The sequence below is a fragment of the Roseateles sp. UC29_93 genome (assembly GCF_042695725.1).
Lineage (GTDB): Bacteria > Pseudomonadota > Gammaproteobacteria > Burkholderiales > Burkholderiaceae_C > Roseateles > Roseateles noduli_A.
The window spans coordinates 3,637,213-3,749,681 of record NZ_CP170545.1; the positions used below are offsets into that span (position 1 = coordinate 3,637,213).

Sequence of the window (112,469 nt, forward strand, 5' to 3'; positions counted from 1 at the left end):
GCTCGACTGCGCCATCGTGGCCACGCGATCGTTGGCGGCCGCGTTGATCGCGGCCGCCGTCGCCGCGGCGGTGGCGCTGAAGCCCGCCGCCGCCGCGATGCCCGCCGTGCCCTTGGGCACGCCGGCGGGCGCCGGCGCGGTCGCCGTGGCCTTGACCTTGCCGATGTACTCCTGGATCTGCTGCTGCACGACCAGCGCGCTTTCGCTGGTGGCCAGCGCCGCCAGCGTCGGCGAGACGGCCAGCCGGCCCGCGTCGCTGGCGCTCATCGTCAGCTGGCGGATGCGGTGCATGTCGACCTGCATGTGCGCGAAGCCGAAGTCGGTGATGTCGTCCGCGCGGTCGATGCGCCGGCGCAGGTAGTCGGCGAAGCCTTCCAGCCCGCGCAGCAGCAGCTGCGACTGCTCGTGGCCGGACAGCCGCTGGATCAGCGGATCGGCGACCAGCTCGGTGTACACGCGCACGGTGCCGATGCGCGAGGACGGCGTCGGCGTCAGCACGCCGAGGTTGTGCTGCGGCTGCAGCGGCGCGTTGAGCAGGGGGTTGTAGAGCGGCACGGTGGTCGGCCGCGGATCGTCGCTGACCTGCTTGGGCCACATCAGCTCCGGTGCCGCGCCGGCCGCGGCCGGCCTGCGCCGCAGGTCGCTGAAAGCCAGTGTGCCGTCGAAGGCCATGACGACGATGCCGAACACCGACATCCGCGCGCCGCCTTCGCCGACGACGTTGCTGTCGGGGATTGCCAGCGGCAGTTCCACCCAGCTGCCCGAGCGCGGCAGGGCGCCGCCGCGCACCGTCATCGCCTGCAGCGTCTCGAGGCCGGGCAGCGCCTTGCGCAGCTCGGCGAAGCGGTTCTCGCCCCAGTAGGCGAACTTGATCTGGATGCTGGAGGTCGGCGTGTTGTCCGCCCGCAGGCCGCGACCGTAGACGCCGATCCACAGCGAGCGCGGCGGATTCAGCTCGTCCAGGTAGAGCCAGGTCGTGACCGTGTCGGCGGCGCCCTTCTCGATGACCGTGATCGGCGAGCCGTCCTTGTTCATCAGCGTGTGGCCGCGCCAGCCCGACGCCGGCGGATAGGCGAGGTTGAAACCGCTGGTCGGTACCGCGAGCGCGGACGCCGATCCCGCGCCGGGATTGAAGATGTCGCCGCCGTCCTGCGACTGCAGCTGCGGCAGGCTGGGCACGACGCCGTCGTGCGGCTCGAACGGCGTCCACAGGTCGTTGGCGGTGAGCAGGTCCCAGGGTTCTTCGCCCTGGACGCGGGCGCCCGGCGGCAGGAAGTTGCAGAACCACTTGCGCCACACCTGCGGCGTGCGCGCGCCGGTCAGGCCGTAGGCCGCGCGGCCGTCGAAGAGCGCGAAGGCCATGCCGTCCAGGTTCTTCGCCGCCAGGCCCAGCGCGGACGCGGGCACGGTGAGCATCACCCACTGGCCGGGTGTCGGCAGGTCGCCGGCGCGGAAGTGCGCGGCCGATCCGACCGGTGAGCCCCAGCCGATCAGGTCTTCGCCCCAGTAGGCGCGGTGTTCCCAGTTGCCCTCGGTGTGCCACTGCAGCATCAGCGTGCGCGGCGGATGGTCGGGATCCAGGCAGACCCAGCAGAACAGCGATTCGCCAGTCTGGACCGCGAAGGGCGGAGTGGCGCCGTCGAAGAAATGCTGGTGCAGGCCGGCGCGCAGATCGCTGCGATGGCCGCCACCGGGCGGAGGCTCGCCCCAGGGGCTCAGCGATTCGTTCTCCACCGCGTCGGGATCGCTCTTGAACGGCGGCACGACCGGCGACTTGCCGTCGAGCGCATGCGACAGCATCGCCGCCTTGTTGCGCAGCCCCTGGCGCAGGCCCAGCGTGCGGGCGCGGCGCAGCAGGTTCTCGTCGAGCGTCTGCTGGAACAACGGATCGACGATCTCCTTGTGCAGCAGGCGCGGCTCCCATGAGCCCAGCGGCACCGGCACGAGCAGCCGCACCGCCTCGGGCGCCGCGATCGAGAGCGGCGCCAGCGACGCGCTCGCGCGCACGGCCAGGTCGAGCTGCTCCACCGGCACCGGCACGGCGTCGAGGTCGAAGCCGACGGGGAAGAAGCCGCTCTTGAGCGTCGCCGGATCGAAGGCGTTGCGCGGCAGCAGGCCCACCGGCGGCAGGAAGCGGCCGAAGGCGTCGTTGAGCATCTCGGGCAGCGGCGCGGGCTCGCCGGCGGCGGCGACCTGCTCGGCCAGCTGCTCGATGCGCGCCTGCCAGAGCGCCGGCTTGCGGGCGCCGGCGATCAGCGCGCCGTCCGTGTACGCGAGGCGCGAATCCCGGCCATTGCCGCCGCGCCGCACGACGCTCGCGCGATCCAGCCACAGCGGCTCGCGCGTCACGCTGTCGAGCGCGACGAGGGCGATCGGGAGTCCGAACTCCTCCCAGGGCAAGACCTGGCCCTCGGGCAAGGCGTCCTCGGCCTGGAAGACTGTCCACGCGAGCGCGTTGCGCAGCTGCACGGCCGGCACGGCGGGCAGTCCGCGCCATTCGCCGGGCCACACGTACCAGAGCAGCCGCGCGCCGTCGCCCAGCCGCCAGTCCTCGAAGGCGGCGGCATCGCCGTAGGTGCCTTCGTCGCAGGCGCTGCGCTCGCAGGGATCCATCGGGTCGGCGCTGGAGCGGTCCGCCGTCACCGGTTGTAGCACCAGCACGCCGATCGGCGGCAAGGTCGCCAGCGAGGCGGCTTCCAGCGCGCCCAGCGCGGCGCCGATCTTGCGCGCGCGCAGCGTCGAGGGCGCGCCTTCCGTGCCCGGCTCGACGCCGCTGCCGTCGACGAAGAAGCCTGGCGGCGCGACCACCGGCACATCGGCCAGCACGCAGCGCAGCGGCTGGTTCAGCACCAGATCCTCGCCGCTGCAGGCCAGGCCGAGGCCGCGGGTGATCTGCAGTTCCACCGCGTTGAAGCCGGTCGGCGCCGGCGGCACGGGCGCGGGCGCCGGTGGTGGTGGCGGGGGGATCACCGGACCGGCCTGGACCTCGAGCCCGCTGACGATGCCGGCGGTCCAGTCCTGACCGCGCGTGGCCAGGTGGCCGGCCTGCCAGGCCTGCCATTGCGTCAGCGCGCCCGCGGTGAGGGCGCGACCGGGGAAGACGTGGGGACGTCGGCGCCAGTCGCCGGCGGCCTCGATCGCACTGCCGGGCGACAGCCCGACGACGCGCTCACCGGCCAGCGGATCGCGGATGGGAGTGGTGCTCACGATGGGTCTCCTCGGAGCCTGGGATCAAGATTGCGGCGGGCGCCTGGTCGCGGCGGTCTTCTTCGCCGCGACCTTCTTGGCGGGTGTCTTCTTCGCTGCTGCTGCCGCCGAGGCCGTCGCCGTCTTTGCAGCGGTCGCCTTTGCGGCGGTGGCCTTCGCAGCGGTGGTCTTCGCCGCCGACGGCTTTGTGGCGGTCGAAGCAGCGGAAGCTGGCGTGGATGCTGTCGACGCGGTGGCAGACGGCTTCGCTGCTGGCCTTCCCGTCGACGTCGCCGGTGCCCTCGCTGCAGGGCCGGCCTTCGAGGCGGGATCGACCACGACCGGCTCCGGTCCAGGCGTGGGCGCCGGCGCTGGCGTTGCCGGCGCGCCTGGAACGCGCGTGAGACGCGCGCTCAGCTGATCGAGCTTCGTGCCCTCGGCGCTGCTGGCGGCGGTGTCGAGCTTGCGCCAGTTGTCGTTGCTCGCCAGGCTGACCAGCGCGGTGCGGGTGACGGCGTCGCCGGCATGGCGTTCGAGCTTCTCGAGGCCGTTCCCGACGGCGCCGTCGGAGAGCTCCGCACCGACCTGCAGCACGCGCGCATGGTCCAGCCCGGCGTCGCGGCCCGCCTCGCGTTCCCCGGCGGGCTTCGCGTTCAACGCGCCGAGCGCCGCCGCGGTGAGCGCAGGCGAGGCGGCGATGCGCGGCGAGGCCAGCAGCGACATCACGCTCGACGCGGCCCGTGCGCTCGACGCGGCCAGCACCTTGTCGAGCGCGGGCGTCAGGCCGAGTTCCGCGATGCGCGCGGTGATCGCGCGTTCGACGACGACGTCCGAGCCGCCCGCGACCGCGATCGGCTTGCCGACCAGATCGTCGCGGTAGGCGAGGTTGCGCCGCCGCACGAACCACAGCGAGTCGAGCTTCGCAAGCCGCGCCCATTCGGCATCGGACGGGTTGGAGACATCGACCGGACGCAGCGGCAGCGGAATGCGCAGGCGGGTCAGGATCTCCAGCGGCTTGCGTTGCGCGACGAGGTTGGGCGCGGCCGCCTTGAGGGGCCGCGACACGGTCGTGAGCTTCGCGCGCACGGCGGCGAAGTCGGCGCGCGGCACTGGCGCGAGCACCAGCACCGCCGTCAGGTCCAGCGCCGCCTGCGGCGCGAGGAAGTCGATCGGCGGCAGCGCGAGCGCCTCCTCGACCAGCGCGGGCAGTTCGTCCTCGGGAATGATGGAGAAGTCGACGTCGACTTCCGACGGGAAGTAGCGCTGCGTGAAGTCGGCCGTGTCGATGATGCCCGCCGGCAGCGGGCCGGCCGGCGGCAGCGCGGGGAACTGCGTGGCCGCCGGGAAGCTGCGGCCGTGGAACTGCGCGACGACATCGGCGAGATGGTTCTGGTGCTGCATCAGATGCGCGAGCCGCAGCCCGCGCGGCGCGAAGCCCAGGCCGGGCAGGTCGCCGCGGTCGGCGCCGAGCTCGCGCCGCACCATGGCCTCGTCGATCCAGACCAGCGAGTTGGACTGCAGCGCGAGCATCGCGACCGGCAGCACGTTGGCCGACCAGCCGGGCGCGCCCGGCTGCGTGAAGATGGTCCGCGCCGCCGTGCCGCGGCGCGCGTCGAGCGCATCGGACGCGCCGTCGTCCTGCCAGGGGATCAGCACGATGGCCGTGGCCTCGATCACGTCGCCGTCCTCGACGGTGCGCGCGCCGGTGAGCGTCGTCGGATAGGCACCGATCGGATTGGCGGTGAACTCGACCGGCCGCAGGCCCAGCACGAACAGCCCGGTGCGGCTGCGCAGCGGCGCCACCGGCAGGCACGACAGGCCGAAGCGGGCCGACAGCTGCTCCGTCTGCGGGATGTCGGCCAGGTCGATCGTCAATTCGCGCGGCAGCAGCACCAGCTCGCCGGCGCCGGTCAGGCCCTCGCCGGCGGCGATGCGGACGGTCTGGGGCGTCGCGCCTTCGGACACCGACAGCCCGTGCGCGACGCCGCTGCCGGCGGCGCGACCGAGGTCGGCCTCGCGCGTCAAGAAATACTGCTGGTCGCGGATCAGGTCGCGCGCCGCCAGGAAGCGCCCGTCGAAGTAGCGCGGGCGTTGGCGCCGCGGGTCCTCGACCAGCACGCCGCGGTTGCGCAGCGTCGGTGCCTCGACGGGATCGATGCGCTCGCGGGCGGCGCCGAGGGTGAGGTTGATCGCCATGTCGGTCTCCTGAAAGGCTCGGTGCGGCTCGTGCTGCGGTCGGTGGCTCGTTGCGGCGGAGTCGGATGCGGGGCGGCTGGTGGCTGCTAGGGTCAGGCGTTGCTACAGCCCCGCCCATTGCGCGAAGAGCGCGGAGGGCGGCAGGAAGCGCCGTCCCCGAGTTGTCCACCAGCGGCGCCGCCGCGAGGCGCGCGGGCGGCGTCGCGTTGTCGACGGGGATGAAGACGCGGGCGAGGAACACCGCGCTCGGGTCCAGGTGGCGCGGCTGCTCGGGGGAAGGCTCCAGCCCGCCGTCGCCGCCCGCGTGACCGCTGCCGGCCCAGCCGTGCAGCACGGCGTCCTGCAGCGCATCGCGACGCGCCTCGGGGGCCGCGTCCGGATCGCCCGCGACCGGATCGGCCGGCGGCAGCGGCAGACCGCTGTAGGCATCGTCGAGCCCGATGCGCGGGATCATCAACAGCTCGTAGGCATCGCGCAGCCGCGAGATCGACACCGCGTTGAGCGCATCGAACGGACCCTGCGCGAAGCTCGGCGTCAGCCCGCGCGCGCAGGCCGCGAAGCGCAGGAACACGTCGGCGACGACCGCCAGCGCCGGCAGCGCGACGCCCGACGCGATCATGCGCGGCGAGGCAAAGCGCGCGAGGTCCGTGTACGCCGCCTGCGTCAGCGCGCCGCCGGGCACGTTGCCGGCGGGCGTGCCGTCGCCGATCACGGCCAGGCGCTGCGCGTCGTACCAGCGCGGCAGGCGCAGGCAGGCGTCGCGCGGCAGCTCGACCAGGCGGCCGAGCCGGTCCACCGCCACGCCGGGCTGGACGCTGATCTCCTCGACCTGCGTGGGCGACGCCGGCAGATGCCGCACCTCCAGGCCCGCCAGCGTGCCCGGTCCGGCCACGAAGGCCAGCGCGCGCGCCAGGCGGCCGCGGTGATAGGTCTGCTCGTCGCTGAAGTCCTGCGCGTCCAGCAGCATGCCGGTGGCGTAGGCGAGACGGTCCGCGCGCGGCTGTGCCACCAGCGGATCGGCGTTGGTCGCCTGGATGCTCATGAGGGTCTCCTCGACGTGCGTGGGGACGGAGGTCGCTTGGGCTTCACCGGCTCAGCCGGATTCAGCGGCGGGGCGGGCTTCACCGGTTGCGCGGGCTGGGCGGGCAGGGTGGGCCGCATCGGTTCAAGCGGCGGCACGGGCCCTGCCGGCCGAACCGGCGGCGAGATCGGCGGCCCGATTGGCGGCCCGATTGGCGGCGCGATTGGCGGCAACACCACGCGCGACTGCGTCACCTGCACCACGACCTCGTCGGCCGCGCGGCTGGGCAGCCCGGCCGCGTTGACGACGGACAGGCGGAAGCGGTGCGCGCCGACGGCCAGGCCCGCGTCGACCTCGACCGTCGCGGTCTCCGTCGTCACGGGCTTGCCGAGCGGGAACTTCGCCATCGCGCCGCTCCGCTCAGGTCACCGGGCCCAGGTAGGTCCAGACGTACTTGACGACCTTGCCGCCGCCGACGTCGAAGGACGCGGAGCCGTCCAGCTCGAAGCTCTTGCCGAAGGACGCGATGCGCGGCCCGCGGATCACCGCGGTCGGCGCGTCCTGGTCGGCGACGATGATGGTCACCTCGTCGGGGCTTGGACGCATTGCCGGCGTCGTCGACGACGACGAGCCGGAAGGTCTGCCGGCCGATCGCCAGCGGCTTGTCGGGGTTGACGGTGACCTCGATGGTCGGGACGTCGGTGCTGATGTCGGTGCCGGGAATGAATTCGGCCATGGCCACTCTCCTGCGGGGTCAAACATCCGTCGGCGGCAACAGGCGCCAGCGGTACTCGGTGATCTGTCGGCCCGAGGCCGCGCGCGAACCGCGGGCGTCGAGCATGAAACTGGCGCCGGGTGCGGCCACGGCGTCGAGGCCCGCGTCGGCCTCCGGCGGCGGCGCGCTGACCGGCGGCGCGCCGGACAGCCGCGGATCGAGCACGGCGGCGCCGATCAGGTAGTCGCCCAGCCCCAGGCCGCTGCGCTCGACCTGCACCGGCCGCGGCAGGCGCGGCGGACCGAGGTAGGTGTCCACGCCGACCAGCGCGGCGATGCCCACCATCAGCGGCCAGGTCGCGGACACGACGCGCATCTCCACATGCGCCGGCGCCTCGAGCTGCGCGATGCGCCGGATCAGTGCCAGGTCTTGCGGCGCCACCGACTGGTGCACCAGCACCGTCGCGCGGAAGGCGAGGCGGGCGTCGAAGTCGATCGCGGCCTGGTTCTCCACGGCGGCGGTGGCGCTGGTGACGTCGGCGTCGGCGTTGAAGAGTGCGATGAGTTCGACGCGCTCGCGGTCGCCGATGACCAGCGTGTCGCCGACGACCGAGTTGCCGCTGACCTGCAGTCCGGGCAGCAGCGGATCGTGTTCGTCGCTCAGGTCCACGCCGAGCAGCGTGGCGAGGATGCGCCGCAGCCGGAAGTCCTCGATGACGAGCACCTCGCCGCCGCGCACCGCGCCGTCGGTGGCGATATCGAGCGCCAGCCGCAGGCCCAGACGCGTGCCGTGCCAGCGCGCGAGGTCGGGCGCCGCGCGCAGCCAGTCGCGCCGGCGCGCGGCCGGCAGCGCGGGATCGAAGGCGACGCCGATCCAGCTGCCCAGCCAGTCGAGCTGCGCATCGGCGACGACGTTCGGATCGGTGAGCAGGTGGGCGGCGGCGACCTGGTCCTCGAGGCGCGTGAGCACGCCCTCGAAGCTGGCCAGCATCCGCGCGTTGAAGTCGGCCGGCGTGGCGCGCGGGCGGTAGACCGCGATGGCATCGGGCTCGAGCCGGAGCCGCCAGGCGCGGCTGGCGTCGTTCAACAGCCAGGCGTCGCCGGCTTGCTCGACCTCGACCGCCGCGCGGTCGCCGAGCGTCACCTGCTCCAGCCGCAGCCGGGCGCGCAACGCGTCGTCGGGCGCGCCGCCGGCATCGAGGGCCGCGGCGAAGCTCGTGTCGATCTGGCCGACGCGCTCGCCCGGCGCCTGCGCGGCGGCGCCGAACAGCGATTCGCGGTAGAGCCGCGGCAGGTAGCGGTCGGCGTAGGAGAAGCGGCTGCCCCACACGCGCAGCGCGGCGATCTCCGGCGTGGCGCGCGTGTCGCCGTGCAGCACCAGCCGCAGCCACAGGTAGCGGCCGGACAGCGTGCGCACCCGTTGGCGCGCGTTCTGCACCAGCACCGAGAACAGGCCGCGCACGCCGGCCTCGCGCTCGCCGCCGAGCAGGCCGGGGTGGTGCGGCAGCTCGCTGGGCGTGGGTTCCCACACCGCGATCGGCACCTGCGGCGCGCGCATCGCGTCGTCGAGCTGGGGGATGTCCGCGCCGAAGCCGTGCGGATGCCAGGCGAGCCGGTCGTCGTCGGCCGGCGGCACGGGATCCTCGGTGGCGGCGAGCCAGGCGACGAAGCCGGTGTGGGCGGGCAGGGCGGCTTCGGCGAAAAGACGGTGCCAGACCGTGCCGCCGTCGCCGCTGTCGATCATGCGGGCGACGAGGCCCGAGGGGCTGTCGGCGTAGTGGCGCGCCTCGCCGCGCCGCGCGAGCTGCCGCAGCGACAGCGCATGCAGCGGCTCCGCGCTGGCCGCGCCGGCCGGATAGTGCGGCGGCTGCGCCGCGCCGTTGGCGAAGGGGCCCTCGACGGCGTCGGTGGCCAGCGGGTAGACGTCGCCCAGCGGCATCAGCTCAGTCTTCGCGGCGCCCAGATCGAAGGCCGGCGCGTCGCGACGACCGGGCACGCGCACGGCAATGCGGTCCGGCGCGAGCCACGCGACCGCATACGCATAGGTCGCGCCCAGCAGCGTCTGCGGCGGGGCGAATCGGCGCTCGTCGGTCCACCAGCGGCGGACGCGCGCGGTGCCGATGCCGCCGGTCCAGCTCAGCAATACGAGCGCGCCATCCGGACCTCCGGCGATGGCGACGGGCGTCTCGGCGACGTCGAGCGGTGTCGAGCCGATCAGCGCGAGCCGCGGCGCGCAGGCGTTCTCGGGGTCAGGCCTGAACACGCGCGGGTCGTAGTCGTCGGGCTGCGGCGTCTCCGTGCGCATTGGCCGGCCGGTGAGTCGGGCGATGCGACCGGTCGAGCGCTCCAGCGCCCACACGCCGCCGTCCGCCGCGGGCGCGAGCCGCCAGGGCACGAAGCCGGCGAGCGACACGTTCACGTCGTTCCAACGACCGCGCAGGTCATGCATGCGAACCGCCGGCGTCGCGGCGTTCGGCAAGGCGAGGTAGAGCACGCCGTCCGGCGCGGCGCAGAGGTCGGTGGGCGTGTCGTCCAGCACCAGCAGCGTGGCCTCATCGGGCAGCACGCTCTTGACGAGCACGCTGGTCGTCGCCGCGTCCCAGCGGGCGACGCACTCCAGCGCGTCGATCGCGCGCGGCACGCGCTCCAGCGCCGATTGCGCGGCGGCGAAGGCATCGGCGGGGGACATCGCCGGCGCCAGCGTGCGTTCGGACGCGAGTCGCAACCGCCGGCAGCCGCCATCCCACACCGCGTGTTCCACGGCGGGGAAATGCGCGGCATCGCCGAGCAGCCAGAAGCGCAGGCCGTTGGCGTCCATCAGCACAGCTCCGGCACGACCGGCACCGCGACGGCGTCGGCCTCGGCGAAGGGGTTGGGCAACGCGCGCAGGTCGTTCGGCGCGGCGCTGCCTTCGATCGCGACCACCGACAGCAGCTCGGGCAGCTGCCACGGCTGCAGCGCGAGGATCTGCGCGCCGTCGGCGGCGATGGCGGGCAGCGGTTGCCACTCGGTGCCCGCCTGCCGGAACAGGCGCAGGCCGCGCAACTCGTCGACGCCCGGCACGCGCGAGACCTCGACTTCCAGCTCGCGGCTGCGCACCGCGCGGCCAAGCGGCCAGCCCTGGCCGTCGAGTCCGCCCGGCGCCAGCGGCCACAGCAGGCGGCGCAGCGACTCGCGCACTTCCAGCAGGACCTGGTCCCGCGCATACCCGTCGCGGATCGCGACCGCGACGGACACGCCGACGGCCACGTAGTCGCACCCGATCACGTAGAGCTCGGTGGCCAGCGGCGTGCGCACCGAGAGGTAGGCATGCAGGCGTTCGATGAAGGGACGATCGGGCCGCGGGTTCGGTGCAGGCGCGAGCGGCGCGGCCGGCAGCGCGAGCACGCTGACGACGCCCGGCACGTGGAAGCGCCGGTCGCGCGGCTTGAAGCGCGGCAGCACCTCGACACGGCCGATGTCGACCGCGGGCGCTTCCAGCGCGAGGCGGCGGTAGTCCTCCTCGGTGACCGCGCGGTCGCGGTGCCGCAGGCGCGCGGGGATGCGTCGCTCGGCGACGGCCAGCGTCTCCGCGTCCTCGCCACCGCTCAGCGCGAGCGGCTGCAGCACCTTGATCGGCGGCGCCGGCTGGCCGTCGATGCGGCGCGCGTTCAGCTCGGCCAGCGATTCGGGCGGCAGGTTGCCCGCGCGTCCGCCGCCGAAGCGACCCAGCGCCAGCCGCACGCGCATGCCGGACTCCGGCACCTTGCCGCGCATCCCGTCGCCCAGGCGCAGCGTGCCGGCCTCGGCGTCGAGCTCGTAGGCCGTCGCGTCGCGCGCGACGTCGGGATCGGCGCTGAGCGCGCCCAGGTCGTCGACGCGTGTCCATGGCTGATAGCCACGACCGGGCGCCTCGACTTCGATCTGCAGCGTGGTCGGGTCGACGGCGCTCATCGGCAACGGGAACTGCTGATCCGCCGCGCCGGTCGACACGCCCAGCACGCGGCCGGTGACCGTGGCGCGCTGGTCGATCTCGATGGCATTCACGCCGATCCAGGCGAGCGGCAGATGCTGTGCCGTGGCCGACGCCAGCGCGGCGGCGCCCGTCGCCGGCGCTCCGGACGCCGAGAAGGCCGCGGAACTCGATGCCGCCAAGGCATTCGAAGCGGGGCCCGGCTGCGGACGCAGTCGCAGCCAGGCGACCAGCCGATCGGCGCGCTCCGGATCGTCGAGCCGCGGCGGCGCGTCGCCGACGCCGGCCTGCGGATTCAAGCCGACGTCGTTCTTCGGCGCCCAGATCTGGCGCTCGTCGGGCATCTGCAGCCGCAGCGTGCCGGCGCGCGACAAGCCGTTGCTGGTGTCGGTGCCGGGCTGCACCGGCAGCGTCAGGTAATCGGTGTCGAAGTCCGTGCGGCCTCGCGTCGTGATCTCCCACAGCACCGGGACCGGCGTGGGTGCGGTGACATCCTCGAACAGCGCCGGGGGCTTGAGCGCAGGAACGACGCCCATCGACAGCAAGGGCGGCAGCGCCGCATCGCCGCCGCCGAGCGCGGACTTCACCGCCTCGTTCACGGCTTCCTGCTGGTCGGCCTGCGGCGCCTTGGGCGCGAGCAGCGCGATCCACAGCGCGCGGTCGGCGCTCTGCGCGAAGACGTCGATGCCGTCCGGCACCGCGCGGCCCTGCGCGAACACGGGCGTCGTCTCGTAGGCCTTCAGCGTCCCGCTGAGCCGGTGGATGCGGGCCAGGCCCTGCAGCACGTCGCTGCGCCGCGCGGTCTCCGTGCTGCTGAGGCGGCGCTTGATGTAGGCCTCGCCGGTGATGGGCAGGACGGTCGTCTCGGACAGCGTCTCGAAGGGCATCGGCGCCTTCAGCGTGCCGCCCGGCGCCAGCGTGTGGGCGCCGCGTTCGGTGTCCTTCGCGAAGGCCAGGCTCACGATGCCGGCGCGCCGGCAACGCGGGCTTCAGGCCCAGGCCCAGCAGCTTGAGGAAGACCAGCCGCTGGCGCTCGGGGATCAGGTTGGCGCGCGGTACAGCAACGCGTCGCCCAGCCACGCGAACAGCTCGATCAGCGTGCGGCCGGGGTCGCCCAGGCGCGGGTTGGTCCACTCCGGCGTGTGCGCGGGGATGCGCGCGAGCAGCTCCTCCACCAGATCGTCGAAGCGGCGGTCGTCGAGCGAGGGGGGCAGGATAGCCATGGCGTCAGCCCTCCAGGTCCACGGTGACGTTCATCGCACCGGGCTCGCCGGTGCGCGCGAGGCGGTAGGCGATCTCGACGCGCACCTGGCCGGGTGCGCCTGGCACCTCCCACACCTCGACCGCGTCGAGCAGGATGCGGCGCTCCCAGCGCGCGAGCGAGTCCCGCACCAGGTCGCGCATCTCGCGCCGCGTCGCGATCGTGTTGGGCTGGTGCAGCAGGCGGTCCAGGCCGCCGCCGAACTCGGGCCGCATCAGCTGTTCGCCGGGGCGGGTGCTGAGGATCAGGCGCAGCCCGTCGCGCACGCTGCGCGCCAGGTCGGGCCAGGCCAGGCCGCCGTCGTCGCCCGGGAGCGGCAGCAGCGGCCAGCCGATGAGTGCGGAGGTCATCGCGTCACTCCTGCGGCGGGATCTTGGGGAACGGCAGGCAGATCTTCATCGCGAAGAGCCAGCCGAAGAACAGGTTGAACAGCGAGAGGAAGATGTTCAACACCAGGAAGGCGCAGATCGTGATGATCGGGATGTTGAAGCCGCAGATCCACGTCAGCGCCGGGTTCATGGGCGGCGGCTTCTTGCCGTCGATGAGGTCCTTGGCCGAGCCCATCAGCAGGCTCTGCAGCGACGGCGGCACCACGAAGGCCACGTTGGGCTTGAGCGCGGCCAGCAGCTGCTTGTCGGCCGGATCGGGCAGGGCGATCTGCACCGGCGGCGCGCCCGCGCCTTCGTACCAGGCGGCGATCACGAAGGGCTCGCTCGGCGCGCTCCAGACGACGCGGGCCGGGCAGGGACCGTCGGCCTTCAGCCGCACGAAGGCGCGCAGCTGATAACGCGCGTCGGGTTCGTCGAAGCGGCCGGTCTTGGCCTTCATCGCCGTGAAGCGCGCGCGCATCGCGGCGTGCATGGCGCCCAGCAGTTGCTGCGTCTGGCTGGCGCTCATCGCGGGCCAGGTCTCGGGCATCTCCACCGTGCCGGAGACGTTGCCCTGCGCCAGGATCAGCGTGTGGGCCTTCGTCAGGAACTCATCGGCGCGCACGGTGCGCTGCGGCCATTCGCCGTTGCGGCGCACCAGCGGCAATTGCAGCGGATGCAGCGCCTGCAGGATCGCCGCGCCCGCGGGACCGAACGCGTCGAACTCGCCCGCGAGTTGCCTCAGCATCAACACGAAGCGGACGAGGTTGCTGTTGGCGCCGGGCTGTTCGCTCTCTTCCAGCCAGCCGCGGCTGACCGATTCGCCGACCTTGGGCAGCGTCATCGACTCGCCGCGCAGCGCCTGCACCAGGTGACCCCGGAAGGCCGATGACGACGGACCGAAGTCGAAGCCCTCGGCCGCGCCGAAGCTCGCGTCCGTCTCGCTGATCTCGCCGCTGACGGTCGGGACCAGGCCGTAGTACAGCGTCTGGCCGGCCTCGGCGCAGACGTCTGGCGGAGCGAGGTACAACGGGATCGCCTGTTCCTCCAGCAAGGTGTCGGGCCGCTCGCGCGAGAACGCCACGAGCTGGCGATCGATGTCGGCCACGCCGGTGAGATCGCGCTGCGCGCGTTGCGCCGGCGCGGGGTCGGCATCCGCGCCGCCGACGCGCGACATCGGCACCCAACCGCGGATGCGACCGTTGGACTTCATCCATCCCTCCGGCTGTCCACCGGCACCGAGGCGCCGCAGCACCAGGCCCGCGGATTCGATCTTGGCGGGGTCGACGCGCGGCTCGCCGGGCATGTCGCACCAGGCTTCGACGAGCGCGAGGTGGAACTGCCGCTGGATCGGCTGGAAGAGCTTGAGCGTGCCGTTCTTGTTGGTGGCGCGCGCGCGCAGGTCGCGCAGCCGCGCGAGTCCGTTCGCGCCGTTCGCGCCGTTCGTTCCGCTCGTTCCGTTGGTTGCGCCCGCGCCGCGCAGGTCGTCCAGCGTGGCCGGGATGAAGTCGTCGTCGCTGCGTTGCAGCAGCCACGGCTGCAGACTGCGGGCCAGGCCGCGCGGCGCGCTCACGACGACAGGATGGTGCGGGTGGTTCATGGTCCGTTCCCTCACCAGACGTTGCCGGCGCCCGGCGTGTAGCTGGCACTGATGACCGCGTTGGTCTGCAGCACGGCGCACTTCACGATGCCGGAGAAGTCCGACATCGCCGCGTCCACCTTCACCATGCCGGCCGTGACGTTGACCTGGCTGGCCTGCACCGTGACCTTGGCGGCGGCCTGGACCGTGATGCCGGAGGTCTCCAGCTTGATGCTGTTGCCGTTGCTGTCCTCGAGCGTCACCGTGCCCGGCCCGTCCTTGAGCGTGAGGCTGCAGCCGCCGGGCGTTTCCAGCGTCAGCGTCTCCTGGCCGCTCTGGTCGTCGAGCGTGACGACGATGCCGTTCTTCGACTTGATGCGCTTGTAGCGGTTGAGGCCGCCGCTCTCGATGTCGGCCGGCGCGGCGGCGCTGCCGTTCCACAGGCCGCCGAGCACCAGCGGGTGGCGCGGGTCGCCTTGCGCGAAGACCACCAGCACCTCGTCGTCCACGTCGGGCACGAAGAAGGTGCCGCGGTCGTCGCCCGCGAAGGGCGCGACCACGCGCGCCCACATCGCGGCGTCCTGGCCGGTGGTGTCGTCGAACGCGACCAGCCGCACCTGCACGCGGTTGAGCCGCTCGGGATCGTCGATCGAGCTGACCTTGGCCAGTTGGGCGCCCGCGGCCCAGGGCAGCGGGACGCCGAAGGGCAGGGGGGAGGGCAGGTCGCGTTGCATGACGGGGTCTCGTGTGGCCGTGGGTGGTGTCTGGCGTCTGGCTTCTGGTGTGTCGCGTGTGGCGCGCGGCTTCAGGTCCCGAGGTAGGCGCACTCGGCGCTGAACTCGGTGCGGTAGCCCTGCTTCATGTCGAAGAGGTGGCAGGCGCGCACCACGTAGTAGGTGTTGTCGAACTGCGGCGAGACGCCGGCCAGCCGCACGCAGGCGCCGACGCGCAGTTGCGCGTTGCCCTCGGCCACGCCCTCGGCGCGGACGAAGCGGCGCGCGCGCTGGTCGAGCGCCGCCTCGGCGACCGCGCGCGCTTCATCGGTGCTGTAGACGGCGGGGGCGGCGAGGTGCTCGTTGCGGTCGCCGAAGACCTCGCTGGCCCAGGCGACGCCGGTGCGGCCCTGGCCGGGTCCCGCGTTGGCCACCGCGCTCGCTTCGCCCTTCACCGCGGAGCCGTCCTTCGCGTTCCAGCCGGCCACGCTCACGGCGGTGGGCTGGTCGGCAAGGTCGGCGGTGAGGCGCACGCGGGCGAGCTGGCTGTAGAGCGTCAGGTCGATCGTGCCGCGCTGCACGTCCTTGCGCGGCGAGACCTGCAGCGCCGTGCCGACGACCTGCAGGTCCGCGTCGAAACGCGCGAGCAGCCGGCGCAGGAAGCCGAGGTCGGTCTCGTCCAGCTGCGCCCAGGTGCCCTGCGGCGCGCTGAGGCCGGTCACGGACGGCGTCAGGCCGAGATCACCGGCGATCGCGTTCACCACGTCCGCCGGCGTCATGTCGGTGAAGACCTTGCTGCGGCGTGCGCGGCGCGCGGCGGTCAGGCCGTCCTCGGCAAGCACGACCAGCTCCGGCGGCGCGCCGTAGTTGCAGACCATCTCCAGCGCGCTGACCTTGCCCTTGAAGATCTCGCGCGGCGTGGCTTCGTCGCCGGCATAGACGCCGAGCTCGGCGCCGAGCTTCAGCGATGAACCGCTGTTGAACGCGAGCTCGGCACGACCGTCGCCCGTCGCGACCCAGTTGGTGACGTGCAGCTCCAGCGCGCTCATGCCGCCTTCGCGTTCCTCCATCTTCATCGCCGTCATCAGCGTCGACAGGCGTTCGTCCGCCTGCCCGGCGATGCGCAGCGTGGGGCGGGCGCTGAAGATGGCGGAACGGCTGACGCTGGTTTCGGTCATGACGATGGATGGCGTTCAGAGGTCGCAGAGGCGCGCGGCGCGCTCGGCCTTCAGCCGCAGCGCCTGCTCGATCTGCTCGCCGATGTCGGGCGCGGCGTCCGCGGCGGGCGCTTGCGGTCCGGCACCGCGCTCCTGCGGTTCGCGCTCGATGTCGGCGGTGACTTCCTCGAAGGTGATGGGCATGACGGATCAACTCCCGAAACGGATGCGGCCGTGCAGGTCCGCGTGCGCGCCGACATCGGCGCTGAGACTGCCGCCGGCCTGCGCCACGGCGCGACCGCCGGGGCTGAAGCTGGCGGATCCGGCCACCCGCGGCGCGGGCAGCAGGGCGGCGCGGGCGTCGAGGACGTCGACGTTGATGCTCGGGGGCGAGACGCGCAGGTCGGCGAAGGCGGCGCCCGCGGTGGCCGTCAGCGACACACCAGCGCTCACACCGACGCCGGCACTGGCGCTGACGCCGATGCCTCCGCCGATGCCTGCGCCGATGCCTCCGCTGATCCCGGCGCCGCCACCGATGCCGATGCCCGCCCTGGCGCTCGCGCCGACCGAGAAGTCCGCCGCCGCCGACAGCGAGATGCTTCCGCCCACCGACAGTCCGGCCTCGGCGCCGAAGCGCAGGCTGGCCGCGCCGTTGGCGCCGGCGATGGCGCGGGCCGCGCGCGGATCGCCGAGCGCATTGGCGACGTCGGCCGCACCGGCCCCCGGTGCCGCGCTGACGGGCTCCGGCTGCGCGTTGCGGTCGACCGCCGGCGCGGGGCTCTTGCTGCTCTGGAACTCGACCTCCTGGCTCCCCAGCGTCAGGTTGATGCTGGAGCGCAGCGGCACGCCCTCGGGCGAGAAGAAGTCCAGCGTCTCCTTGAACTGCTCGACCACGCCCTTGAAGGCGTAGGTGCCCCATCCGAATTCGACCTTGGGCGCGAACTTCTTCGTGCCGTCCTTGGCGGGCTCGAGCAGCCCGGCGATGTTGGCCGTGACGTCGCGCACCGACGCACCGGTTTCGGTCGTGTCGAAGATCAGCGTCATCGTCAGCTTGGCGCTGCTCTTCTTGACGAACTGGCGGGCGCCGTTGTTGCCGTTGCGGTCGTCGAACTCATTGCTGATCGTGTACTCGAGCGACGCGGGGTTGAACTGCACGTCGAACGCGGGCCCGCCGGCGCCGGTCCCTTCCAGCACCTTGAACGTGGCCGAGGCCACCGTCGGAGCGTCGGGCAGCCAGGGCATCACGCGCCTCCCGCATCGAGCAGGCGCAGGCCTTCGTGCGCCAGGTGCAGTTCCTCGATGCCGATGTCGGAGCCCTTGGCATTGAGGTCGGCGGCCTTGAACTTCACCGGCAGGCAGCGGTCCAGTCCCCAGGTCAGCACGGTCTGGCCCTGCGTGTCCTGCACGGCGATCTCGGCGGCCAGGCGGTAGGCGTAGCCGCCGCCGCCCACGGTCTGGAACCAGCGGAACAGGTCGCGGCTGCGCGTGAAGCCGCGCTTGAGCACGACCGTCGCGAAGCTCACCGTGCCCGCGCGCTGCGTGGCGCCGTAGTTGGCGCCGCCGGCCTTGATGAGCTTGGGCTCCATCGTGGCTTCCAGGCCGGTGCAGTCCGAGAACGCGCCGCCGCAGACCTCGACGGGACCGCTGCCGGTGCCGACCCGCTTGAAGGTGACCTCGAAGCGGAAGACGTGCAGGCCGATGAAGAGGTCGTCGGCGCTCATGCGGCCTCCCGTTGGGTGACGGTGGCGGCAACGGAGCCGGCCGCCTGGCCGAGCTGGAGCACGACGGTGATGCGCTCGATCGACATCGCCGGACGCACGCGCACGTAGGCGACGAGCCGGCCGGCGTCGAGGTCGCTCTGCGTCATCGTCGTGCGGTCGCAGAGGACCTCGAAGGCCTCGGACATCGCGCCGCCGTTGAACGCGCCTTCGCGCCAGAAGCCGGCGAGCAGGTCCTCCAGCGTGCCGCGCAGATGCGCCCAGAGCTTCGGGCCGTTGGGCTCGAACACGGCGCCGTCGCCGGCGCGCCGCGCGGCGCGCAGGAGGGTGCCGATCAGCCGGCTTGCGCCGCCGAAGCGCCACGGGTCCATCGCGGACGTCGTCACGTCGGATTGCAGCGCCCAGCCGTCCGCGCCCGGCGCGAAGACGCACACGCGCTGCGCGAGCCGGCCGGCGGGGCTGTCGTCGCCCAGGCCCCAGGCGGGCATTCGGCTCCGCGCCGCCGAGGTCGCGCAGCAGCGGCAGCGAGGCGTCGCCGGCCACGGAGCGGAAGGTGCCGCGCGCGATCGCGCCCTGCGCGATCAGGCCGGCGAGCACGCCGTCCGGCGGCTCCAGACCTTGCGGCAGGTCGGTGCGCGCGGCGCGCGTGCGCAGCCACGGCCAGGCGAGCTGGGAGAGCGCTTCGGCAGGGCGGCCTTGCGGCGTGTCTTCGTCGAAGGCGCTGCGCAAGATCTGCGTCTGTTCCAGCCAGGTGCGCGGATCGGCCTGCGCATGCAGGCCCTTGGCGGCGAGGCTGCCCGCGAGCGGCAAGGGCAGCGCGGCCAGCAGCATCGCCGCGCGCTGGCGGCGGTCGAGGAAATCGCGCGCGTCGCGGATCGCCTGGCGCCAGCGGGTGTAGCCGGCATCGTCGAGCCGTGGCGCGGGGATGCGCAGCAGCGAGGTGTCCCGCGGCTCCGGCGCTTCCACGTCGCACGGCGCGAAGCCCTCCGGCTGCGGCGCGGACGGCCGGTCCGGATCGGGCGGCGGCGGCACGGTGGCGACGGCGTCGGGCAGGTCGGGCAACAGCAGCAGGCTGTCGTCCGGCAGGCCGTAGAGGTGCTGAACGCCTTGCCAGGTGGCGGGGTCGTGCGGTGCGAAGGGCGCTGATGTCGAGACCATGCCGGGCAGCAGCAGCGCCAGGCGCGCGGCGCGCTGCGTGGCGCGCTGCGCGGCGTCCTCGAGGTAAGGCCAGGGATCGCCCACGCGGATCACGATCGCGCGCTTGCCGCCGCGTGCGAAGAAGCTGCGCACGGCGGCGCCCAGATAGGTGGCGCAGCGGCGCGGCGTTGCCTCGGCCAGCGTGATCGGGTCGAGCGGGTCGAGGGGGTCAGGTGTTGCCGGCACGTCGACGGGCCGTTCGTCCCACGCGTAGAAGCGGTCGAACAGATGCCAGCTGTCGAGCACGAGCGGGAGGTTGAGCAGGGCCTCGACCTGCGCGGCCGGTCGCGCCCACGGACCCGTCACCCAGCCGCCCGCATCCAGCTGCGTGCGCAGCGCGTCGGGCAGCGGTCGTCCCGCGCGGCGGCCGACGAAGCCCACGAAGCAGGCAACGTCGGCACGCTGCGCATCGGGCGGCGCGGCCGGGGCGGCGGGTTCGAAGACGAGGCTCATGGGCGCTCTCTTGCTCCCTCTCCCGCTTGCGGGAGAGGGCAGGGGTGAGGGCCAGCGGCGGTGGCAGGACGGCAGATCACACCGTCAACTCCAGCGCCTCGGCCGACAGCACGACTTCCTCGATCGCCACGTCCCCGCCGCCCTTGCCGGCCAGCGTCGGTCCCGTGTACTTCATCGGGATCACGCCGCGCAGCACCCAGGACTGGACGGGCTTCTGGGCCTCGTCGAGCAGCGTGACGGTGACGCTCTTCTGCGCGGCGGGGCCCTTGACGCGGGCCTCGCCGATCCAGTCGAACAAGGTCTTGGAGTTGAGGATGCCGCGCTTGAGCGTGACGTCGGAGACCTTGTGCACGCCGGCGACCTTGCGGACGTGGTTCTCCTTGTCGTTGCCGAAGCGGTACTCGGCCACGGTGAGCTCGGTGCCCAGCCCGGAGACGTCCGAGAAGCCGCCGAAGACCTCGCCGCCGTCGAAGTTGACGAGGAAGTTGAAGGCGCCGTAGGGCGTGGTGCGGTTGGCCATGGTGGGGTGCTCCTAAGCGACGGGGCCCGGGGGTTACGCCGCGTCGGCCGTCTTCTGGCCGATGCGGAAGATGACGAACTCGGCCGGCTTGATGAGGGCCACGCCGATCAGGCACACCAGGCGGCCGTTGTCGAGGTCGTTCTGGGTCATCGTGCTGCGGTCGCAGCGCACGAAGAAGGCCTGCTCCACCGTGCTGCCCAGCAGCGCGCCGTTGCGCCATTCGTTGTAGAGGAAGTCCGAGATGGTCTGGCGCACGTTGGCCCAGAGCCGCTCGCCGTTGGGCTCGAAGACGGCCCACTGCGTACCGCGGTCGATGCTGGCCTCGAGGTAGTTGAAGTAGCGCCGGTCGGAGACGTACTTCCACTCCGGATCGCTGGAGACCAGCCGCGCGCCCCAGACGCGGTAGCCGCGCCCGCTGAGGTAGCGCAGGCAGTTCACGCCCAGCGGGTTGAGCAGCTCCTGCTGCGCGAAGTTGACGTCGGACTCGAAGCGCAGCGCGCCGGTGACGACCTCGTTGGCCGGCGCCTTGTAGACGCCGCGCTGGATGTCGTTGCGCGCGTAGATGCCGGTGACGAAACCCGACGGCGGCAGCGCGATCTCCTTGGGGATGTCGTCGCGGCCCGGACGCGAGAGCGGGTTGGCGACGACGACCCCAGGGGTAGTAGAGCGCGGCGTACTTGGAGTCGACGCGACCGCGCGCGACGCGCATGTCGCCGGGCGTCTGCGCGGGCGCGCTGTCCAGCACCGCGATGCGGTAGGCGCGGCGGCGCTCGGCATGCGCGATCAGCGCGTTCTGCACGGCCTGCGCCTCGGCGTAGGCGCTGCTGCCCGGCGCGGCGACGATGGAGACGTCCTCGATGCCGGACAGGATCGCGAGCGCCGCGGCGTAGCTGCCGGGCGTGGTCTCGGCGCCGAGCGTCGGCGCGACGCCGTCGCTGCCCGCTTCGCTGCCGACACCGGCGCCCAGGGCGAGCACACGGCGGCCGTCGGCGTCGCCGGGCACGAGCGGCAGGGCGCGGATCGCGGCGATCAGCTCGAAGCCGTCGACCCCGTCGCCGATGTCGGCCCAGACCGTGTTGATGAGCGCGTCCGCGCGGCTGGCCGGCGTCCTCGCCAGCACCGCGCCGAGCCAGCGCGGATGCGTGCGCGCCACGCCGATGTCTTCCCAGGTCTGCGCGCCGCCGTCGGCGTCGATCACGTCCAGCGCCAGCGTCACGAGGGTGGCCGTGGCGCCCGCGCCGCCGGGCACGTCATCCGGCCCGAGACCCGCCAGCGACAGCGCGGCGGAGGCCGCATCGATCCAGGTGGCGCCGCTGCCGGTGTAGAGCGTCTCGGTGCCGCCGTTCGGGGTCACCGCGAGGACGCTGCCCGCCGGCGCCGTGCCCATCGTGCGCAGCGTCGCGGGGCGGCGCGACTCGCGGAACAGCACCCGGCCGTTGTAGGCCGCGCCGGGAAAGCGCGCGCGGATGAAGGCGCCTTCGGCCGGCGTGCCGCCGGGGTCGCGCAGCCGTCCCGCGGCGGTGCCGGCGGCGTTGAAGGTGCGCACGACGTAGAGCCGCGAGCCGCCGTTGTCGAAGTAGGCCCGCACCGCGTGCGCCACGAAGTTCAGGCGCCGCCGCGCGTCGGTGACGTCGCTCAGCCCGAGGTTCTCGAGGCTGCCGTAGACGTGCTCGAAATCGGTGAGGCTGGTCACCATCTCCGGCACGCCGTCGACGGGGCCGCGTCGCGTCGGACCGACGAAGGCGGTGGTGCTGGTGCCCACGCCCTCGATGGACTTGGCGCGGAAGCTGGTCTCTTCGACGTAGACGCCGGGTGCCAGGTATTCGGGCATGGCCTATCTCCTTTGCCTGAAGGCGCATCCGCGGACCGTGCCGCGGTGGGAATCGCCGTGACGAACAACTCGCGGGGCCTTCAGGAAGTCCTTCATGGCAGTGCGAGGGGAAGGGAAAACGACTGCGAACGCCCCGCCGCCAGCGCCACGTCCAACGTGGCGTTGGGCAGCGTGGCGGCGCGGGATTCGAGGTCGTCGGGATCGACGAGGGGCAGGACCGCCGGCGCGCGGCCGGCGCGCACCTGGGCCGCCGGCGTGCGGGTGCCGGCCGCGCCGGGGGGCGGGGTCGAAGCACCATTCGATGCGCGCGGCGAGCTCGGTGACCACGACCTCGTCGGGATCGTCGGACCAGGTCGTCACCGGCACGCCGGGCACCGGCAGCAGCGCTTCGCCGCGCCAGTCGGTGAGGGCGCGCGCCAGCACGTTGCCGCCGGCGCGGGCCAGCAGCAGGGCGCCGCCGAGGGCGTCGAGGCTGCCGGTCTCGTGCACGCTCAGGCGCAGCACCGACCAGTTCATGCCCGTGGGCGCGATGGCGGACGGGTACAGCGGCAACTCGACCGGGCGGAACAGGGACTCGGGCGACGCGGCATTCGCGGGCTGCGGATCGCGCGGCAGCGCCAGCGCGGCGCGGCGCGGCAGATAGCGGCCGGCGGGGTCGGTGACGGTCACGGACAGCGTGACGTCGCCGACGGTCGGCGTGGCAGGCGCGTTGTCGAAGGCGGCCTCGTGCGCCGCGAGCGTGAGGGGGGCCTCGGCGCGCACGATCACGTACAGCCCGCTGCGATTGCGCCGCACCGTCGCGCCGGCGATGCGCACGTCCAGGGGCGTGGCCACCTGCACGCGCGTGGCCGCGTCGATGCAGCGCAGCGCGCCCAGCACGCGCGTGTCGATGCGTTCCAGCTCACGGATCAGCAGCGTCATGGCGCGGCTCCCGGCGCGCCCGGCGACGCATTCCCCGCGGGCACGGCGGTGCCGTAGCCGAAGCGCGTGGCGACGACCGGTCCGGCGTCGAGGATCCTGTCCGGATCGAGGCGCACGCGGCGCGCGATGTAGGAGACCGACAGCCGGTACGCCGGCTCCAGCGCGTCCCAGATGCGCATCATGTCCTCGGTGGACAGTTCGGACGGGATGATCTGGATCACCTCGTCGGGCCCCCAGCCGGCTTCCGGCGACAGCGCGGAGGCGTCGAGGATCGGGTGCTCGTAGAGCTGCCGCATCGCCCAGGCGAAGGGCAGCAGCTCGTCCTGCGGGTTGCTGGCCCAGGCGCTGAGCAGGAAGTGCAGGTCCAGCCCGAGCGGTGCCTGCTGCTCGCCGGACATGCGGTCCGGGCGGTGCTGGCGCAGGTGCTCGTTGACCGTCACGCGGTACAGGTACAGGGAGATCCGCGTCGTGTCCTCCTGCGGTCCCGCGAGTTCCCCGGACGACAGCAGGACGACGTCGCACTCCGGCATCGCCGTCCCGCCGGCGTCGGCCGGGTAGGTGTTGCGCAGGTAGGTCACGATCGAGTGGCCGACCGAGTGGATCGCCTGGATGTTGGCCATGCGCCTGAAGTCCTCTGAGTGCCTCTGGATGGACGGGGAATGCTTGCCGGCGGACGTCGCCAGGTCAGGGGCCGGCCGACTGCGGCGCGCGGAAGATCGCGCGCCCGTCGGGCAGCGTGGCGCGTTCGATGCGGCCGTCGCGCAGCAGCGTCTCCAGCGCCTGCCGCACGTCGGCCAGCGGAACGTCCACGCCCATCGAGCCCAACCACCATTGCGCGATGCCCTGCTCGGTGTCGGCGGCGAGCGGATGGCGGGCGAGGTGGGCCAGGATGGCCGACTCCGCTCGCCGTCTTCTCGTGCCTGCGTCTTCGCACAACGGCGTCTCCAGCAACGTTGTGATCACGCAATGCGAGGAACGTGCCAGGTGTTGCGGCGAGGTGTCGACGAGCGTTTTCAGAGGAGCGGCGGGCGCAAGAAGCTGCCGGGTGGGTGATCGCGGACCCGCCTCCTGCCACCCGCCGGGTCGGCGCGGACCCGGTGGCGCGCTCAGTTCGGCGCGTCGAACGTGTTGCGCTCGAGGCCGTGCTTCTTCAGCAGCTTGCCCAGCGCGCGACGTTCCTTGCCGGCCAGCCGCGCGGCGTGCGTCACGTTGCCGTGCGCGGAGTGCATCAGTTGCTCGAGGTAGCTGCGCTCGAAGTGCAGCATCGCCTCGTCGCGCGCGTCGTTGAAGGCGCGCAGGTCGCTGGCGGAGGCAGGGACGTCGGACGTGGATCTGACCGCGTGGGACATGCCCGTGCCACACGGGCGCAGATCGAGCTCCTCGCCATCCGAGAGCAGCAGCGCGCGCTGCACGCGGTTGTCGAGCTCGCGCACGTTGCCGGGCCACGCGTAACGCGCGATCCAGTCGACGCAGCCGGGCGCGAGCGCACGCGGCGGCAACGCGTGCTGCCGCGCATGTCTCGCGATGAAGTGCTCCGCCAGCACGCGCGCATCGCCGGGCCGGTCGCGCAGCGGCGGCATCTCCAGCAGCAGCACGTTGAGGCGGAAGGCGAGGTCGTCGCGGAAGGCGCCGGTCTGCAGCAGCTCGTGCAGGCGCGGGCTGGCCGCGGCGACGACGCGCACGTCGCCGCTGCATTCGCGCGTGCCGCCGACCGGCCGGTAGCGGTAGTCCTGCAGGAATCGCAGCAGCGACACCTGCGCGCGCAGCGGCAGCGAGTCGAGTTCGTCCAGGAACAGCGTGCCGCCCTCGGCCGCCGCGATGAGGCCGCTGCGGGCCTGGCGGGCGTCGGTGAAGGCGCCGCGCTCGCAGCCGAAGAGCTCGCTCTCGATCAGCGTTTCCGGCACGGCGCCGCAGTTCAGCGGCACGAAGGGCGCGTCGCGCCGCTCCGACTGGTAATGGATCGCGCGCGCGGCCAGTTCCTTGCCGGTGCCGGTCTCGCCGACGATCAGCACGGGCGCGTCGTAGCGCGCCATGCGCTCGATCAGCGTCAGCGCCTGCAGGAAGGCCGGCGCGCGACCGACGAGCTGGGGCGAGCGCTCGCTCAGCATGGCGGCGCTCCCGTCAGCCATCGGCGCACGGCCGTGGGGGGCAGGGGCGCCAGGGGCTGAAGCACGGCCGGCCCGTTCCACGGACCCTCGACCCGTCGCAGGGGGACTTGCATCGAAACGCCTTTCGAACGTGGAAAGGCGCCTTGGTTGGCGGATCGAACGGATGGTTCGAGATGCATTCGACCTGCCTGCGATCGTCGCTTGGCCATTGCTCCTCCCCGGTGTCCTGTCGCTGGGCGTTGGTGCCGCAGTTCTAGTCGCCAAGCTAGGCCACCGCCCCGGAGAGGTCAATTGCGGAACTCGGGGGGATCGCCTCGTAACAAGGGGGCTCTCCAGGAGGAAGATCGAGGCAGGTCCCCTTCACCCGTGACCTCGCCGGCGTGCCCCGGTCCGGCGGAGCGCCGGCTCGGGACGTCAGGTGATGACGCTGATCTGCCAGGGCACGAACTCGTTCTGACCGTAACCATGCAGCTCGCTGCGCGACAGCCGGCCCGAGGCGGTGTCGAGCAGCAACTGGAACAGCTCCGCGCCGAGGCCCCGGATGGTCTGCGTGCCATCGAGCACGTCGCCGCAGTTGAGGTCCATGTCGTCCGCCTGCCGCCGCATCAGCGCCGTGTGGGTCGCCAGCTTGACCGACGGCGACGGCGCACAGCCGTAGGCCGAACCGCGACCGGTGGTGAAACAGATCAGGTTGGCGCCCCCCGCCACCTGGCCCGTGGCGGAGATCGGGTCATAACCCGGCGTGTCCATGAACACCAGACCGCGCGCCTTCACCGGCTGCGCGTATTCGTAGACCTCGATGAGGTTGGTGGAGCCGCCCTTGGCGATGCCGCCGAGCGACTTCTCCAGCACCGTCGTCAGGCCGCCGGCCTTGTTGCCGGCGGACGGGTTGTTGTCCATCTGAGCGCCGTTGCGGCGGCAGTAGTCCTCCCACCAGCGGATCCGCGCCACCAGCTTGTGGCCGATCTCGACGGTCTGCGCCCGCCGCGTCAACAGGTGTTCGGCGCCATAGATCTCGGGCGTTTCCGACAGGATCGCGGTACCGCCGTGCGCCACCAGCAGGTCGACCGCCGCGCCCAGCACCGGGTTGGCCGAAATGCCGGAGTAGCCGTCCGAGCCGCCGCACTGCAGCCCGATCACGAGGTGGCTGGCGGCAACGCGCTGCCGCCGGATGGCGTTGGCCGGTGGCAGCAGTGCCTGCACCAGCTGGATGCCGCGGGCGATGGCGGTCGTCGTGCCGCCCGCATCCTGGATCGTGAACGAGTGCAGCGTGCCGGACTCCTGCAGGCCCTGCGTCGCCAGCAGCGTCGGGATCTGGTTGGTCTCGCAGCCGAGCCCGATGACGAGCACGCTCGCGAAGTTCGGATGGCAGGCGTAGCCGCCGAGCGTGCGCTGCAGGATCGCGAGCCCCTCGCCCTCCGAGTCGATGCCGCAGCCCGTGCCGTGCGTCAGCGCCACGACGCCATCGACGTTCGGGAACGCGGCCAGCGCCTCGGGATGGATGTCGCGCCGGAAGTGGTCCGCGATGGCGCGGGCGACCGTCGCCGAGCAGTTCACCGACGTCAGGATGCCGATGTAGTTGCGTGTCGCCACGCGCCCATCGGCGCGCACGATGCCGTCGAAACGCGCCGGCTGCGTTGCCGGAGGCGTGTCGCGCGCATCGACCCCGTAGGCGTAGTCGCGCTTGAAGTCGCCCATCGCCAGGTTGTGGGAGTGCACGTGCTGGCCGGGGCGGATGGCCCGGCTCGCGAAGCCGATGATCTGGCCGTAGCGCCTGACCGCTTCCCCGGTCGCGATCGCGCGCGTCGCGATCTTGTGGCCCGGCGGGATCAGCCCGGAAACGGTCGTGGCTTCGGCCGCGATGTGGGTGCCCGAGACCAATTGGTCGAGCGAGACGACGATGTTGTCATCGGGATGCAGGCGGATCACCCGCGCGCCGACGGTCGCCCGGGCCGGGTCGATGGCCGCCTTGGCATCGATGGTCATGCGGGTGTCTCCCGTCGGGGCCGGATCAACCCGCGTCGGCCAGCGCGGCACGCAAGCGCGGCTGTGCGATGCCGCACTGCAGCCGGTCGGCGAGCGCGACGATGGGCAGGAAGCGCCGCTGCTTCTTTTGCGCGTGGTTCCGCGCGATGTCGGCGATCGGGTGGTCGAGGAAGGGGTTCAGAAAACGCTCGCGCACGTCGACGAGGTAGGCGTCGGCTTCGGCGCGCTGGCCCAGCGCCGTGAACACCGGCAGCACCTCGTCGCTCCAGAGGGATTCGAGTCCGGATCGCAAGGCCGCATCGTTCATCGCCTGCCGGACGGTCTCGCCGGCGGCGCGGCCGTCCACCTTCCAGCGTTCGGCGAGCCAGGTGTGCCCGGCGTTCAGCAGGAGCAGTTTCAGCCGCACGTACCGCTCGAGGTCGTCGGTCAGCAGGATGGCTTCGTGTGCACACGGCAGCACCAGCCCCGGCTGCCGTTCGATCGCCCACAGCGCATAGGGTTCGGCCACGGCGCCGACCGGGTGCAGCGCCTCCGCGACGATGCGGTCGACCAGCGAGTTGGCCCAGATGCAATGGTTGCCCAGCCAGTCGACGAAAGCCGCATCCAGGTGCCATCGGGTGGCGAGCGATCGCACCAGATCGCGCAGCACGTCGCCGTTGCGCTCGATCAGTTCACAAGGAAAGATCGACAGGGCGGCCGCCGGCCTGGCGCGCCAGCGGTGGTGCAGCAGCACCAGCAGCTTGGCCGGGAAGCTGCGCGGCGCAGGCGACGTGTCGTCGATGCAGGCCGGGCCGTCGCGTTCATCGAGCTGGTAGCCGCGGTCGGCGGTGTTCGAGACGATCACGCGCACATCGGTCGCGATGGCCTCGCGCAGCGCCGGCCAGTCGGCATCGGCCTGCAGCGCCTGCCGCACCGCGCGGCATGTGAGGGTCTCGTCGATGCGCTCGCCGCGCCGCAGACCGCGGACGCGCACCGGGTAGCCGTCGCCGGCGGCCAGTGCGGCGACGCGTTCGGCACTCGCGGGGTTGTCGGTCGTCTGCACCACGAGGATGCCGCCGACCGCCCGGCCCGTCTCGCCGCGGTCGAGCGCCTGCGAGACGAACAGGTCGACGTGCGCCTGCAGGAAGCGGCTGGTGCCGAACTGGAGGATGGCCTGGGTCATGGCGCTCAGCACTCCACGATGGCCTTGACGACGCCTCGGGCGGGGTCCAGCAGGTGCTTGAAGTCGGTCGGCACCTCGACCAGCGTGAGCCGGTGCGTGTTGAGCGCCGCGTCCGGGATCTGGCCCGCGCGCATCGCGTCGAGCACGGTCTCGAAGTCTTCGGTCGTCGCGTTGCGGCTGGCGAGCAGCGTGGTCTCGCGCTTGTGGAACTCCGGGTCCGAGAAGCCGATCGTCGCAGTGACCACCGAGATCAGCACATAGGTGCCGGCGTGAGCGACGAACTTGAAGCCGCGCTCCATCGCCTTCGGATTGCCGGTGGCGTCGAACACGACATCGAAGAACTCGTGGTCGGTCAGCCGCGCCAACTGCTGTTCGTCGTCATCGGCGATCTGCACCGACGCCGCCATGTGCAGTTGCGCGATGCAGAAGTCGAGCCGGTCGCGCCGCGTGTCGAGCGCCGTGACCTGGGCGCCGCGCAACTTCGAGAAGATCATCGCCGCCATCCCGATCGGGCCGGCGCCGACCACCAGCACGCGCTGCCCGGCCTTCACGTCGGCCCGCCGCACCGCGTGGGCGCCGATGGCGAGGAACTCCACCATCGCCGCCTGGTCCAACGACACGCCTTCGGCCTTGTGCACGAAGCGCTGCGGCACCGTGAGGTACTCGGTGAACGCGCCGTCGCGGTGCACGCCCAGCACCTGGAGGTTGGCGCAGCAGTTGGTGCGGCCCTGGCGGCAGGCAATGCACGTGCCGCAGCACAGGTACGGCATCACGTACACCACATCGCCAGGCGCCAGCGGGCTGTTGGCCGGCGCCTGGTCGACGATGCCCGACAGTTCATGCCCCATCACGCGCGGATAGCTCAGGTAGGGCTGGTCGCCGGTGAAGATGTGCAGGTCGGTGCCGCAGACGCCCACGCGTTTGACGCGCAGCAGTACCTCGTCATCGCCGCGCAGCGGCATCGGGCGATTTCGGCGCGAAGCGTGCCGGGTGTCTCGCAGATCACGGTCAGCATGAGGCGGTCCTTGTGTCGCGATGCCACCGTCCCAGGAACCGGAGCACCCTATTGGTCAGGCCACTTTACGAGATTGATGAAATTGGCCTGACCGTACTTACCCTGGCGCCCTGGAAATGAGGGCCGTACCCGGTGAGGGAGGTGGTGCCAGGCGAGCGCATACACTGTGGCGCATCACTTTGGTAAGGCCAATCGGCCTCGGCCTTCGGCAGGGGATCCGCCTTTGATCAGTCAGCTCAAACCCGTCGACAACCGGCGTCTGTACCAGCAGATCGCCGACCAGATCCGCGGTCTCATCAAGCAGGGCGACTACGCGGTCGGCGCGCGGCTGCCGCCGGAACGCGACCTGGCGCAACGACTGGGCGTCTCGCGGCCGTCGGTGCGCGAGGCGCTGATCGCGTTGGAAGTGGAAGGCAGCGTGGAGGTGCGCATGGGCGCCGGCGTCTATGTCTGCGCCGGGGCGGAGCGGGCGGCGCCCGTGAGCGATTCGCTGGGGAAAGCCCGATCGAACTGATGCAGGCCCGTTCGGCGCTGGAAGGTTCGATCGTTGCGCTCGCTTGTGGACGCGCCACGCCCGACGGGCTTGCCCAGGTGTCAAAGGCGATCGGCGACATGCGCGCGGCGATCGCCAAGGGGCGGTCCCCGATGGACGAAGACCGCGAATTCCACCTGGCCATTGCCGCGATGACCGGCAACTCGGTCATGGAACGGCTCGTTCGCGAGTTGTTCGACGAACGTCACAGTCCGATCTCCGTGCAGCTCAGTGTCCGGTCGGAGAGCGTGCGGACCTGGATGGACGCGGTGCGCGAGCACGAGGTCATCCTGCGCGCCTTGGAGAGCCGCGACGTGCTTGCAGCGCAGACCGCCATGCGCTCGCATCTGCAGTCATCGCTGGACCGCTGGCTGGCGGCCCGGAAGGAATGGTCCTGACACCTTCGTGCGATGACCGCCATGTCGGCGGAGGACCTCCGCAGAGCTACTCGATGTTCTGCACCTGTTCCTTCATCTGCTCGATCGCGACCTTCATCTCGACCGAGATGTTGGTCAGCTCGATGGCCGCGGCCTTCGAGCCCAGCGTGTTGGCTTCGCGGTGCAGTTCCTGCATCAGGAAGTCCAGCCGCTTGCCGACCTCGCCGCCCTTCTTGAGCAGGCGCTCGATCTCGTCCAGGTGCGAGCGCAGCCGTGTGAGCTCCTCGGCCACGTCGATGCGCAGCGCGTAGGCGGCCGCCTCGTTGACGGCGCGCTCCTGCAGTGTCTGCTCGGAGATCGTCTGCGTGGCGCTGGTGGCGCTCAGCGCCTCCTGCCAGCGTTCCAGGAAACGCTCGCGATGGCGTTGCACCGCGGCCGGGATCAGCGGCTCGGCTTGTGTGGCGAGGTCCCGCAAAGTGGCGACGCGCTGCTTGAGCATCGTGACCAGTTTGCCGCCTTCGCGCTCACGCGCCTCGAGGAATCCCTGGATGCATTGACGCGCGGCGTCGAGCACCGTCTCGTCGTTCGCCGAGGCGCCCGTCGCGCCGGTCTTGCACCAGTTCAAGGCTTCCTGGACGCTCAGCCCCTGCGCTTTCGGCAGCCAGGATTGCACCTGCGATTCCAGCCGCGAAAGCCGGTTGAGCTGCTCTGGCTGCGGGTTCGGCCAGGAATTGTCGGTGTCTCGATGGGTGTTGATCCTCAGTTCGATCTTGCCTCGCTTGACGCTGCCCGAGACAAGCTCGCGCAGGGCCGGCTCGAGCGAGCGCAGCTCGTCGGGCATGCGCAAGCTCAGGTCGAGGAAGCGTCCGTTCACCGAGCGCGCCTCCACCGTGACCGCAGGTTGGGTGGCCGGGCTAGGGGTTTCGCCGGAGTTCGCGGGTTGTGCCGTGGCGCTGGCATAACCGGTCATGCTGTAAACTGGCATCAGCTATCGGTAGAACAATCGAACCGCGATTATGTCAAAGCCGAAACCGGCGCCCTTGCCCGCAGGCACGGTGGTGGGGGGCTATCAGATCATCAAGAAATTGGCTGCGGGTGGATTCGGCGTGGTTTATCTCGCCGAAGACCCCGACCATCACTTGGTCGCTCTGAAGGAATACCTCCCCTCGTCCCTTGCAGAACGATCTCCCGGAGAACTCACGCCTCGCGTGAAACCGGAGAAGCAGCCCCTATACCGCCTGGGGTTGCGCAGCTTTTTCGAGGAAGGCCGCTCCCTCGCGCAGATTTCGCATCCGAGCGTCGTCTCGGTGCTGAATTTCCTGCGCGAGAACGAGACCGTCTATATGGTCATGAATTACCTGCAGGGCGATACCTTGCAGGATTTCATCGTGACCGCGCGCGATTTGAAGCGTGACAAGGTGTTCCGGGAATCGACCATCCGGTCGCTTTTCGACGAAATCCTCAAGGGCCTGCGCATCGTGCACCAGCACAAGATGCTGCACCTGGACATCAAGCCGGCCAATATCTTCATCACCAACGACAACAAGGCGGTGCTGCTCGATTTCGGCGCGGCGCGCGAGGTGCTGTCCAAGGAAGGCAACTTCATCCGGCCGATGTACACGCCCGGCTTCGCCGCGCCCGAGATGTACAGACGCGATGGCTCGTTGGGCCCGTGGACCGACATCTACGCGATCGGCGCCTGCATCTACGCCTGCATGCAGGGCTATCCGCCCAACGACGCGCCGCAGCGCCTGGAGAAGGACCGCCTCGGGCTGTCGCTCTCGCGCCTGCGCAACGTGTATTCCGACAACCTGCTCGAAGTGACCGAGTGGTGCATGTCGCTCGATCCGCTGACCCGTCCGCAGAGCGTCTTCGCGCTGCAGAAGGAGCTCTCGCGTGAGACCGAGCGCCGCTACACCAAGCTCAGCTTCAGCGAGCGCCTCAAGCTGCAGCTGGAGAACCTGAAGACCGGGGCGAAGGCGTGAAGTTCTCCGTCTACCAGGTGAGCCGCCGTGGCGGCCGGGAGAAGAACGAAGACCGCATGGGGTATTGCTATACCCGCGAGGCCGGTCTCTTCGCGCTGGCCGACGGCATGGGCGGCCATCCGGACGGCGAGGTCGCCGCCCATCTGGCGCTCCAGAACGTCGCGGCGCTGTTCCAGCGCGACGCGCAGCCGGTGATCAAGGAGCCGTCGCAGTTCCTGGAGACGGCCGTGCTGCTTGCGCACCAGCAGCTGCTGACCTACGCGCAGCAGCGCGGCATGAACGACACGCCGCGCACGACCATCGTCGTCGGGCTGATGCAACAGGGCCAGATCTGGTGGGCGCATTGCGGCGACTCCCGCATGTACCTGCTGCGGGAGACCGAGCTGATCGCCCGCACGCGGGACCACTCCTACAGCGAGCTGCAGGAGGCGCTGGGCCGCCACGCGACCGGCGCCGAGCGCTTCAACCGCCATGTGCTGTTCACGTGTCTCGGCAGCCCCGGCAAACCGATGATCGACGTCAACGGCCCGGTGCTGCTGCAGAACGGCGACCGCATGCTGCTGTGCTCGGACGGGCTGTGGAGCTCGGTCAGCGACGTGGACATCCTGCGCCACATGTCCGACAGCCGCTCGGTCGGCGACGCGGTGCCGGAGCTCGTCGAGCAGGCCCTGCGCCAGGCCGGCGCGCGCAGCGACAATGTGACGGCCCTGGCCGTGGAGTGGGAAGGCGAGGGCGATGCCCCCGACTCGATCTCCACGCAGGACCTGGACCAGGAAGGCTTCGCCTCCACGATCCATGGGGCGACCCAGGACGTGCAGCTCGACGAAGCCGAGATCGATTCCGCCGTGCGCGAGATCCAGGACGCGATCCGCAAGGCCGGCAAGAAGCCCCACTGAAGGCACCAAAGGATTTCCTCATGAGCAGCAACGCCAGCCGCCCGCAAGGGCGAGCGGCGGACGCCTTGCGTCCGGTCCGCATCACCCGCCACTACACCCGCCACGCCGAAGGCGCGGTGCTGATCGAGTTCGGCGACACCAAGGTGCTGTGCACCGCCTCCGTCGAAGAGAAGGTGCCGCCGCACAAGCGCGGCAGCGGCGAGGGCTGGGTCACCGCCGAGTACGGCATGCTGCCCGCGCCACGCACACCCGCAGCGACCGCGAGGCCGCGCGCGGCAAGCAGACCGGCCGCACGCAGGAGATCCAGCGCCTGATCGGTCGCGCGCTGCGCGCGGTGTTCGACCTGTCCAAGCTCGGCGAGCGCACGATCCAGATCGACTGCGACGTGCTGCAGGCCGACGGCGGCACGCGCACCGCGGCGATCACCGGCGCCTACGTGGCCGCGCATGACGCGGTGAGCTGGCTGATCGCGCAGGGCAAGATCACCGCGTCGCCGCTGAAGGACGCGGTCGCCGCGATCTCGGTCGGCATCCTGGACGGCCAGGCGCTGCTGGACCTCGAGTACGTCGAGGACTCCGCCTGCGACACCGACATGAACGTGGTCATGACCGGTGCGGGACACTTCGTCGAGCTGCAGGGCACGGCCGAAGGCGTCGCGTTCACGCGCGCCGAGGTCGACGTGCTGCTGAACCTCGCCGAGAAGGGCATCCGCGAGCTGCTCGTCGCGCAGCGCGAGGCGCTCGGCCTGAAGTGACTGCCCAGTAATCTCCGTCGATTGGAGCAAGCGATGAAGTTGGTCCTGGCCTCCAACAATGCGAAGAAGCTGAAGGAATTGCAGGCGCTGTTCGAGCCGCTGGGCATCGAGCTCGTGACGCAGGGCAGCCTCGGCATTCCGGAGGCGGAAGAGCCTTTCCACACCTTCGTCGAGAACGGGCTGACCAAGGCCCGCCACGCGGCAAAGGCCAGCGGCCTGCCGGCGCTGGCGGACGACTCGGGCCTGGCCGTCGATGCGCTCGGCGGCATGCCGGGCGTGCTGTCGGCGCGCTACGCGACGCTGTTCGGCCGCGAAAAGAGCGACGCCGAAAACAATCGTGTGCTGCTCGAGAAGCTCGATGGCATCGAGGATCGGCGCGCCCGCTTCGTCTGCGCGCTGGTCGCCGTGCGCTCGGCCGACGACCCGGAACCGCTGATCGCCATGGGCCGCTGGCACGGCGAGATCCTGCATGCGCTGGAAGGCGAGGGCGGCTTCGGCTACGACCCGCTGCTGTTCATTCCCGAACTCGGGAAGAGCGTCGCGGCGCTGGGCGCCGAGGCGAAGAACCGTCTGAGCCACCGCGCGCTCGCGTCGCAAGACCTGCTGCGCCAGATGCGCGAGAGCTGGCACCTTGGCTGACATCATCCGCATGATGCGGCCCGGCACGCTGACGCTGTCGGCGCTGCCGCCGCTGTCGCTGTACGTGCACCTGCCGTGGTGCATCCGCAAGTGCCCGTACTGCGACTTCAACTCGCATGAATACCGCGACGGGCGCGAGCTCGACGTGGAGACCGCGCGCCAGTACCTCGCCGCCCTGCGCTCGGACCTGGAAGCGGCGCTGCCGCTGATCTGGGGCCGGTCGGTCGTGTCGATCTTCATCGGCGGCGGCACGCCCAGCCTGTTCGCGCCGGAGCAGATCGCCGAGCTGATCTCCGACCTGCGCGCGCGCCTGCCGCTGGAGCCGGGCTGCGAGATCACGATGGAAGCCAATCCCGGCACCTTCGAGAAGGACCGCTTCGCCGGCTTCGCGCAGGCGGGCGTGACGCGGCTGTCGATCGGCGTGCAGAGCTTCGACGACGCCAAGCTGCACGCGCTCGGGCGCATCCACAGCGGCACGCAGGCGCGCGCGGCGATCGAGGAGGCGGCCCGTTCCTTCGGCACCTTCAACATCGATTTGATGTACGCGCTGCCGGGGCAGACGCTGGCGGAACTCGACCAGGACCTGGACATCGCGCTGGCGTTCGATCCGCCGCACCTGTCGGTCTATCACCTGACGATCGAGCCCAACACGCGCTTCGCGAATTCGCCGCCGGAGCATCTGCCCGATCCTGATCTCGCCAGCGACATGCTGGACCTGATCACCGCGCGCACCGGCGCGAAGGGCATGTCGCGCTACGAGGTCTCGGCCTATGCGCGCGATGGCCATCGCTGCACGCACAACACCAACTACTGGCAGTTCGGCGACTACCTCGGCATCGGCGCCGGCGCGCACACGAAGCTCAGCTTCGCGCACCGGCTGCTGCGGCAGGTCCGCTGGCGCGATCCCGCCACCTTCATGCAGAAGGCGGCCGAGGGGCAGGCCGTGTCCAACGAGAACGAGGTCGCCCGCAACGAGCTGCCCTTCGAGTTCATGCTGAACGCGCTGCGTCTGCGCGAGGGCGTGACGCTGCAGAGCTTCCTCGAGCGCACCGGCCTGCCGCCGTCAGCCATCGCCAAGGCGATGGAGCAAGGCCGCGCGAAGGGGCTGCTCGATCCCGATCCGGCCGTGATCCGCGCGACACCGCGCGGCTTCGATTTCCTCAGCGATCTGCAGGAACTGTTTCTGGCATCGTGACCTTGCCGGTGGCCGGGCCCGTGACACGGCCTGTCGCCAGGCAGGTCATCGACCCGTCCAGCGCCGCGCGCGACTGCGCGGTCTCCTCGTGCAGCCAGTCGATGAAGGCGCGCACGGCAGGTTCCTCGCGCGACTGCGGCGCGTAGACGATGTGATACCGCTGCGGCTCCTTGAGCATCGCCTGCCGAGGCGCGACGCGGACGAGACGGCCGTCGAGCAGCGCATCCGCCGCCAGCAATTCGCGCGTCAGGCCGACGCCCATGCCTTGCTCGGCCGCCTGCAGCAGGATGCCGAAGTCGTTGAAGATGGCGACGGGCACGACCTGGCGCCGCAATCCGGCCTGCGCGAACCAGTCCTCCCACTGCGCCGGATCGCCGAGCAACGGCGCCTGGGCCAGCGCCTCCAGCGGCTGCCCGATCAACTGGTGCGCCAACGCGGGCGACGCGACCGGCAGCATCGAGAGGTCGAAGAGCGGTTCACTCGTCAGGCCGGGCCAGGGGCCGAGGCCCTGCCGCAACGCGATGTCGAATTTTTCCCGCTCCAGGTCGACGAGCCGGGCCGTCGCTTCGATCTCGATCGTCACTTCGGGATGCCGCGCGTGCCAGCGGCCCAGCCGCGGCAGCAGCCAGCGCTGCGCGAAGGAGGGCAGCACCGTCACGCGCAGGCTGCGCTGCCCGACGCCGTGCGCGGAGGTCGCGGCGCGCAGGCCCTGGTCGAGTTCCTGGTAGGCGCGCTCCACGCCGCGCAGCAGGGCTGCGCCGGCGGCGTTCAACACCACGCGTCGCCCCTGTCGATCGAAGACCGGGAAGCCGAGCTGCAGTTCCAGCGCACGGATCTGCTGGCTCACCGCGGAGTGCGTCAGGTTAGTTCCTCGGACGCGGCGCGCAGGTTCTGGTGCAGCGCGGCGGCCCGGAAGGCGGCCAGGTACTGGAGCGGCAGGCGGGGAAGTCGCATCGGGTGTCCTCCGGGAGAACGGGAAGGGAAAGCGAGGGCGACTGTAGCGACTCGTTGGAAAGTTTGGCTACTCAAGGAGGCAAGGATATAGCGTTTGGAGACAGCTTGTTGGGCATCTAGCATTACCAGCACTGATCCAAAACTCCCACCGATGAACGAAGGAACGACCATGAACGAGCCCGACATCACCTCCTGCCTCCGTGCCCGGGTGACCCCGCAGGTGCCGTGCTACGCCTACTCGCCGTGGGCGCGTTTCCCGGTGATCGGCCCGGCGCTGACCGTGCTGATCGCGATCGTCTCGGCGCTGGCGCTGGTCTCGAACGCCAACGCGTTCAACGACGTCAACGCCGAACTGCAGATCGCCGCCCGAGAGCAGCGCGTCGCCAGGGTGGAGGCGCAGCGCGTGGCGCGCGAGCAGGCCGCCCGGCAGGCGACGCTGGTCGCCGCGGCCAACGATCGCCAGGGCGCCATGGCGCCTCGCGTGCAGCCGGCTGTGAACCGGACCGGCGACCGGACCAGCGAAGACAAGAAGGGCCGCGCGCAATGAGCCCAAACGCAAACGGGCGCCTCGTCGGCGCCCGTTTCGTGTCCGGCGAGGACATCCCCGCCGGGAAGTGACGGTCAACCGCCGGTCAACCGTCATTCAACCGCCATTCAACCGCCGATCAACCGCACATCACACGCGGTTCATCGACATGCCCGCCGTGCTGCGCAGGCGCTCGATCAGCCGCGTGGCGATCTGGTGCAGCGGCAGCACCTCGTCGGCGGCGCCGGCGTTGATCGCCTCCCGCGGCATGCCGAAGACGACGCAGGTCGCCTCGTCCTGCACGAGGTTGTAGGCGCCGGCGTCCTTCATCGTCTTCATCGCCTTGGCGCCGTCGGCGCCCATGCCGGTGAGCATGATGCCCAGCGCGTTCTGACCCACCACGCGCGCGGCGGAGTTGAAGAGCACCTCCACCGACGGCTTGTGGCGGTTCACCGCCTCGCCGTCCTGCACGCGGGCGATGTAGTTGGCGCCGGAGCGCTCCACGCTGAAGTGCATGCCGCCCGGCGCGATGTAGCCGTGGCCGGGGAGGATGCGCTCGCCGTCCTGCGCTTCCTTCACGCGGATCTTGCACAGGCCGTCCAGGCGCGCCGCGTAGCTGCGGGTGAAGCCCGCCGGCATGTGCTGCGTGATGCAGACCGCCGGGCAGTCGGCCGGCAGGTTGATCAGCACGTCCTTGGTCGCTTCGGTGCCGCCGGTCGACGCGCCGATGAAGATGATCTTCTCGGTCGACAACCGGCCCAGGCTCGCGATCGGCGAGGCGGGCTTGAGCGGCGGAGTCGCCCCTCCCGCCGGGGCGGGGGCGCCCGGCGCGGCGGCCGGGCCCGGCGCGTGCAGGCGCCGGATCTGCGCCTTCGCCGCGATGCGGATCTTGTCCGTGATGTCCTGCGCCAGCGCACGGATGCCGTCGGCCACGCCGATCTTGGGCTTGGCGACGAAGTCCACCGCGCCCAGCTCCAGCGCCTTCAGCGTGACCTCGGCGCCGCGCTCGGTCAGCGTCGACACCATCACGACCGGCATCGGTCGCAGGCGCATCAGGCGCTGCAGGAAGTCGAGGCCGTCCATCTTCGGCATCTCGACGTCGAGCGTGATCACGTCAGGGTTGAGGTTGCGGATCATCTCCCGCGCGACCAGCGGGTCGCTGGCGGCCCCGATGCATTGCATGTCGGGCTGGCGGTTGATGATCTCGGTCAGGATGCTCCGCACCAGCGCGGAATCGTCGACGACGACGACGGTGGTCTTGGCCATTGGTTCTTACTCCTCGGTACTTCCGGGCACGCTGCTGCTCCGTGCTGCCTCAGTGGTGTCAGTGTCTTCTCAGAACAGATCGATCGAACCGCCGGTGCTCGCCACCGGTTGCGCCTGTTGCGCCGCGGCCTTGTCCTGCTGGACCAGGGCATCGGTGTTGGTCGGCGCCAGGCGCTTGACCATGGCCTTGCCGCTCTTGGGCAGGAAACACACCTTGCGCGGGTAGACGTCCATCACGTCCTTGGACACGATGGGAATGCGTTCGAGCTTCAGGAAATCGATGACGAAGTTGGTGTTGCGCTCGCCGACGTTGATCGTGTTCATGCCGGCGATCACCGCGCCGCCGCCGAAGATCTTCGCTTCCATGCGGCTCTTGGAGGCGCCGCGCTTCATCATCTCGTTGATCAGCAGTTCCATCGCGAACGAGCCGTAACGGCCGAGTTCGCCGTGCCCTTCGGGCAGCATGAAGTGGTTCATCCCGCCGATCTGGGCGTGGCGGTCCCACAGGCAGGCGGCGATGCACGAGCCCAGCGTGGTCATGACCAGCAGGTCGTCGTTGTCGACGAAGTATTCGCCGGGCAGTACCTTGACCGCGGCGTTCTTGAAATGCGCTTCGTAGAAGAAGAACGACGCCTCGCCGTTCTTGCGCGTCACCGACTTGAGCTGGGCCACGCGGGCCGCGCCGGCGCTGGCCAGCGCCGCGCTTTGCTGCATCGCGGAGGAGGCGGAGGGCAGGGTCATGGGGGTGTCGCTGAATGGGGGTTCTTCGGATCGTCGTGCGGCGGATCGTTCGCGGCGATCAGCCGACGCGCTCGTAGATCGTCTTGCCGCGCAGGCGGAAGAGATCGCGGGAATCGGTGAAGTTCTCGGAATGTCCGACGAACAGCAGCCCGCCCGGACGCATCACCTTGTGGATGCGCTCCAGCACCTTGCGCTGCGTCGGGGCGTCGAAATAGATCATGACGTTGCGGCAGAACACGACGTGGAAGGGATCTCCCAGCGACCACGAGGCGTGCATCAGGTTCAGCGGGCGGAAGTCGATCATCTTCGCCAGTTCGGGGCGGACGCGGATGCGGCCCTCGTTGGCGCCGGTGCCGCGCAGGAAGAACTGCTTGAGCCGCTGCGGCGACAGGCCGCGGGACTCGGCCGCGTAGACGCCCTTGCGCGCCGTGTTCAGGACGTTGGTGTCGATGTCGCTGGAGACGATCTGCACGCCGCTGTTCGCGCCCAGCGATTCCTGGCAGGTCATGGCGATGGAGTAGGGCTCCTCGCCCGTCGATGCCGCGCAGCACCAGATGCGGATCGGCTTGCCGGTGAGCGTCTTGAGGTCGTCGGTGAGCGACGTGAAGTGGTGGTCCTCGCGGAAGAACGAGGTCAGGTTGGTGGTCAGGCAGTTCACGAACTCCTGCCACTCCTGGTCGCCTTGCGGGCCGGTGATGCCCTCCAGCCATTGGAGGTAGTCGGCGAAGCTCTTGTAGCCGGTGTCGCGCAGGCGGCGCGACAGCCGGCTGTAGACCATCGCATGCTTGCCGTCGTGCAGCGAGATGCCGGCGTGCTGGTAGATCAGCTGGCGGACGCGTTCGAAGTCGGCCTTGCTGAAGCTGAACTCATGATCGATCGCCTCCACCGGCGACGGGGCCGCGAGCGAGACCGGTTGACCTTGGCGCATGGGGCTGTTTGGTTTTCTTCGAAGAGGAGATGCCGTAGCACCGGGTGATCACCATTGTCGACAATGCTAGTTTGATTGTGTTTGGTCCATTTGATGTGTGAAAGAGGTGGGGGGAACCCCTCTTTTCTGCGCGCTCATTTGAGGGGGAAGCCGCTAGACTGCCCTCGAAATTGCCTGATCTGACCTTGGACGCTCCGCAAAGTCTCATTGCAGCCCACAAGCTGCGCCTGGACCTGGCCCTGCAGCTGCTGCAGCAGGCCGGTGCGATGCTGCCCGACGCGGAGCCGTATTCGGAGCCGTGGCTGCAGGGCATCCTCGACGCCTTGTGCGATCTCTCCAGCAAGGACGCGTTGACCGGGCTGGTCAACCGCCGCAGCTTCGAGATGGCGCTGGGCCGCGAGGTCGATCGCGTGGCGCGGTCCGGGGAACCGGCGCTGCTGCTGATGCTGGACATCGACCACTTCAAGGCGGTCAACGACCAGCACGGCCACGCGGCCGGCGACATGGTGATCCGCGCGGTCGCCCAGTCGATCGCTCAGACGGTGCGGCCGATGGACACGGTGGCGCGGATCGGCGGCGAGGAATTCGCCATCATCCTGCCCAACTGCCCGACGTCGTTCGGGGTGACGGTCGCGGAACGCATCCGGCAGCGGGTGCAGGCGCTGGCGATCAGCGCGGGCGCCGGCCATGCGCCGCTGACCTGCACGATCAGCATCGGCGGGGCGTTCGCGCCGCAGTGGGTGCGGTCGTCGACGCTGATCTGGACGGAGCGGGCGGACCGCCAGCTCTACCGCGCCAAGGCCGAAGGCCGCAACCGCGCCTGCCTCGAGAGCCATGTGGACTCGCTGGTGAGCGCCGAGGAAAAGGGCATGTTGTTCGCCGTAACGCAACAGGATAGTGAATGAGCAATACAACAGCTCCTGCTGCACCCCATGCCCGCGGAGGCGCTCGCACCTTGGCCGTCACGAGCGGCAAGGGCGGCGTGGGCAAGACCTTCGTCACCGCCAACCTGGCGGCGGCCCTGGCCGCGCGCGGCGAGCGCGTGCTGGTGCTGGATGCCGACCTCGGCCTGGCCAACCTGGACGTGGTGCTGAACCTGCATCCCAAGCTCACGCTGCACGATGTCTTCACCGAGCGCTGCACCCTGGAGCAGGCGATCCTGCCGGCGCCGGGCGGCTTCCACGTGCTGCTGGCGGGCTCGGGCATGGTCGAGTATTCGCGGCTGACGCCCGACGTGCGCGACAAGCTGCTGCACATCCTCGAGGTCGTGCGGCCGCGTTTCGACTACGTGCTGCTGGACACCGGCGCCGGCATCTCGGACGTGGTGCTGTTCTCGGTGTCGATGGCGAATGACGTGCTCGTCGTCGCGACGCCGGAGCCGACCTCGCTGACGGACGCGTACGCCACGATCAAGGTGCTCGCGACCCAGCAGGAGCGCCGCCTGGTGCGCCTGATCGTCAACCAGGCCAACCGGCCGGGCGAGGGCAAGCTGATCTGCGGCCAGCTGCAGCAGGTGCTGCAGCGTTTCGTCGGACCGACGCCGGGGCAGACCTTCAAGCTGGAGCTGCTCGGCGAGGTCAAGAACGACCCGATGGTGCGGCAGGCCGTGCTCAAGCGGCAGCTGTTGCTGGAGCACTACCCCGGCTGCGACGCGGCGCAGGGGATCCGCGGACTTGCGTCGAAGGTGCTGGAATACTCTGCGGGTCACGCCTGACCTCCTCCGCCTCGCGCTTCCTGCTCCCCGCTTCCTGATGACCGATTCCACCGATACCGGTGCCGCCGACGACACGGCGAGCACCGAGGACACCCCGACGGGCGCCGCTCCCGCCACCCCGTTCGAGTGGGTCGGCGGCGAGGACGCCGTGCGGCGTCTTGTCGACCGTTTCTACGACCTGATGGACCTGGAGCCGCGCTTCGCGCAGTTGCGGGCGATCCACCCGACGACGCTGGACGGCTCGCGGGACAAGCTGTTCTGGTTCCTCTGCGGCTGGCTGGGCGGGCCGGACCACTTCGTCGAGCGTTTCGGCCATCCGCGCCTGCGCGCCCGCCACATGCCCTACCGCATCGGCATCGCCGAGCGCGACCAGTGGATGACGGCGATGACGCAGGCGATGGCCGAGTGCGAGCTCGACGTCGAGCTGCAGCGGCGTCTGGCCGCCTCGTTCGCGAATACCGCGGATTGGATGCGCAACGTCTGAAGCGTGGTCGGGCGCCGAACGGCGTGAGCCGCGACGATCGGTGACTACGCGGGATCTCCGGTTCGCGGTGCCAGCGGCAACCACAGGCTGAAGCGCGTTCCCTGGGCGCCCGATCGCCAGTCCACGCGCGCGCCGATCGCCGCCGCGCGGCGCTGCTGGTTCTGCAGGCCGCGCCCGCGACCGCCGGCCAGCTCGGCGGCCGCGTCGAAGCCCTGGCCGTTGTCGACGATCTCCACGCGCACGCCGCCTTCGTGGGTGGAGGTGCTCAGGCAGATCTCCGATGCGCGCGTGTGGCGCAGCACGTTGGCGATGCTCTCCTGGACGATGCGCATGATGTGCAGCGCGCTCGACGGTTCCAGCCATGACAGCTGCGGTACTTCGCGCACGTCCCAGCGCAGGGCGACGCCGCTGCCCTCGAGCCGCGGCTCCAGCCGGAAGCGCAAGGTCGCGAGCAGCAGCAGCAGATCGGCCTCGACCGGCTCCATCGAATCGATCGTCAGCTTCAGGTCGTCGAGGCAGTCCTGCAACACACGCGCCACGTCGCGCTCGGGCAGCGCGCCGCGCTCGGCGCTCCGGATCGCGCCGATCAGCGCCGCGCCCAGTCCGTCGTGCATGTCCTGCATCAGGCGCTGACGCTCGTCGCTGACGGCCTGCCGACGCTCGATCTCGCGCAGGCGGCGGTGGCTCTCGTCGAGCTCGGCCTCGCGCGCGGCCAGGCGCTCGGCCAGGCTGGCGTTGAGGTCCTCGACGGTGGCGATCGCCTGCACGTATCGGCGGTACATCAGCAGGCCGAAGACCGTCAGCGCCACCGCATTGGCGTAGGCGCCGAGGTACCAGCCTTCGGGGCTGACGACGTTGTTCTGCAGCGCCCAGTCCGACATCCCCAGCAGCACGCACACGCCGATGCCCGCGGCCACGAGCCGCCCCTCGCCGGAGCTCTTCCAGGCCGCGCGCGCACCCGCGGTGCCGACCACGATGCCCATGCCCGCCACCACCAGGTAGAGCAGCGGCGTCACGCGCGGCGTGTTGGGCAGCAGGCCGGGCAGCGGCAGCGTCGCCACGCCGACCAGCACCGTCACCGCCACCAGCGCCCGCGTCATGCCCCGCATCGGCTGGCCGTGCAGGGATCGCAGGAAGAAGTGGACGACGGTCACCAGCCAGAACAGCGAGTTGACGGTCAGCCAGGCGAAGGCGTCGTTGGCGACCGGGAGCGAGACGTAGAAATGCAGCCCGCGCAGGTAGGACGTCGCCGCGAGGTTGAAGAACAGCAGGTAGCCGGTCTCGTGCGGGCGGCGGATCCAGACGAACAGCGCGAAGACGCCGATCGCCGCGAAGCCCGCGCCCAGGATCGCCGGCAGTTCCAGCTGCAGCCAGGCCCGCAGGTGATGGCGGGCGCGCAGCGCATCGACGGGCCCCAGCCACAGGCTGGAGACCGCGACCTGGCTGCGGCTGGTGTGCTCCAGCCGGATCAGGATGTCATGGACCGGCCGGCCGTCCTCGGGCGGTTCCAGCGACACCCAGAGCGGCGTGCGGGTGCTGTTCCACAGCGGACCCTGTTCCTGGGCGCGATGGACGAGGCGGCCGTCGGCATAGACGGCGATGGTGCCGTCGGTCTTGATGCGCGCACCGTAGAGGCCCAGCTGGCCTGCGAGCAAGCCGCGCGGTGCCGGCGGCACGCGCACGCGGAGCCAGGTCGTGCGCACGGCCGCGTCGCCTTCACGCGCGGCCTCGGCCTGGCCCAGCAGCGCCACCGGCAAGGCCAGCGGCAGCGACACCGGATGCCAGTCCTGCGGCAAGGCGGCGGCGTCCAGGGTCGCCGTTGGCGCGACTCGTCCGGCATGCTCGGAAACCTGCCAGTCAGCCTCCGTCAGGTGCAGCGCGGGGCTGAAAGCGCGGTCGATGAAGGCGCCGAACGCGACCGCGGCGACCACCGCCGCCAGCACCAGCGACACGAGCAGCACCAGCCACGCGATCGGGGAGGGGCGGGGGGAAGAGCGGGACGGCGTCACTCCGGCAGCCATCCCTGCGAGCGCGCCTCGAAGATGGCCTCGGCCTTGGAGCTGACCTTCAGCTTGCCGTAGATGCGGCGCACGAAGCTGCGCACGGTGAACGGGGACAGCGCCATGAGGTCCGCGATCTCGGCGGTCGAGAAGCCCTTGGTGATCAGGCCCAGGACCTCGTTCTCGCGCACGGACAGCGGCGAGGCCTCGGCCGGCACGGCGCGCGCGGCGTCCTGGCGGAAACGCGACAGCACCTTCCTGGCGATGATGGGGCTGATCGGGCTGCCGCCGGCGGCCAGGCTGCGGATCTCCTCGACGATGCGCGCCGGGGCGCTGTCCTTGAGCAGATAGCCCGAGGCGCCGGCCTCGATCGAGCGGATCACGTGGGTCTCGTCGCCGAAGTTCGTGCTGACCATGATGTGGCACGCGGGCCAGTCGCGCGCGGCGGCGCGGATGACGTCGATGCCGGAGCCGTCGGGCAGGCCCAGGTCCACCAGCAGCACGTCGGCCGGCGGACCGGCCAGCAGCGCGAGGCCCTCGGCGCGCGTGACCGCGCGGCCCGCCAGGCGCATGCCGGGCGAGTCCTCCACGACGTGGCACAGCGCGTCGCCGAAGCCCGGATCGTCCTCGACCAGGATCACGTGGATGAGCGTCATGAGCGCATCGTACGGAGAGCCGGCGGCGGTGGCGGCCGGGAGGGGCGCGGCGGGGGTGGTGACGTGTGCGGTTTGCATCGGATGGCGATTGTCTGGCGCCCGGGAGGTGGCCGTGTAGTCCGTTCGTTCTACGCCTCCCGGGAGGGGCCGCGCCTACGATCGCGCCGCTGCCACGACAGCCTCCACGAGAGAAGAACAACGAGCAAGAACAACGAGGGACCGCCCGCGCAGAGGCCGACGGTCCGAGGGAATCCGCATGCGTCCATTCCGTTCCGCCGTGCTCGGCGGCACCGCCCTGGCGTTGGCCGCCGGCGCGGCGCTGGCCCAGCAGAGCCCGCCGCCGCTGGCGCCGCAGGTCACGCCGCGCGATCTGCGCCCGCCCGAGCCGGCCGCGTCCGCCGCGCCGCTGCCGGTGCCCGCGCCCAACGCGGTGCCGGCGCAGGCGCGCGACCTGCAGGTCAGCGTCGACGAGGTGCGCTTCAGCGACGGCTTCCCGGAACTGGCCGCGGCCTCCGCGGCGCTGGCGGCGCCGCTTCGCGGTCAACGTCAGACGGTGGCCGCGTTCTATCAACTGGCCGACGCGGTGGAGGCGCTCTACCGCGAGGCCGGCTATCCGCTGGTGCGCGTGGTCGTGCCGCCGCAGCAGGTGAAGGACGGCGGCGTCTTCGAATTGCGCGTGGTGGACGGCTACCTCGAGCGCATCGATGCCACGGCCGTGCCTGAGCGGGCGCGCCGGGCCGTCGAGCAGACGCTGGCGGGCCTGCTGGGGCGACGGCATCTGCGCGGCGAGGCGCTGGAACGCGCGTTGACGCTGGCGGGTCGCGGGCCCGGCCTGCAGATGCGCAGCGCGCTGGGCGCGGGCCGGGAAGTCGGCGGCACGGTGCTGGTGCTGGAAGGCGAACACGCCGGCTCCGCGATCACCGTCTCGGCGGACCGGCGCCTGAGCGAGTCGCTGGGGCCGTGGCAGACGACGGTCCAGCTGCGCCTGAACCAGGCGCTGGGCCGCGGCGAGCAGTTCTACACCTACGTGTCGGGCGGCAAGGACTGGGGCACCGCCTGGCGCGACGACGCGCCGCGACGGGTGCTCGGCGGCGGGGCGATCCTGCCGCTGACGGCCGACGGCCTGAGCCTCAACCCGGAATTCACCGTCTCCGACACGCAGCCGCGGGCGCCCGCCGGCGCGCTTCGCTCGCGCAGCCAGCTCGAACGCTACAGCCTGCGCCTGATCTATCCGCTGCTGCTGACGCGGGCGCAAGAACTGACCCTCACGGGCAGTGTCGACGCGAGCCGGCAGATCGACTCGCTGCCGGACTTCGACTTCGTCATGAGCGAGGACAAGCTGCGCGTCGGCCGGATCGCGGCGGACTACGTCCGCAACGGCGAGTCGGCCCGGCTGCGCCTGGGCGCGACGCTGTCGCGCGGTCTGCCCGGACTCGGCGCCCGCACCGCGGCCGACATCGCGGCCACCGGTATGCCGGTGTCGCGCTATGGCGCGAGGCCCTACTTCACGAAGCTGGAGCTCAACGCCAGCGCCGATGTCGAGCTGCCCTGGGGCCTGGGCGCGCGCACCTCGGCGCGGCTGCAGAGCGCGCTCGGCCACGTGCTGCCGAGCGCCGAGCTGTTCAGCCTGGACGGCGAGGACGCGCTGTCGACCTTCCGGTCCGGGGCGATCTCGGACGACAACGGCTGGACCCTGCGCCAGGAGCTGTCGCGGGCCTGGACGCCGACCGTCGGCGGCGCGGGCCTGCAACTGCAGCCCTACGTCTTCGCGGCGCTGGGCCGTCCGTGGTCGGAGTTCGCCGGCACGCAGGGCCACCGCCTCGCCGCGTCCGGCGGCGCGGGCCTGCGCACGCGCTGGCGCGGCGCCGAGCTCTCCATCGAGGCCGGCCGCCGCCGCTACCGCCCCTTCGGCCTGGACGAGTTCCAGGCGTTCGTGAAAGCGCAAGTCCAGTTCTGACGACCATGACACGCTCCCCGCACTCCTCCCGCGCCTCGGCGCAGACCCGTCCGCGCCTGACCGCGCTGACCGCCGCCATCCTGGCCGGCCTGATGCCGCTGGCCGGCGCGCAGACGGCGTCACTGCCGGTGCTGCCCGTCCTGCCGAAAGGCGGCAGTGTCAGCGCCGGTCAGGCCACGATCGTCGCGCCGAACGGCAACCGGCTCGACATTCAGCAGAACTCTCAGCGCGCGGTGCTGCGCTGGGACGCGTTCTCGATCGGCGCGGGCGGCGTCGTCAACTTCAACCAGCCCAACGGGCAGGCGGCGACGCTCAACGTCGTCACCGGCCCGCTGGGCTCCGAGATCGCCGGCACGCTGAAGGCCAACGGCAGCGTCTTCCTGATCAACCCGCAGGGCATCGCGATCACGGCGACCGGCCTCGTCGATACGCGGGCCGGTTTCGTCGCCTCGACGCTGGGCCTGTCCGACGACGACTTCATGGCCGGGCGGCTGCGCTTCAACGGCCGCGGCGCCAACGTGCTGAACCAGGGACGCATCGTCACCGGCGAGGGCGGTCAGGTCGCACTGCTGGGCGGCCGGGTCGAGAACGACGGCCTGATCCTCGCCCCGCTCGGCAAGGTGGCGCTGGGCAGCGCCTCGGCCGCGACGCTGGACTTCTCCGGCGACGGCTTCCTGCAGGTGATGCTGCCGGCCGACGCGGTCGACGGCGACAGCCGGCCACTGATCGGCAACGGCGGCCGCATCGAGGCCGGTCTGGTCGCGCTGCGCGCGTCGACGGTGCGCGAGGCCTTGCGCGAAGCGATCCACCTGCCCGGCACGATCCGCGCGACCACGCTCTCCGGCGTCGACGGGTCCATCGTGCTCGACGGCGGGGCCGGCGGCACCGTGCGTGTCGGCGGCACGCTGGATGCGTCCTCGGCGACGGCGGGTGGCGGGCGCATCGACGTCACGGGGCATGACGTGGCCCTTGCCGGCGCAACGCTCGATGCCAGCGGCGCGACGCGCGGCGGCCTGGTGCGTGTCGGCGGATCGTTCCAGGGCGGACGCGCGGACGCGGCGCTGGCGGACACCGACGGGCGCTACCTCGGCCGCTTCGGCGTGCTGCCGCTGCTCGCAGCCGCAGACCGCGTCGGCATCGACGCGGACAGCCGCATCGACGTCGCCGCGCACGGCGCGTCAGGCGTCGGCGGGACCGCGATCGTGTGGAGCGCGAGCGCCACCCGGATGCTGGGTCGACTCGATGCGCACGGCGCGGTCGCGGGCGGCGCGGTGGAGATCTCGTCCGCGTCCACCGTGCAGGCGGTGGCGCTGGACCGGTTGCTGCTGGGCCGCGGCGCGCGGCTGCTGCTGGACCCGCAGGACATCGTCATCGGCGACGCGGCGGCGGCCACGTCGCCCGGCGACATCGGCTTCAACGACAACCCCGGCGGGACGACGACCCTGAATTCCGGCGACCTCGCGTCGCTGCTGGGCGCTGGTGTCAACGTGCGTCTGCAGGCCAGCCAGGACATCACCTGGTCGACCTTCTTCACGGGCATCTCCCGCGGTCCCGGCGGCGCGGCGGCGGGCGACCTGACGCTGGCGGCGGGCCGCTCGGTGATGCTCAGCGGCGCCTTCAGCAACGGCGGCGGCCACTGGACCATCACCGCCAACGACACGGCCGCTCACGGCGTCGTCAACGCGGAGCGCGGCGCCGGGCTCGCTTCGCTCGACCTGAGCAACGCGAACTTCATCACCGACAACGGTCCGCTGACGCTGCTGATGGCCGACGGTGCCGGCAACACCGAACGCAGCGCCGGGGCGTTGCGGCTGGGTGCCTTCGCGGGCGAATCGCTGTCGGCGACGGTGATGCCGACGGCCAGCTCCGGCGGCCCGATGCCGGTGGAGATCGTCATCGGCGGCAACGTCTCGGTCGCCGGCACGGCGACGCTGAGCGGCGCGCTGAAGGTCAGCGGCGGGAGCCGGGTCGAGGGCCATGTCGTCGACTGGACCACCGAGGCCACCGACAGCATCGTCGGCGAAGGCCTGTTCCGCTTCGTCGAGGACGGCATCGTCACGCGTCTGGCGCGCCTGGGCAGCGTCGACGCCACGCGCGTGGCGCTCGGCAACAGCGTCGGCGGCGCGGTCACCCGCGTCTACGGCGATGCCGATCCCGACGCCGAGCACCTCGGCCGCGCGCCGGTGCATCAGGTGGGCGGTCCGGCGGCGACGCTGGACGGGCTGTTCCTGTCCGGCTCGCTGTCGGTCAGCGGTCCCGGCGTGACGGCGGGCGCGGGCAGCGGCACGCTGACGCTGGCGGGCACCGGCGCGGCGGCGTTCGATCCCATGGTCCTCGGCAACTTCTTCGTCGACATGCGCAGCGCCACGCTGCCGCTGACGATCACGCGCCGGACGTTGACGCCGACGGTCTCCGCCGGCAACTACGTCTATGGCACGCCGGCGTCGGTCGTGAGCCTGGCGGGCATCGTCAACGGCGACAGCGTCGCGCCGATCGCCACGCTGAGCGGGCAGGGCGGCGTCGTGATGAGCGCCAACGGCGGCGGCTACGGCTTCGGCGAGCGCGTCGGCGCCGGGTCCTGGAACTTCGCATTGACGGGTCTGGGCGGCACGGCGGCGTCCAACTACGCGATCGACCTGGGCGGCGGCGTGAGCTCGTCCCTCACCATCGCGCCCAAGCCGGTGAGCTTCTTCGTCGGCAACGCGGCGCAGACCTACGGCACCGCGTCGGCGCTGCCGATCTCGGTGCTCACCGGCGTGCTCTCCGGCGACGACGTGAACGGCGTGGTGGGTCTGAGCTCGGGCGGTTCGCCGATTGCGGCGAGCGCGCGCCTGGCGGCGGGCAACTATGCGGCCTCCGTGACCGCGCTGGCCGGTGCCGCGGCGTCGAACTACGTGCTCGCCGTGAGCGGCAACAGCGACGGGGTGTTCCGCGTCGATCCGAAGGCGCTCACCTGGTCGGTGTCGGATATCAGCAGTGTCTATGGCACGCTGGCCACGCTCGGCGTCGCCAGCTTGGGCGGGGTGCTCTCGGGTGACGTCGTGACGGGCATCGTCGCGTCGAGCGCCGACGGCAGCACGCCGTTCTCGCTGGCCCCGAACACGCGCGCCGGCACCTATGCGGAGATCGTGACGGGCCTGAGCGGCGCGCAGGCGGGCAACTACACGCTGGCCTCCGGCGGCAATGCGCCGGGACGGCTCGTCGTCGCGCCCAAGACGATCACCTACGTCGGCGGCAGCCTCGAGCAGATCTACGGCCAGACGTTGCAGACGCCGGCGCTCGTCGGCCTGCTGTCGGGGGACGCCGTGGTCGGCACGCAGCGCTTCGACGTCATCGAGCCCCGCGCGGCCATCGGCAGTTCCTCGGCATGGCCCGTGGGTCACTACGTCACCAGCGTGGCCGGCCTCACCGGCGCCGACGCCGGGAACTACGTCATCGCCGGCAGCGGCAACTCGGCGCTGGACATCATCGTCAAGCCCAAGCCGCTGACCTATGTGGCGACCGGCGGCGGCAATGTCTACGGCGCCTCGCCCGTCGCCAGCAGGCCTGTGTTGAGCGGCATCGTCGGTGCGGACGAGGTCGAGGCCCTGCCGAGGATCGACATCGGCGGCAATCTGCAATCCCTGTCGGCGTCCACGCGCGCCGGCACGTACACGTTCGGCGCGACGACCGCCTCGCTGACCGGCGCGGCCGCCGGCAACTATGTGATCGCGACGAGCGGCAATGCGCCGGCGAGCTGGATCGTCTCGCCCAAAACGCTGAGCTGGAGCGTGTCCGCCGGCAGCGCGATCTACGGCGACATGCCCACCGTCGCGGGCAACGCCACCTTGCTCGCCGGCGTGCTGCCGGGCGACAGCGTCGGCGCGCTGTTGACGGCGCTGGACGGCGGCGGCGCCGTGGTGGCGCGGCCGACCGTGGGCGGCACCTGGTGGGCGGGCGTCAACGCGCTCACCGGCGCGGACGCGGGCAACTACACGCTGGCCGGCACCGGCAACGCCGTCGGTGCGCTGACGGTGGCGCCGCGGCCGGTGAGCTTCTCGACGGCCAACGCGAGCTCGGTCTACGGCAACCTTGCCACGCTGGGCGCGGTGACGCTGGGCAACGTGCTCACGGGCGACACGGTCGGCTACACGACGGCGCTGCTGTCCGGCGCCACGCCGGTCGCGCTGACCGATCGCACGCATGCCGGCGTCTACACGGAGGCGGTCACCGCCATCACCGGCAACCCGAACTACGTGCTGGCGACCGCCGGCAACACGGCCGGCGCGCTGACCGTGCAGCCGCGTCCGATCAGCTACATCGCGCAGGACGCGACGGGCACCTACGGCACCGCGGCGACGATCGGCGCCGCGTCGCTGCTGGGCGTGCTGTCCGGCGACTCGGTGAGCGCCGGTCCCGCCGCGCTGCTGGCCACCGGCACCGCGCCGACCGACCGGACGGGCGCGGGCCGCTGGACGCTGGGCCTGCGCAGCCTGGCCGGCGCGGACGCGTCCAACTACGTGACGACGGACGTCGGCTCGACGACGGCCATGTTGACCGTCGCGCCCAAGCTCGTGACCGTCACCGTCGACGGCTACTTCCAGAACGTCCGATACGGCACGATCGCGCCGGACGGCACGTTCTCCACCTTCAATCCGACCTACGGCATGGTCGGCTCGGACCTGCCGATCGCGCGAGGGGCCGTCAACGGCGTGCTGGCGGGGGACCAGGTCTCGGTCGCCACGAGCGTCTCGTCGATGCCGCGATCCAGCAGCGGCGCGCTCAACGTCGGCACCTACACGATGACCGGCACCGGCCTGACCGGCGCCGACGCGGGCAACTACGTGATGGCCGGCACCGGCAACCGGGGCGCGACGCTCACGGTGAGCCCGATCGCGATCACCGGATCCGCCTGGCTGCAGGGGCCGAACAGCCTCGCCAACCTGTCCACCTACGGCAGCTCGGACCTGTACAGCTTCCGGTCCTCGTTGTCGAGCGAGCTGAGGCCCGGCGACCAGGTGTCCGTCAACGCCTGGCTGACGCTGCCCGGCGGCAACGTCACGACGGCGCCCGCGCGACTGCCGGTGGGCAGCTACCCCACCAGCGGTGCGCTGCAAGGCGCCGATGCGGGCAACTACACGCTGCGGCCGTCGTTCGGCGACTTCGTCGTGCGGCCGAAGCCGGTCACCGTCACGACCCCCGACACGACCTCCACCTACGGCGACGTGCCGCGGATGCCGACCAGCAGCGTCAACGGCGTGCTGTCGGGCGACCAGGTCGCCGCGCTGACCAGCCTCTTCGATCCGGTGAGCTTGTGGGAACGGACGCCGGCGGGCCGGTACCCGGTCCGTGTCGACGGACTGGGCGGCGCGGACGCCGCGAACTACACGATCGCCCCCGGCAACCTGATACTGCCTGGTCTGCCCGCGTCCAACACGGGCTACGTCAACGTCCTGAAGCGCGAGATCGGTCGCTCGCTGGACAGCGGCAGCCTGGACATCCTCTACGGCAGCGGCCTGCCGGCACTGCAACTGACCACCGGGATCCTCCCGGGCGACGAGGTCAACCTGGGGACGGTGGCCGTCGCCACGCAGTTGCAGGGACGGACCGTCGGTCCGGGCTTCGAGTATGCGATCGACGACAAGCTCAACGTCGGCAGCTACCTCTACGTCGCGCGGCTCTCGGGACGCGACGCGGCGAACTACTACACGGCCAGCGGCTCCACCGGCATCGCCGTGATCACCGTCGCGCCCAAGCCGGTCACCGTCTCCATCGACGCGATCAGCACCGTCTACGGCACCTACGTCGCGCCGGCGGTGTCGGTGTCGGGACTGATCCGCAACGACGCCCTGTGGGTGAAGCCCGATTTCCACGTCGTCAACACCGCGGGCGAGATCAACTACGGCGAACGCACCGCCGCCGGGGACTACCTGCAGGTGATGCTCGGCCTGAAGCAGGTGGGCCGCCCGGACAGTGTCATCGACCTCAGCAAGAACTATCGCTTCGTCTCGACGGATGGCGCGACGGCACCGTTGAGCATCGCCCGCAAATCGCTGGTCTTCACGCCGGCGACCGTGGCGAGCGTGTACGGCGATCCGGCCCGGCTAGGCGCGCTGACGGGCGTGCTGGCCGGCGACGACGTCGGCGTGCGCGTCGATGCCGGCGGCGACTTGCAGAGCCAGGCGGTCGGCAAGGGCAACGATCCGCTGATCTATGCGCCGCGATTGGACGCCGGCGGCCACGGCTGGACCGGCTCGTTGACCGGCGCGCAGAACAGCAACTATGCGGTGAGCCTCCTCGGCGGGACCTTGACCGTCGCGCCGCGGCCGGTGACCTACGGCATCGGCCCGTCGGGCTACACCTACGGCGGGTACATGAGCAACTGCTCCCGAAGCGGTTGCACGCCCTGGGCAGTGTTCGGCGACGGCGTGAACCTCGGCAGGCCGACCTTCGTGAACGTGCTGCCGGGCGACGCGATCGACGGCACGATCGGATTGGTCGATTTCGCGGGCAACGCACTGGCGGCGGATCGCTACACCCACGCGGGTCAGTACTTCAAGGTCGTGACCGGTCTGACCGGTCCGGCGGCGAAGAACTACCGTGTGGCCGACAGCGGCAGTCTGCCGGGCCTGCTGACCATCAGCCCGATGCCGCTGAGCTACAGCGTGACGAGCGCGATCTACTTCAACCAGTTGGTCGGCTCGCCGGGCATCGCCACGCTGCGCGGGCCGGACGGCCCCTTCAGCGGCCCGGACGTCCAGCCGGTGGTGACCGCCTACGATCCGCAGGGCAAGCCCGTGAAGGACCTCAGCCAACTGGTGCCGGGGCGATATGTCTTCCGCGTCACCGGCCTGGCCGGCGCTGACGCGAGGGATTTCCAGATCATCGGTCCGGGCTACAGCGGACTGCCCTACACCGTCAGCGAGCCCGGGACCCTGGACGTGTTCACGTCGGCGATGCTGGGCGGCAGCTTCAGCGACACGGCGCAGCAGATCCCGACGATCCCGCCGCTGCCGCAGCCCGCGCCCACCGTGGTGCCGCCGCCGCTGAGCGGTTGGGTCCACAGCGGCAAGACGGGCCAGACCGAGGACTTCGGCCGCAACATCACCGGGACGGGCGTTGCCGGCGACGTGACGATCGGACCGCGAGGCGGCGGTGTCAGCGGCTCGGCCAGCGGCGTCGTGGAGACCGGCGTGGCGATCGGCGGCGTCGACCTGTCGACGCAGGCCAGCGGCGAGATCAGCGGCCTGGCCAAGTTCGGCATCACCGGCGTGAAGCTGGAGGCCAACGCCAGCGGCCACGTCGACGTGACCATCACCAGCGGCCCCGGCTACGTCACCGTCGGGGCGCAGGGCGAGGCGTATGTGATCGGGAACCTCGGCCGCAACGGCGTGCAGATCGGCGCCGAGGCGCGCGCGGGCGTGACCGCGCAGACGGGCGTGAGCGGCAACATCAGCGGCCTGGGCGATGCGCGGCTGAACACGACAGTGAGCACCTTCGTCTTCGCCCGCGCCGACGAGCAGTACACGCTCCGCGACGGCCGCGTGGTGCAGCGCTTCGACAACGCGGTCGGCGTCGGCTCCTCGGTCGGCGTCGCCGCCGGGGTGACGGGCAGCACCGGCTCGGTCGGCGGCGGCGCCACGGTCTACACGCCGGGATCGATCGGTGGCACCTTCAATTACTCGATCGGCATCTCGGACGGCGCGATCAGCGTGTCGCTGGACCTGGGCGCGCAGCTGGGCTTCGGCGGGCTGGGCTTGTCGCTGAACTTCTCGATCAATCCGATGGGTCTCGCGGAGGCGATGACCGACAACGTCGTGGGTCGCACGGTGCTCGGCGTCTTCGGCATGAATCACAGCGAGCCCGACAACCATTACTCGGCGGCCGATTCCAGGTACGCCGCGTCGATCACCGATGCGGCGGCGCGCTTCAAGTACCTGGACGAGAACGCCCGCTGGCGTGATCGCCCGTGGAACTATCTCTACGACGAAGGGGTCCGCAAGACCTGGGACAGCATGCAGGCCTTCTACAACAGCTACAGCTCGATGATCAACCGCACGCAGGCGCTGATCAAGAAGGAACAGACCGACCAGGCCACGTTCCTGAACCTGCTCCGGACCAATCCGCAAGCTGCCGTCGACATGGCCCACAACTCCGACTTCGCGGGCGCCAATCAGCGCGAGGAAGCCGCGCTGCGCGGCATGGCCGCGGGCATGGGCGTCCAGCTGGCGGTGGTGGACGGCAAGGTCACCTACGTCTCTCCGACCGGCCGTTGAGGATCATTCGAATGAACTTCCTTTTCCGATTCTCCCGATTCTCCCGACTCTCCCGAACCCTGCGCCTGCGGGCCGGCGTGGCCGGAGTCGCCGCCGCGGCGGCGATGGCCTCGGTCGTTCCCGCCGCGTGTGCCGCCGACATGCCTTTTGAAATCTCGCTCACCGGTCAACCGACCCGTTATCTCGTCGAGGGCCGTCCCTATGCGATCGCCGGTCACGGCGAAGCGCGCTTCGGCATGAGCCTCGCGGAAGTCCGCGCCGTGGTCGCGCGTGAGTATCCCGAGACCGTGTCGCCGCCGCGGGAGTACGTCGACCCCGACAGCGGCGGCGTCGACCTGCTGGTGCGGGTCGCCGCGCTGCCGCGTGTGCCGGCGCCGACGCCGGTGCTGCTGCGCTACCGCTTCGGCGCGGCCAGCGCGCGACTGGTTGCGATCGATGTGGAGTGGACCACCGACGGGCCGTCGACGCCGGCGCAGCGCGCGGGGCTCGTCGAGGCGGCCCGCGCCGTCGGCGCCACGATGGCCGGCTGGCGCTGGCCGCCGCTGGCGACGCGGCGCGGCCATCTGCTGCCGGACGGGACGCTGATCGTGTTCTCGGGCAAGGACTTCGAAGGCGCGGGCGCGGAGATCCGGCTGCTGGGGGCGGACGTGGACGTGGAGGCGCGCGAGCGCACCGCGACCTCGCCGGCACGGGCGCGCGAGCATCGCGTCGCATCCGCGGGACCGTCGCAGCTACGCCTGCGGGTGGTCGCGAACGTCGACCGGCCCGATCCCTATCCCGCGATGGATCCCGCCTCGGCCGCCGCGTCGACGGCGGCCGCGGGCGCGTACCGGGTCTCGGGCTTCCGCTCGGCGCTGTTCGGCATGGACGAGGCGGGCCTGCGCGGTGCGATCCAGCGCGATTTCAAGGCGGCCCCGGAGGCGATCCGTGTCGTCGAGGACCCGAAGGCGGGCAAGCGCGCGCTGGTACTGCGCCTCGACCAGCTGGAGCCCGGCCCGGTGCCGGCGACCGTGACCTACATCCTGGACCAGGCATCGGGACGGCTGACCCACGTCAACGTGGTGTGGACGACCGACGCCGCGCCCGACGAGGCGCTGCGCCTGCGCATGGTGGACGCGGGCGGGCAACTGGCCCGCGCGTTCCAGCAACTGGGCTGGCGGCCGGGCACGACCGTGTCGCGGATGGAGGCGGACAACCGGCAGGCGCTGCTGTTCGCCGGCGTCGACGCGCAGGGTGGGGCGCTGGAACTGCGGATCTCCGGGGTGCCGATGCAGCGCGCGGGACAGGCGCCGGTCGTGCCCGAAGGTCCCGCCGTCCTGCGCGCGGCGTTCTACGCCACCGTCGGGAAATGATGTAAACGGTGCCTGCAGCGTGCATATCTGACACTGCCGCCCCTCCAGGCGGGGGAGTCGATGAACACGGCCGCACGGCTTCGTCTACCGTCCGATCCATCATGTACACGCTGCTCCACGACGATGAGGTCGGCATCGAAGCCAATCCCGACCTGATGCATGTCCGGATCGACGACGGCCGCCTCTGGCTGTCCGACGATGCCCGGGAAGACATCGAGGTCTGCGCCGGCTACTGCCCGGACACCGACAGCCCCATCCAGATGCTGAACTTCCTGCGCGCGGCCTGCGTGCGGTTGCAGCATGTGGACATGGATGGCGAGGAGGCGGAGCACGCCTTCATGTCGTTCTGCGTGCTCAAGGGCCTGGAGCACGCGATCGAGACCCACTGGCAAGGCGCCGAGTCGGTCGGCGAGTTCCGCCCCGAGCGGCTGCTGATGGCGTTCACGACGCCTGTGTCTCCCTACGGCAGCCTGATGCTCCACTGAAGCCGTCGCCCGGAAGGGTGAAGCGCTGAACGCATGAAGAATAACGCCGGCCACGCAATGCGCGTGCCGGCGTTTTTGTCATTTCAGCCTCTGCGCGAAGCCAGCTTGGGATGTTAGTCCATGCGGAAGGCGAAGTCCTGCTGGAAGCGGTGCTCGCCCGGGCAGACGTAGCGCGACTTCAGCGTGCCCTCGATCGCGTTGGAGAACGCGCGGCGGGTGCGGGCGTCCATAGTTCCGCCGAGCGCCTGGAGCTGCACCGCGACGACGCGGCCGCCTTGGACATCGGCCACGGCGCGGAACAGCGCCTCCCCGGTCCAGTTCACCGCGGGCATCTCGGGCGCCGCCATCTGCGTGCAGATCGCGCCAGGCGTCTTGAGGGTGGTGGGCGGGGTTGTCCGGGTGGGGACCACCTCTTGCTTCGCGCCGGGGTCCGTCCCCTCTGACGGCGTGGATGTCCTGCCGTCGGTCACGCCCACGGCGACGATGACCGGCTCTTTCGTCTGAGTGATGTCCACCGGAGGAATCGGTACCTCGACCATGCGCGGGGTCTTGATCGTCGGCTCGGGGATGTGCAGCGGCTCGGCGGGTTTGGGCTTGTCCTCGGGTTCGACGATCGTCTTCAACTTGATGAGCGGCGGCGCCTCGACGGCGTGGCGCTGGAAGCCCTTCACCAGGGCCCCAACCATCAGCAGGTGGACGAGGCCGACCAGGATGAGGCCGGTGGTGCGGGCATTTGGAGCGCGCATCCGGCCGCGAATGCGGGCGGCCGTGGCAAGAGCCGGAAAGGTCGGCGACGTGGACATCGACATGCGTGTTCCCCTCCCCATCGAAACGATGGCTGCGTGGTTGTGGAGACTCAATTTGTTGAGAACGGTTCTCGACTACGCCGGCATGTCCGCAGACTAGCCACGCGGGCACGGCGATGCAATCGCGTGTTCCGGAAAACAACGCGAAGCGGGGGAGGGGAAAGCCCGTGTGGGCGAGGGGCGGGGAGAGCGGCGACGCTCGGTGGTTGCTCCCTCGTGAGGGGGACCCGGCGGGACGGGTCAGGTCGCGTTCAGCAGGACCATCAACGCGCCGCTGCCGCCATCACTGGCGCGGGCCTGGACGAAGGCCAGGACTTCCTGCTTCTGTACCAGCCAGCGGCGCACGCGCGCCTTCAGCACGGGCTCGCGCCCCGGCGATCCGTTGCCCTTGCCGTGGACCACGCGCACGCAGCGCAGGCCGCGCCGGGCGCTGTCGTGGATGAAGTGGCCCAGCGCCTCGCGCGCCTGATCGCGGCGCAGGCCGTGCAGGTCGATCTGCGCCTGCAGCGACCAATGGCCTCGTCTGAGCTTGCGCACGGATTCGGCCGAGATCTCCGGTCGGCGGAAGGACAGCGTCTCATCCGTCTCCAGCAGCGAATCGACGTCGAAATCGTCCGACAGCGCCTGCTTCCAGGCCATCTGCTCGTCGAGTTCGCGCTGGCGGGGTTCCGGTTCAGGTCTGCCGAGGTTCAGGATCACGCGGTTGGTGTCGGGCAGCGGCACGACCATGCCGACGGTGCGCTCGAAGATGCGGGCTTCCTCGTCGCGCAGGCGGGCCAGCGCGGCCTCGCGCTCGCGGCGCTCTTCCTCCGCGCGTTGGCGGAGCTTCAGTTCTCGGTGCAGCGTCTGCAGGTCTTGCAGGCTGCGCAGTCGGTCGGTCACAGCAGGCCCAGGTCGGTCATCGAAGCAGGCTGGCCCGCACCGACGATGAAATGGTCCAGGACCTTCACGTCGATCAGCGCCAGCGACTCGATCATCGCGCGGGTCAACTGGACGTCCTGCGGCGACGGATCGGTACGTCCCGAAGGGTGGTTGTGAACCAGGATCACCGCGGCGGCGTCCAGGATCAGCGCGCGTTTCACCACCTCCCGGGGGTATGCAATGGTATGGGAAAGGGTGCCGTGGAACAGCGTCTCCAGGGCGCTCAGCCGATGCTGGGTGTCCAGGAACATCACGGCGAAGCATTCAGCGCTCTTGCCGTCGTACTCGAGGCGCAGGTAGTCGCGGACGGCTTCAGCCGATTCGAAGACCGGGCCGTCGCCGAGTGCGTGGCGGAATGAGCGCCGCGTGATCTCCAGCACCGCCAGCAGCATGCTTCGCTTCGATGGCCCCAGCCCCTTGATGCCCGCAAGCGCGTGGGCGGGGTCATTCAGCAGGCACTTGAAACCGCCGCATCGGTCGAGCACGTCGCGCGCGAACGTCAGGACCGGGCGACCGGGTAGGCCTGTACGGAGCACGATGGCCAGCAACTCGAGCGTCGGAGAGGGTGGAAGCGCCCTGCGCGAGCAGCTTCTCCCGTGGACGAGCCTCGGGTGGCAGCGCGGCGATGACCGACGTGACAGAGGGCCTGGGCAAGGCGATCGGGGCGGCGAGAACGGTCATGAGGAGACTCGGAGGAAGGATCGTGGCGCTCCAGCCTAAAATCATGCCTCGATTCCCAAAATCCCCCTGACTAGTGAACCTCGTTCAACCAGGATCCTTCCTGACCCTGCATTACCGGCTGAGCGGGCCGGACGGCCAGGACTTGATCAACACCTTCGCCGACAAGCTGCCGGCCACGCTGACGCTGGGCGCCGGCGAGCTGGCGCCCGCGATCGAGGCGCGCCTGGTCGGCCTGGCCGAGGGCACGCACACCCGCGTCGAACTGGCGCCGGGCGAGGCCTTCGGCGAGCGCAACCCCGAGCTGCTGCAGCGCGTGAAGCGCGCGCTGATGCGCCAGCTGGGCGATCCGGACGAGGAGTACCACGTCGGCGACGTCGTGCAGTTCCCGACGCCGGATGGCCAGGGCCAGTACGCCGGCGTGGTGCGCGAGCTGGGCGAGGACTGGTTGCTGTTCGACTTCAATCACCCGTTGGCGGGACAGCCCGTCAGCTTCGAGGTGCAGCTGATCGGGGTGCTGTGATGACGGCCATGGACGTGAACATGAAGGACATCGTGCTGGCCGAGCCGCGCGGCTTCTGCGCCGGCGTGGACCGCGCGATCGAGATTGTCGAGCGCGCGCTGAAGAAGTTCGGCGCGCCGATCTACGTGCGGCACGAGATCGTGCACAACACCTACGTCGTCAACGACCTGAAGGCCAAGGGCGCGATCTTCATCGAGGACCTGGCCGAGGTGCCGCCCGGCGCGACGCTGGTGTTCTCGGCCCACGGCGTCAGCCAGGCGGTGCGCAAGGAGGCCCAGGAGCGCGGCTTCCAGGTCTTCGACGCGACCTGCCCGCTGGTGACCAAGGTCCACGTCGAGGTCGCCAAGCTGCACCGCGAAGGCTATGAATTCATCATGATCGGCCACAAGGGGCATCCCGAGGTCGAGGGCACGATGGGCCAGCTCAGCGACGGGATCTACCTCGTCGAGGAAGCGTCGGATGTGCCGCACGTGCGGGTCAAGGATCCGAGCCGGTTGGCCGTGGTCACGCAGACCACGCTGAGCGTCGACGACGCGGCCGAGATCCTGCGCGCCGTGAAGAAGCACTTCCCCGAGGTCCGCGAGCCGAAGAAGCAGGACATCTGCTACGCCACGCAGAACCGCCAGGACGCCGTGAAGGTGATGGCGCCGCAGGTCGACGTGGTGGTGGTGGTCGGCAGCCCGACCAGCTCCAACAGCAACCGCCTGCGCGAGTTGGCGGAGCGCCTGGGCACGCCGGCCTACATGGTCGACGCGGCCGAGGACGTCCAGGCCGAGTGGCTGGAAGGTCGCTCGAAGGTGGGCCTCACGGCGGGGGCTTCTGCGCCGGACGTGCTGGTGCAGGCCGTGATCTCGCGCCTGCGCGAGCTGGGCGCGACGACGGTCCGCACGCTGCCGGGCGTCGAGGAGCACGTGCGCTTCCCCCTTCCGATGGGGCTGGGCGACAAGTCGATGGCCGAGGTCACCAGCGGCCGATCTTGATCGTCGCGGCTCCCCTCTTCGGAGGGCGGCCCGCCGAGCTCCCGATGAGCTCCGGTTGAGCTCACGCTGAGCGACATCCCCCATGCCATCGCCGACGCCCCTCCGAAGAGGGCCGCCGTCGGCGCAGAACACGAAAGACACACCATGCTGGACATCACCCTGCTGCGCAAGGATCTGGACGCCGTCATCGAGCGCCTCCAACAGCGCAAGAACCCACAACCGTTCTTGGACGTCGAGCGTTTCAAGACGCTGGAGACCGACCGCAAGCAGGTGCAGATCCGCACCGAGGAGCTGCAGGCCAAGCGCAACCAGCTGTCCAAACAGGTCGGCATGCTGAAAGGCAAGGGCGAGGACGCCAGCGCCGTGATGGCCGAGGTCGCCGGCATCGCCGACGAACTGAAGGCCGGCGCCGAGAAGCTGGACCTGATCCAGCATGAACTCAACACGATGCTGATGAGCGTCCCCAACCTGCCCGACGCCAGCGTGCCGGCCGGTGCGGACGAGACCGGCAACGTCGAGGTGCGTCGCTGGGGCCAGCCCCGCGAGTTCGACTTCGCCGTCAAGGACCATGTCGACCTCGGCGCTCCGCTGGGCCTGGACTTCGAACTCGGCGCCAAGCTGTCGGGCTCGCGCTTCGCCTTCCTGAAGGGCCCGGTGGCGCGCCTGCACCGTGCGCTCGCGCAGTTCATGCTCGACATGCAGACGCAGGAGCACGGCTACACCGAGTGCTACACGCCCTACATCGTCAACCGCGAGATCCTCGAAGGCACGGGCCAACTGCCCAAGTTCAAGGAAGACATGTTCTGGGTCCTGCGCGGCGGTGACGACGAACAGAGCGAGCAGTACCTGATCTCGACCTCGGAGATCTCGCTGACCAACTCGGTCCGTGAGAGCGTCCTCTCGGTCGATGAACTGCCGGTGAAGCTGACGGCGCACAGCCCGTGCTTCCGCTCGGAGGCCGGCTCGGCCGGTCGCGACACGCGCGGCATGATCCGGCAGCACCAGTTCGACAAGGTCGAGATGGTCCGCATCGAGCAGCCCGAGCACAGCATGGCCGCGTTGGAAGAGATGACCGGCCACGCCGAAGCCGTGCTGCAGAAGCTCGGCCTGCCGTACCGCACCATGCTGCTGTGCGCGGGCGACATGGGCTTCGGCTCGGTCAAGACCTATGACCTGGAGGTGTGGCTGCCGGCGCAGAACACCTACCGCGAGATCAGCTCGTGCTCGAACATGGGCGCGTTCCAGGCCCGTCGCATGCAGGCGCGTTTCAAGACTGCGCAGGGCAAGAACGAGCTGGTGCACACGCTGAACGGCTCGGGTCTGGCGGTGGGCCGCACGTTGGTCGCGGTGCTGGAGAACTACCAGCAGGCCGACGGCAGCATCACGGTGCCGGAAGCGCTGCGTCCTTACCTCGGCGGCAAGGACGTGCTGAAGGCCTGAGCTGGCTGGTAGGGCGGGGAGAGCGGCCGCTGAAGCGGCCGCCGACGCGTCTTTCGCACAAACTCACGCGAGTTCTTGCCAAGGCCTCCAAAACCTCGCTATACTCTTAGGCTTAGTCGCTAACAACCACAGCGATCACCGAATTCCGGAGAGGTGGCAGAGTGGTTGAATGTACCTGACTCGAAATCAGGCGGACGGAAACGTCTCGGGGGTTCGAATCCCCCCCTCTCCTCCAAAATAGCTTGTTAGATCAAGCACTTAGAAAACCCGCCTCGAGCGGGTTTTCTTTTGTCCGCAGTGAGTAAATTGGAGTTTCCACAACTCCGTTGCGTAACTCACCGGCACCGGTTCCCGAATCGCCAGCGAGGGCGATGGCGGCCTCAACGCATATGCAGCGAACTCAAGCTCATGGGCCGGCTTGCCGCCAGTCGTGGGGCCTCGGCCAGCACGTTCAGGTCGGCCAGGAACTGCTCGAACTCGCGGCCCTTGTCGTAGAAGGCGTTGGCGCCGCTTTGCACGCACAGCGGTCCATAGATCTCCGACTCGCGGTTGCTGAGGACCAGGATGGTCCCGCCGAAGCCGGCCAGGCGCAGCTTGCGCAGCACCTCCAGCCCGGAGCCCGAGGCCAGCGCCAGGTCCAGCACCACGACGTGCGGGCGCGTCAGTCCGACGGTGCACAGCGCCTCCGCCTCGGTGGCGGCAAGGCCGACGACCGACAGGAAGGGCTGTTCCTTCAGTGTCGCCAACAGATGCTTGCGGACCAGCGGGGAGTCTTCGACAAGAACGACTTTCATGTATCAATTTTGCGCTTTTAAAATTGACAGAACCATGTGGAAAACCGAACGGTTGCGCTACCACGTGACATTCTCTGGACGTCGTCGATGACAAGCCCCCATCCGGGGGCGTCGCCGAAGGAGGTGCCGTCCCTGCCTTGTGGCTCCGGGGAGCCAGGCGCACACTGGACCGAACCCCCACCGCGATGGCTCGCAACGAGGCAATGAATCCATCCGGCCCGTCCGCCGATCGAGGGCCCCGCCGTCGCTCCGTCGTGGGCGGCCTGGCGCTCGCCTGGGGGGCCTCCGTGTGGGGAAGTCCCCGACCCCGCGTGCTGCGCGCGCTGGTGGAATCCTGGCCGCCTTATCTCGTGCCCGGCACCGATGGGAGCGTACGCGGCCTCGATGCGGAGCTGCTGCAGGCGATCTGCACGCAGGCGGGTTACGAGCTGAACTGGGTCCGCGGCTCGGCGCAATGGCGCAAGCGGCGCTTCCGCGAGTTGCTGAACGACCAGTTCGATGTGATCTTCTCGGCGACGCCGGTGCCCGGTCGGGGCCGGATCGTCATGTACAGCCGAACCTATCGGAACGAGGCCTTCATGGTCGCGGCGGCGGACCGCCGCGATCCCCGGCTCGATGGGCTGAAGGGCTTCGAGCAGGTGCTCCAGCGTCGCATCCCGTTGCTGCACGTGGACGCGCTCGGCCTCGGTGCCGACTTCGAGGAATGGCGCAAGCGCCTCTCCGACGCAGGCCTCCTGCTCCCTTACCAGACCACGCGCCAGGGCGTCGACATGCTGCAGTTCGGACGCGCGTCGTTGATCCTCGGCGACGACCTGGACGTCCATGCGCAGGCGCGCGCCTCGGGCGTGCGCCTGCTGCGGCAACCTTCGGGCACAGCGTGCAGCCCGTGTGCCTGATGCTGAGCCGCCGTCGGCTCGACGAGCGCGACCTGGCGCGCATCGACCAGGCGATCCAGGTGTTGGAGCAGCGGGGCGCACTCGCCGCGATCCGGCGGCGCCACGGCGCGACCTGAGCGGGATGACACCGCATCGCCGCCTGACGATGGCAGACTCGGCGACGACCCCTTTCCTGGAGCGTTGCCGTGAGTGAATCCCTTGAGTCCCCCGACGCCTTCGACGCCATCGTCATCGGAGCCGGCCAGGCCGGCCCCGCGCTGGCTGAGCGCATGTCGCAGGCCGGCTGGCGCGTTGCTGTCATCGAGCGCTCGCGCGTCGGCGGCACCTGCGTCAACACCGGCTGCATCCCGACCAAGGCAATGGTCGCCAGCGCCCATGCCGCCTGGGTCGTGCGCGAAGCCGCGCGCTGGGGCGTGCGGGCGCCGGCGCAGTCCGGCGTCGATCTGCCCGCCGTCATCGCGCGCAAGGAGCGGATCTCCGGCCAGTCGCGCCAGAACGTCGAGCAATGGCTGCGCGGCATGGACAAGGTCGAGCTCGTCATGGGCCACGCGCGCTTCGAGGATCCGCACACCGTCAGCGTCGACGGACGGCGCCTGCGTGCGGACCGCTTCTTCATCAACGTCGGCGGCCGCCCCGCGCAACCGGGCGTCGAGGGCCTGGACTCGGTGCCCTGGCTGACCAACGCGTCGATCATGAAACTCGACGAACTGCCCAGGCACCTGGTCGTCGTGGGCGGCAGCTACATCGGACTGGAGTTCGCGCAGATGTTCCGGCGCTTCGGATCCGAGGTGACCGTCGTGCAGCGCGGCCCGCGGCTGGTGCCGCGCGAGGATGCCGATGTCTCCGAGGCCCTGCGCGGCATCCTTGAACGCGAAGGCCTGACCATCCGCACCGGCGCCGAATGCGTGAAGCTGGCGCCGGCCGAGGAGGGCGTCGCCGTGCGGGTGAACTGCCAGACCGGCGAGCCCGAGGTCCGCGGCAGCCACGTGCTGATCGCCACGGGCCGCAAGCCCAACACGGACGACCTGGGCCTGGACCGCGCCGGCGTGCGCGTGGACGAGCGCGGCAACATCGTCGTGGACGACCAACTGCGCAGCAGCGTGCCGCACATCTGGGCGCTCGGCGATTGCAACGGCCGCGGCGCATTCACGCACACGTCCTGGAACGACTTTGAAGTCACCGCGGCGAATCTCTTCGAAGGCGCCGCGCGCGGCGTCGGCGATCGCGTCGTGACCTACGCGCTGTACACCGATCCGCCATTGGCGCGTATCGGTCTGGGCGAGCAGGAAGTGCGAGCGAGCGGCCGTCCCGCGCTGATCGGCACGCGGCCGATGGCGCGCGTCGGCCGTGCGATCGAGAAGGGCGAGACCGAGGGCTTCATCAAGATCCTCGTCGATGCCGAATCGAAGGCGATCCTCGGCGCCATGGTGCTCGGCGTCGACGGCGACGAAGCGGTGCAATCGCTGCTCGACGTCATCGCGTCGAAGCGGCCGTACACCGACGTCACCGCCGGCGGTGTGCGCATCCACCCGACGGTGAGCGAACTTCTGCCCACGGTGCTGCAGTCGTTGAAGCCGCTGTGAGTCGCCACTGATGCGCCGCTGATGCGCGGTTGATGCGCGGTTGATGGGTCGCGAGGACGGAGCCCCCGTCGGGTATGGGCCTTGCCATGCGTGCTCACCGCATGGTGCGGCTTCAAGAGGCTCGCGATGGACCGTCCTGCACAACGACGCCCCGGCATCACGCCGACGCTCTCCGCCGTGACGACGGCGAACCCCGCGCCGTCGCTGCATGTCGTCGAGATCATCGGTGCCGTCCCGCCGGACGAAGCGGCGGACGATGACGCTTCGCTCGCCTCGGCGTCGGACCGAGTCGGCGCCACGCAACTGGTGGCGCGGCTCGTGGAGCGGCTGGGCAGCAGCGGCAACGTCCGCTTCACCGTCGTGTGCCCGGCGGACGGGCCGTACGCGGAACGGCTGCGCGGACTGGGTGCGGACATCGTGATCGTCGCCATGCCCGATGACCCCCCGTGGCACGCGATCCAGGTCCTCATCGGGCTGATCCGCAACAAGCAGGCGGCGGTGCTTCATGCGCATCTGCCGAACGCGCATCGCCTCGCCGGCCTGGCCGGAGGCATCACGCGCACGCCGGTACTCGCCACGGTGCAGGGCGTTCAGCTGGACATGCCCGATCTGGAAGTACATCGCCTGATCGCGAGCCAGCTCAGCGTGGTCACCGAGGCGAGCTACTTCCACGCGCTGGGGCTGGGTCTCTCGCCGGACCGCATCAGCCTCGACCCCTTCGACGCGCAGGCCGACGAAGAGACGGCGCAGAACAGCCTTGATGCGATCGGGCAGCGGCTGCGATCGCTCGCGGCACCGGCGGAGTCGCGTGGCGCGGCGCAGGCCCGCGCGCTCGTTCAACCGCTGGCGCAGGAAGTCGTCGCTGCGGCCACTGCCGGTACGCCGGTCGCGATCCGCGCGGTGCTCGATGAACTCGAGCCTTCACCCGCGCAGACCGCGACGTTCAAGGGGTGATCGGCAAGCGGCGCGGGCATCGGGATTGCCAGTCTTCTCTTGCAAGGGTGCTGTGATGGTTCGAGATGCGATACGACGCAAACCGGACCACGCGGGGCCCCCGGCAAGACCTCAATCCACAGCTTCCAGGAGATCCACCATGAACCCCCGTTCCAAGATCACCACCGTGGCAATGGCGATTGCGCTGGCTTCCGGCGTCGGCTTCCTTCACGCCCAGAGCGGCGGCCAGGGCGGCAGCTCCGGCTCCGTCGGCGCGCGCGACCAGACCAATGATCCGCTGTCCAACAACAACAACCAGGGCAAGGCGCCGCCCGCCACTCCGGCGGCCAATCCGAGCACGGGCCAGCCCGCGACCGCCACGGACATGCAGAACAGCCAGCCGGCCACCAGCAGCCAGAACAACGGCAACAACACCACGACCGAGCAGCGTCAGGACCCCAACGTCCGCACGCAGACGGACCCGATGCCGATGAGCGCGCCGAGCGCTGGTACCTCCTCGACGGACATGTCGACGACGAACACCGACAGCACGCTGCCGGCCCGCGCCGACCGCAACTGATCCCGCTGTCATCACCGCGCGAGGCGGCCCGAGGGGCCGCCTTTTTCATGGGCGCGGCGGTCCTTGCGCGACCCCGCCGTACGTCCGACGGCAGCGAGATTGCCGCGCTGCCTTGCCAGTACCTTGAACGCTGCCTGAAGCTGCTTGAACGCTTTCAGCGCGCCCGGCGCGCAAGCCACACGCCGACCGCGACCAGTGCCATGCCGGCCATGGCGAGTCCGGTCAGCGTCTCCCCGAACAGCGCCCAGGCGATCAATGCGGTCGTCGGCGGGGTCAGGTAGAAGAGACTGGCGACATTGACCGCGCTGCCGCGACGGATCAGCACGTTCAGCAGACTGACCGCGCCCAGCGACAACACCAGCACCAGCCAAGCCATCGCGAACACGAACGGGCCGGTCCAGTGCACGTCCATCGTTTCGGTTGCCGCCGCGAGCGCGCCGGTGACGAGCAGGCTGGGCACGAACTGGATGATCGAGCCGGTGCGCAAGTCGAAGGACGGACAGAACTTCTTCTGGTAGAGCGTGCCGGCGGTAATGCCGATCAAGGCAATCACGGCCGGCAACAGCATCGTCAGCAGCGCGTTGCCGGGCACCGCCGCGATCTTCTGCGCGACGACGAGTCCGACGCCGAGGAAGCCCAGCGCCAGACCCAGCCACTGCATCCGGTCGATGCGCTCGCCGAGGAACGCCCGCGCGCCGAGTGCCGTGACCAGCGGCTGCAGGCCGACGACCAGGGCGGTGATGCCCGCCGGCAGTCCATGCGCGATCGCGGTGAACACGCCGCCCAGATAGACGCCATGCACCAGCAGGCCGGTCACCGCGATGTGCCCGCACGCGGCCATCGAGCGCGGCCAGGGCGCGCGCAGCACCAGCACCACGGGCAGCATCAGCGCGATGACGGCGGCATAACGCCACGCGAGGAAGGTCAGCGGCTCTGCGTCCGGCAGGCCGAACTTCGCGCCGATGAAGCCGGTGCTCCAGACGGCGACGAAGAGCAGCGGCAGCAGGCCGCCGGCCGAATGACGGGCCGGGTCAGCCGGCATCCAGTTCAACCTGATCGAGGTTGCAGATCGCGCCGTTGCCGCCTGGTTGCTGATACGAGACACGGTGGATCCGCTTTCCGGCCAGATGCGCCGCGAGCAGCGTCGCGTAGAGCCCCTTCTTCTCTGCGGAGATGTAGGCGACGTCGTACATGCACTGCTGGCCGAATGGCTCCTTGAAGTTCACGTAATAACCGGTCCCTTGTGCCGCCAGGAGTTTGATGTTCTTGAAGTTCTCCGTGAAAGTCGGAACCGACTGAGCCGCCAGGGGCGGTGTGGCGCCAAGGATGGCGGTGATGGCCACGGCCGAGGCGGCCATCCTGGTAAGACGCTTGCGAGCGTCGCTGCGGGTCTGCATGGTGATCTCCCTCAATGAAGCGGGCGATTCTCGCAAATCGGCACGCCGCGCAACCAGGCATGCGCCGCGCTTGCGGAACTACTGCACCTGGCCTCGGGTCAGCGTCGGAGCGAGCCGGGCCGTCGTCTGAGACGAAGGGACCGGTTGAGTGTCGGGCGCGGCCATGACCGGCGCGTCCCAGCCGCCGCCGAACGCGCGGAACGCGGACACGGCTGCGCGGGCGTGGTTCGCGTCCAGCTGCGCGAGCTGGTCGCGTGCGCCGAGCAGCAGGCGATCCTCCTGCAGCACCTCGATCAGGCTGGCGGCGCCGCCCTTGTAGGCGTCCTCGGCCGCGTCGCGCGCGACCTGGTGCGCGCGGACCTCCTGTGCGAGGTCGCCGCGTTGCTGCTCGAGCTCGGAGAGCGTGACGATCGCGTTCTCGACATCCTCGGTCGCGCGCAGCATGCGCTGGCGCACCTGCGCGAGCGCTTCGGCCCGTGCGCCGCGTGCCTGCGCGACCTCGGCGTCGACGCGGCCGAAGTCGAACAACCGCCAGTGCAATCCGAGCAGGGCCTGCGGCTGGAAGGCCTCCGAGCTGAACAGCCCACCATGCAGGCTCGACGCACCGAGCACGCCGCCCAGCGTCAGGCGGGGGTAGTACTCGGCCGTCGCCACGCCGATGCGGGCCTGGCTGGCGTCGAGCTGGCGCTCGGCGGCGATGACGTCGGGACGACGGCGCATCAACGTCGCGGGCGTGAGATCGCCCGGCAGCGACGGCACGCGATACGTCGAGGACAGCGAGGACTGCGAGGACGTCGAGGACCGCGAAAGCGTCTGCGAGGTCGACATCAGCTTCGCCGCATAGGTGCCGGCTTGCTCGCCCATCAGCACGTCCAGGCGATGCTGCTGCTGCGCGAGCTCTGTCCGCAACGGCGGCAGCGTGCCGCGCGCCTGCAGTTGCAGCGCCTGCGCCTCGGCAACTTCGCGCTGCGCGGCGAGCCCGCCCTTGAAGCGATCCTGGATCAGTTGCAGCAATTGCGACTGCGTGCGCAGATGGGCCTCGGCGACCTCGATGCGGGCTTGCGCGCCGCGCACGCGGAAGTAGGCGTCGGCGGCTTCCGCGGCGACGGTCACGCGGGCACCCAGCCGCGCAGCCTCGGCGGCCTGCCATTCCGCGACGGCCGCGGCCTCGCCCTGGCGCAGGCCGCCGGCGAGGTCCGCTTCCCAGCTCGCGCCGACGCCCAGCGTCTGCAGGGTCTGATTGCGGTCGTAGCCGGGAAAGCCGTGCGCGAGCGAGCCTTCAGGGCTCTTCAATGACTGGCGCTGGCTCAGCAACTGTCCCTGGACCGCGCCTTGAGGCAGCCGCAGCGCGCCGGCGCCTTGCGCCGCGGCGCGCGCCTGCTCGACACGCGCCAGCGCGATGGCGAGGTCCAGGTTCTGATCCAACGCGCGCTGAATGATGGCGGTCAGCGCGGGATCGTCGAAGTCCTGCCACCAGGTGCCGAGCGTGGCCGGCGCGGCGCCGTTCTGATGCTGCGCGATCAGGGCCTGACCGGCGAAGCGATCGTCGAGCGCGCGGGGGCGCTCCCCGGCGCCCGGCATCTGGGCGCAGGCGACGAGGAAGGCCGCGAGCGCGAGCGGCGCGAGCCGGGCCAGCGGGCGGAGGGAGGCGGAATGCAGGAGCGTCATGGCGGGTCTCCTAGGGAATCGAAGGGTTCGGAGCGAGTGAGGGCGGTGGGTCGTCGGCATCAGCGCGGATCGCTGCGCATCAATGCGCATCGGCGGAGGGTGCGGCCGGCGGCGCGATCTTGCGCAGCATCGGCACGAACACCAGCGCGACGACGAAGCAGCCCATCACGATGAGGAAGGCGTCGGCGAAGGTCATCGTCAGCGCCTCGCGGTAGGTCAGGGACCAGAGCTGGCGCAGCGCGGCGGTGGCCGCATCGCTCGACGGCATCGAGGCCGACAGCGACGAGCTCACCGAGGCCAGCAACTGCGTCATCGACTCGTTGCTGGTGTTCAGGTGCTCGGCCAGACGTTGGAAGTGCAGGTTGGTGCGGTCGTTGAGGATGGTCGCGCAGGCCGCGATGCCGATGGCGCCGCCGAGGTTGCGCATCAGGTTGAACAGCCCCGACGCCAGCTTGAGCCGCGACGGCGGCAGTGCCCCGAGCGCCAGCGTCACCACCGGCGGCACGCAGAGCTGCTGGCCCATGCCGCGCAGCGCCTGCGGCAGCAGCAGCTGATGCGAGCCCCAGTCATGCGTGATCGGCGCGAACTCCCACATCGAGATCGCGAAGAGCGAGAGCCCGGTGAAGAGGATCCAGCGCAGGTCGAAGCGGCTGGCGAGGAAGGCGTAGAGCGGGATCGACATCACCTGGAACACGCCGGTCGAGAACACGGCCAGGCCGATGTCGAGCGCGCCGTAGCCGCGCACGCGGCCGAGGAACAGCGGCGTCAGGTAGATGGTCGCGAAGATGCCGATGCCGGTGATGAAGGAGAACAGGCTGCCCAGTGCGAAGTTGCGGTCCTTGAGCGCGCGCAGGTCGACGATGGGATGGGGATGCGTCAGGCTTCGGGCGATGAAGGCGACGCCCGTCACGCCGGCGATCCACGCGGTGGCGACGATGGTCGAGTCGCTGAACCAGTTCCAGCGCGGCCCTTCCTCCAGCGTGTATTCCAGGCAGCCCAGGAACACCGCGAGCAGCACCATCGACAGGTAGTCGGCGCCCTTCATCATGGCGAGGTTGGGCTTGTCGACGCGCACCATCAGCGGCACGACGACGGTGACGACCAGGCCCGGCAGCAGGTTGATGTAGAAGAGCCACTGCCACGACAGGACGTCGGTGATGTAGCCGCCGACGACGGGACCGAGCGTCGGCGCGAGCGAGGCGATCGCGCCGATGGTGGAGGCTGCGATCACGCGCTGCTTGCCGCTGAAATATAGGAAGGCCGTGGTGAAGACCATCGGGATGATCGAGCCGCCGAGGAAGCCCTGCAGCGCGCGGAAGGCGATCATGCTCTGAATGTTCCAGGCCAGGCCGCACAGCAGGCTGGCGATCGTGAAGCCTAGTGCCGAGGCGGCGAAGAGCCAGCGCGTGGACATCACGCTGGCGAGCCAGCCCGAGAGCGGGATCACGATGATCTCGGCGATCAGGTAACTGGTCTGCACCCAGGTGGTGTCGTCCGCGCCGGCCGAGAGACCGCCGCCGATGTCGCGCAGCGAGGCCGACACGATCTGGATGTCCAGCAACGCGATGAACATGCCGACGCACATCGTCGCGAAGGCCAGCACCTTGTCGCGCGTCGTCAACTGGTCGATGGGGATGACGATGTCGGACCAGAAGGGCGGGCGCTTGCGCGAGGGGGCCGCCGTGTCCGCGGGCGCCCCGGCGCCCGGCGTGGCGGGGAGGGCGGTGCTCATTGCACGCTCGCCGTGGCCGTGGCCGTGGTCGCCTTGGCGGCGCTCGTAGTGGGGGCCGCGCTGGCGTTCTTGGTGCCTGCGCCGGCGTGGTTGGTGTCGATCTCGACGACGACGGACAGGCCGGGGCGCAGGCGGCCGAGGCGATCGTCGGCGGGATCGAGCTGGATGCGCACCGGCACGCGCTGGACGATCTTCGTGAAGTTGCCGGTGGCGTTCTCGGCGGGCAGCACGCTGAACTGCGAGCCGGTCGCCGGTGCGAGGCTGCCGAGCGTGCCATGCAGCACGACGCCGGGCCACGCATCCGCGCGGATGTTCACCGGCTGGCCGGTGGTCATGCGCGCGAGCTGGTCTTCCTTGAAGTTCGCGTCGACCCACAGGCCTTGCGCGGGGACCACCGACAGCAGCGGCGTGCCGACGCCGACGTAGGTGCCGAGCCGCGCCTTGCGGTTGCCGATGTAGCCGTCGCGCGGCGCGCGCAGTTCGGTGTAGCCGAGGTTGAGCTGGGCGATGTCGCGTTCGGCCTTGGCCTGGTCGAGCGCGGCCTGCGCCTGGCGCTTCTGCGTGGCGATCACGTCGAGCTGGCGCTCGGCCGCCTGCTGCTCGGCGCGTGCGCGGGCGGAGCCTGCCTGCGCGGTCTTGAAGTTCGCCTCGGCGCGTTGGCTGCTTTCGACCGACACGGCCGCGCGACCGACCAGGTCCTTGTAGCGCGCGAAGTCGTCGCGGGCGCGCTGTTCTTCGGCGGAGGCGGCATCGATGCCGGCGCGGGCCTTCGCGATCACGGCCTGCTGCAGCGCGGCGGCCGCGCCCAGGTTGGCGATCGCGGCGTCCTGCGCCTCGACCGCGCCGATGGTGCGCTGCAGCGCGGCCTGGTAGTCGCGGCTGTCGATGCGGGCGAGCAGGTCGCCGGCGTGGACGAACTGGTTGTCGGTGACCGGCAGTTCGGTGATGTAGCCGGTGACCTTCGCGCCGATCACGGTCACGTCGCCGCCGACATAGGCGTCATCCGTCTCTTCATGGAAGCGGCCCACCGTCCACCAGTGCGCGCCGTACGCGCCGGCCCCGAGCACGACGGCGGCCAGCACCGCCCATTTCAGGGAGGCGCGGCCGAGGGACCTGCGCGGCGTGGCGTCGGGCGCGACCGTCGCGGGGGTGGCCGCGGCTGTCGTGGCTGCGGGGGAGACGGAAGGCGTTGAAGCGGTCATGGAAGGACTCCGGCGTCGAGGGCCCGCCGGGCGGCGAGCGATGGAGCGGACTATAGGAACGTCACTTTCATCATGGAAGTCACTTGGTGCGGAATGCACTGTTGCGGATTCGTCAACTAACTTGCATGATGAAAGTCAGTGAGAATCGCCGGAACGCCGTCGCGCCGATCGGGTGCGGCGGCCTCGGCACCACAAGGAGACCCCGATGCGCCGCACGAGCTTCGAAGACATGGCCTGCCCGGTCGCGCGGGCGACGGACATCCTCGGCGACAGCTGGAGCATGCTGATCCTGCGCGAGGTGTTCTACGGGCATCACCGCTTCGACGAGTTCGTGACCGAGCTGGGCATCGCGTCCAACACGCTGACGCGCCGGCTGGGGGAACTGGTGGAACGGGAGCTGCTCGAGAAGCGGCTCTACAGCGACAAGCCGCCGCGCTATGAGTACGTGCTGACGCAACGGGGCCGCGACCTGCGGCCGGTGATGCTGGCGCTGCTGACCTGGGGCAACAAGCACGCGGCGTTGAAGAACAAGCCGGTGCGCCTGATCGACACGGAGACCGGGGAGCCGGTGGAGCTCAAGCTCATCGACGCCCGCACCGGCAAGGCGATCGGGCCGCAGCACAAGGTGGAGCGACGATCGGGGCAGCCGAAGAAGGTGGAGCTGTTCGCCTTCGACGGCGTGGTGCCGACCGCGGACGAAGCGGCTTAGACCCTGACGGACGTCGCCGTCAGCGCTGAACCAGCGCGAGCTTGACACCCAGCCCCACGAAGGCGGCCGCGAAGCCGCGGCGCATCCAACGCAGCATCGGCGGGCGCGTGAGCACGCGATCGCGCATCGCGGCGGCGAAGACGCCGTAGACCGCGAACACGGCGAAGGTCATCGCCATGAAGACGAGGGAGAGCTCGATCATCAGCGGCGTCGGGTGCGGCTCATCGCGGGCGATGAATTGCGGCAGGAAGGCGAGGAAGAAGATCGAGAGCTTCGGGTTGAGCAGGTTCACGAGGGCCGCGTGGGTCACGACCTCGCGCGCGGAGCGTTGCGGGCCGTCCGTGTCGACGGCGAGCGGTCCGCTGTCCTTCAGCGACATCCAGGCCATGTAGAGCAGGTAGACGACGCCGACGTACTTCACCGCGTCGAAGGCGACGGCGCTGGCGTGCAACAGCGCGGCCAGGCCGGTGATCGCGGCCAGCATGTGCGGGACGATGCCGATGGTGCAGCCGAGGGCGGCGTGGAGCGACGCCCGCGCGCCGCCCGACAGGCCGGCGGCGAGGGTGACCAGCGCGCCGGTACCGGGCGAGGCGACGACGATCAGCGAGGTGATCAGGAACTCGGGATTCGAGAGCGAGGAGAAGGGCACGACGGACCTCGGTGCGGTGAAGGCAGGGAGGTCATCGTCGGCGCACGCCGGTGGCGCGTCTTGGATGAAATTGCAGGCGCGTCTGTCGACCCATGGGCCCGTCGGCCCGTCGGCCTTGGCCCCCCTCGGTACTCAGCGAACTGGATGACCTTCAGTGAGCCTCGTGGCTTCAGCGAAGGGCGGCAGCGTACGCGCCTGGCGCGATGCCGAAGCAGCGGACGAAGTGGCGCGTCAGATGGCTCTGGTCGAAGAAGCCGCTGGCGGCGGCGACATCTGCGAGCGGCGTGCCGAGCGCGATCAGTCGGCGCGCGTGCTGCAGGCGGCGCTGCACGAGGTAGGCGTGAGGCGGCAGGCCGGTGGCGCGGGTGAAGCCGCGCAGGAACTGGAAGCGGCTGAGGCCCGCTTCGCGCGCGAGGTCGGCGAGGCTGACTGGCGCAGTGAGGTCGTCATCGAGGCGAGACCGTGCGATCGCGATGCCGACAGGGATCGCGGGCAAGCTGGCGGCGCGCGGCTGGAGAAGCGACTGCAGCAGCAGGAGCAGGGCGCCGTCGATGCGGAGCGTGTCAGTGGCCCCGGTCGGCGTGCCGGCCATCGCATGGAAGAGCGCCTCGAAGCGGCCGGCGATGCGGTCGTCGTGCAGCGTGGGTCGGTGGAACTCGACGTCGCCGATAGCGCGGCCCTCCGCGATGTCGGCGACGAGATCGCCGACCAACTCGGGCGACAGGTACAGCATGCGCCAAGCGCGCCCGTGATCGCCGAGCGGCAGGCCATCGTGGACCTCGCCGGGGTTGACCGTGATGACATCGCCCGCGACGGACTCGACCATGCCGCGGCCGCTCGCGGTCTTCTGCGCGCCGCGATCGATGCGGCCGATGCCGAATTCATCGTGGATGTGACGCGGGAACGCCTTCGCGCTGTCGGCGGCGACGATGTCGACGCCGAGGAGCGGGCAGGGGAGGCGGGTGAAGGCGGGCATGGATGCGACGTGGGGATGCTGCGACTCTAGCAACCCCGGCCCGCGCCGACCTCAGGGCGCGGGGTCGCCTGCGGCGAGTCCGTCGCAGCTGGTTTCCTGGATCCCGCAGATCCGGTCCACCCAGGCCCGGAACCGGCTCGGCGGCAGGCCGGCGCGCGCGGCGGCGTCGATCTTCAGCGAGCTTCGATCCTTGGCGGGGAAACGCTGGTCGGCGAACTCCACCTGGGCCCACTTGCCGTTGCAGTCCGCGAGGCGTCCGGCCGCGACGACGACGTCGTTGTCGAAGGTCTCGTTGTCGCCGATGCGCAGCACGGCGGCCGCCTTCGCGCTCGGCCGGGCGCGACCGACATCGGCCTGCGACTTCACGGTCAGCTTGCGGCCGCTGACCCAGCCTTCGCCCGAGAACATCGGACGCGCCGGGCGATCGGTCAAAGCCTCGTTGTCGCTGGCGTTGCGGATCAGGAACCAGCCATTGCGCGCGCCGACGACCTCGACTTCGACGCGCACGCCGTAGTTCATCGAGGCTTCGACGAAGGTGGGCGGCAGCTTGCCGAGGACCTTGGCGGTGGCGTTCGGCGCGGCGCGGACGTTGAGTCCGGCGGGATCGGTCTCGGCGACGAAGGCGCCGAAGTTGCAGGTGCTGGCGGCCCGCTCGGCGGCCGGCGTCGGGGCGCTGTGTACGAAGGTGGCGCAGCAGGCGGCCGCAATCAGCAGAGCGATGTTGCGCAAGGGGCGGTCGATAGTCATGGAAAGAAGCGTGATGCCGGAGGCAGCGGAGCGCCGTCAGCGCAGGAGATCCAGCGTGCGCTGATCCGGCTGGCCGTCGAAGTAGCGGTCCAGCGCCCCGATGAACACGGCCTCGTCGCCCGATGCCTTCGCGAAGAGCGTCAGCGACGAGCGGAACTTCATCGCGTCCACGGAACCGAGGATCTGCTCGGCGGTCTTGTTGCGGTGGGTGTTCATCAGCGCGACGCACTCGCGCAGACGCGGCCCGAGGACTTCGTGGTCGAGATAGGCGATCGCCTCATCCAGCGACTGGATCCCGTAGAACTGCGCGGTGCTGCTCACGCCCAGCCCGCGCAGCTGCGGGAAGAAGTACCACATCCAGTGGCTGAGCTTGCGGCCGCGTTTCAGTTCGGCGAGGACGTCGGCGATTTGCGGAGCTTGAGCGTCCAGGAAACGTTGAAGGTCGTGAGGCGAAGACATATCTGCTTCATTCCTTTGCTTCGTTCGAACTCTAGCAAGGCGCACCGGCGATCTTCTCGGAACCGGATCCTCCCCTGGATTGATGAGATTCAGCGGGGAACTCAAGGGTTCTACCGCTTCCAGCGCTGCCCCTGGAACTGAGACTGCACTCTCCAGTGAGGGAGAAGCGATATGGCACAGACCATTTCCCGCCGCCGGCTGCTGCTCGGCGGCCTGTTGGCGATAGCCGTCGGCAGTGTTGAGGCCAAGGGCCGACGAGGCGGAGGGGGCAGTCGGCGTCATGCGCCGTCGAGTCCAGGTGGAGGCAATGGCGGTGGATGTGGCTCGCGAGGTGGCCCGGGAGGACCCAGGGACAAGAACGGCAAATGCCCCGGGTGGCGGAAATGATCCGTCGATTGCTCGTGCTTGCCCGTCTTGCGATCTTGACGGCGCCGCTCGCTGTGACGGCGTCCATCCCGCTCTCTGCTTGCGGAGGCGGAGGTGACGATGCAGTCGTCCCGAATGGGACGTGATATCAACATCTGTCGTAGCAATGTGGCGCTCTACAGTCGACTGCAGTAGACGCGTGGGACGACGACTTCCGGATAGCAAATCTTCTCGATGGCGGCATGCAGGTCTACCAATGCTCGATGCGTGTAGACGCGTGCTCCGGTGCTGCCCTTTGCTTCGTGACCCAGCAATGCGTCGATCAACGGTTCGGCCACATCTCCATTCGCAAGTGCACTGCGCACCGTATGTCGGAAGCAATGAAAGTCGGGGTAGCGCCCCATGCCCAGTTCGCGACGGTGCAGCCCAAACCAGTGGCTGAAGTAGCCGCCGGTCTTTCCATCGCGGCGGGGGACGTCAGGCCACAGCGGATCCTCTGGCGAGACAATCCTGTCCACGTACTCACCGAATCCCAGGCGGATCAGCTCGCTGTGCACCGGAACCTTGCGGACGGCGGCGCTGGTCTTCACCCGCAGGTCTTCGCCGTCATCGGTGATGTTCATGACCAGCATCCCGTTCACTGTCTCGATGTCCTGACGCCGCAGCTGTATCAGTTCGCTGATGCGGGCGCCGCTGAACATGCCCAGCAATGGGACCCAGTAGGCCGCAGCGCCGCCGCTCTTGATGTCGGTGGGGAGGGCGTAGCAGGCATGAAGCGGGGCCCCGATAAGGCTGTTCAACTCGTCCGGCGTCCATGGTCGTCGACGGTTCGTGGTCGTCGCGTCGATGTCCAGGCCTTCCCACGGCTGGCGGTGGATCAGCTCCAGCTCGACATGGGCGAACTTCAGCAGCGACTTCACCCAGGTCATGCGGTCGTGCGCCGTCTTGCTCGTAGTGGCGCGATCGGGGTGCTGCAGCCAAGCCCGGAACTCGACGCCATGGGCCCGCGAGAGCGCGGCAAGGGGAGGGTTGCCGGTCTGCTGTTCGAAGAGCGCCAAGGCCCGTTTGCAGGCTGCGACGGTGTCCTTGTTGCGGGACTTGGCCTCAGTCCATTTGCCGAAAACTTCGCGCAGGTATGCCGGCGGGGGCGCCGCGGGAGGCAGGGTGGTTGCGTAGTTGCCCGAAGCTGCCGGGAGGGGCAGGAGTTGCCCAGTGGCAGTGGGATGGCCCGCCGATGCCGTTGGAGGCAGTTCCCCGCGAAGGACTTCAGCGCGCAGCATGATGCCCTTGCTGATCGCTTCGCGGCGGCTGCAGGCCCCCAGGGACAGCACGACGCGTCCGCTGCGATAGCGCGACCGCCCCGGATGGTCCAGGGGCAGCACGACGCGCAGGTAGAAGCTGGGGCCGCGAGAAAACAGGCCGGTCAGGGTCGACATCGGGATCTCCAAGTGAAGACCTGAGACCCAGAAGTGACACAGCAAGTGATACAAAAGGCCTGCATCCGACGTCATCACGACGCTAAATGCTTGATTCTTAAGCCTTTTGTTAGATGAGGTTGACGAGCCTTACCCTCGGCACTGGTCACAACGGTTAGGGCTGCTTGGTTCCCCATCTGACCCGGTTGGCCGCGCTTCCATGCGAGGAGGCCCGTCACCTCGCATTCTATCCGAGCTTTCGAGGGGCTCCGGACGAGCCGCCCCCGTTCGTGCCGTCGCGCACCTCTCGCCGTGCGACCCGCGTGCGAACAACACCGCCCCGCCGTCGACTCACCCGTCGCGCCTGTGGTTAAATCCGCTCCGGACCTCGCGGGCGCCAGCCCTCCAGTGCCATCGCCGATTTACCAACTACTTGCGGGCGATCAACAAATGCGGCTAAAGCGTTGCGGCTCCGACTGCCCCCCGGGCCGGCAAACGCCGGTGATCTCTGTGGGCTCTCGGAGTTTTTTCATGTCCGCTCGTCTCGCCCAGTTCGATTCGCTGCTGTCCCGCCGCCGCGCCGCTCGCGCCACCACCACCGCGCCCGCCCAGCCCCCGCGTACCCTGCGCGACCCCTGGGGCGAACCGGTCGCCGAGTTCTCCCGCTTCCCGTCCGACCTCGAACTGCTCAAGGCCGCGTTCCGCCTCCAGGCCGACGACTGGATCGGCGCGCTCGCCGACGACGGCCAATCCCATCGCCTGAACGCCGCCTGGCGCCTCGCGCTGCTGCGCGCCGATCGCCATGGGCGCGCCCGCTTCTCGCGCGAGGTCGGCCCGCAGTGGCTCAGCTCGCCGCGCGTCGCGCGGCCCGGCGAACGTCCCGCCGCCCTGCGTCGCGAACTCCACGCCGCCGCCGTCCACCAACTCTGGCTGGCCGGCTGGAAGCTGGTCTGATCGGATGACGATGAGACGGCTGGCGCGGATCCTCCTTGTGATCGTCGCGCTCGCCGTCCTCGGTGTGGGGGCGCTCTGGCTCGCAGGTCGGGAACTCGCCGCACCGGCTTTCCGCACGATCGGCGCGCCGCCGCCGGTGCTGCAGGCGCGGCAGATCCAGCTGGTGACGTCCTCCGACGTGCTCGTGTCGGGCTGGTGGAGCCCCGGTCGTCCCGGCCTCGGCACCGTCCTGCTGCTGCACGGCGTGCGCGGCGATCGCCGCCAGATGCTGCGACGCGCGCAGCTGCTGCATCGGCAGGGACGCGGCGCGCTGTTGATCGACCTGCCCGGCCACGGTGAGAGCGGCGGCACCGCCATCACCTTCGGCTGGCGCGAGTCCGAAGCCGTCGTCGCCGCGCTCGAGTTCCTCGCCAAGGAGGCGCCTTGCGAGCGGCGCGGCGTCATCGGCGTCTCGCTGGGCGCCGCGTCGACCGTGCTGGCGCGAGACCGGCCGCGGATCGACGCCGTGGTGCTGGAATCGATGTACCCGACGATCGAGGACGCGGTCTCCGACCGCCTCAAGCTGCATCTCGGCGATTGGGCCGGCGGACTGTCGCCGCTGCTGCTGTCGCAGTTGCCGCTTCAGCTCGACATTACCGCGCAGCAACTGCGCCCGATCGACCACATCGCCGAATTGCACGCGCCGCTGCTGGTGATCTCCGGCAGCAACGACCGACACACCACCGCCGCGGAGACGCAGCGGCTCTTCGCCGCCGCCGCCGAACCCAAGTCCTTGTGGATGGTCCCGGGCGCGGCCCATGTGGACCTGTTCGACTTCGCGCCCGAGGACTACACGAGGCGGGTCTCCGCGTTCCTCGCGAACCGTCTGGAGAGTCCCACCTGCGTCCCCGACCTGGCGGCCGCGTTCACGCCGTGACGAGCCGCTCCGCGAGCCACGCCTCGGTGGCGTAGGGGAACGCGATCGTCGGCGCGCGCAGTTCCGCGTAGCGATCCTTCAAGGCACGCAGCCGATCCGCGACGATCGCTTGTTCCGCCTCCGGCAGCGCGGCGATGAAACTCACCGACAGGATGCGGTCGAGCACCACTTGCTCGAACGTTCCCACGTGGCTGTGCGGAAGCACCGTCCGCCGCAGCGGTCCGAAGAGCGACTGACCCTCGAAGGGCTGCTTCCACGTGCCCTTGTAGAAGCGCGGCGCATCGCCCTCGTAGGGGGTGACGATCTCGGTGATCTCGGCGACCCAGTCGCGCGATTCGTCCCGCACGTTCCAGATCAGGCCCAGTCGTCCGCCGGGCCGCAGCACACGATGCATCTCTCGCAGCGCCCGGTCGTTCGCGAACCAGTGGAAGGCCTGGGCGCAGACGAGCACGTCCGCATCGCCGTCGGCCAGCGGGATCGCCTCCGCCGTGCCCGCGAGCGCGCGCACGCCGGGCAGGCTTTCCGAGAGACGCGCGCGCATCGCGTCGACTGGCTCGACCGCCGTCACCGTCGCGCCGGTGCGCGCCAGCAGCTTCGTGAACTTGCCGGTGCCCGCGCCGAGATCGAGGACCCGCGCGCCCGCCTGGACGCCGAGCGCCTCGCCCAGCCAACCGGCGAGGGCGTCGGGGTACTCGGGGCGACCGCGCTGGTAGTTGTCGGAGGCGCTCGTGTAGCCGCGCTGCGCGGCGTCGTGGATGGGGGTGTTCGAGGGCATCGGACGATCCTACGCCCGGCTGGGCGAGGCGGCGTCAAGCCCGCGTCGTCGGCGTGATCGCCCGTCGACCGAGCAGCCGTCCAGCGCCGATTCCTCGACCGATCGAGGCGCGTCTCAGAGCCCGAGCAAGACCTGACGCGTCACCGACACCGCCATCACATACGCGAGCGCCACCAGCGCGAGCACGTAGCCGAGGATGCGGAACTCCCCGCGCCCGAAGGCCCAGTGCCCGGTCGCGAAGTAGACGCCCAGCGCGATGAACTTCGCCGTCATCCAGGGCTCGTAGCGCGGGTCGTGGTGCAGCGCGCCCCACAGGCTCAGGCCGGACACGACGATCAGCACGTGGCTGCTGAACACCAGCGTGCGCAGCCGCTCGTCCGCCACCCACGCGGCGCCGAACTGATGCGCCAGCCCGCGGACGAGGAACAGCCCGATGCTGCACCACGCCAGCAGCGCATGCATCTTGACCATCGGGCCGTAGAACCAGTCCATGACCGGGGAGCTTCGTCACCCGGCGGGGGGATGTCAACCTGGGGAACGCGAGGCGGGCAGGGCGCCCGGCAAATCCCCCGACTTCCCTCGGAAGAGGGCCCTCTCCGCATCCCCCGCCGCCCACAACTTTGAGTCATGGCAGAACGCCTCTCGATTCCGAGAATGAGCGCATTGCATCGACGTGGGTCGGTGATGGAAAGGCAAGCAGCGATGTTGCAGCAAGTTGAAATCATGGAAGCGCCACAGATGGCGGCGCTGGAGTCGCACGCCACCGGTCGTGCGCGACCAGTGTGGGTGCACAGCAAGTCCCAGGCGCCGTATCTCTTCCGTCCGTGGATGAACCCCTGCGTGCCCGGCGAATGGCCTTATGACCTCCAGGCCTTGCGTGGCACGCAAGACTACGAAGACATCATCGACTGGTTCGCCCGCAAGCATCCGCATCTGCAGCGCGAGGACTTCGATACGGTCGACCGAGAGCTCGCCCGGTGCGCGGGGGGGCGGCAGATCAGTGTCCATGTGAAAAGGGATCCCGAGGAGTACGACCTGCTCTTGATGTTCACGCTCTTCGGCTATCCGCCGACTTCTGGCTACCCCTACGCGGAGGTTGAGGCATTTGAAGCATTGCACACGACGGTGCCGGCAATAGATCGCCTCTGGCTGACAGCGTTGGTCCGTACCTGCCCCGGTCGCTATGAGGACCGCCATCTGGTGAGGTGAGGACAGCGCAATGACAGTTTTCGATCCTGATGAGGTCCTTGTCGTCGCGCAACACTTGTTGACGCGAAACGACGAAGCGAGCAACCGCAGTGCAGTGTCCCGCGCCTACTATGGTGTGTTCCTGAGGGCGCGCGACATGGCGAACATTTCTGATCGGCATCCCAAGGTTCATCGATGGACGCTGGAGCACTACGAGCGAGAAGGGGAGAAGGCACTGGCCAAGAACTTGCGACTGCTGCGCGAGAGCAGGAACGACGCTGATTACGCGACCGATCGCCATGTGAGTCAACAGGACACCGATGACGCAATGAGGCGGTCCCGTCAGATCCGCGCCCAGCTCCAGGTGATCGCGGGCCGCGAGAAGTACCGCCTCGAACGAGGAAACAAGGTCGCGACCACAAATCCACCTGCATGAACGACGAAGGGCGCCTCAGCGCCCTTCATTCCTTCAGACCTGACCCCGCTCAGCGCAGTTGCAGATCGTCATCCCCGAAGCGGATGTCCAGCGGCTCGATCAACAACTGCTTCTCGCCATCCTCGACGCGGCCTGCGTCCCATGCGTCGATGCCGCAGGCCTTGGCGATCTCCACCACCTTCGCCGCCTGGTCCGCCTTCACGAAGATGGCGAAACCGGCGCCCATGTTCAGCGTCGAATAGGCCTCGCGGTCGTCCTGCTGCGCGTGGTCCTGGATGAACTTCAGCACCGGCGTCACCGGCGGCACCGTGTGGATGCGGTACGTGAACTTGCCGGGGTGGCGCAGCAGCTTGCGCCAGCCGTGGCCCGTGATGTTGGCGCAGTAGTGCGGCGTGATGCCGGCCTTGTACAGCGCCTCGGTCACCGGCGAGTACAGCGCCGTCGGCGCCAGCAGCGCGTCGCCGTAGGTCAGGCCCGGCTGCACCTCGGTCAGGTAGCCCTGCGGCAGGCGCTCCGTCAGCTTGCGCGCCAGGCTCAGGCCGTTGGCGTGGATGCCCGACGAGGCCAGCAGCACGATCGCGTCGCCCGCGCCCAGCTTGTCGCCGACCGACAGGCGTTCCTTCGGATTGATCAGGCCGGTGCAGGACGCGGCCAGGTCGATGCGGCCGCCTTCGACGATGCCCGCCAGCGCCGGCGTCTCGCCACCGCCCCAGGCGACCTGGCAGACGTCGCAGGCCTTCTTCCAGCCCGCCACCAGCGCCTGCGCGCGCTGCGCGTCGCCGAACCAGTCCGAGCCGCCCGCGGCCCAGTAGGCCTGCACCACCAGCGGCGTCGCGCCAACCGTGATCAGGTCGTTCACCGCCATCGCGATCGTGTCCTGCGCGATGCCGTCGTAGTAGCTCTTGCCGGTCAGCGTCGCCATCTCGTCGGCCACCAGCGTCTTCGTGCCCAGGCACTCGACGATCGACGCGATGTAGAACGGACCCACGTCGACGACGTACGCCGACTCGCCGCGCGATGCCTTCACCTCGGTGAAGCCGTGGGCGCTCAGGTGGCCGGCGGTCGCGGCCGCGGCGCGCTGGGCGCTGATCTTCAGCGGGTCGATCAGGTCGTAGTTGACGCCGGCCTGTTCGTAGCTCAGCGTGCCGGAGGAGGGATCGTGCGGGGTGCTCATGGGCGCGGATTATCCGTCAGCGCCGAACGCCTCTCCTGACAAACCCGGACGCGTTCCCGCCGCCACCCGTCCCGGGCGTGCCAAGCCGCCCCCGTAGAATGCCCCGCCATGAGTTACCAGGTCCTCGCACGCAAGTACCGCTCCCGCACGTTCGAGGAGCTGATGGGTCAGGAACACGTCGTGCAGGCCCTGGCCAACGCGCTGACGCAGCAGCGCCTGCACCACGCCTATCTGTTCACCGGCACGCGGGGCGTCGGCAAGACCTCGGTGTCGCGGATCCTGGCCAAGTCGCTGAACTGCGTCGGACCGGACGGCACCGGCGGCATCACCGCCCAGCCCTGCAACGTCTGCGACGCCTGCCGCGACATCGACGCCGGCCGCTTCGTCGACTACGTCGAGCTGGATGCCGCCTCCAACCGCGGCGTGGAGGAGATCTCCCAGCTGCTGGACCAGGCCGTCTACAAGCCGGTCATCGGGCGCTTCAAGGTCTACATGATCGACGAAGTGCACATGCTCTCGAACACCGCCTTCAACGCGATGCTGAAGACGCTGGAGGAGCCGCCCGAGTACCTGAAGTTCGTGCTGGCGACGACCGATCCGCAGAAGGTCCCGGTGACCGTGCTGTCGCGCTGCCTGCAGTTCAACCTGCGCCCGATGGCGCCGCAGACGGTGCTGGAGCACCTGACGCGCGTGCTCTCCAACGAGCACGTCCCGAACGAGCCCGGCGCCCTGCGCCTGCTCGCCCGCGCCGCGCGCGGCTCGATGCGCGATGCGCTGTCGCTGACTGACCAGGCGATCGCCTTCGGCTCCGGCGAACTCAAGGAAGCCGGCGTGCGCCAGATGCTGGGCAGCGTCGACCGCGGCCATGTGCTGGGCATCCTGAACGCGTTGATCGCGGGCGATGGCGCCTCGCTGGTCGGCGCGTCGGACCGGTTGCGAGACATGGGCCTGTCGGCGGGCGGCACGCTGGAGGATCTGGCGGTCGCGCTGCAGCATCTGGCGGTCGCGCAGGCGGCGCCGGGCGCGCTCGACGCGGGCGATCCCGACCTGGCCGAACTGCTGCCGCTGGCGGGCCAACTGCCGGCGGATGAGATCCAGTTGATGTACAGCATGGCGCTGCATGGCCGGCAGGAGCTGCCTCTGGCGCCGGACGAGTACGCCGGTCTCACGATGGTGCTGCTGCGCATGATGGCGTTCCGGCCGAACGGGCAGGGCGCGCGTCAGCCGTCGGCGCCCGAAGGCGCGGCGCGTCCCGCACCGGCCTCTGCAGCGAGCGCCGCGCCGGTCGCTCGTCCGCCCGCCGCGCCCGCGCCGCAAGCCGCGGCACCGCTGCCGGTCGCGCCTGCTCCGGCGCCCGCCGTGCCGCGCGTCGCCGAAGCGGCGGCGCCCGAACCCGAACCCGAGCCTGCGGAAGCGCCCGCAGCGGCGCCGGCCCCCGAGTCGCCCGCTCCGGCGGCCACGGCCGCAGTCGCTGAAGCGCCGCCTCACGCCGCTGCGCCGGCGCCTGCGGAGCTTGCAGAGCCTGCCGTTGCGCGGCCGCCTGAGCATGCGCCTGCGCCCGCGCCGACACCGGTGGCGGCGGCACCTGCCCCTGAACCCGTGCCGGCACCAGCGCCGACGCCAGTGCAGACAGCGCCGCGCGCACCCGCTCCGTCGGGTCCGTTGCGCGCCGCCACCGCGGGTGCGCCCGCGACCCGTTTCAGCGAGCGCCTGCGCCCGCGCGCCGCGCCGCTGCCTGCCGCGAAGGCCGAGGCCGACGGCGAGGAGCCCGAGGACCTGTCCCCGCCGCACGATGACGACGGTCCGCCGCCGTGGATGGACGTGCCGCCGCCGTCCGATGAGGAAGCGTCCGTCGGCATGTCGATGCCGGACATGGACGATCCGATGCCGTCGTCCGGCGATTCAGGCGGCGGCAGCGGGGGGCGGCAACGGCATCTACGTGTCGACTGCGATCGAAGAGGTCGAGCTCGTGCCGACGTCGCTGGGCGAGCGCTGGTACGCCGTCGTGCCCCAACTGGGCCTGAACGCGCTGGCGCGCGAGCTGGCGCTGCAGGCCGAATGCCTGGAGATCGACGAGACCGCCGAGCCGCAACGCTGGCGCTTCCGCGTCGAGCGCGAATCGCTGCGCCAACCCGGCCTGCTGGAGAAGCTGCAGTCGGTGCTCGCGGGCTTCGTCGGCAAGCCGGTGCGGGTCGACATCGAAGCCGGCCGCGCGTCCGATTCGCCCGCGCTGCGCGACACGCAGGCCACGCGCGCCCGCCAGCGGCAGGCGGAGTCCATCATCCTGGAAGATCCGGAAGTCCAGCAGCTGCTCGCGCAGTTCAAGACGGCGCGGATCCTGCCGGGCTCGATCAAGCCGGTCTGAAGATCCGGCCGCGGACCGCCGACCTTCGACCGCAGACGGCCGATCGCAGGACCCCACGACGAGGCGCCAGCGCAGGCGCGCGTCGTGGGCGACAATCCCGCCCATCGCATCGACCTCCGGGTCATCTCCGGGGCGGCCCTCCACCGCCCCATTGAATCTCTGAACAAGGAATCACGATCATGATGAAGGGTCAACTCGCAGGCCTGATGAAGCAGGCGCAGGCGATGCAGGACAACCTGAAGAAGGCGCAGGACGAGCTCGCCAACATCGAGGTCGAAGGCCAGTCCGGCGCCGGCCTGGTGAAGGTCACGATGACCTGCAAGCACGACGTCAAGCGCGTCGCCATCGACCCCAGCCTGCTGGCCGATGACAAGGACATGCTGGAGGACCTCGTCGCCGCCGCGTTCAACGACGCCGTGCGCCGCGCCGAGGAAGTCAGCTCGGAGAAGATGGGCAAGCTGACCGCCGGCATGCCCATGCCCCCGGGCATGAAGTTCCCGTTCTGAGCGCCGTTCTGATCATCGATCGGATCGGACTGCGGTGACCGCGCTCGAGCAATTGATCGAGGCCCTGCGGCGCCTGCCCGGCGTGGGCCAGAAGTCGGCCCAACGCATGGCCTACCACCTGCTGCAGCACGACCGCGCCGGCGCCGACGCGCTGGCCCGCGCGCTGCAGTCCGCGGCGACCAACGTGCGGCATTGCGAGCGGTGCCACACCTTCAGCGAAGCGCCGCTGTGCCCGATCTGCTCGGACCGGCAGCGCGACGCGCGGCTGCTGTGCGTGGTCGAGTCGCCGGCCGACCAGGCCGCGATGGAGCGCACCGCCTCCTACTTCGGCTACTACTTCGTGCTGCAGGGCCGGATCAGTCCGCTGGATGGCGTGTCCACGCGCGAGATCGGCGTCGATCAACTGCTGGAGCGCGCGGCCGACGGGCAGGTGGAGGAGGTGATCCTCGCCACCAGCTTCACCGCCGAAGGCGAGGCGACCGCGCATGTGCTGGCCGAGGCGCTCCCGCGCGCGCGGCCTGCGCAGCACACGGCTGGCGCGCGGCGTGCCGGTGGGCAGCGAGCTCGAGTACGTCGACCTCGGCACCATCGCGCATGCGCTGGTGGATCGCCGGTCCACCTGACGCATCAGCTCCGGCGCGACCCCCTGATGCGGACCGTCGACGCACCGCCTCCCGACCCGGTGAGGGATACCCCATGACCATCGCCAACTACTGTCTGATCGTCGCGTGCCTGATGCCGGTGCTGTGCGCCGCGCTGGCCAAGTCCAAGGGCTTCGGCAAGCGCCGCCGCGACGGCGGCTTCGACAATCACGACCCGCGTGGCTGGCTGACGCGGCAGGGCGGCTGGCAGGCCCGCGCGAACGCGGCGCAGGCCAACAGCTTCGAATCGCTGCCGCTGTTCATCGCCGGCGTGCTGGCCGCGCAGCAGATGCAGCACGCGCAGTCGCGCATCGACCTGCTGGCGATCGCTTTCGTGGTCACGCGCGTCGTGTATGTCGCGCTCTACATCGCCGACCAGCCGAGCCTGCGCAGCCTCGCCTGGGCGGTCGGCACGGCGCTCAGCGTGGCGCTGTTCTTCGCCTGACTTAGGCTGACCCTCGCCCGACCTTCGCCCGACCTTCGCCTGACGATGCGATTCAGCGCTCGGGGCGAGCTTCGTCCCGTGGCTTCGCGCCGCCCAGGAACATGTCGACGGCGCGCATCGCGCGCTGCTCGATCTCGGCGCGCGACATCTGGCGCGGGCTTCTCTCATACAAGCGCTGCCCCGTCTCCGCGGTCAGCAGCGACATGAACTGCATCGCCGTGATCGTCGGATCCAGTTTGCGGATGACGCCGCGCTGCATGGCCTCGGCGAACAGCCGGGTCAGGGCGTCGACAAGCTGCTGGGGACCCGCGCGGTGGAACAGGGGACCCAGGTCCGATCGGCCTGCTTCCGCCATCACCATCCGGTAGACCAGGATCGCGCGACGGTCGTTGAGCATCACCTGCAGCACGCAGGTGCCCGCCTTCGTCAGTAGCGGCGCGAGCGCCGGGCCGCCGTCGATCGCCGCCTCGACGATCGCCGTGGCTTCCGCCAGATGCGCCGTGGCGAAGGCTTCCACCACGGCGACGAACAGCTCCTCCTTGGACGGGAAATAGCCGTAGAGCGTGGCCTTCGATCCGCCGAGCCGCCGCGCCAGTTCGCTCATCGACGTCCCTTCGTACCCCGCTTCCTCGAAGAGCTCGACAGCGGCTTCGATGATGGATTCCCGTCTTGCCTGGGTCCTCACTCGCATCGTTGATCTCCAAAACAGTACGGATCTGTACATTTAACTTGACACCATAACGGCCGCTTCAATACCGTACGGATCCGTACCGTATTGTATTGGAGCGCCCGATGCTGAGCTACTTCCTGCACCTGATCGACCTTCTGGGGTTGTGGCTGCTGCTGCTGTTGCCGCGCAAGCGGCCGAGGCGGCGCGGCGCGCGTCGCTGACACGTCTCCGAACGACACGGACTGTGTGCCCCCACCCATTCTTGAAGGTGATCCGATGACCCGTTTTCCCACTTGCCGCCTCGTCCCGCGCGGGCTCTTCCTGCGTGGCCTGCCCCTGCGCCGCCTGATCCTGCTGGCCGTCGTGGCCGCGGTGTCGACCGGCTGCGCCAGCCCGCAGCCCTATCCCTATGCCGGCCTGGCGTCCACGCCCGAGCTCCGTCCCAACCCTGCCGACGACAGCGGACATGTGCCTTACCGCCTGCCCAGGACCGTGGACTGGGGGCAGTACGGCTCGGTCATCGTGGACCCGGTGATCGTGTATCGAGGCGCCGACCATCAGTTCGAGGACATCTCGGACGACGACAAGGCCGTGCTGGCGGGTGAGATGCGGCGGGTCTTCGCCGCGGAGTTGAAGCAGCGGTTCAGGCTGACGACCGTTCCCGACGTCGGCACGCTGCTCGTGCGCCTGACCTTGACCGGCGCGAAGACGACCACGCGGGTCGTCAGCACCTTCACCCGGTTCGACCTGGCGGGCGGACCGTACAACGCGGTGCAGGCGGTTCGCGGCAAGGAAGGCGCGTTCACCGGCTCGATCTCGTACGCGGTGGAGATCCTGGATGCCTCGACGCAGGAGTTGCTTGGGGCCTACGTCACCAAGCAGTACCCCAACGCGTGGAACCTGGGTGCCACCTTCGGCAGGCTCGACGCGGCCCGGGTCGGCATCGACAAGGGCGCGGAGGACCTGCTGGCGCAGTTGCGGTGACCGGCGATTCCCGATGAACGACGGGCGCTCGATCGAGCGCCCGTTCTTCTCCTGGCGCGCGCCGTGGATCAGCGCAGGGCCGTCTTCGTCGCCACGGTGCGAGCGCCCTTGCCATCGCTGGCGGCGACCTTGGCGCTGCGGGTCTTCGCGCCGGCCTTGGCCGGCTTGTTGGCCGCGCTCGACGCGACCTTGGTGACCTTCGCCGACTTCATCGTCTTGCTCGACGAGGACTTCGTCGGCGCGGACGACGCTTCCGCCGCGGCGAGCTGCTGGCCTTCACGCACGTAGGCGACGACCTGCTGGCCCGGCTTGAAAGTGGCCTTGGTGCTGACGCGGTTCCACTGCGCCAGCTGCGTCGTGCCCAGGCGGTAGCGGCGCGCGATGCTGGCCACCGTGTCGCCCTTGTTGGCCTTGAGCGTGACGCGGCGCATCGGCGGCACGTCGGGCGCGAAGCCGATGCGGGCGTTGTCGGCCAGGTGCTCGGACACGTCCTGGTCGCGCGACGCGGTGCGCGGCACCAGCAGCGTCGAGCCCTTGGTCACCAGCATCCGCGCCGGGATGCGGTTGATCTCGCGCAGGCCGGTCTCGCTCATGCCGACCTGCTTCGCGGCATCCGCCGGCTTCATCGTCTTCGGCACGACCCAGGCCGTCCACGACGCCAGCGGGCCGCGGTGCTTCTCGAGGTTGGCGACGAAGGTGCTGGCGTTGTCGTAGGGCAGCAGCAGCTGGCCGCTGCTGGCCGCCAGGATCACCGGCTTGTTCATCGACGGGTTGAACTGGCGGAAGGTCTCCTCGTCCAGTTCGGCCAGCTGCGCGGCGCGCGTGACGTCCATGTCGCGGTCGATGTTGACCGACAGGAAGTACGGATGGTTCGCCACCGCCGGCAGCTCCAGGCCGTAGGCCTCGGGGCGCATCACGATGTTCTTCACCGCCTGCAGCTTGGGCAGGTAGTAGCGCGTCTCGTCGGGCATGCGCAGGCTGTCGTAGTCGATCGGCAGGCCGGCCTTCTGGTTGCGCGCGACTGCCTTGCTGACGTTGCCCTGGCCCCAGTTGTAGGCGGCCAGCGCCAGCTGCCAGTCGCCGTCGAACAGCTTGTTCAGGCGCTGCAGGTAGTCCAGTGCCGCCTTGGTCGAGGCCAGCACGTCGCGGCGGTCGTCGCGGAAGATGTTCTGCTTCAGGTCGAAGTCACGACCCGTGGCGGGCATGAATTGCCACATGCCGACGGCCTTCGCGCTGGACTGCGCGTCGTTGCGGAACGCGCTCTCGACGAAGGGCAGCAGCGCCAGCTCCATCGGCATGCCGCGCTTCTGGACTTCCTCGACCACGTGATAGAGGTAGAGGCTGCCGCGGCCGGTCATGCGCGCGACGTAGTCGGGCCGGCTGCTGTACCAGTCCTCGGCCTTGCGGACCAGGTCGTTGTCGAGTTCGGGCATCGCCATGCCGGCGCGCATCCGCGCCCACAGGTCGACGTGCGTCTTCGGGGCGTCGAGGTCGACCTTCTCGCCGGGGTTCAGGTTGTCCTCGAGCAGCACGTCCAGCTTCTCTTCCGGCGCGGTGGCGACGCGCGCCACCGGCGTGGCCGGCGACGGGACGGCGGAGGCCGCGGACTCGACCGCCTGCATCGTCTGCTGCGCGACCGCCTGGGCTTCCTGGTTGTCGGCCCGCGGCGCGTTCGTCGCGCAGGCGGCCAGCACCAGCGGCAGCAGCGCGGCGATCAGCGTCAGCGCGGGACGTTTCGCGGTGCTGTGGGCGGAAGGGGGGAGGCGGCGTCCGCGCCGGTCGCGGCGCGGTGGGAACGGGCGGTCGTGCGGGGCGGGGTCAGGTGTCGATGCATCGGAGGCTCAGCGAAATTCATTCTTCCATTGACGCAGTCCGGCCAGGACCGAGACCGGCTGCGAGGTGACGCGCGGATCGCGGCGCTGGGCGGCCTCGCGGACGGCGGCGTGGTCGCAGCGCAGGAAGGGGTTGATCTGGAGCTCCACGGCGATGGTGGAGGGCAGGGTGGGCAGCGACTGCTCGCGCTGGGCCAGACACCAGGCCTCGTGGCGCGCGACCGCCTCGTTCTGGGGCTCGACTGTGCGAGCAAAACGCAGATTCGACAAGGTGTACTCGTGCGCACAGCAAACGCGGGTTTCCCCGGGGAGCGCCGCGAGCTTGGACAGCGACTCGTGCATCTGCGCGGGCGTGCCCTCGAAGAGCCGGCCGCAGCCGGCGGAGAACAGCGTGTCGCCGCAGAACAGGATCGGCGCGCCGCCATCGGTGGGCTGCTTCAACACGAAAGCGATGTGACCGGCGGTGTGACCGGGGACGTCGAGCACGTCGACAGCCTGGCCGAGGACCTTGAAGCGGTCGCCTTCGCTCAACGGTTCGACGGGCACTGGCATGCTTTCGCCAGCGGGCCCCCCAGATCCTTGCGCCTTCGGCCAGCAAGGGCATCAACTCGCGCAGGCCGCCGACATGATCGGCATGGTGATGGGTCACTAGAATGCCCTGCAGGTCCAGTCCCAGCGAGCGCAGCGCCTCCTTCACCGGTGCGGCGTCGCCCGGGTCGACCACGAGCGCCGACCGGCCGTCATGCAGCAGCCAGAGATAGTTGTCTGTGAAGGCGGGAACGGCGACCAGGTTCATGCAGGCAAGGGGATCAGGTCCCAGCGATGAAGACTCCGGGCCAGGACGACGACAGCGACGAGAAGCCGCCGATTGTAGAGGCGCACTTCCGGCCGGACACCGCCGCGGCGGAGTTCGCGCACTGGTTGCGCACGCCTGCCGGGCGCTACCTGCTCGCGTGGGAACAGCGCTTCATCGATGCCGCCGTCATCGACTGGTTCGGGTATCACGCGCTGCAGCTCGGCTTCCCGCAACTGCACGGCCTGCGGACCAACCGCATGACCAACCGCTGGCTGGCGCTGAACCACCGGCCCTTCGAGGACGGCGTCGCCGGCCCGCCGCGGCAGGGACTGAGCGTCCATCCGCTGGAGTACCAGCCCGAGCCGCAGGCCGAACTCGCCCCGGGCCTGAACGGCGCGGGCCGCGCGGCGGTCTATTGCGAATTCGATGCGCTGCCGTTCGAGTCCAACAGCCTGGACCTGGTGCTGCTGCCGCACACGCTGGAACAGGCGGCCGACCCGCACCGTTGCCTGCGCGAGGTGGAGCGCGTGCTGCGTCCCGAGGGGCGCGTCGTGATCCTCGGCATGAACCCCGCCAGCCTGTGGGCGGTGAGGCAGAATCTCGCCCGCGTCAACGGCCGCATGCTGGGCCGCCCGCCGCGGCTCTACCTGCCGGAGGAGCGCGAGTACCTCGGCTACTGGCGCTTGCGCGACTGGCTGCGGCTGCTGTCCTTCGACGTCGAACGCGCGCAGTTCGGTTGCTACCGGCCGCCGCTGCTCAGCGATGCGTGGCTCGCGCGCTGGCAGTGGATCGAGAAGCCCGGTGGCAAGTGGTGGACGGTGCTTGGCGCGCTGTATGGCGTGATCGCGGTCAAGCGCGTGCACGGCATGCGGCTGATCGGCCTGGCGCGCGGCAAGAAGCGCGCCGCCAAGACCGCTCCGGCGGTCGCGGCGGTCCACCATCACCATCATCATCGCGACGATGCCGAGGTCGATTGATCCTCACGCCATCCCGGCTGTCGGGCGCGTGATCCCGACCTGACTTCGACGTTCCAGTTCCTTTCCGACTCCTTCATGACCGATACCTCCGCTTCTCCTGATCCCGCTCCCGCCGCGCCGAAGATCGCCAAGCCGCCCGTCGTCATCTACACCGACGGCGCCTGCAAGGGCAACCCGGGCCCGGGCGGCTGGGGCGCGTGGCTCAAGAGCGGCGACCACGAGAAGGAACTGTTCGGCGGCGAGCGCAACACGACGAACAACCGCATGGAGCTGACGGCGGTGATCGAGGCGCTGACCTCGCTCAAGCGCAGCTGCAACATCGTGATCTACACGGACAGCGAGTACGTCCGCAAGGGCATGACCGAGTGGATCTCGGGCTGGCAGCGCCGCGGCTGGAAGACGGCGGACGGCAAGCCGGTGAAGAACGCCGACCTGTGGCAGCGCCTGGAGGCGCTGCGCAAGCTGCACACGGTCGAGTGGCGCTGGGTCAAGGGCCACGCCGGCGATCCGGGCAACGAGCGCGCGGATGCGTTGGCGAACAGGGGTGTGCTGGTCGCCAAGTAGCCCGCAGGCTTGTCCATCAGCGCAGCGCAGCGCCATGCCGCGCTGCCGAGGCGCTCGATGGGCGCGCGTGTTGGAAACGCCATGTACAAGTCCGCAAGTACCTAGGAAATGCAACATCCCGAAGTGGATGGGCGCATTCAACGTACCGCTGGCAACGGTCCTTGCGCGATCTCTCGCGGCGTCTTCCCGAGCAGCCGCTTCAGCGAGTGGCTCATGTGCGCCTGATCGGAGAAGCCGAGCTCGGCAGCGACCTGCGACGCGGTCCACCCCTGGCGAAGCAGCTCCGCGGCCTGGTGGGCCCGCGCGATCTGCTGCAGCGTCTTGAGACCGAGCCCCGCCACCTCCGCGAAGTGCCGCTGGATGCTGCGTTCGTCGAGCCGTTGCCGCGCGCCCTGCAGCGCCCGCAGGACGACCGGATCCCGCTCCAGCACGCCCTGGCGCGCCAGCGCCGCCACGAGCTGCTCGGCGTTGTCGAAGCGGGGGATCTCGAAGCGCTCGTCGCCGAGGTGGAAGCGACCCTCCCGGTCGACCGGGCAGACCACGCCCTGGCCGACCATCAGCCGCCCGGGCAGGCGCGGCATGTAGACATCGGTCTTGAAGGCGATGCTGAGGATCTCGTCGCCCGCGCGGTTGTCGATCGTGAGCGGAGCGGTGATCTGGCCGGTCTGGATCACCATCACCGGACCGTCGCCGCGGCGCACGAACAGCAGGTCCCACGAACCGTCGGGCAAGGCGGTCTCATGGTTGTCCGCGAGATGCCGGACACGGCGGACCTTCGCCACCAGGGGCGAATCCGCCGGACGCTCCTCCTCAGCGATCGGTCCTTCCATCCAGACCCTCTCGGGGTGTTCGGGACGCTTGCGCCCGCAGCGCGCCGAAGAATCGGCGCAGGTCGTCCACGACCAGTTGCGGGTCCGTTTCGTTGGCGAAGTGACCGCCGCGTGGCATCTCGGTCCACTGTAGCAGCCGGGTATGCGAGCGCGCCGCGAAGCTTCGGACCGAGCGGAAGTCATCGGGGAACACGGCCACGGCGGTCGGCGTGTGATTGGGCAGGTCGCGAGAGCCCGCGCCGCTGGCGGCGTTGGCGAAGTACATCTCGGCCGCCTGCCCGCCGGTGCCGGTGAACCAGTAGAGCGACAGGTGGGTGAGGAAGCGGTCGCGGTCGACCTCGGCGGCGCGTTCTCCTTCGAAGCCGAAGAACAGCTCGGCGTTCCAGGCCAGCAGCGCCGCCGGCGAATCCACCAGGCCGAAGGCGAGGGTGCCCGGCCGCTTGGACTGGATGTCGACATAACCGGCGTACTTCCTGAAGTAGTTCAGGCGCTCGAACCCCGCCATCTCGAACGGGGTCAGGCCTTGCATTTCGTCGGGCGTGCCGGCGGGGAACGCGAAGATCTGCTGGACGTGGACGCCAGCCAAACCTTCCGGCGCGAGGATGCCCATCTCCCGAGCGACCAGCGCGCCGACGTCGCCCCCCTGCGCGCCGTAGCGCTCGTAGCCGAGGCGCTTCATCAAGGTGTCCCAGGCGGCCGCGGTGCGGGCGGCATCCCAGCCCGCAGCCGCCAGTGGCGACGACAAGCCCATGCCCGGCACCGACGGGATGACCAGGTCGAAGGCCGGCGCATCGTCGCGGCCGTGGCCGCGCGGGTCCGTCAGCGGACCGATGAGGTCCAGGTACTCGGCCGGGGAGCTCGGCCAGCCGTGCGTCAGGATCAGCGGGAAGGCTTCCGCTTCCGGCGACTTCACGTGGATGAAGTGGAGGGTCTGGCCGTCGATCTCCGTCGTGAATTGCGGCAGCGCGTTCAGGCGCGCTTCCTGAGCGCGCCAGTCGAAGCCGTCGCGCCAGTAGTCGGCCAGTTCGCGCACCAGCGACACGGCCTGGCCGTGGCTGAAATCGCGCACGACCGGCTGCGGCCAGCGCGTGGCGGCGAGGCGGGCGCGAAGGTCGTCGATCTGCGAGTCGGCGATCTCGATCCGGAACGAATGGATGGCGGTGTTCATGGCGGCTCCTTGGCGGGGTGGGAATGGCCTCACTGTCGGACAAGGCCGCGGCCGGGTCTTGTAGAAAACCGACGCGGCGGTTCGCCCGCTCCGCGATGGCTTCGCCGGGTCGACGTCCCGCGTGCCACGGCGCCCCGACCGCTCCACTACACTTCTCCGCCTTCCTGGACCTCCGCGTTCCCGCTCCCGTCATGGACAACCAACCGCTGATCGACTGGCATTCGATGTTCATGGGTGTGGCCCTGCTGGCCAGCGCCCGTTCCAAGGACAGCCGCAAGCGCAACGGCGCCTGCATCGCCAGCGCGGACTACAAGATCGTCGGGGTGGGCTACAACGGCCTGCCGCGCGGCTGCGACGACAACGACCCCGCCTACTGGTCCGACGATGACGCCGATCCGGCCAACTCGCGCCACAGCTACATCGTGCATGCGGAGGTCAACGCGATCCTCAACTGCGTCGTGCTGCCGCTGACCGGCAGCACCATCTACACGACGCAGTACCCGTGCCCGCGCTGCGTGCAGTCCATCATCCAGGTGGGCATCCAGCGGGTGGTCTACCTGGAGAAGAAGGACCACCAGATCGGCCTCAACACGGCCTCGGCCAAGATGCTGACCGACGCTCGGATCGACGTGCTGGCGCTCAACGAGCTCGACGTGCCGGCGGCCGTCTGGTGCACCGACCTGTCGGGCTTCATCGCCAAGCCGCGGACCTGAGCGGTGCCCGGCGGCTGGCGGAAGCCGTGCGAGGGGGCGATGGGTCCGACGGTCGCTTCGAAGGATCGCTCCGACGGGTGATCCGATGAACTGACCGGGAAAGACCCCGCTTTTCCCGCTCAAGTTTTTTCGGCCCGATTCATGATCCTTCCCACGCCGACATGAATCGTTCCGAGGCCGCCATGCACACCACCATCCCGCCGCACCTGATGCCCGAAACCGCCCAGGCTCCCTGGGGACTGGTGCCGGATCTCGGCCTGACGGTGGCCGGCACGGCCAGCATGGACGAGCTCTTCGCACTGCAGGACCTGATGGCCGGACACGGCCTGACCCTGCAACCGACGCGCATGCTGTACGACCGCCTCTACGCGCTGGAGCGCCTGAACACCGCGCATGCCCGCGGCGACGCGCGGCTGCAGGCGGCCGCGCAAGAACTGTTCGACGCCTACCAGCGCCGCGGAGAATGGATCGGCCTGGTGCACTGAGCCGACGTTCCGTTCCTCGATCCCGAACCGAAGGCGCCCGCGAGGCGCCTTTGTCGTTTTCGCTTTGCGCTTCTGGCATTTCAATGCTCGGTCGTTCGTGTCGGCGCATCGACTTCCCCTTGATTAGGCGTGGCGCACGTCAGGTCGCTTCGCTAGGCTGAGGTGGTCAGGGATGGAGCGAAAAAAATCATGCTCACGACGATCTGGAGGGCGCTGAAGATTCAGCGCAGGGTGGCCATGGGGCCGCTCATGTTGACCTTCCAATGGGGGCGGTCGACACGGCTGGTCCGATCGAGGACGAGGAGAACTGGCCGGGCGGCCTTCGATGCCGGCGCAGTCCGGGAACCGGTCGCGCCTGTCGAGCGACAGGCTGAGCGTCCTGCCGAGCCGCTGTCGCCGCCCAGCGCGCTGCTGTTCGGGGTCGGGCCTGGATTGGGCGAAGCGCTCATGGAGCGACTGGATGGCGAGGGCTTCCGGCTTGGCGTCGTGTCGCGCAACGCTGGGCGCCTGCAGGGGCTGCTGGATCGATTGCCGGGAGGCGGTCGTCGACATCACGCCTATGCTTGCGACGTGACGCTGGAGACCTCCGTCGACAAAGCCTTCGCGCGATTCGAGCGCGACTTCGGCGCGCCATCGTTGGTGATCTACGCACTGCAGAGCTTCGGTCCCGGCACGATCGACGACATCGAAGTGCCCGCCTTCGAAGAGGGCCTGCGCCACAACTGCTTCGGCGCCTTCCTGGTCTCTCGCCTGGCATGCCGGGCGATGGCCGAGGCGGGGCGGGGCACGCTGCTGCTGGTCGGTTCGACGTCGTCGGTCATCGGGCGGGCAGGGCACCTGAATCTTGTCGCCGGAAAATTCGGACAGCGCGGTCTCGCGCAGGTGCTCGCCCGCGAGATGTGGCCGCGAGGCGTTCACGTGGCTCACGTGATGATCGACGCCGACATCCAGGAAGGCGAGCGACGTACCCATCCACAATCGGAGCCGCACCACATTGCGGAGACGCTGTTGTTCCTCCATCGACAGCCGAAGTCTGCATGGACCAGCGAGCTGGATCTCCGACCGTGGAATGAGCGCTTCTGGGAGCACTGCTGAGACGGACGATTCTGAGTCGCCATCAGGGCGACGACCCGATGGCTAAGATCGGACGACCACTTCAGGAGGACCGCATGAACACACCGCGCTCTCCCCGAGACTTCCCGCCCGGCCTCTACGGCGGGCTCGAGCACGACGACGAGGACCACCGCGTCGGCGAGACGGGCCAGAAGGGCCCGGAAGGTGATGGCGAGGTCGATCGAGCCCATCACGAGCAGCAGGACCGCGACAGCCGGGACGATCGCGCGCGACCGCCCAAGCGCTGAAGAAGACGCTGAAGAGGACGCTGAACAGTTACCTTCTGCCGTCTTGGCGCCTTCATCTCCCGAGTGCAGAATCCGCGGTCGCAAAAAAGCCAACAAGGCGATCGAACTCGGGAGGAAAAGGCGATGCCATTCGTCGGATTGGGTGTTCACATTCTGCTGGCGCTGTTCTGCGCCGTTCACGTCGTGCGCAACGGGGGACAGCTGTACTGGCTGATCATCCTGTTCTCTTTCCCGCTGCTGGGCAGCCTTGTCTACCTGCTGGTTTTCGTGGTGCCGCACTCGCGGGTCGAGCGCAGCGCCAAGCGCGCCGTGCGCGCGGCCGGCCGCGCAATGGATCCGGGTCGGGAACTGCGCGAGGCGCGCATCGCCTTCGACGAGACGCCGACCGCGCAGAACCAGATGCGCCTGGCCACCGCGCTGTTGGAAGCCGGCGAAGCGGCGCAGTCCGCCGAGCAGTTCCAGGCGTGCCTGCGCGGCCCGTTCGCGAAGGATCTGGAGATCCGGCTCGGCGCGGCTCGCGCCTTCCTCGCGGCCGGACAGGCGGCTCAGGCGCTGGAACACCTGGCATCGATGCGCGCCGAGAAGGCCGACTTCCGCGCCGAGGCGGTGTCGCTGCTGACGGCGCGATCGCTGGCGGCGCTGGACCGCACCGTGGAGGCGCGCGCCGATTCGAATCCGCCTCCGAGCGCTTCGGCAGCGTCGAAGCCTGGGCGGAATACGCGATCTGGGCGCTGGGCCGCGGCGACGACGCGACCGCGCAGCCGCTGCTGGCGAAGATCGACAAGGTCAGCGCGAAGTGGAATGCGCTGGCGAAGCAGCTGAATGAGCCGGTGATGCGGCGGCTGCGGGTGGCGCGCAAGTCATGACCCCATGAAGGCGTGCTGACACCTGTCATCCCTCCTTGGAGGTCCTGGTGCGGCGCGCACGATTGCGGCAGAATCCACGCCGTTTGTCAGGGAGGAACTGGCCGGTACCGGGCGCATCAGACGCCTGCGGACAGTGCGACGTAGCGCGGACCATGGGGGTGCGCGCGGCTTCCTGGTGGCTTTCAGGGAGCGCTCGCGCCATGTCCGGTTCTCTTCGTTCAAACACCTCGCCGTGGCGCCGAATCTGGTCCGCCTTCGGCGCTGTCGTGCTGTTGTGGCTCGGGTTGTCGGGGCCGGCGGCGGCTTACGACAAGTGGATCACGACCAACCCCTGGCTTGTAGCCTCGGCCTATCTGACCCCCTCCCGTTGCGACGGTGCAGGCGTGGACACACAGTCCATCCGCTTTCAGCCGGGCAACGATTTGGGATACGACTTTCCCGAGCGGATGCGCGATCAACTGATCGCCTTTGCCAACGGTTCTTGCGTGGGCCGTGGAAACGGCGTGGGGGCGTGCCAGGAGTTGAGCAACTGGCGTTCAACCGGTGCCTGCTCGGTGACCGGCACGGGCTCCAGCGCCGGCTCCGTCGTGTGCCCTTATGCCGTCACGCTGAAAAGCTGGGAGGTCGTGAGCGGAGGTTGCGGTGCTCATCAGAGCGACGTTGATTTGACCAGCTACGCGTTGGGCACAGGAAAGCACTGCCAAGCCATTGACTCCTACGGCCTGTTCGACGCTGACACACGCCAGTGCTACTGCGGCCAAGGGCGACTGTTCGTCCCCGAACAAGGGCGGTGCGTCGAAACCAAGGATGTGCTGTCGATTCCGAAGTGCGACACCTGCGTCGGCAATCCGATCTACCCAGCGATCGGGGCCAAAGTGCAGCAGTTCCCGCTCGGATGGCAGCCCTGGTATGGCATGCGGGCCACCTTCAACTCGATCCGCAAGATTCCTTACGATCCCGATCTGCCCCCTTCGCTGGCGGCAGCGGATCCCACCACGCTGGGCGGCGCCTGGACCACCAACCTCGACAAGCGCGTGGCGCGCAGCAACCCGGACGTCATGTTCGAGCGGATGACAGCCTCGCGGGGCGACGGCTTCTCGGCGATCTTCAAATGGAACGTGTCCGTGTTCTCGTCGATGCAGCCGCAGTCGAGCGATGCGATCTGGGCCAAGCCCTTCGGCGGCTGGTTCTATCGCGATACCGCAGCGGGCGTGCTGGAGGTTTACGACTTCAATGGCGTTCTGCAATCGCAGACGCAGATCAGCGGCAAGACGCTGTCGATCGTGCGCAGCGACAGCAACACGGCGCCGACGATTGCTCCGCAACCGGGACTGCCGATCGAGTTGACCGACCAGGACGGGCGCGTCGTGAAGCTGAGGTACTCGCGACCTGATGCCAACGGCGCCCCGGTGCTGTCGCAGGTCATCGATCCGGCCAACGGCGTCACGGAGTTGCGTTATCCCGCCGTCAGCCCGCAGCCGACCGAAATCGTCAACAGCGACACGACGTCGACACAGTTGCTCTACGAGGACCCGGTGTCCCCTTGGGCGCTGACGGGCTACCGGAACGAGAGCGCCGTGCGCGCGGGCACCTATGGCTACGACGCACAAGGCCGGGCCATCTCCACGGCGCGCGCGGGTGGGCTCGATGCTTACACGGTCACCTGGGCGCAACCGGCGAAGTGGTTCTGGACCGAGGTCTACGACCCGTCCACCGGCAAGATCGCCAGAATGCACCAGCTGTTGCCCGCGAGCGGCGCGGTGGTGACGTATCCGAACGGTCGAGCTGAATCCATCGTCGCGACCTCCACGCTGGATGCGGTGCAGTGGTCAAGCAAGACCCAGCAGTCGGGCGCGGGATCGCCCGTCGCGACGACCAGTCGGCAATTCGACAGCCGTAGCAATGTCATCCGGCTAGACGACTACAACGGCAATCGCAGCTGCATGAGTTACGAGGCCGTGCGCAGCCTGGAGTCGACGCGGGTCGAGGGCCTGAGTGCGTCGGCCGATTGTTCGGCGGTGTTGTCCGTGCGCTGCCTGCCGGCTCGCGCAAGGTGAGCACGCAGTGGCACCCGGTGTGGCGTCTTGCAACGAAGACCGCAGAGCCGGCTCGCATCACGACGCTGGTCTACAACGGCCGACCCGATCCGTTCAACGGCAATGCCATCGCGAATTGCGAGGCCTCCGGCACGACGCTGCCAGATGGCAGCCGCTTGGTCCTGCTGTGCAAGCGCGTCGAGCAGGCGACGACTGACGCGACGGGTGAGCAGGGCTTCAACGCGACGCTGCAGGCCGATGTTGCCGCGCGCACGTGGAGCTGGACCTACAACCCGACGGGTCAGGTGTTGACCGAGAAGGGCCCCCTGGGCACGACGACGGTCACCAACGAGTACTACGCGACGACGACCGCCGACTACACGAAGAACGATCTGAAGTCGACGACCAACGCGGCCGGTCACAAGACCAGCTTCCTTCGCTACAACGCGTACGGGCAGCCGCTTGAGATCGTCGATGCGAATGCGGCCAGCACGACCTACACCTACGACGCTCGCCAGCGGGTCAAGACGGTGACAACGGCCGGTGCGACCACGACGTTCGACTATTGGCCCACTGGTGAACTCAAGCGCACCTTGCAAGCCGACGGCAGCGCCGTGAATTACGAGTACGACGATGCACGACGGCTGACCGCCGTGGCGGACTGGCAAGGCAACCGCGTCGAGTACACGCTGGATGCGGAAGGCAAGCGGACCAAGGAAGACGCCAAGGACCCGCAGGGAACGCTCAAGCGGACGATGAGCCGTGCGTTCGATGCGCTGGGTCGTGCACAACAGACGACGGGCAGGGAGTAAGCCATGAATGGATTCAACAGGCACTCGAAGTGCCGGAGCAATGTCGCGCCCATCGTGGCTGCGCTCATCGGATTGATCGGGTTCGGCGCGCATGCCGCGACGCTGCCGCCCCCGCCGGTGTCACCCGCACCGGTCACCGACTACGAGTACGACGCCAAGGGCAATCCGACCAAGGTCATCAAGGCCAAGGGCGTGTCGGGGTTCGGATTCACGTCGTCCAACACCTATGACCCGCTTGACCGCGTCAAGGACAGCACCGACGCCCGCAACGGCGTGACCAGGCTCGGCTACGACGGCCTCGATCAGCTCAAGCAGGTCACCGATCCGCGCAACCTCATCACAAGCTACCAGCGCAACGGCCTGGGTGATCTCAACCAGCTCGTCAGCCCGGACACCGGCACGGCCAACAGCACCTACGACGCGGTTGGCAACCTGCTGACTCGCACCGACAGCCGCGGCGTGCTGGCGACCTACACCTACGACAACCTGGACCGCCTCAAGACGGCTGTCTATTCCAAGGCGGGCCAGGCCAGCGTGAGCTACGGCTGGACCTACGACGAGACTGGCGGCACCTTCACCAACGGCATCGGCCGCCTCACGACCGCCAGCTTCCCCGGTGGTTCGACCAAGTACGCCTACGACGCACTGGGCCGGGTGACCACGGTGACCCAGGCGGTCAGCACGGTCGTCAGTACCACGCGCTACGGCTACGACGGCGCCGGCAACATCACCAGCATCACGTATCCCTCGGGTCGTGTGCTGACGATCAGCTACGACCATGGCCAACCTACCGGACTGAGCCTGGCCAAGGACGCGAGCAGCGCCGCCAAGCCGCTGATCAGCCAGATCCAATGGGAGCCCTTCGGTCCGGCACGGGCGTGGCTGTTCCACCTGAACAGCGCAACGAAGAGCTACGAACGGGTCTTCGACACCTACGGTCGGCTCGTGCGTTACCCGCTGAACGGGGTGGTGCGCGACATCACCTACGACGCAGCGGATCGCATCGTCAGCTACACGCACCTGGACGCGACGACCGGCGAGGTGACGGCGGAAGCGCAGGCGATGAACCAGAGCTTCGGCTATGACGAGCTCGGCCGGCTGACGGGCATCGTCACCCCGGCCAACGCCTGGAACATCGGCTACGACGCCAACGGCAACCGCACCGCGGTCACGCTCAACGGCGCGGCGCGGAGCTATGCCACCGAGACGACGAGCAACCGGCTCACCGGCATCGACAACCCGGTGCGCAGTTTCGGCTACGACGCCGCAGGCAACACGCTGAGCGACACCGGGCTGGGCTACACGACCACGTACGGGCTCGACAACCGCTTGGCCTCGCTCACGAGCGCGGGCGTCACGACGACCTACAACTACGACGCCGGCGGGCAGCGCGTGCGCAAGGTGACGGGCACGTCCCGCCCGCACTACGTCTACGACCAGAACGGGCAACTGCTCGGGGGAATACAACAGCTCAGGCGGCGCGCTGCAGGAGTTCGTGTGGCTCGGCGACACGCTGATCGCGGTGCTGACGAACTCGACCACGACGGAGCCGCGGGTCTACTACGCGTACTCGGATCACCTCAACACGCCGCGCGTGATCGTGAACTCGGCGGGCGACGTGCGCTGGCGCTGGATCGCCGAGCCCTTCGGCAACACGGCGGCGGAGACGATTCCCAACTCGCTCGAGAACCTCGTCGTCAACCTGCGCTTCCCCGGCCAGTACTTCGACAAGGAGTCGGGGCTGAGCTACAACCGATTCAGAGACTATGACTCAAGCGTCGGGCGATACGTCCAAAGTGACCTTATCGGCTTGGCGGGCGGGGGGAATGACGACATACGGATACGTCAATGGCAACGCGCTTAGTTATTACGATCCGTATGGACTGTTCGGAATGGATGATGTATGGGGCGGCGTCCATTGGGCGACAGGAGGCTGGTCGCCATCGCAAGGCCTTGTGGACTTCTCTGCTGGCTTTGGGGATTCATTGTCTTTCGGACTGACGATGTCTGCGCGCAACGGTCTTAATATTGGCAGCGTGAACAAATGCAGTTCTGCCTATCGCAACGGCGAACTCGCAGACCTGGTCTTTGAAGTCGGTACCATGGGTGTGTCAGCGGGGCTAAAGGCGGTTGCCAAGAACGCATCTCGCGAGGCTGCAAGGCGAGGGGCACGTCCGTTTATCAATTCCTTCCGTGAAGGCAGAAACCTAGAGGGCGGATTTGTGCATCACTCCAACCCCCTGTTTGGTCACCCAGGCGGAATCCCTACGATGTTCCCGACCGGAGGCTTGCCAGCGGCCCTGAACAGTGGCGCCTGGAACCTGCGCTGGTTTGCCGACAGCGCCAGTCATTCCGCTGCCCATCGATGGATGCGCGGACTGGAGAATGGATGGGGTGTCTTTGTCAATCCCGGGACGACGGGCATCCGAGCAGCAAGGGATTTTGCTGACGCCTGCAGCTGTCCGGAATGAGGGCGCTATGGTTTGGTTCGCTGTTTTTGCTGTATTGGCGGTCGCCGCATATTGCATCGCCATAGCTAAACGGTCACGGAGAACGACGCAGATCCTTATGTCAAGGCAATCCAAACCAGATGTTGAAACCATGTCGATCGAGGAAGCTCGTTCCATGGTTCTTGACCTTATCGCCAGGGGCGAGAAGCTGATCGCCACTCCTGCGGGCGAGGCCCGGCCTCTTTCCGTAAACCTCGGTCCGATTACAAGTGAATTCTTTTCGCGATATGACACGTTGAAGACGCCGCGCGGAGGCTTTGAACTCTCTGCAGCAGGGATCCGAGCATCGGAATACCTTGACGGGTTCCTCTCCATCGGTCACAGCGAAGACTGGGATGTGGTGCAACGGCAAGGAGCTGATGAGGTGCTTATCGTCGAGGGTGCGGAAACCTCCGAATCCGAGGTGGAGACACGCTTTGTCAGCGTTTATCACCTTCTGGTGGATGAAGCTCTGCAGGCATAACGTGCTTGGTTTTATTCAGTCACATTCCTGCTTTTCGTCTTCCAAGGGGGCCTGCTTGGCCTTTCGGCCTTGCCGCGAATGGGGCGCCAGCGGCGGATGTTTGCCATGGCTTCGGGGATGTCCTGCTGCTACAGATCGTCGTCAGCTTGAGGGTGATTGGCCTCATCGATGGCATTGGCTGGGTGGCAGGATTACTGCTGGTGCTTTGCCTGATGGCCAGTGGATGGTCGGCCTGGATGCAATGGAAGAAGGCGTCAACTTGAGTTGGTGAGACTGCCTCACGCACTGACGAACACCCGCTCCCGCATCCACTTCGTCGCCACCCACTTCTCGCTGCGCGTGACGGCGCTGCTGGCGTGCAGCGAGGCGTGGTCCAGTTCGCCGTGTGAGTTGGCGTACTCGAAGTAGACGGCGTTGCCGCGCTGCGGCGAGACCGCCCAGCCCGCTGCAGGGAACACCGTCTCGCCGCCGGCGGGTACGTCGTTGAGGTAAGTGACCAAGGTGCTCACGCGCTGCCCGCTGCGCGCGATCGACGCCTGGTTGGCGGGGTTCGACGGCACCAGGAAGTCATAGTGCGGCGCGCTGCCGGCGCCTTCGGGGTAGTGCAGGATCTGCAGACCTTCGCCGTGTGACACCGGCAGGTTCATGATCTCCGCGATGCGCCGATCCAGGCGCGCGATCAGCGGCGTCTCGGCCGGGCGGAAGAACATCCCAAGGCTGCTTCGCAAGCCGCTCACGACGTCGCGCCCCGTGCGCGGATCGACGAGCGTCGATGGCCGCAGACGGCCTCGCGCCAAGGCGATGACTTCCTCGCATTCATCGGCGCTGAAGACGCCGTTGAGCACCGCCAGCATCGGTCGCTCCGCACGCGCGGCCACGCGCACAAGGCGGTCGTCCGTCGCGATCGACTACCAGGTCGAAAGCGCGGCGTCTCGTACCGGTAAGGCGGTGCGCCGTCGAGGGCCGATGCCATCGGCATTCCCGTCGGCGTCCCTGTCGACATGCCCGTCGGCATCGGCTGGGGCGACAGCTCGACCTGGTCCACCGGCATCGCGCGCTCTCCGCGGCGCGCACGCACGAACGCCTCGACGATCGCCTGCGCCGCCTCGGCCGCGATGTTGCGCTCCTGCAGCGCGCCTCGCAGCTCGCCAGGCGCCACGCCGTTGTCCAGATGCTGGCGGACCCAGTCGCCCAGCGCGGGAGGAAAGCGCACGACGGTCGTCATGACGGCGCGCCGCTCAGAGCAGGTCCACGGCGACCCAACCGGTCTCCGTCTTCTTGAACGTCTCCTGCAGCTGCGCGCTGCCCGCGCCGCGGATCACCTGCGCCACGACGGGGAACACCTTCTGCAGCTCGGCATCGCCGGTCCACGGCGCAGCCTTGACCTGGTAGGTGTAGCTGACGATCGCGTGCCGGTCCTTGCCCTCGCCGCCGAGCTCCCAATGCACGACCTTGTCCAGACTCAGCTTGGCCGCGCAGAAGTCGCCGCGCGTCTCCTTGCCGCCGTCGGGCCGCGGCTGCTCGCGCGTCAGGTAGAACTGCTTGCCGGTCTCGGTCAGCGCGTAGCGGCGGACCTTCATGTGGCGCGACACCTCGTTGTCGTCCTTCACGTCGACCTCGGCCACCGTCGAGCTCGCCAGCCCCAGCCGCTCCAGCACGGGCATCTGCAGCGCGTTGCGCGCGCCGGCGTCGATCTCGCGCTGGGTCAGGTCGATGGGCCACTCGTTCTTGGCCAGGCACAGGTCGCCGCGCTTGGCGAGGTAGTCCTTCATGCCGGCGACGAAGTGATCCGCGGTCGGCTCAGCCGATGCTGTCGAGGCCGACGGTTCGCCGGACCGCGAGCAGGCGCTCAGCGCGGACAGCGCGAGCACGGCGACGACGACGCCGGCGGCGCGCACGGCGCGATGAGGAGTGGAAGCGGACGACATGCGGAAGATGGACATGGAGAAATCGGAAGAGATCATCACGACGTGCAGGCTCCCGGCGCGGGCGCTTTCGCCGGCTGGGTGTCCTTGTCGTTGAGCGTGTTCAGGAAGCAGAGCAGGTCGGCGATGTCCTGCTCCGACATCGGCGGCTTGCTGTGCGCCGCGCGGCCGTCCAGCGGCATCTGCGAGTCGATGTTGCCGACGAACTGCGGAGGCAGATCGTCGAACTTGCGCACCTTGCCGCCGACGTACTGCGTGGTGATCAGGCCGTAGGTCGGGAAGTCGGGATCCGGCGTCGCCTTGGGCGTCCCGCCCACCGTCGGATACCAGAGCTCGGGCATCGTGTCGCGCGTGTTGTAGAAGCGGATCGTCTGCTCCAGCGAATGGAAGATGCCGTTGTGGAAGAAGCTGCCGCGCGTCGCCACGTTGCGCAGCGTCGGCGACTTGAACATGCCGCAGAAGGTGTTGCCCTTCACCGGCGCGTGGTCCGTGCGCAGCGGGCCGCACAGGCCGATGTCGGCGTAGGCCGGGTCCGCGTTCGCCGGGATGGCCGCGTTGCGCGGGACGCCGATCGCCTCGTAGGAGAAGTCCGTGAAGATCGCCGTGCTGCCGTTCAGGCCGGCGCCCTGGTAGTGGCAGGACGCGCAGTTCCCGCCGTTCGGGTCGGCGAAGACCTTCAGGCCGCGCGCCTCGGCCGCGGTCAGCACGCCGCCGATCTTGTTGCCGATGTAGAGGTCGAACTTGCTCGAGTACGGATGGAAGCTGACGTCCTCCAGCTGGAAGGCCTGCAGCGCCTTGCCGGCGGCGGCGAAGGCCTGGTCCGCGTCCTCGAAGATCCGCGCGCCGAAGGCTTGCCGGAACTGCTCGGCGTAGGGGCCGGCCTGCAGCTTCTTGACGACGTCGGCGGCGCTGGCGTTGGCCATCTCGTTCGGGTCCAGCAGCGGCAGGCCCGCCTGCTCGGCGAGCGTCGCCGCACGGCCGTCCCAGGCGAAGCCGCCGCCGGGGCCCGGAACGCTGACGCCGTCGGGGTTGTCGAGCAGGTCCGCGTAGGGCGGCGTCGCGTCCTTGTAGCGCAGCGACGGCACGGCGCGCAAGCCGGCGCGCTTCAGATCTGGACCGCCGAGCTGCACCGACAGATCGTTCGGCGGGCCGTAGGCATTCTTCGGATCGTGGCAGGTCGCGCAGGCCATGCGGCCGGAGCCCGACAGCGTCGCGTCGAAGAACATCTTCTGACCGACCTGCGCGATGGGGCTCAGCGGCGTGACCGGATTCAGCGCGGTGCCGGCGGAGGAGGCCGCCTCCGCGCCGGACGCGGCGCTCCCGGTGTCGGCGCTGCCCGACGGGCCGCAGCCGGCGAGCAGCAGGCCGAGTCCGAAGACCGCGCCGGCGCGGAGGACGGCGATCACTTCTTCAACGCCCAGACGTTGGTCTGGACCGCGTCGGCGCCGATCTGCGCGGCCGTGTTCACGTCGGACGACTGCTTCTGCGTGTAGTTGGCCGGGGCCTTCCACGCATGGTTGATCGCGCGCACCGAGTCGAAGTGGGTGTCGGCGCTGCCGGCGTACTCCGGCAGGTTGAGGATGTTGGCCGCGATGAACTTCTCGGTGTACTTCGAGCGGTTCATGTACGACGCATCCACCGCCGGGTCGGCCAGTTGGAACATGTCCTGCAGCGTGCGCACGAACGAGAAGTGGCTGTAGGCATCGCCGTCGGACACGCCCTTGGGCGCATCGGCCTGGTTGGTCAGGATGCCGAAGATGCTCTGGCCGTGGCCGCGGTTGCCCTTGGTGTAGTTGTTGACGCTGGCGTCGACCGTGACCGCGCCGGTCTTGGGATCGACGACCACCGGTTTGGCCACCGCGCTGTTGGACACGTTCCAGCCGCAGCAGGAGTTGAAGCCCGAGGTGGCACTGCCTTCGTCGAACATCAGCACGATGGCGACGCGCTTGGCCGGGTTCTTCCACAGCGGCGAGGCCTGGATCTTCTTCACCAGCGCGTCGACGTAGTTGTCGCCGCGCGTGATGATGTTGGCCGCCGAGCTCTGCGCCACGTTGTTGGCGACGCTGCCGCAGTCGCTGGCCGTGGCGGTGCTGCCGTTGGCCAGCTTGCCGATGACGCTGATGCCGTGCATGTCGTCGCACTGGTCGGGCACCAGGAAGTTCAGCGTGCCGACCTTGCCGCTGGCCAGGTCGGTGCCGAGCTGGTCGACGTCGTAGTTGGCCGGCATGGCGTAGGCGCTGCTGCTCTTGAGGTTGGCGTCCCACTGGCCGCCGCCCATGGTGCGGTTGCTGTACTTGAACTCCGGCGCGCTGCGGACGTTCTGGTAGGCCATGCCCGGATGGTGCTTGGTCTTGTACAGGCCGGCGGGCATCGGCAGCGTCAGGCCGGCGGTGCCGACGGCGGCGGTGTTGCCGTTGATCGTGCCCGGCGCGTAGACGTTGTCGGCGGCCGTGACGGCGGCGTCGGCGACGGAGTCGGTGCGGAAGTCCTGGCCCGGGTTCATCGACTCGCTGTAGGTGCGCCAGGTCATGCCGGCGGCCGTGATCGCGTTGAACAGGTTGGGCTTGCCGACGATGTTGTGGTTGACCGCGGCGGTCTGCGTGCAGCTGGCCGCGAATGGCGAGCTCGCCAGGCCCGGCTGGGTCTTGTCGGGCAGCGGCAGGTCCTGGACCGCATTGGCGCCGGTGGCATCGCAGTTCCACTGGCTGTCGTCGGTGATGCCGAAGTCGTCGGCACCGCCGAGGGCCGTGTAGTTCGGCTCGGACGGGTTGCCGGTGGCGTAGTAGCTGGTCAGCTGGTTGCCGCTGGCGAGCAGCGCGTTGATCTTGGGCGCCCACGGCGAGCCCTTGATCGACAGCGTGGCCTTGTTCTCCAGCATCACGATGAAGATGTGGTCGTAGCGCGGCACGCCTTCGAGCGCGAACGCGGCCTGCTGCGATTGGGCGAAGGTGATCTTCGTGCGGGCGTCCGTGCCGGTGGGCGCGGTGGCGACGCTCACGTTGGCGGCGCCGGCCAGTCGCGGATCGCCGCCGGGCGCGGCCAGCGCGTCGGGGTACAGGTCGCCGCGGTCGAGCTTGGTGATCGCGTAGGTGAAGCGGTTGTCCAGGGCCTTGGACTCGGCCAGCAGGGCGACCTGGTCGGCGCCGGTGACGGTGCTCGCGTCGGCCAGCACATTGGCCAGCGACACGCCGATGCGCGTGGCGACGGTCTGCTTCTCGGTCGCGTAGCTGGTGCCGTTGGCCTCGACGAGGCGCTGCACTTCCGACGACAGCGGGCTGATGACGACGTTGCCGGCCTGCTCGATGACCTGGTCCAGCGACGCGCGCAGCACGTCGCGGCTCGCGACCTTGGCGCTGGTGGTGGACAGCGTGGCATCGGTGCCGATGTCGGCGATCAGCGCGGCGTTGGCCGGCAGGGTCAGCGAGAAGTGGCCCTTGGCGTCGGTGACGACGGGGTTCTCGGCGGTGTCGCAGACGCCGTTGCCGTTGGTGTCGACGCAGACCTTGGCGCCGACGTAGTAGGCGGGGTCGATCTTGGGATCGGTCGCGCTGCCGGCGGTGAAGCTGGTGGCGGTGACGACGCCGTTGATCGTGACGCTCGGCGACTGGGTGTCGTTGTCGGAGCCGCAGGCCGCCAGGATGGCGGCGGCAACGAGGGTGAGCGAGGCGTTCAGCGCGGTGGATTTGCTGTGTCGCATGGGAGTCCTGGAGTGGTGGCGGTGGCTGTGTTCGTGGGCCTCGGGGAGGAGGCTGTTCGAAACGCCGCGCACTCTAGAAATCACGCATGACGGATCCGTGTCACTCGACGTCAAGGCCGCGTGAGGGCCCTGGCGTGGCAAGGCCTGGCGTGTTTCGCAAAGTTTGGTGAAGCCGTACACACAGGTGAAACGAGTTGTAGCTCGCACGAGGCTTGTCGGTGCGGAAACGCCTTGGAATGGGGCTTCCGGGTCGACGGCGCGGCCCGCTTCCCTCTTTGGCGGTGGTGGCAACGCCTGACCCTGCGAGGCAGAATCGGCGCCGTTCGATCAGGGAGGAACTGTCCGGACGCGGCGCATTCAGATGCCGCGCCGGGCAGGGCGAACCAGTGCGGCCATCCAGGCATGCAGGGATTCCTGATCTAGATGTGTTTTCATCTGAGGGAGTCCTTGATGTCTTCATTGCCGGATGCTTCGCGGAGCTGGGTCCGTTCCTGCCTGGCCGTTGTCTTGCTGATCGCTTCGCTGCTGCTGGGCGCATCGGTGGCGCATGCCTATGAGCGCACCTTTCCGGTCGACTGGTCGCCGCCCAACGATCCGGGTCCGCGGGCTTTCTGCCGGCGTCACCGTGCACTGGCGGAACTGGTGACGGCATCACGCCGAATCCACAGAACTTCGGCTACTTCCATGTGATCGGCCGGAGCGGGCGTCCCAGCGAACCGTATGCCATGCAGGCGCGCGTCGTCGCCTTTGCGAATTCGTCATGTCCGTCGCCCGGCATCTGTCGCTCGCCCATCGTCTATTCCGCCGGGAGCTGCAAGATCAGTCCGAGCTGGTCCTCGGCGTCGGCTGCCTGCTACACGCACGCCAGCCAGAAGTATTACGCCAGCTACTCCATCAAGGATGGGCAGCCGGTCTGCGAGGGCGCGCAGCAGGAGTACACCAAGGACTTTGTCGCCCAATTCTCGAAATCGTGCAGCAAGGTGGCGAACGGCCACTACGAAGCGGAGAGCGGCGAGTGCGCTTGCAGCGAAGGGCTCTACGTCCCGGAAAAAAATGCCTGCCTGCCGATCACGGACCGCTACTTCCAGACCCACTGCGACACCTGCCACGGCAATCCCATCGTCGCGCTGACGGGAGCCAAGCTGCAGCCGATCGAACTCGGCCGCCTGTCCTGGCTACCGTTGAAGGTGACCTTCAATTCGTCGCGCCGCGTCCCGTATGCAAGCGGCGTCCAGCCTTTCATGCGGACTGATTCCACGCTGCTGGGGGACGACTGGAAACCCAGCTTCGAGCGCCGCCTCTTCACCGATGTGCACAAGGACATGAGCCAACCTGCGAAGCTCATCAACGTCCTGCGCGGCGACGGCAACTGGACCAGCTTCCAATCGACCGGCTCGACGTTTGCACCGGCGTCGCCCGCGCTCAATGATCGCCTGACGGTGGTGACCGGGGGCTACCTGTACTACGACGCGGACGCCATGACCATCGAGCGTTACGACGCCATCGGCCGGCTCACGCGCCTCTCGACGCCGTCAGGATCCACGATCGACGTGATCCGCAGCGGCGGCGCGCAGGTCATCGGAGACAACCCGGATGCAGATGGCTTGCCTGTCACGCTGACCGATCAGACGGGGCGCGCCCATCAACTCAAGTACATCAAGCTGGCGGATGGCGGATTCCGTCTGTCGCGGATCCAGGGACCGGGGACCGATGTCCAGTTCACCTACGACGCGCAGGCCCGGTTGTCCGGCGTGAGCTTCGCGGATGGCGTCTCGAAGACCTTCCTGTATGAAGACCCGGCGCATGCCTGGGCATTGACAGGCTACCTGGACGAGAACCAGGCGCGCGCCGGCACCTACGGCTACGACGCCGAGGGGCGTGCGGTCTCGACGGCCCGGGCCCAGGGCCTCGACGCCTTTGCCGTCAACTGGGGAACGCCGCCAAAGTGGAACGTCGCCACGTATTACGACAACACAAATCAGAAGCTCTGGCGGGACCATTACCTCGATCTGCCGCGCGATGTCCGCGTGACCTACCCGAACGGCGACATCGAGGCACTCGAGGCCAGCGGCGCCTACGGCAGCGTCAAATGGAGCGCGAAGACGCGAGGCGCCAGCGCCGGTGGCACGCCGTCGACCGAGCGGCGCGTCCTCGACCAGAACCAGAACGTGG

Annotated in this window: 102 protein-coding genes, 1 tRNA gene, 1 other RNA gene and 6 pseudogenes (2 of these 110 only partly in view); 52 read left to right on the plus strand and 58 right to left on the minus strand. The window is 69.6% G+C overall.

The annotated features are described in order from the left end of the window. Together ACFJIX_RS16790 and ACFJIX_RS16795 are read right to left on the minus strand one after the other, a co-directional pair. A protein-coding gene (locus ACFJIX_RS16790; RefSeq protein ID WP_377152913.1) for a hypothetical protein crosses the window boundary here: on the minus strand, positions 1–3,207 show its 5' portion. The gene continues 1,935 nt to the left of window position 1, outside the view; only the first 3,207 of its 5,142 coding nucleotides appear in the window; the start codon lies at positions 3,205–3,207; its stop codon lies beyond the left edge, outside the window. A gap of 24 nt (positions 3,208–3,231) precedes the next feature. Then, positions 3,232–5,382, minus strand: a complete 2,151-nt coding sequence (locus tag ACFJIX_RS16795) for a hypothetical protein (RefSeq protein WP_377152915.1) — start codon at positions 5,380–5,382, stop codon at positions 3,232–3,234. Between the two features lie 497 nt (positions 5,383–5,879). Here ACFJIX_RS16795 and ACFJIX_RS16800 point away from each other — a divergent pair, with 497 nt between their 5' ends. Beyond that, positions 5,880–6,308 carry a hypothetical protein gene (locus ACFJIX_RS16800; protein WP_377152917.1) on the plus strand — a complete coding sequence of 143 codons (429 nt, stop codon included), beginning with the start codon at positions 5,880–5,882 and terminating at the stop codon, positions 6,306–6,308. Between the two features lie 112 nt (positions 6,309–6,420). Here ACFJIX_RS16800 and ACFJIX_RS16805 read toward each other — a convergent pair whose 3' ends face one another. The 14 genes from ACFJIX_RS16805 to ACFJIX_RS16870 form a co-directional block, all read right to left on the minus strand. Next, a complete protein-coding gene (locus ACFJIX_RS16805) occupies positions 6,421–6,810 on the minus strand; it encodes a hypothetical protein (RefSeq protein ID WP_377152919.1) in 390 nt (129 codons plus the stop codon). 13 nt (positions 6,811–6,823) lie between these two features. Next, positions 6,824–6,988, minus strand: coding sequence for a hypothetical protein (locus tag ACFJIX_RS16810; RefSeq protein ID WP_377152921.1), 165 nt, complete (start codon positions 6,986–6,988; stop codon positions 6,824–6,826). A 169-nt stretch (positions 6,989–7,157) separates the two neighbouring features. Continuing rightward, positions 7,158–9,935 (minus strand): phage tail protein, encoded by a 2,778-nt coding sequence (locus ACFJIX_RS16815; protein ID WP_377152923.1) that lies wholly within the window; start codon positions 9,933–9,935, stop codon positions 7,158–7,160. Continuing rightward, positions 9,935–12,031: a baseplate J/gp47 family protein gene (locus tag ACFJIX_RS16820; protein ID WP_377152925.1), complete on the minus strand. Its 2,097-nt coding sequence runs from the start codon at positions 12,029–12,031 to the stop codon at positions 9,935–9,937. The genes ACFJIX_RS16815 and ACFJIX_RS16820 overlap by 1 nt, the downstream gene beginning before the upstream one ends. A 78-nt stretch (positions 12,032–12,109) precedes the next feature. After that, positions 12,110–12,292 carry a hypothetical protein gene (locus ACFJIX_RS16825; protein ID WP_377152927.1) on the minus strand — a complete coding sequence of 61 codons (183 nt, stop codon included), beginning with the start codon at positions 12,290–12,292 and terminating at the stop codon, positions 12,110–12,112. Positions 12,293–12,296: 4 nt separating this feature from the next. Continuing rightward, complete coding sequence (locus ACFJIX_RS16830) at positions 12,297–12,680, minus strand: GPW/gp25 family protein (RefSeq protein WP_331616352.1); 384 nt, start codon at positions 12,678–12,680, stop codon at positions 12,297–12,299. Positions 12,681–12,684: 4 nt separating this feature from the next. Further along, positions 12,685–14,298 (minus strand): hypothetical protein, encoded by a 1,614-nt coding sequence (locus ACFJIX_RS16835; RefSeq protein WP_377152929.1) that lies wholly within the window; start codon positions 14,296–14,298, stop codon positions 12,685–12,687. Positions 14,299–14,309: 11 nt separating this feature from the next. Then, positions 14,310–15,011 carry a phage baseplate assembly protein V gene (locus tag ACFJIX_RS16840; RefSeq protein ID WP_377152931.1) on the minus strand — a complete coding sequence of 234 codons (702 nt, stop codon included), beginning with the start codon at positions 15,009–15,011 and terminating at the stop codon, positions 14,310–14,312. 71 nt (positions 15,012–15,082) lie between these two features. Beyond that, entirely contained in the window at positions 15,083–16,168 is a 1,086-nt protein-coding gene (locus ACFJIX_RS16845) for a phage late control D family protein (protein ID WP_377152934.1), read from the minus strand. Positions 16,169–16,183: 15 nt separating this feature from the next. Next, positions 16,184–16,351 (minus strand): hypothetical protein, encoded by a 168-nt coding sequence (locus ACFJIX_RS16850; RefSeq protein WP_377152936.1) that lies wholly within the window; start codon positions 16,349–16,351, stop codon positions 16,184–16,186. Between the two features lie 6 nt (positions 16,352–16,357). Further along, positions 16,358–17,389, minus strand: a complete 1,032-nt coding sequence (locus tag ACFJIX_RS16855) for a hypothetical protein (protein ID WP_377152938.1) — start codon at positions 17,387–17,389, stop codon at positions 16,358–16,360. Continuing rightward, positions 17,389–19,515 carry a phage tail protein gene (locus ACFJIX_RS16860; protein ID WP_377152940.1) on the minus strand — a complete coding sequence of 709 codons (2,127 nt, stop codon included), beginning with the start codon at positions 19,513–19,515 and terminating at the stop codon, positions 17,389–17,391. The genes ACFJIX_RS16855 and ACFJIX_RS16860 overlap by 1 nt, the downstream gene beginning before the upstream one ends. 76 nt (positions 19,516–19,591) lie before the next feature. Further along, positions 19,592–20,035, minus strand: coding sequence for a phage tail protein (locus tag ACFJIX_RS16865; RefSeq protein ID WP_377152942.1), 444 nt, complete (start codon positions 20,033–20,035; stop codon positions 19,592–19,594). 33 nt (positions 20,036–20,068) lie between these two features. Continuing rightward, complete coding sequence (locus ACFJIX_RS16870; protein WP_377152944.1) at positions 20,069–20,812, minus strand: phage tail sheath family protein; 744 nt, start codon at positions 20,810–20,812, stop codon at positions 20,069–20,071. Positions 20,813–20,934: 122 nt separating this feature from the next. Between ACFJIX_RS16870 and ACFJIX_RS16875 the strand changes: the two genes are divergently transcribed. Together ACFJIX_RS16875 and ACFJIX_RS16880 are read left to right on the plus strand one after the other, a co-directional pair. Further along, positions 20,935–21,360: a hypothetical protein gene (locus tag ACFJIX_RS16875; protein ID WP_377152946.1), complete on the plus strand. Its 426-nt coding sequence runs from the start codon at positions 20,935–20,937 to the stop codon at positions 21,358–21,360. 354 nt (positions 21,361–21,714) lie between these two features. After that, the gene (locus tag ACFJIX_RS16880) at positions 21,715–21,840 is read left to right on the plus strand and encodes a hypothetical protein (protein ID WP_377152948.1); all 126 of its coding nucleotides are present in this window, start codon (positions 21,715–21,717) and stop codon (positions 21,838–21,840) included. A 29-nt stretch (positions 21,841–21,869) separates the two neighbouring features. Here the strand turns inward: ACFJIX_RS16880 and ACFJIX_RS16885 are convergent, their stop codons facing one another. From ACFJIX_RS16885 to ACFJIX_RS16915, 7 genes and pseudogenes are all read right to left on the minus strand, one after another. Beyond that, complete coding sequence (locus tag ACFJIX_RS16885) at positions 21,870–22,787, minus strand: hypothetical protein (RefSeq protein ID WP_377152950.1); 918 nt, start codon at positions 22,785–22,787, stop codon at positions 21,870–21,872. After that, positions 22,784–23,407: a DUF4255 domain-containing protein gene (locus ACFJIX_RS16890; protein ID WP_377152952.1), complete on the minus strand. Its 624-nt coding sequence runs from the start codon at positions 23,405–23,407 to the stop codon at positions 22,784–22,786. Before ACFJIX_RS16890 ends, ACFJIX_RS16885 begins: the two co-directional genes overlap by 4 nt. A gap of 64 nt (positions 23,408–23,471) precedes the next feature. Further along, positions 23,472–23,723, minus strand: coding sequence for a hypothetical protein (locus ACFJIX_RS16895; RefSeq protein WP_377152954.1), 252 nt, complete (start codon positions 23,721–23,723; stop codon positions 23,472–23,474). Positions 23,724–23,893: 170 nt separating this feature from the next. Then, positions 23,894–24,895: a sigma 54-interacting transcriptional regulator gene (locus ACFJIX_RS16900; RefSeq protein WP_377152956.1), complete on the minus strand. Its 1,002-nt coding sequence runs from the start codon at positions 24,893–24,895 to the stop codon at positions 23,894–23,896. Between the two features lie 414 nt (positions 24,896–25,309). Beyond that, positions 25,310–26,881 (minus strand): UxaA family hydrolase, encoded by a 1,572-nt coding sequence (locus tag ACFJIX_RS16905; RefSeq protein WP_377152958.1) that lies wholly within the window; start codon positions 26,879–26,881, stop codon positions 25,310–25,312. A gap of 25 nt (positions 26,882–26,906) precedes the next feature. Beyond that, the gene (locus ACFJIX_RS16910) at positions 26,907–28,043 is read right to left on the minus strand and encodes a mannitol dehydrogenase family protein (protein WP_377152960.1); all 1,137 of its coding nucleotides are present in this window, start codon (positions 28,041–28,043) and stop codon (positions 26,907–26,909) included. A 5-nt stretch (positions 28,044–28,048) separates the two neighbouring features. Then, positions 28,049–29,058: pseudogene (locus ACFJIX_RS16915) on the minus strand (zinc-binding alcohol dehydrogenase family protein). A 223-nt stretch (positions 29,059–29,281) separates the two neighbouring features. Here ACFJIX_RS16915 and ACFJIX_RS16920 point away from each other — a divergent pair. Both ACFJIX_RS16920 and ACFJIX_RS16925 read left to right on the plus strand, forming a co-directional pair. Next, complete coding sequence (locus tag ACFJIX_RS16920; protein ID WP_377152962.1) at positions 29,282–29,572, plus strand: FadR/GntR family transcriptional regulator; 291 nt, start codon at positions 29,282–29,284, stop codon at positions 29,570–29,572. Further along, a complete protein-coding gene (locus tag ACFJIX_RS16925) occupies positions 29,572–29,988 on the plus strand; it encodes a FadR/GntR family transcriptional regulator (RefSeq protein ID WP_377152964.1) in 417 nt (138 codons plus the stop codon). Before ACFJIX_RS16920 ends, ACFJIX_RS16925 begins: the two co-directional genes overlap by 1 nt. 46 nt (positions 29,989–30,034) lie before the next feature. On the opposite strand, the gene ACFJIX_RS16930 is transcribed toward ACFJIX_RS16925, so the two are convergent. Next, positions 30,035–30,952: a YicC/YloC family endoribonuclease gene (locus ACFJIX_RS16930; protein WP_377152966.1), complete on the minus strand. Its 918-nt coding sequence runs from the start codon at positions 30,950–30,952 to the stop codon at positions 30,035–30,037. Between the two features lie 31 nt (positions 30,953–30,983). On the opposite strand from ACFJIX_RS16930, the gene ACFJIX_RS16935 reads away from it, so the two are divergent. The 5 genes and pseudogenes from ACFJIX_RS16935 to hemW all read left to right on the plus strand — a co-directional run bounded on the left by ACFJIX_RS16935 (position 30,984) and on the right by hemW (position 35,436). Further along, positions 30,984–31,952 carry a serine/threonine-protein kinase gene (locus ACFJIX_RS16935; RefSeq protein WP_058936168.1) on the plus strand — a complete coding sequence of 323 codons (969 nt, stop codon included), beginning with the start codon at positions 30,984–30,986 and terminating at the stop codon, positions 31,950–31,952. Beyond that, positions 31,949–32,848 (plus strand): PP2C family serine/threonine-protein phosphatase, encoded by a 900-nt coding sequence (locus ACFJIX_RS16940; protein WP_067275106.1) that lies wholly within the window; start codon positions 31,949–31,951, stop codon positions 32,846–32,848. The genes ACFJIX_RS16935 and ACFJIX_RS16940 overlap by 4 nt, the downstream gene beginning before the upstream one ends. Before the next feature lie 20 nt (positions 32,849–32,868). Then, positions 32,869–33,602, plus strand: a pseudogene (rph, locus tag ACFJIX_RS16945) (ribonuclease PH). A gap of 33 nt (positions 33,603–33,635) precedes the next feature. Next, positions 33,636–34,241 (plus strand): RdgB/HAM1 family non-canonical purine NTP pyrophosphatase, encoded by a 606-nt coding sequence (gene rdgB / locus ACFJIX_RS16950; RefSeq protein WP_377152969.1) that lies wholly within the window; start codon positions 33,636–33,638, stop codon positions 34,239–34,241. 10 nt (positions 34,242–34,251) lie between these two features. Continuing rightward, positions 34,252–35,436 (plus strand): radical SAM family heme chaperone HemW, encoded by a 1,185-nt coding sequence (gene hemW, locus ACFJIX_RS16955; RefSeq protein WP_377161819.1) that lies wholly within the window; start codon positions 34,252–34,254, stop codon positions 35,434–35,436. Here the strand turns inward: hemW and ACFJIX_RS16960 are convergent. Continuing rightward, a complete protein-coding gene (locus ACFJIX_RS16960) occupies positions 35,402–36,283 on the minus strand; it encodes a LysR substrate-binding domain-containing protein (RefSeq protein WP_377152971.1) in 882 nt (293 codons plus the stop codon). The two genes, hemW and ACFJIX_RS16960, sit on opposite strands and share 35 nt — an antisense overlap. A 276-nt stretch (positions 36,284–36,559) precedes the next feature. On the opposite strand from ACFJIX_RS16960, the gene ACFJIX_RS16965 reads away from it, so the two are divergent. Then, the gene (locus ACFJIX_RS16965) at positions 36,560–36,937 is read left to right on the plus strand and encodes a hypothetical protein (protein ID WP_377152974.1); all 378 of its coding nucleotides are present in this window, start codon (positions 36,560–36,562) and stop codon (positions 36,935–36,937) included. A 129-nt stretch (positions 36,938–37,066) separates the two neighbouring features. On the opposite strand, the gene ACFJIX_RS16970 is transcribed toward ACFJIX_RS16965, so the two are convergent. The 3 genes from ACFJIX_RS16970 to ACFJIX_RS16980 form a co-directional block, all read right to left on the minus strand. Further along, positions 37,067–38,182 (minus strand): chemotaxis response regulator protein-glutamate methylesterase, encoded by a 1,116-nt coding sequence (locus ACFJIX_RS16970; RefSeq protein ID WP_377152976.1) that lies wholly within the window; start codon positions 38,180–38,182, stop codon positions 37,067–37,069. Between the two features lie 69 nt (positions 38,183–38,251). After that, a complete protein-coding gene (gene cheD, locus ACFJIX_RS16975) occupies positions 38,252–38,923 on the minus strand; it encodes a chemoreceptor glutamine deamidase CheD (protein WP_377152978.1) in 672 nt (223 codons plus the stop codon). 58 nt (positions 38,924–38,981) lie between these two features. Continuing rightward, positions 38,982–39,851 carry a CheR family methyltransferase gene (locus ACFJIX_RS16980; RefSeq protein WP_377152980.1) on the minus strand — a complete coding sequence of 290 codons (870 nt, stop codon included), beginning with the start codon at positions 39,849–39,851 and terminating at the stop codon, positions 38,982–38,984. Positions 39,852–40,036: 185 nt separating this feature from the next. Here ACFJIX_RS16980 and ACFJIX_RS16985 point away from each other — a divergent pair, with 185 nt between their 5' ends. From ACFJIX_RS16985 to ACFJIX_RS16995, 3 genes are read left to right on the plus strand one after another with little or no spacing between them, the layout of a single operon-like run. Continuing rightward, the gene (locus ACFJIX_RS16985; RefSeq protein ID WP_377152982.1) at positions 40,037–40,756 is read left to right on the plus strand and encodes a GGDEF domain-containing protein; all 720 of its coding nucleotides are present in this window, start codon (positions 40,037–40,039) and stop codon (positions 40,754–40,756) included. Then, positions 40,753–41,565, plus strand: coding sequence for a MinD/ParA family protein (locus ACFJIX_RS16990; protein WP_377152984.1), 813 nt, complete (start codon positions 40,753–40,755; stop codon positions 41,563–41,565). Before ACFJIX_RS16985 ends, ACFJIX_RS16990 begins: the two co-directional genes overlap by 4 nt. Before the next feature lie 37 nt (positions 41,566–41,602). Next, entirely contained in the window at positions 41,603–42,049 is a 447-nt protein-coding gene (locus ACFJIX_RS16995) for a group II truncated hemoglobin (RefSeq protein ID WP_377152986.1), read from the plus strand. Between the two features lie 44 nt (positions 42,050–42,093). Here ACFJIX_RS16995 and ACFJIX_RS17000 read toward each other — a convergent pair whose 3' ends face one another. Together ACFJIX_RS17000 and ACFJIX_RS17005 are read right to left on the minus strand one after the other, a co-directional pair. After that, complete coding sequence (locus ACFJIX_RS17000; protein WP_377161821.1) at positions 42,094–43,995, minus strand: sensor histidine kinase; 1,902 nt, start codon at positions 43,993–43,995, stop codon at positions 42,094–42,096. A 59-nt stretch (positions 43,996–44,054) separates the two neighbouring features. After that, a complete protein-coding gene (locus ACFJIX_RS17005) occupies positions 44,055–44,783 on the minus strand; it encodes a response regulator (RefSeq protein ID WP_377152988.1) in 729 nt (242 codons plus the stop codon). A gap of 178 nt (positions 44,784–44,961) precedes the next feature. Between ACFJIX_RS17005 and ACFJIX_RS17010 the strand changes: the two genes are divergently transcribed. From ACFJIX_RS17010 to ACFJIX_RS17025, 4 genes are all read left to right on the plus strand, one after another. After that, positions 44,962–46,662 (plus strand): ShlB/FhaC/HecB family hemolysin secretion/activation protein, encoded by a 1,701-nt coding sequence (locus ACFJIX_RS17010; protein ID WP_377152990.1) that lies wholly within the window; start codon positions 44,962–44,964, stop codon positions 46,660–46,662. A 5-nt stretch (positions 46,663–46,667) separates the two neighbouring features. Next, positions 46,668–54,917, plus strand: a complete 8,250-nt coding sequence (locus ACFJIX_RS17015; protein ID WP_377152992.1) for a beta strand repeat-containing protein — start codon at positions 46,668–46,670, stop codon at positions 54,915–54,917. Positions 54,918–54,928: 11 nt separating this feature from the next. Next, positions 54,929–56,269 carry a hypothetical protein gene (locus ACFJIX_RS17020; RefSeq protein ID WP_377152994.1) on the plus strand — a complete coding sequence of 447 codons (1,341 nt, stop codon included), beginning with the start codon at positions 54,929–54,931 and terminating at the stop codon, positions 56,267–56,269. A gap of 101 nt (positions 56,270–56,370) precedes the next feature. Beyond that, complete coding sequence (locus ACFJIX_RS17025) at positions 56,371–56,754, plus strand: hypothetical protein (protein WP_377152997.1); 384 nt, start codon at positions 56,371–56,373, stop codon at positions 56,752–56,754. Between the two features lie 113 nt (positions 56,755–56,867). On the opposite strand, the gene ACFJIX_RS17030 is transcribed toward ACFJIX_RS17025, so the two are convergent. The 3 genes from ACFJIX_RS17030 to radC all read right to left on the minus strand — a co-directional run bounded on the left by ACFJIX_RS17030 (position 56,868) and on the right by radC (position 59,029). Further along, a complete protein-coding gene (locus ACFJIX_RS17030; protein ID WP_377152999.1) occupies positions 56,868–57,557 on the minus strand; it encodes a hypothetical protein in 690 nt (229 codons plus the stop codon). A gap of 243 nt (positions 57,558–57,800) precedes the next feature. Further along, the gene (locus ACFJIX_RS17035) at positions 57,801–58,442 is read right to left on the minus strand and encodes a Smr/MutS family protein (RefSeq protein ID WP_377153002.1); all 642 of its coding nucleotides are present in this window, start codon (positions 58,440–58,442) and stop codon (positions 57,801–57,803) included. Continuing rightward, complete coding sequence (gene radC, locus ACFJIX_RS17040) at positions 58,439–59,029, minus strand: DNA repair protein RadC (protein ID WP_377153004.1); 591 nt, start codon at positions 59,027–59,029, stop codon at positions 58,439–58,441. Before radC ends, ACFJIX_RS17035 begins: the two co-directional genes overlap by 4 nt. A 206-nt stretch (positions 59,030–59,235) precedes the next feature. Between radC and ACFJIX_RS17045 the strand changes: the two genes are divergently transcribed. The 4 genes from ACFJIX_RS17045 (at position 59,236) to ACFJIX_RS17060 (ending at position 62,337) form a co-directional block, all read left to right on the plus strand. Continuing rightward, on the plus strand, positions 59,236–59,682 hold the full coding sequence (locus ACFJIX_RS17045) for a peptidylprolyl isomerase (RefSeq protein WP_377153006.1): 447 nt from the start codon (positions 59,236–59,238) through the stop codon (positions 59,680–59,682). Then, a complete protein-coding gene (gene ispH / locus ACFJIX_RS17050) occupies positions 59,682–60,662 on the plus strand; it encodes a 4-hydroxy-3-methylbut-2-enyl diphosphate reductase (RefSeq protein WP_377153008.1) in 981 nt (326 codons plus the stop codon). Before ACFJIX_RS17045 ends, ispH begins: the two co-directional genes overlap by 1 nt. A gap of 144 nt (positions 60,663–60,806) precedes the next feature. After that, the gene (gene serS, locus ACFJIX_RS17055) at positions 60,807–62,102 is read left to right on the plus strand and encodes a serine--tRNA ligase (protein WP_377153011.1); all 1,296 of its coding nucleotides are present in this window, start codon (positions 60,807–60,809) and stop codon (positions 62,100–62,102) included. A gap of 147 nt (positions 62,103–62,249) precedes the next feature. Then, positions 62,250–62,337: transfer RNA gene (locus ACFJIX_RS17060), tRNA-Ser, on the plus strand. A gap of 145 nt (positions 62,338–62,482) precedes the next feature. Here ACFJIX_RS17060 and ACFJIX_RS17065 read toward each other — a convergent pair. Continuing rightward, on the minus strand, positions 62,483–62,896 hold the full coding sequence (locus ACFJIX_RS17065) for a response regulator transcription factor (protein WP_377153013.1): 414 nt from the start codon (positions 62,894–62,896) through the stop codon (positions 62,483–62,485). Between the two features lie 203 nt (positions 62,897–63,099). On the opposite strand from ACFJIX_RS17065, the gene ACFJIX_RS17070 reads away from it, so the two are divergent. From ACFJIX_RS17070 to ACFJIX_RS17085, 4 genes are all read left to right on the plus strand, one after another. Then, positions 63,100–63,792: a substrate-binding periplasmic protein gene (locus tag ACFJIX_RS17070; protein ID WP_377153015.1), complete on the plus strand. Its 693-nt coding sequence runs from the start codon at positions 63,100–63,102 to the stop codon at positions 63,790–63,792. Between the two features lie 185 nt (positions 63,793–63,977). Then, a complete protein-coding gene (locus ACFJIX_RS17075; RefSeq protein ID WP_377153017.1) occupies positions 63,978–65,375 on the plus strand; it encodes an FAD-containing oxidoreductase in 1,398 nt (465 codons plus the stop codon). Between the two features lie 126 nt (positions 65,376–65,501). Then, positions 65,502–66,329 (plus strand): hypothetical protein, encoded by an 828-nt coding sequence (locus tag ACFJIX_RS17080; protein WP_377153019.1) that lies wholly within the window; start codon positions 65,502–65,504, stop codon positions 66,327–66,329. 139 nt (positions 66,330–66,468) lie between these two features. Beyond that, the gene (locus ACFJIX_RS17085; RefSeq protein ID WP_377153021.1) at positions 66,469–66,888 is read left to right on the plus strand and encodes a hypothetical protein; all 420 of its coding nucleotides are present in this window, start codon (positions 66,469–66,471) and stop codon (positions 66,886–66,888) included. Positions 66,889–67,042: 154 nt separating this feature from the next. On the opposite strand, the gene ACFJIX_RS17090 is transcribed toward ACFJIX_RS17085, so the two are convergent. The 5 genes from ACFJIX_RS17090 to ACFJIX_RS17110 form a co-directional block, all read right to left on the minus strand. Continuing rightward, entirely contained in the window at positions 67,043–67,930 is an 888-nt protein-coding gene (locus ACFJIX_RS17090; RefSeq protein ID WP_377153023.1) for a DMT family transporter, read from the minus strand. Continuing rightward, positions 67,920–68,285, minus strand: coding sequence for a hypothetical protein (locus tag ACFJIX_RS17095; RefSeq protein ID WP_377153025.1), 366 nt, complete (start codon positions 68,283–68,285; stop codon positions 67,920–67,922). The genes ACFJIX_RS17090 and ACFJIX_RS17095 overlap by 11 nt, the downstream gene beginning before the upstream one ends. Before the next feature lie 78 nt (positions 68,286–68,363). Continuing rightward, positions 68,364–69,953 carry an efflux transporter outer membrane subunit gene (locus ACFJIX_RS17100; RefSeq protein WP_377153027.1) on the minus strand — a complete coding sequence of 530 codons (1,590 nt, stop codon included), beginning with the start codon at positions 69,951–69,953 and terminating at the stop codon, positions 68,364–68,366. A 79-nt stretch (positions 69,954–70,032) separates the two neighbouring features. Further along, positions 70,033–71,685: a DHA2 family efflux MFS transporter permease subunit gene (locus tag ACFJIX_RS17105; protein ID WP_377153030.1), complete on the minus strand. Its 1,653-nt coding sequence runs from the start codon at positions 71,683–71,685 to the stop codon at positions 70,033–70,035. Continuing rightward, the gene (locus ACFJIX_RS17110; RefSeq protein WP_377153032.1) at positions 71,682–72,887 is read right to left on the minus strand and encodes an HlyD family secretion protein; all 1,206 of its coding nucleotides are present in this window, start codon (positions 72,885–72,887) and stop codon (positions 71,682–71,684) included. Before ACFJIX_RS17110 ends, ACFJIX_RS17105 begins: the two co-directional genes overlap by 4 nt. Positions 72,888–73,092: 205 nt before the next feature. Here ACFJIX_RS17110 and ACFJIX_RS17115 point away from each other — a divergent pair, with 205 nt between their 5' ends. Further along, on the plus strand, positions 73,093–73,596 hold the full coding sequence (locus tag ACFJIX_RS17115) for a winged helix-turn-helix transcriptional regulator (RefSeq protein WP_377153034.1): 504 nt from the start codon (positions 73,093–73,095) through the stop codon (positions 73,594–73,596). Between the two features lie 19 nt (positions 73,597–73,615). Here the strand turns inward: ACFJIX_RS17115 and ACFJIX_RS17120 are convergent, their stop codons facing one another. The 6 genes from ACFJIX_RS17120 to ffs all read right to left on the minus strand — a co-directional run bounded on the left by ACFJIX_RS17120 (position 73,616) and on the right by ffs (position 78,445). Continuing rightward, entirely contained in the window at positions 73,616–74,245 is a 630-nt protein-coding gene (locus ACFJIX_RS17120; protein ID WP_377153036.1) for a LysE family translocator, read from the minus strand. Between the two features lie 169 nt (positions 74,246–74,414). Then, positions 74,415–75,221 carry an AraC family transcriptional regulator gene (locus tag ACFJIX_RS17125; protein WP_377153038.1) on the minus strand — a complete coding sequence of 269 codons (807 nt, stop codon included), beginning with the start codon at positions 75,219–75,221 and terminating at the stop codon, positions 74,415–74,417. A 51-nt stretch (positions 75,222–75,272) separates the two neighbouring features. After that, complete coding sequence (locus ACFJIX_RS17130; protein WP_377153040.1) at positions 75,273–75,968, minus strand: hypothetical protein; 696 nt, start codon at positions 75,966–75,968, stop codon at positions 75,273–75,275. A gap of 36 nt (positions 75,969–76,004) precedes the next feature. Next, positions 76,005–76,427 carry a DUF1810 domain-containing protein gene (locus ACFJIX_RS17135; RefSeq protein ID WP_377153042.1) on the minus strand — a complete coding sequence of 141 codons (423 nt, stop codon included), beginning with the start codon at positions 76,425–76,427 and terminating at the stop codon, positions 76,005–76,007. Between the two features lie 542 nt (positions 76,428–76,969). After that, positions 76,970–78,229 carry a tyrosine-type recombinase/integrase gene (locus tag ACFJIX_RS17140; protein WP_377153044.1) on the minus strand — a complete coding sequence of 420 codons (1,260 nt, stop codon included), beginning with the start codon at positions 78,227–78,229 and terminating at the stop codon, positions 76,970–76,972. 118 nt (positions 78,230–78,347) lie between these two features. After that, an RNA gene (gene ffs, locus ACFJIX_RS17145) (signal recognition particle sRNA small type) lies at positions 78,348–78,445 on the minus strand. Positions 78,446–78,739: 294 nt separating this feature from the next. Here ffs and ACFJIX_RS17150 point away from each other — a divergent pair. Next, complete coding sequence (locus tag ACFJIX_RS17150) at positions 78,740–79,162, plus strand: hypothetical protein (RefSeq protein ID WP_377153046.1); 423 nt, start codon at positions 78,740–78,742, stop codon at positions 79,160–79,162. 4 nt (positions 79,163–79,166) lie between these two features. Further along, entirely contained in the window at positions 79,167–80,078 is a 912-nt protein-coding gene (locus ACFJIX_RS17155; protein WP_377153048.1) for an alpha/beta hydrolase, read from the plus strand. On the opposite strand, the gene ACFJIX_RS17160 is transcribed toward ACFJIX_RS17155, so the two are convergent. Further along, positions 80,068–80,853 carry a methyltransferase domain-containing protein gene (locus ACFJIX_RS17160; RefSeq protein WP_377153051.1) on the minus strand — a complete coding sequence of 262 codons (786 nt, stop codon included), beginning with the start codon at positions 80,851–80,853 and terminating at the stop codon, positions 80,068–80,070. The two genes, ACFJIX_RS17155 and ACFJIX_RS17160, sit on opposite strands and share 11 nt — an antisense overlap. 114 nt (positions 80,854–80,967) lie before the next feature. Next, the gene (locus ACFJIX_RS17165) at positions 80,968–81,345 is read right to left on the minus strand and encodes a SirB2 family protein (protein WP_377153053.1); all 378 of its coding nucleotides are present in this window, start codon (positions 81,343–81,345) and stop codon (positions 80,968–80,970) included. Between the two features lie 162 nt (positions 81,346–81,507). On the opposite strand from ACFJIX_RS17165, the gene ACFJIX_RS17170 reads away from it, so the two are divergent. After that, positions 81,508–82,062 (plus strand): hypothetical protein, encoded by a 555-nt coding sequence (locus ACFJIX_RS17170; RefSeq protein ID WP_377153055.1) that lies wholly within the window; start codon positions 81,508–81,510, stop codon positions 82,060–82,062. Between the two features lie 10 nt (positions 82,063–82,072). Further along, entirely contained in the window at positions 82,073–82,477 is a 405-nt protein-coding gene (locus ACFJIX_RS17175; RefSeq protein WP_377153057.1) for a hypothetical protein, read from the plus strand. Positions 82,478–82,526: 49 nt separating this feature from the next. Here ACFJIX_RS17175 and ACFJIX_RS17180 read toward each other — a convergent pair whose 3' ends face one another. Continuing rightward, positions 82,527–83,651 carry an AIR synthase-related protein gene (locus tag ACFJIX_RS17180; protein WP_331613085.1) on the minus strand — a complete coding sequence of 375 codons (1,125 nt, stop codon included), beginning with the start codon at positions 83,649–83,651 and terminating at the stop codon, positions 82,527–82,529. Between the two features lie 108 nt (positions 83,652–83,759). On the opposite strand from ACFJIX_RS17180, the pseudogene dnaX reads away from it, so the two are divergent. The 5 genes and pseudogenes from dnaX to ACFJIX_RS17205 form a co-directional block, all read left to right on the plus strand. After that, a pseudogene (gene dnaX, locus ACFJIX_RS17185) lies at positions 83,760–85,244 on the plus strand (DNA polymerase III subunit gamma/tau); the annotation flags it as partial. 244 nt (positions 85,245–85,488) lie between these two features. Then, a complete protein-coding gene (locus ACFJIX_RS17190; protein WP_377161823.1) occupies positions 85,489–86,016 on the plus strand; it encodes a DNA polymerase III subunit gamma/tau C-terminal domain-containing protein in 528 nt (175 codons plus the stop codon). A gap of 179 nt (positions 86,017–86,195) precedes the next feature. Then, positions 86,196–86,522 (plus strand): YbaB/EbfC family nucleoid-associated protein, encoded by a 327-nt coding sequence (locus tag ACFJIX_RS17195; protein WP_377153060.1) that lies wholly within the window; start codon positions 86,196–86,198, stop codon positions 86,520–86,522. Positions 86,523–86,556: 34 nt separating this feature from the next. Beyond that, positions 86,557–87,145: pseudogene (recR, locus tag ACFJIX_RS17200) on the plus strand (recombination mediator RecR). Positions 87,146–87,218: 73 nt separating this feature from the next. Further along, positions 87,219–87,608 carry an MAPEG family protein gene (locus ACFJIX_RS17205; protein ID WP_377153063.1) on the plus strand — a complete coding sequence of 130 codons (390 nt, stop codon included), beginning with the start codon at positions 87,219–87,221 and terminating at the stop codon, positions 87,606–87,608. Between the two features lie 52 nt (positions 87,609–87,660). Here the strand turns inward: ACFJIX_RS17205 and ACFJIX_RS17210 are convergent, their stop codons facing one another. Then, the gene (locus ACFJIX_RS17210; RefSeq protein ID WP_377153065.1) at positions 87,661–88,299 is read right to left on the minus strand and encodes a TetR/AcrR family transcriptional regulator; all 639 of its coding nucleotides are present in this window, start codon (positions 88,297–88,299) and stop codon (positions 87,661–87,663) included. A 255-nt stretch (positions 88,300–88,554) separates the two neighbouring features. Between ACFJIX_RS17210 and ACFJIX_RS17215 the strand changes: the two genes are divergently transcribed. Further along, a complete protein-coding gene (locus ACFJIX_RS17215) occupies positions 88,555–89,262 on the plus strand; it encodes a DUF3313 domain-containing protein (protein ID WP_377153068.1) in 708 nt (235 codons plus the stop codon). A 68-nt stretch (positions 89,263–89,330) separates the two neighbouring features. On the opposite strand, the gene ACFJIX_RS17220 is transcribed toward ACFJIX_RS17215, so the two are convergent. Both ACFJIX_RS17220 and gloB read right to left on the minus strand, forming a co-directional pair. After that, entirely contained in the window at positions 89,331–90,956 is a 1,626-nt protein-coding gene (locus tag ACFJIX_RS17220; protein WP_377153070.1) for a transglycosylase SLT domain-containing protein, read from the minus strand. A gap of 147 nt (positions 90,957–91,103) precedes the next feature. After that, positions 91,104–91,890, minus strand: a pseudogene (gloB, locus tag ACFJIX_RS17225) (hydroxyacylglutathione hydrolase). A 26-nt stretch (positions 91,891–91,916) separates the two neighbouring features. Between gloB and ACFJIX_RS17230 the strand changes: the two are divergent. Together ACFJIX_RS17230 and rnhA are read left to right on the plus strand one after the other, a co-directional pair. Then, positions 91,917–92,867, plus strand: coding sequence for a class I SAM-dependent methyltransferase (locus ACFJIX_RS17230; RefSeq protein ID WP_377153072.1), 951 nt, complete (start codon positions 91,917–91,919; stop codon positions 92,865–92,867). A 75-nt stretch (positions 92,868–92,942) separates the two neighbouring features. Continuing rightward, the gene (rnhA, locus tag ACFJIX_RS17235; RefSeq protein WP_377153074.1) at positions 92,943–93,431 is read left to right on the plus strand and encodes a ribonuclease HI; all 489 of its coding nucleotides are present in this window, start codon (positions 92,943–92,945) and stop codon (positions 93,429–93,431) included. A 137-nt stretch (positions 93,432–93,568) separates the two neighbouring features. Here rnhA and ACFJIX_RS17240 read toward each other — a convergent pair whose 3' ends face one another. Next, entirely contained in the window at positions 93,569–94,261 is a 693-nt protein-coding gene (locus ACFJIX_RS17240) for a helix-turn-helix domain-containing protein (RefSeq protein WP_377153076.1), read from the minus strand. Continuing rightward, complete coding sequence (locus ACFJIX_RS17245) at positions 94,242–95,429, minus strand: epoxide hydrolase family protein (protein ID WP_377153078.1); 1,188 nt, start codon at positions 95,427–95,429, stop codon at positions 94,242–94,244. Before ACFJIX_RS17245 ends, ACFJIX_RS17240 begins: the two co-directional genes overlap by 20 nt. A 191-nt stretch (positions 95,430–95,620) precedes the next feature. Between ACFJIX_RS17245 and ACFJIX_RS17250 the strand changes: the two genes are divergently transcribed. The 11 genes and pseudogenes from ACFJIX_RS17250 to ACFJIX_RS17300 all read left to right on the plus strand — a co-directional run bounded on the left by ACFJIX_RS17250 (position 95,621) and on the right by ACFJIX_RS17300 (position 104,675). Continuing rightward, positions 95,621–96,142, plus strand: a complete 522-nt coding sequence (locus tag ACFJIX_RS17250; protein WP_377153080.1) for a deoxycytidylate deaminase — start codon at positions 95,621–95,623, stop codon at positions 96,140–96,142. A 161-nt stretch (positions 96,143–96,303) separates the two neighbouring features. Then, complete coding sequence (locus ACFJIX_RS17255) at positions 96,304–96,627, plus strand: hypothetical protein (protein WP_377153082.1); 324 nt, start codon at positions 96,304–96,306, stop codon at positions 96,625–96,627. 249 nt (positions 96,628–96,876) lie between these two features. Further along, positions 96,877–97,722, plus strand: coding sequence for an SDR family NAD(P)-dependent oxidoreductase (locus ACFJIX_RS17260; protein ID WP_377153084.1), 846 nt, complete (start codon positions 96,877–96,879; stop codon positions 97,720–97,722). Positions 97,723–97,796: 74 nt separating this feature from the next. Then, entirely contained in the window at positions 97,797–97,988 is a 192-nt protein-coding gene (locus tag ACFJIX_RS17265; RefSeq protein WP_377153086.1) for a hypothetical protein, read from the plus strand. Between the two features lie 123 nt (positions 97,989–98,111). Continuing rightward, positions 98,112–98,810 carry a hypothetical protein gene (locus ACFJIX_RS17270; protein ID WP_377153088.1) on the plus strand — a complete coding sequence of 233 codons (699 nt, stop codon included), beginning with the start codon at positions 98,112–98,114 and terminating at the stop codon, positions 98,808–98,810. Positions 98,811–99,054: 244 nt separating this feature from the next. Beyond that, complete coding sequence (locus ACFJIX_RS17275; protein ID WP_377153090.1) at positions 99,055–100,911, plus strand: hypothetical protein; 1,857 nt, start codon at positions 99,055–99,057, stop codon at positions 100,909–100,911. Continuing rightward, positions 100,908–101,702 carry a hypothetical protein gene (locus ACFJIX_RS17280; RefSeq protein WP_377153092.1) on the plus strand — a complete coding sequence of 265 codons (795 nt, stop codon included), beginning with the start codon at positions 100,908–100,910 and terminating at the stop codon, positions 101,700–101,702. Before ACFJIX_RS17275 ends, ACFJIX_RS17280 begins: the two co-directional genes overlap by 4 nt. 3 nt (positions 101,703–101,705) lie before the next feature. Beyond that, positions 101,706–102,881 (plus strand): annotated as a pseudogene (locus ACFJIX_RS17285) (hypothetical protein); the annotation flags it as partial. 439 nt (positions 102,882–103,320) lie between these two features. Next, entirely contained in the window at positions 103,321–103,566 is a 246-nt protein-coding gene (locus ACFJIX_RS17290; RefSeq protein WP_377153095.1) for an RHS repeat-associated core domain-containing protein, read from the plus strand. Then, positions 103,529–104,173: a hypothetical protein gene (locus tag ACFJIX_RS17295; protein WP_377153098.1), complete on the plus strand. Its 645-nt coding sequence runs from the start codon at positions 103,529–103,531 to the stop codon at positions 104,171–104,173. The genes ACFJIX_RS17290 and ACFJIX_RS17295 overlap by 38 nt, the downstream gene beginning before the upstream one ends. Before the next feature lie 7 nt (positions 104,174–104,180). After that, positions 104,181–104,675, plus strand: coding sequence for a hypothetical protein (locus ACFJIX_RS17300; protein WP_377153100.1), 495 nt, complete (start codon positions 104,181–104,183; stop codon positions 104,673–104,675). Between the two features lie 278 nt (positions 104,676–104,953). Here the strand turns inward: ACFJIX_RS17300 and ACFJIX_RS17305 are convergent, their stop codons facing one another. From ACFJIX_RS17305 to ACFJIX_RS17325, 5 genes are read right to left on the minus strand one after another with little or no spacing between them, the layout of a single operon-like run. Beyond that, positions 104,954–105,385, minus strand: a complete 432-nt coding sequence (locus ACFJIX_RS17305) for a 2OG-Fe(II) oxygenase (protein ID WP_377153102.1) — start codon at positions 105,383–105,385, stop codon at positions 104,954–104,956. A gap of 23 nt (positions 105,386–105,408) precedes the next feature. Continuing rightward, positions 105,409–105,900, minus strand: a complete 492-nt coding sequence (locus tag ACFJIX_RS17310) for a hypothetical protein (protein WP_377153104.1) — start codon at positions 105,898–105,900, stop codon at positions 105,409–105,411. A 13-nt stretch (positions 105,901–105,913) separates the two neighbouring features. After that, positions 105,914–106,618, minus strand: coding sequence for a hypothetical protein (locus ACFJIX_RS17315; protein WP_377153106.1), 705 nt, complete (start codon positions 106,616–106,618; stop codon positions 105,914–105,916). 20 nt (positions 106,619–106,638) lie between these two features. After that, entirely contained in the window at positions 106,639–108,003 is a 1,365-nt protein-coding gene (locus ACFJIX_RS17320; protein WP_377161825.1) for a cytochrome-c peroxidase, read from the minus strand. Then, positions 108,003–110,297: a phosphoesterase gene (locus ACFJIX_RS17325; protein WP_377153108.1), complete on the minus strand. Its 2,295-nt coding sequence runs from the start codon at positions 110,295–110,297 to the stop codon at positions 108,003–108,005. The genes ACFJIX_RS17320 and ACFJIX_RS17325 overlap by 1 nt, the downstream gene beginning before the upstream one ends. A 450-nt stretch (positions 110,298–110,747) precedes the next feature. On the opposite strand from ACFJIX_RS17325, the gene ACFJIX_RS17330 reads away from it, so the two are divergent. Both ACFJIX_RS17330 and ACFJIX_RS17335 read left to right on the plus strand, forming a co-directional pair. Continuing rightward, complete coding sequence (locus ACFJIX_RS17330; protein WP_377153110.1) at positions 110,748–110,987, plus strand: hypothetical protein; 240 nt, start codon at positions 110,748–110,750, stop codon at positions 110,985–110,987. A 35-nt stretch (positions 110,988–111,022) separates the two neighbouring features. Then, positions 111,023–112,469, plus strand: the 5' portion of a protein-coding gene (locus tag ACFJIX_RS17335; protein ID WP_377153112.1) for an RHS repeat domain-containing protein. 941 nt of this gene lie beyond the right edge of the window; 1,447 of the gene's 2,388 nt are visible here — the first part of the coding sequence; its start codon is at positions 111,023–111,025; its stop codon lies off the right edge, out of view.

Bases quoted from the DNA above. Each gene is read 5' to 3' on its own strand.
- ACFJIX_RS17240 (WP_377153076.1), bottom strand. From the start codon at position 94,261: ATGGAAGGACCGATCGCTGAGGAGGAGCGTCCGGCGGATTCGCCCCTG.
- ACFJIX_RS16845 (WP_377152934.1), bottom strand. From the start codon at position 16,168: ATGACCGAAACCAGCGTCAGCCGTTCCGCCATCTTCAGCGCCCGCCCC.
- ACFJIX_RS17155 (WP_377153048.1), top strand. From the start codon at position 79,167: ATGACGATGAGACGGCTGGCGCGGATCCTCCTTGTGATCGTCGCGCTC.
- rdgB (WP_377152969.1), top strand. From the start codon at position 33,636: ATGAAGTTGGTCCTGGCCTCCAACAATGCGAAGAAGCTGAAGGAATTG.
- ACFJIX_RS17230 (WP_377153072.1), top strand. From the start codon at position 91,917: ATGAAGACTCCGGGCCAGGACGACGACAGCGACGAGAAGCCGCCGATT.
- ACFJIX_RS16925 (WP_377152964.1), top strand. From the start codon at position 29,572: ATGCAGGCCCGTTCGGCGCTGGAAGGTTCGATCGTTGCGCTCGCTTGT.
- ACFJIX_RS16990 (WP_377152984.1), top strand. From the start codon at position 40,753: ATGAGCAATACAACAGCTCCTGCTGCACCCCATGCCCGCGGAGGCGCT.
- ACFJIX_RS17095 (WP_377153025.1), bottom strand. From the start codon at position 68,285: ATGCAGACCCGCAGCGACGCTCGCAAGCGTCTTACCAGGATGGCCGCC.
- ACFJIX_RS17115 (WP_377153034.1), top strand. From the start codon at position 73,093: ATGCGCCGCACGAGCTTCGAAGACATGGCCTGCCCGGTCGCGCGGGCG.
- ACFJIX_RS17130 (WP_377153040.1), bottom strand. From the start codon at position 75,968: ATGACTATCGACCGCCCCTTGCGCAACATCGCTCTGCTGATTGCGGCC.
- ACFJIX_RS16980 (WP_377152980.1), bottom strand. From the start codon at position 39,851: ATGCGCCAAGGTCAACCGGTCTCGCTCGCGGCCCCGTCGCCGGTGGAG.
- serS (WP_377153011.1), top strand. From the start codon at position 60,807: ATGCTGGACATCACCCTGCTGCGCAAGGATCTGGACGCCGTCATCGAG.
- ACFJIX_RS17150 (WP_377153046.1), top strand. From the start codon at position 78,740: ATGTCCGCTCGTCTCGCCCAGTTCGATTCGCTGCTGTCCCGCCGCCGC.
- ACFJIX_RS16870 (WP_377152944.1), bottom strand. From the start codon at position 20,812: ATGCCGAGCGCCGCCGCGCCTACCGCATCGCGGTGCTGGACAGCGCGC.
- ACFJIX_RS16855 (WP_377152938.1), bottom strand. From the start codon at position 17,389: ATGCCCTGGCTGCCCGACGCTCCGACGGTGGCCTCGGCCACGTTCAAG.
- ACFJIX_RS17030 (WP_377152999.1), bottom strand. From the start codon at position 57,557: ATGTCCACGTCGCCGACCTTTCCGGCTCTTGCCACGGCCGCCCGCATT.
- ACFJIX_RS17025 (WP_377152997.1), top strand. From the start codon at position 56,371: ATGTACACGCTGCTCCACGACGATGAGGTCGGCATCGAAGCCAATCCC.
- hemW (WP_377161819.1), top strand. From the start codon at position 34,252: ATGATGCGGCCCGGCACGCTGACGCTGTCGGCGCTGCCGCCGCTGTCG.
- ACFJIX_RS16860 (WP_377152940.1), bottom strand. From the start codon at position 19,515: ATGAGCCTCGTCTTCGAACCCGCCGCCCCGGCCGCGCCGCCCGATGCG.
- ACFJIX_RS17080 (WP_377153019.1), top strand. From the start codon at position 65,502: ATGGACCGTCCTGCACAACGACGCCCCGGCATCACGCCGACGCTCTCC.
- rnhA (WP_377153074.1), top strand. From the start codon at position 92,943: ATGACCGATACCTCCGCTTCTCCTGATCCCGCTCCCGCCGCGCCGAAG.
- ACFJIX_RS17170 (WP_377153055.1), top strand. From the start codon at position 81,508: ATGAGCGCATTGCATCGACGTGGGTCGGTGATGGAAAGGCAAGCAGCG.
- ACFJIX_RS17275 (WP_377153090.1), top strand. From the start codon at position 99,055: ATGTCCGGTTCTCTTCGTTCAAACACCTCGCCGTGGCGCCGAATCTGG.
- ACFJIX_RS16830 (WP_331616352.1), bottom strand. From the start codon at position 12,680: ATGACCTCCGCACTCATCGGCTGGCCGCTGCTGCCGCTCCCGGGCGAC.
- ACFJIX_RS17315 (WP_377153106.1), bottom strand. From the start codon at position 106,618: ATGTCCATCTTCCGCATGTCGTCCGCTTCCACTCCTCATCGCGCCGTG.
- ACFJIX_RS16795 (WP_377152915.1), bottom strand. From the start codon at position 5,382: ATGGCGATCAACCTCACCCTCGGCGCCGCCCGCGAGCGCATCGATCCC.
- ACFJIX_RS17215 (WP_377153068.1), top strand. From the start codon at position 88,555: ATGACCCGTTTTCCCACTTGCCGCCTCGTCCCGCGCGGGCTCTTCCTG.
- ACFJIX_RS17070 (WP_377153015.1), top strand. From the start codon at position 63,100: ATGAATCCATCCGGCCCGTCCGCCGATCGAGGGCCCCGCCGTCGCTCC.
- ACFJIX_RS16930 (WP_377152966.1), bottom strand. From the start codon at position 30,952: ATGCCAGTTTACAGCATGACCGGTTATGCCAGCGCCACGGCACAACCC.
- ACFJIX_RS17110 (WP_377153032.1), bottom strand. From the start codon at position 72,887: ATGACCGCTTCAACGCCTTCCGTCTCCCCCGCAGCCACGACAGCCGCG.
- ACFJIX_RS17065 (WP_377153013.1), bottom strand. From the start codon at position 62,896: ATGAAAGTCGTTCTTGTCGAAGACTCCCCGCTGGTCCGCAAGCATCTG.
- ACFJIX_RS17265 (WP_377153086.1), top strand. From the start codon at position 97,797: ATGAACACACCGCGCTCTCCCCGAGACTTCCCGCCCGGCCTCTACGGC.
- ACFJIX_RS17100 (WP_377153027.1), bottom strand. From the start codon at position 69,953: ATGACGCTCCTGCATTCCGCCTCCCTCCGCCCGCTGGCCCGGCTCGCG.
- ACFJIX_RS16840 (WP_377152931.1), bottom strand. From the start codon at position 15,011: ATGCAACGCGACCTGCCCTCCCCCCTGCCCTTCGGCGTCCCGCTGCCC.
- ACFJIX_RS17140 (WP_377153044.1), bottom strand. From the start codon at position 78,229: ATGTCGACCCTGACCGGCCTGTTTTCTCGCGGCCCCAGCTTCTACCTG.
- ACFJIX_RS17105 (WP_377153030.1), bottom strand. From the start codon at position 71,685: ATGAGCACCGCCCTCCCCGCCACGCCGGGCGCCGGGGCGCCCGCGGAC.
- ACFJIX_RS17135 (WP_377153042.1), bottom strand. From the start codon at position 76,427: ATGTCTTCGCCTCACGACCTTCAACGTTTCCTGGACGCTCAAGCTCCG.
- ACFJIX_RS17020 (WP_377152994.1), top strand. From the start codon at position 54,929: ATGAACTTCCTTTTCCGATTCTCCCGATTCTCCCGACTCTCCCGAACC.
- ACFJIX_RS17270 (WP_377153088.1), top strand. From the start codon at position 98,112: ATGCCATTCGTCGGATTGGGTGTTCACATTCTGCTGGCGCTGTTCTGC.
- ACFJIX_RS17090 (WP_377153023.1), bottom strand. From the start codon at position 67,930: ATGCCGGCTGACCCGGCCCGTCATTCGGCCGGCGGCCTGCTGCCGCTG.
- ACFJIX_RS16890 (WP_377152952.1), bottom strand. From the start codon at position 23,407: ATGGCCAACATCCAGGCGATCCACTCGGTCGGCCACTCGATCGTGACC.
- ACFJIX_RS17195 (WP_377153060.1), top strand. From the start codon at position 86,196: ATGATGAAGGGTCAACTCGCAGGCCTGATGAAGCAGGCGCAGGCGATG.
- ACFJIX_RS17310 (WP_377153104.1), bottom strand. From the start codon at position 105,900: ATGACGACCGTCGTGCGCTTTCCTCCCGCGCTGGGCGACTGGGTCCGC.
- ACFJIX_RS17295 (WP_377153098.1), top strand. From the start codon at position 103,529: ATGACGACATACGGATACGTCAATGGCAACGCGCTTAGTTATTACGAT.
- ACFJIX_RS17160 (WP_377153051.1), bottom strand. From the start codon at position 80,853: ATGCCCTCGAACACCCCCATCCACGACGCCGCGCAGCGCGGCTACACG.
- ACFJIX_RS17165 (WP_377153053.1), bottom strand. From the start codon at position 81,345: ATGGACTGGTTCTACGGCCCGATGGTCAAGATGCATGCGCTGCTGGCG.
- ACFJIX_RS17305 (WP_377153102.1), bottom strand. From the start codon at position 105,385: ATGTTCTTCCGCCCGGCCGAGACGCCGCTGATCGCGCGCCTGGATCGG.
- ACFJIX_RS16910 (WP_377152960.1), bottom strand. From the start codon at position 28,043: ATGACCCAGGCCATCCTCCAGTTCGGCACCAGCCGCTTCCTGCAGGCG.
- ACFJIX_RS16865 (WP_377152942.1), bottom strand. From the start codon at position 20,035: ATGGCCAACCGCACCACGCCCTACGGCGCCTTCAACTTCCTCGTCAAC.
- ACFJIX_RS17255 (WP_377153082.1), top strand. From the start codon at position 96,304: ATGAATCGTTCCGAGGCCGCCATGCACACCACCATCCCGCCGCACCTG.
- ACFJIX_RS17085 (WP_377153021.1), top strand. From the start codon at position 66,469: ATGAACCCCCGTTCCAAGATCACCACCGTGGCAATGGCGATTGCGCTG.
- ACFJIX_RS17300 (WP_377153100.1), top strand. From the start codon at position 104,181: ATGGTTTGGTTCGCTGTTTTTGCTGTATTGGCGGTCGCCGCATATTGC.
- ispH (WP_377153008.1), top strand. From the start codon at position 59,682: ATGACGGCCATGGACGTGAACATGAAGGACATCGTGCTGGCCGAGCCG.
- ACFJIX_RS17175 (WP_377153057.1), top strand. From the start codon at position 82,073: ATGACAGTTTTCGATCCTGATGAGGTCCTTGTCGTCGCGCAACACTTG.
- ACFJIX_RS16805 (WP_377152919.1), bottom strand. From the start codon at position 6,810: ATGGCGAAGTTCCCGCTCGGCAAGCCCGTGACGACGGAGACCGCGACG.
- cheD (WP_377152978.1), bottom strand. From the start codon at position 38,923: ATGACCCTGCCCTCCGCCTCCTCCGCGATGCAGCAAAGCGCGGCGCTG.
- ACFJIX_RS16995 (WP_377152986.1), top strand. From the start codon at position 41,603: ATGACCGATTCCACCGATACCGGTGCCGCCGACGACACGGCGAGCACC.
- ACFJIX_RS16900 (WP_377152956.1), bottom strand. From the start codon at position 24,895: ATGCTGAGCGAGCGCTCGCCCCAGCTCGTCGGTCGCGCGCCGGCCTTC.
- ACFJIX_RS16970 (WP_377152976.1), bottom strand. From the start codon at position 38,182: ATGGCCAAGACCACCGTCGTCGTCGTCGACGATTCCGCGCTGGTGCGG.
- ACFJIX_RS17005 (WP_377152988.1), bottom strand. From the start codon at position 44,783: ATGCAAACCGCACACGTCACCACCCCCGCCGCGCCCCTCCCGGCCGCC.
- ACFJIX_RS16825 (WP_377152927.1), bottom strand. From the start codon at position 12,292: ATGGCTATCCTGCCCCCCTCGCTCGACGACCGCCGCTTCGACGATCTG.
- ACFJIX_RS17210 (WP_377153065.1), bottom strand. From the start codon at position 88,299: ATGCGAGTGAGGACCCAGGCAAGACGGGAATCCATCATCGAAGCCGCT.
- ACFJIX_RS17245 (WP_377153078.1), bottom strand. From the start codon at position 95,429: ATGAACACCGCCATCCATTCGTTCCGGATCGAGATCGCCGACTCGCAG.
- ACFJIX_RS17325 (WP_377153108.1), bottom strand. From the start codon at position 110,297: ATGCGACACAGCAAATCCACCGCGCTGAACGCCTCGCTCACCCTCGTT.
- ACFJIX_RS16935 (WP_058936168.1), top strand. From the start codon at position 30,984: ATGTCAAAGCCGAAACCGGCGCCCTTGCCCGCAGGCACGGTGGTGGGG.
- ACFJIX_RS17205 (WP_377153063.1), top strand. From the start codon at position 87,219: ATGACCATCGCCAACTACTGTCTGATCGTCGCGTGCCTGATGCCGGTG.
- ACFJIX_RS17260 (WP_377153084.1), top strand. From the start codon at position 96,877: ATGTTGACCTTCCAATGGGGGCGGTCGACACGGCTGGTCCGATCGAGG.
- ACFJIX_RS16815 (WP_377152923.1), bottom strand. From the start codon at position 9,935: ATGGACGCCAACGGCCTGCGCTTCTGGCTGCTCGGCGATGCCGCGCAT.
- ACFJIX_RS17190 (WP_377161823.1), top strand. From the start codon at position 85,489: ATGAGGAAGCGTCCGTCGGCATGTCGATGCCGGACATGGACGATCCGA.
- ACFJIX_RS17330 (WP_377153110.1), top strand. From the start codon at position 110,748: ATGTCTTCATTGCCGGATGCTTCGCGGAGCTGGGTCCGTTCCTGCCTG.
- ACFJIX_RS17250 (WP_377153080.1), top strand. From the start codon at position 95,621: ATGGACAACCAACCGCTGATCGACTGGCATTCGATGTTCATGGGTGTG.
- ACFJIX_RS16885 (WP_377152950.1), bottom strand. From the start codon at position 22,787: ATGACGCTGCTGATCCGTGAGCTGGAACGCATCGACACGCGCGTGCTG.
- ACFJIX_RS16965 (WP_377152974.1), top strand. From the start codon at position 36,560: ATGAACGAGCCCGACATCACCTCCTGCCTCCGTGCCCGGGTGACCCCG.
- ACFJIX_RS17125 (WP_377153038.1), bottom strand. From the start codon at position 75,221: ATGCCCGCCTTCACCCGCCTCCCCTGCCCGCTCCTCGGCGTCGACATC.
- ACFJIX_RS16905 (WP_377152958.1), bottom strand. From the start codon at position 26,881: ATGACCATCGATGCCAAGGCGGCCATCGACCCGGCCCGGGCGACCGTC.
- ACFJIX_RS17010 (WP_377152990.1), top strand. From the start codon at position 44,962: ATGCGTCCATTCCGTTCCGCCGTGCTCGGCGGCACCGCCCTGGCGTTG.
- ACFJIX_RS16835 (WP_377152929.1), bottom strand. From the start codon at position 14,298: ATGAACCACCCGCACCATCCTGTCGTCGTGAGCGCGCCGCGCGGCCTG.
- ACFJIX_RS16850 (WP_377152936.1), bottom strand. From the start codon at position 16,351: ATGCCCATCACCTTCGAGGAAGTCACCGCCGACATCGAGCGCGAACCG.
- ACFJIX_RS17015 (WP_377152992.1), top strand. From the start codon at position 46,668: ATGACACGCTCCCCGCACTCCTCCCGCGCCTCGGCGCAGACCCGTCCG.
- ACFJIX_RS17180 (WP_331613085.1), bottom strand. From the start codon at position 83,651: ATGAGCACCCCGCACGATCCCTCCTCCGGCACGCTGAGCTACGAACAG.